This is a genomic window from Parasaccharibacter sp. TMW 2.1884, from assembly GCF_023337695.1.
In the GTDB taxonomy this organism is placed as follows: Bacteria; Pseudomonadota; Alphaproteobacteria; order Acetobacterales; family Acetobacteraceae; genus Bombella; species Bombella apis.
Genome location: NZ_QORR01000002.1, coordinates 170,562 through 284,116 on the forward strand (window position 1 = coordinate 170,562; position 113,555 = coordinate 284,116).

The window sequence follows — 113,555 nt, forward strand, 5'->3', positions numbered from 1 at the left end:
GACGTTGCCGGATATGGGAGTCGTGGCCGTGCATCGGGCCGATGGTGCCGGGACGACCTATGTGTTCACATCCTACCTTTCCCGGACATCACCGGAGTGGGAGGCCCGTATCGGCGCAGGGACCCTTGTGGAGTGGGCTGGCGGTGCTGGAGCACGAGGCAATGACGGCATTGCCGCCCTTGTCCGTCAGACGGAAGGGAGCATCGGCTATGTGGAATATGCCTACGCCGCACAGAACCATCTGGGCATCGTGCAGATGAAGAATCATGATGGGCGGTTCGTGCTGCCATCCCTGAAGGGCTTCATTGACGCTGCCTCCGCAGCGGAATGGAAAGCGGAGGACCATTTTGCCGTCAATCTGCTGGACCAGCCCGGGGCGGAGAGTTGGCCCATCGTGTCAGCCACCTATGTTCTGGTGCCGGAAGATGCCGTGGACCGGCCCGAGGGGCAGGGTGTGAAGCGCTTCTTCAGCTGGGGGTTTGCCCATGGGGCAGAGATCAATGCCCGGCTGGGCTATGTGGGGCTGCCAAGCTCGGTCAGTGATGCCGTTTTGCGTGGCTGGCCTTCGAGCGCAGCAGGGAAGTAAGCAGGGAGACCTGCCCTTCATGCCGCAGGCCATGCCAGCTGAGGAGCGTATCGGCCAGAAAGGCCAGCAGGGCTGCCACGGTGCAGCCCAGTGCAGTGCCGAAGAGGGCCAGCAGCCAGAGTGATGTCGTGGCATCTCCCAGTGAGCCGACAAAGAGGGCGATGGCCGCACCGCAGGTCATGGCCCCGCCCAGCCCGTTGAGGATAATGGCAAGGTCCAGCACGACAATGCGGCGTGTCAGGCGTTTCTGGCGGGTTTTCAGCCGTTGCGGCGTGTCGTAGCTGTACTGGTGGTCCTGCTCGGAAGGAGGGGCGGCCAGCAGACGGTTGACATTGTCCAGATGGTCCGAGACACGGGCCAGCCTTGTATTGAAGATGTTGATCAGCGTGCCGATGCCGGAGAGCATGAAGACGGGGGTCAGGGCCATCTGGATGATGTGGGCGGCGTCGTCGATATTGTTCATCTGGGTAAGAAAGGGCAGGGTGTTCAGCAGGGGCACGGTCATGACGGTTCTGGTGGTTGTACGCCGGGACAGTATGCCGGATGAAGTCCGCTCAGGCCATGGGCCTGTGCAGGACCCGTATCCGGAACACCGGGGCCATGGGGGTGGGGTGATAATGCACAAGGGGCGCTGGATGAGCAACAGAACTGTGAAGGTGGTGGCCGGGTATCCGTGCTGGCCCCGGCTGCGACCGCTGGTCCTGCTGGCCTGCCTGGCCGGGCTGGTGGCTCCGGCCATGGCAGAAGAGCCGGAGGGGGTGTCTCCGGCCTGTCCGCCTGCGGTCCGGCAGGTGGAGCTGGCCTGCCAGAGCTGGACGGAGATTGACGCCGGCCTTAAAGCCGGGACCAGAACGGTCATTATCCCGGTTGGTGGTACGGAGCAGAGCGGGCCTTACATGGCAGTGGGCAAGCATGATGTGCGGGCCCGTGTTCTGGCGGACAGGATTGCCCGCAGGGTAGGGCAAACCCTGGTGGCCCCCGTGCTGGCCTATGTGCCGGAAGGCTCGACCCGGCCCCGCACAGGCCACATGCGGTTTGCCGGGACACTCTCCATTTCACCAGCCGTTTTTGCCGGGCTGGTGGAAGGAGCGGCGGAAAGCCTGAGGGCGCAGGGCTTCATCACCATTGTGCTGCTGGGGGATCATGGCGGTTATCAGGCCCAGCTGGCTGCTCTGGCACAGAGGCTGAACAGGCGCTGGGCTGGTGAAGGGGCGGCAAGGGTGCTGTATGTCGGAGCCTATTATGATGTCGTGGCCGGACAGTACGCAGATTACCTGCGCCGACAGGGCCATGGTGTGGCTTTGGGGAAACATGCCGACATAAGCGATACATCCCTCATGTTGGCCGTGGATCCGTCCCTTGTGCGGGAGGGGCTTCTGAGGCAGGCTGGAAAACCGGATTCTGCCGATGGTGTCTATGGTGGTGACCCGCGGCAGGCAACGGCTGAACTTGGCCGGGTCGGCACAGCCATGCAGGTGCAGGCCGCCGTTGAGGCCATTTCGTCTTTCAACAGGAGACACCCATGAGGCTCAAAATTTCGTTTCTGGCAATGGGGGCATTACTGGCTGCGGGGGCAGCGCAGGCCCAGCAGACGGCCAACCATCCTGACCCGCAGGATGAACCGATTGCTGCCGATTCGCCAAAGCCTTTTCCGGATGGTGATCCATCCGCCACGGCAAAGGCGCCACCTGCACCATCTGGTGCCGTGACGGAGCAGGCGCTGGTCGTACAGACCATTCCGGGCATGCCGCCCGTGCCGGACATTCACAACATTTACAGTGAAGCCAGCGGCCCGGACAAACTGTCCCCCGTCGTGGCGCATGATCTGGAGCGGATCTATGTGCCCAACCTGCGTGGCAACAGTGTCTCCGTGATCGACCCGAAGACCTACAAGGTCGTGGATACGTTCCCGGTGGGGCGGTCCCCCCAGCACGTCGTCCCCTCATGGGACCTGCGGACCCTGTGGGTGACCAACAACAGCGAGGGCCATACGGATGGCTCCCTGACACCGATCGACCCGCTGACAGGCAAGCCCGGCAAGGCCATTGCCGTGGATGACCCCTACAATATGTATTTCACACCGGACGGGCAGAATGCCATCGTTGTGGCAGAAGCCCATCGCCGTCTGGATTTCCGTGATCCGCACAGCATGGTGCTGAAAGGGTCTGTCGAGGCTCCGCTCTGTGAGGGCATCAATCATGCTGCCTTCTCGGCAGATGGGCGTTATGCGATCTTCACCTGCGAATTCGGGCGCTATCTGGCCAAGGTGGATACGGTCAACCGTACCCTTCTGGGGATGCTGAAACTCTCCAAGGGGGGGATGCCGCAGGATGTTCTCGCCGCACCGGATGGGCATAAATTCTATGTGGCCGACATGCATGCTGATGGCGTGTTCATCATTGATGGCGACAGCTTCAGGGAGACGGGTTTCATTCCCACGGGGCTGGGAACGCATGGGCTGTATCCGAGCCGTGATGCAAAGCTGCTTTATGTTGCCAACCGTGGGTCCCACATGGTGCATGGGCCACGCCACAGCAAGGGCAGTGTGTCCGTCGTGGATATGGCAACGGACAAGGTGTTGAAGACCTGGCCCATTCCCGGTGGTGGCAGCCCGGACATGGGCAATGTCAGTGCGGATGGCAGAACACTCTGGCTCTCCGGCCGTTTTGATGATGTCGTCTATGCCATTGATACGGAAAGCGGTGCCATGAAACAGATTCCTGTCGGGGCAGAACCGCATGGTCTGACAGTCTGGCCCCAGCCGGGTCGCTACAGCATTGGCCATACGGGCATCATGCGCTGAGAAACCAGACAGGGGTTACTCCCTCTCATGGAGCTTTTTCAGGAAAAGGAGGCTTTGGCCTCCTTTTTTTGTGTCTGGCTGCGGAGGGGGAGGAGAAAATGGTTTCTGTAAAGTTAATGTATTGTTAAAATAAGAAGGGACGCATTGCGTCCAGTCATTATGGGATGCTCATCCCGACAGATGGTCTGCATGATTGTGTTTTCCTGACGGAAACGAAAGGAAGTGCCGTGCGTTTTCTCCTGCTGGTTCCCCTGCTGGTAACGCTGGCCTATTATGCGTTTCTCTCGCCAGTTCTTTACAGAACACAGACCGTCCTTGTCGTGGAGAAGCCCGATAGCAGGGGGAGTGGCGGGGGAGTTTTTACAGGCCCGGATGGCCGGAATGAGGGGAATTATCTCTTCCAGGCTTTCGTGCTGTCCTATGAGGAATTCAGGGCCCTCAGGGCGAACGTGAATCTTGCAGAGGCGTATGATTTCACAGATCCCGTCCAGAGTTTCGGGGGCGTTCTGTCGCTGTTTTCGCACGATGATCATGCTCTCTACCGCTATTATGACCGTTACATCGTGGATATTGATGTCGGGAAGAAGAATAGCCTTGTGAAATTTACCCTCCGGGCCCCTTCTGCGGCTCTCGCCGAACGTCTGACAGGGCAGATACTTGGCGATGCCCGGGCCCGGCTGGCTCGCCTGAATGTCGAGCCGGATGATCTGTTGCTGCATGAGCATGAGGCCTCCATCAACAGGATCAGGCAGGTCATGGCTCATGATGAGCAGGTGATTGCCGACAATATCCTGTCTTCCGGCATTTATGAGGGCAGCGGCTTTTACGATACGGTGTTGAAGACGCAGTTCCGGCTGATGGAGGACCAGGCAGCCCTGAAGGGCAGGCAGGCGGCCCTTCAGGAGGATGTGGACCATGCCGCACAAGCCATGCACAGGGAGGTGATGGCCTATGAGGGCGAGCAGGAGGTTCTGCGCCAACGGAGCGTGACACCACGGCATGTCATTCTGGAAAATGATCGTCTGATTCGTGAGGTCAGGTCCCTTTCCAGTATTCTGGATGCCGAAATGGCCGCCTGTGAGACTGTCAGGACAAATGCCATCATGGGGCATTACTTCCTGAAAACCGTCAGCGGGCCTGTTGTGGAGGACACGCCTCTCAGACCGGCCTTCTGGTGGAGTAGCGCCATTGCGCTGGTCGCAGGGCTGGTCCTGTATGTTGCTCTGGCTTGATGATGAGGGGCCCGTTTTTCTGTTCTCTGGCGTTCATGGCCCTGCTGGTGCCGGTTCTGGCAGGGTGTGACCTGCCCAGTGGCGGCCCAGGCGTGAAGGAGCTGACAGCCCAGCCCCAGAGGCAGGACAGCAGGCAGCTTTTTTCTGGCCTTGTGATGCAGGACATTACCCTGAGAGAGGCCACGATCATGGCCGGGCAGATGCGGGAGGCAGAAAAGCTGCGGGTCCGGCAGGCCATATGGGCCATTGATGCGGGGCACAGCACCCGGGATCCAGTCATCCATGTGGGGGATGATCTCAGCGTGTCCATTCTTTCTTTTGCTGGAGGGGGAGACACGCCAGCCATCATGAAGCTGGGGCATTTTCCCGTATTGCGGGATGGCATGGTCACCCTGCCTTATGTGGGGGCTGTCCGGGTGGTGTCCCTGACCTATGCCAGCATCCAGCAGAAGCTGTCCCGCCTTTATGCGGCACAGCGTGTGTTCAGCCATCCGTCAGTCATCGTGCAGGAGGAAGCACCGGATGGCCGGTGGGAAGCTGATTCCGTACTTGTACTGGGTGAAGTGAAGACACCCGGGGAGGTGCGGTGGCAGCCTGGCGGACTGATGTTGGCCCATGTTCTGGCGGAAGCCATGGGGGGAGGGCCGCCTGCGCCCGCCGGAGGGCCCAGTGATGGGCAGCCTGTGTCTGTTCGGCCTGAAACTGTGGTGTCTGTTGTCAGACATGGGCAGGTGGTTGGAGCTCTGCCGCTGGATGATGGGCTGGTGAATGACATTCATCTGGCCCCACATGACCGGGTGATCGTGAAGAAGGAGGCCTCCATCAGAATTCCGGTTCTGGGTGGGGGAGCATCACGGCCGGGTATCTATTCTTTCGGAACATGTCCGACACTGGCGGACATTCTGGCCATATCAGGCGGCCTGCAACGGGACGCCGCCTCCAGCCGGGCCATCTTCGTGCTGCGACGGGATCATGACACGCCTCATCTGTTGAAAATCCGTTTTGACCGGACCTACGGCCTGTTTGTCGCACAGAGTTTCCTGCTGGAGGATGGTGATGTCGTCTATGTCGCCGAGTCATCATGGGTGCCTTATTTCAAGGTTTTTTCCCTCATGCTTCAGGCGGGGGTTCTGGCCTCCATTGCCCGATGAACGGGCAGGAGGAAGAAGGGGCGATACCGTTTGATTTTTCTCCCTACAGGGACATTCTGGGAGGCGTGGATGGGGAGATCACGTCATTCGAGACCCTCAACCGGTTTCTGGAGCGGGAGGAAACTGATGGCGGTGCATCGGGCGATGGATTCAGACGGCTGCCTCTCCAGATCATGCGGTTTGATACGGACTGGAAGAAGATCATCCGCCATCTGGTCTGGCAGGCATGTCCCAAAGGGGGGCAGAGACAGCCGGGTTGGGTAAGAATCATGGCCCGACGGCGGCGGAAAATGCTGCTTGTCTCCCTGCTGGTGGCCGGTTTCATGTTCAGCCTGGCCAGTGGGACCCTGTTTCCCGATCTGGACGACCATGAAATCCTGCCATGCCTTTATGCGGCCCTGTACCTGCTGTTCACCTTTCTTGCGACATATGCCTTCGTGAAGATGGTTGTCGGTTACCGGCTGGCCCGCCGGGGGGCAGCGGGGAATCCTTGCCATCCGGCACACAGGGCCAGGGAGCCGGGGCCGGAAGAGCGCTGTGCCATTCTGTACCCCGTCCATCATGAGGAGATGCACCGGGTCGGGGCTGGCATGGCATCCCTGATCGAGACACTCAGCCAGGATGTGCCAGAGAAGCTCCACCATTATGACCTGTATCTGCTGTCGGACAGTACGGACGTACGACATGTCCTGACCGAACAGGCCACCCTCTATCATTTGAGGCAGCGTTATCCGGGTGTGACAGTCCGGTACCGGCGCAGGGCACATAACGCCAATGCCAAACTGGGCAACGTCACGGACTTTCTTCGCCGGTGGGGACGGGATTATGCCTGTTTCTACGTGATGGATGCTGATTCCATCGTGTCGGGGGCCTGTGTCCATCAGTGTCTGGAAATGATGGCAGGCAACCCGCATGTCGGCATTATCCAGACCAGCCCGCTGCCTGTCCTGCGGCAATCCTTTTTCGGGCGGCTCATGCAGTTCAGCAGCCACCTCCAGGGAGCTGTCTTTCCCCAGGCGGTGGAGGCTCTTTCCATGGGGCATGGCAGCTATATCGGGCACAATGCCATCATACGGACGGATGCCTTCATCAAGCATTGCCTGTTGCCGGATTTTCCGGGGGAAAGGCCATGGGGCGGCAGGCCGCTCTCACATGATACTGCCGAGGCCGCCATGATGGGGCGGGCAGGCCATGAAGTCTGGTTTCTTGCGGATGTCAGGGGCAGTTATGAGGAGCTCCCGGCCAATCTTTCGGGCTTTCTGGCCCGTGAGAACAGATGGATGCAGGGCAATTTCCAGAATGTCCGCTTTCTGTCGGCAGACAGGGTTCAGGGGGTGCACAGGGAAACCCTGCTGATGGGGGCACTGGCCTATTTCATGGCGCCGCTCAGTGTTCTGTTCATGGTGTCATCCGTTTATACGCTGGCCCATCTGGAGGCGGGCATGGGGGCAGAGGGAACGGGGGAGCTGGAGAGTGTGAGGCTGGCCTTTGCCGGACTGTTCGTGCTGGCCATGATCTTCCTGCTGTCGCCAAGGCTGATTGCCCTGGCCGTTGCCATGCGGCGTCCTGTGGCCAGGCAGTATGGTGGTCGTGGCAGATTATTGCTCAGTTTCCTGCTGGAGATGCTGTTTGCCTTTCTGCTCAATCCGGTTCTCATGTGCTTCATCGTGAAGTTCCTGCTGGCCTGTTTCAGGCGGTCATCCGTCCGCTGGGCAGGGCAGCAGAGAGATGATGCCCCACTGACATTCCGGAGTTGCCTGCAGGATTACGGATGGTGTTCTGCCCTTGGTCTGGCGGGGGCCTGGGGGCTGGTGCAGGTGCTGGAGAAGCAGTTTGCTTACGGCGCTACCCTGCTGGATCATCTTTCAGAGGGAGTTCTGTCAGGGGAGGCGCTACTGGTCTGGTTTCTGCCGGTGATTGCCGGTCTCGTTCTGGCGCCTTTCACAGCATACCTGACCAGCCGGACATCAGCACTGGTCAATCGTTGCAGGTGGTTCCTCATCCCGGAAGAAGAGTCGGAACCCGCTGTCATCCGCTGCCTGAAGGCAGCTCTCGTGTGGCTTGGGAGCTGCTTTCCACCAGCGGATGGTGCCATCCTTCGCCATGCCTTGGAGAGTCCCCTGTTCTATGTGTCCCATTATCGGCAGATCCGTCATCGGCGGGCTGTGGCGGAAAGGCTTCTGCCAGCCATCAGGGCCGGGCATGAGCTGGACAGGCGCAGCCTGCTGCTTGCCCTGAATGAACGGGCGTGTTTCGTGGCGCTGGTGAAAGCCCATTTCCGGGCCCAGGGCTATTATGGCCTGTAGTCTTTCAGGGAGTGGCCGGTTTCTGCAGGGATGTGGGCGTCACGGTGCTGATGTTGTTCAGAATGGACGGGAAGAGCAGGTTTCCAACCATGGTGAGCGGGATTGAGACCAGAAACCACAGGATGGTGATTGTGACCGTGCGGGCGACGCTACTTTTCAGGGAGCGGACGACCGTGCCCATTTCTTCGTCCCAGAAAGTCGTTCCGGTGCGTCTGTAGCGTATGTAATGGATGAGGCCTGCCAGCGGTGACAGGACATCCATGCCCCCCATATAGGCGGCGACATAGATGAGATAGTTGCGTTTCAGGCAGGTGGAAAGATCGAGGGGGCGGCCATTGGTACGGTAGGGTTTGATGCCGAGGAGGCGCTTGCCCAGCGTATTGCCGAACCAGGTGCAGACAAGGGCATCCAGCACCATGGAGAGGGGAAAGATGAGCAGCAGGCTGGCGATGAGGGTATCCCAGCGTGGCATCATGGGGCTGAAGGATGCACTGCCGATTTTCTGCAATGTGGGAAATATGTCTTCCAGCTGGTGGATGGAACCATAGATTGGCAGCATGAGAAGGCTTCCGTAGATGTCCAGATCAATGCTGCGGGCTATCAGGCGGTTCCACGGGCCTGCTTTGGGATGGTCGGATGGGGCGGGATGTGTGGTCATGGCCTATCATGGTCTGTGAAAGAGTGAACTGGGGACGGTAGGCAGCAATTATGTCTTTAAGACGGATATGGGCCAATGCTATGGGCCAGTGCTGCCTGCCCGGGGTACGGGGACAGGTTCCGGGGCTGTCTGGCAATCATGAAAGGGAGGGTAAGCGGATGGCGCGGCATATCGGCAGGATGATGATGGCTGTGTTTGCCATGGTGAGCGGGATGGTCTTTCTGGCCTCTCCTGTTCGGGCGGCGGAGAGCACACCGGTCGTGACCAGCCATACAACGGCTACCCTTGTCAGTGCGGTGGATGCTGTTGGGCAGGAGGAGAGTCAGGCTGAAGGGGGCACGCTGCGGGTCGGGCTGAGGCTCCAGCTGAAGCCCGGCTGGCACACATACTGGCAGAATCCCGGTGATGCCGGTGAGGCGCCGCATGTCCATGTCATGGTGAGTGGCAGCCGGTCCGGCGGGACGGACACGGTCGCATGGCCCGTGCCGGAGCGCATTCCAGAGGGCGGGTTGATGGCCTATGCCTACCAGGGGGATGTGCTGCTGCCTGTGCGGGTTCCCCTCCAGGGGCGGGGGGCAGGTGCGGTGCAGGTCACGGCCCGTGCAGACTGGCTGGTCTGTGCGGATGTCTGCGTGCCCGAAAAAGGCGTCTTTTCCCTTGCATTGCCTGCTGTTGCCTCGGATGTTGTGCCGGATGCTGCCGAGGCAGCCCTGTTCCGTCGGGCTGATGCGGCCATGCCCCAGCCTTCCCCCTTTGAGGCCCGTCTTGGCCCCGATGGTCTGCTGACCCTGCATGGAGCTGGCCTTTCGCCCGATACGGTGCGGCAGGCCTGGTTTCTGCCACAGGAGGGCGGCGTGATCGCCCAGAATGCGCCGCAGCCCCTGTCTGTCCAGACCGGGCAGCTGGCTCTGACACTGAAGCCGGATTCCTATGCCCATCCGCCTTTCTGGCAGAAACCGCTGGCTGGCGTTGTCGTGCTGGTGGATGCTGCTGGCAGCCGGTCGGCCCTTCAGGTAACGGCGGTTCCAGTGTCTGGCGCCAGTCCGGCTGTTCCCGTCGTGGCTGCCACCGGGAACAGGGAACGGCCCGTCTGGAGCAGCCTGCTCTCGGCTTTTCTGGGGGGTGTCATTCTCAATCTCATGCCTTGCGTGTTTCCCGTGCTGGCCATGAAGATCCTCTCCTTTGCCCATATGGGGGGAGCTGGCTGGCGGACACGCCGGCGGAGTGCGGCCTTTTACACTCTGGGTATCATGGGCTGCTTTGCCCTTCTTGGTGCCCTGATGATGGCCCTGCGTTATGGAGGCTCTTCCGTGGGGTGGGGGTTCCAGTTCCAGTCTTCCGCTTTTGTTGTGGGGGTTGGCTGGCTGCTGTTTGTCATGGCGCTCAATCTGCTGGGTGTGTTCCAGATAACGGGGGGGCGCCTGGCCGGGCGGGCCGGGCAGATGGCCGCAGGGCATGGTCCGGCCAGTGATCTTCTGGCGGGCCTGTTGGCGGTGATCGTGGCCACGCCCTGTACGGCACCTTTCATGGGGGTCGCCATTGCTGTAGCACTGGGTGGGCCGATCTGGTCTGGCCTGCTGATCTTTCTCTCCATGGGGCTGGGGCTGGCAGCACCTTATGGCGTGCTGGCACTTGTGCCGGGACTGGCCCAGCGTCTGCCACGTCCCGGTGGCTGGATGGAACGTCTGAAACAGCTGCTGGCTTTTCCTTTGCTGGCCAGTTGCGTGTGGCTGCTCTGGGTGGCGGTGCTTCAGCGTGGGGGAGATGCAGTACTGCTGATGGCCGGAGGGGCCGTGCTTCTGGGGCTGGGGAGCTGGCTGTACGGGCTGGCGCAGCAGCGGGCCATGCTGGGGCAGGCACCCCGTTTCGTGCTGGGCTGCCGCCTGCTGGCCTTGCTGTGCCTGCTGGTCTGTCTTGCCGGGCTGGGGCGCAGTGTGGTGATGGATGATGAGTCTGGCTCTCCCGTCGCAGCCACCGGAAAGACCGGAGCAGCGATACAGGGACAGGATGGCCCTACCATTGAACCGTTTTCGGCAGAGCGTCTGGCTGCTCTGAGGGCCGCAGGGCAGCCAGTTTTTGTGGACATGACAGCCTCCTGGTGTGTGACCTGCATGGTCAATGAGCACGTGGCGCTGGATGTTCCGTCTGTCCGGCGGGCATTCCGGCAGCATGGCGTGACCATCCTGCGGGGCGACTGGACCCGCCGGGACGAGCGGATCACGGCGTTTCTTAGGGCCCATGATCGTGATGGGGTACCGCTATACCTGTATTATCCTTCTGGGGGAGCGGAGCAGGTGTTGCCACAGATTCTTACACCCGGCCTTGTATTGGATGTGCTTTCACCTGCCGGGAAGCGTGGAAAGGAGGAATGATTCCAGAGGTATGATATTTACTTTTCATTAGTAAATTGTAAATATTCCAGTCATTCTCTACCCGGAGTGGGCAGGGTGCAGTGGTGGGCTGGGAGATTGACTGGTGGCGGGGCGAATCATTTTTCTGAACTGCTTCCCACGGGATCTCGTTTCTGGCGGCATCAAGACAGTCTACCGCCACGCTTTCCTGCTCCGTCAGGCGGGATTTCAGGCGCAGGTCCTGCAGTCCGAAGGCTTGCCGTCATGGTTGGGGCAGGAGATGCTGCCGCTGGTCTGCAGGGATGTGAAGGACCTTGCAGAAGAGGATATGGTCGTTTTTCCCGAAGTGCTGGATGGATGGTATGCGGACATGATCCGCCAGCCCATGGCCGGGAAGAAGATCATCTTCTGTCAGAATCCCTATTATTTCTTCACATACAGGCCATCAGTTGAAAAATTGAGGGACTGGGGCGTAACGCAGGTTCTGGCTCCGGGGATGGAGGCAGCGCATCTGATCCAGCGGGTGCTGGGACTGGAGGCTGTTCCTGTCACATCGCCCGTGGTGGATGGAGCTGTGTTCAGGCCACGGCAGAAAAAACTCCAGATCCTTTGTGCTGAGTGGAAATGGCCCCATCAGGGAGGGATACCAGCCTATGTTTGCCTGTTCCGTGACATGCTGTCGTTGAAGTATCCCCAGTTTTCCAACGTTCCGTGGATCCCTCTGAAAAAGAAGGGTGAGGCGGAGGTGGCGGCCCTCATGGGTGAGTCCGCTGTCTGTCTTGCTCTGGGACGGATGGAGGCTCTTGGCATCACGGCGTTGGAGGCCATGGCGGCAGGCTGCCTTGTCGTGGGGTATCATGGTGGTGGTGGGCGTGAGTACGCCACGCCGCAGAACGGGTTCTGGCATTCCCCGGAGGATATGGAAGGCATCGTGGACTCCCTGGCCATGGCGCTGGAGGGATATGTTTCCGGCAGTTCCGCTCTGCTGAAGATGGTGGAACAGGGGCGGTGTACGGCCCGGGCCTATGCGCCAGAGAGGGTCAGTGCGCAGATACGGCAGGTCTATGGATGTCTCTGCGGATGAGACTGCTGCCGGGGGCAGGAAAAAGCTGTACGGCAGGGATGTTTTCGTCACTCGTTAACGATATAAAAGACATTCATTAATCTATGGCGTCTTCTGGTTGTCAGAGAGACATGGATGGCGGCGGGTTTTCCGACAGGCCGCCTGGGAGGGTGAGACGATGCTGGACCGCTTTGTAGCTTACAATGCCCGGATGACAGGGGACGAGGTGGCGTTTGGCAGCCTGTCCCGGAAGCGGTCCTATGCCCTGCTGGAGGCAACGGTCAGTCGTCTGGCCCATGCGCTGGAGGGGCTGCGCTCTCTTAATCTTTGTCGTGTGGCCGTGCAGTGCCCCGATACATGGCGGCACTGGGCACTGACCCTGGCGCTTGGCCGGCTGGGGCTTGTATCTGCTTCCCTGTCCAATGGGGATGTTTCGGAGGAGGAGCTGGCCACCCTGCGCCCGGACCTCATCATCCTCCACGGTCCGGGCGGCCTGCTTCCCGGTGAGGGGCGTCTGGCCCTCGGTGAGGACTGGTTCAGCCGTGCCCTCGCCAATGTGGAGGATGATGATGCGTCCTGTTACTACCCGCCTGTCCCTGTGGAGCGGTCGGCCCCATGCCGTGCTGCCCTGGCCAGCGGGACAGGCCGGGAGCCACATCTGCTGGAGCTGAGCTTCGGTGAGGTGGAGGAGCAGCTGCACCGGATCATCTATCATGACATGGTGGAGTATTTTACCCGCATGGGCAGGGGCCAGAGCCGTATGGTGGGCAAGCCACAGCTGCTCTGCACGGTTGGCCCGCAATCCTTGAGCGGGTTTCTCATGATGGGGGCCGCCCTTGCAGGTGGCACCACGCTGCGGAGCAGCGATGCCCAGAATATCGGGACGGAAGTCATGCAGGCGCCTGCCCTCATGATCGTCATGACGCCGGTTCATCTCAGGCATCTTCTGCGTGCCCTGCCACCACAGGGGCGGCCCATGAGCCATATCTATCTCAGCATCGTGGGGGGCAGGCTGTCCGACAGTCTTCTGAAGGAGACCACAGAACGTTTCACGCCGCATGTTCAGGTTGTGTACGGGACGGATGAAAGCGGCCTGGTGGCGGCCATGCCTGCCGATCAGCGCAGGAGTGAGGATGATGTCGGTGCTCCCCTGCCGTGGGTGGATGTCGAGATCGTGGATGCCGGGGGCAACAGGGTACCGGCAGGAGAGGTGGGTGAGATCCGCATCCGTGGCGGTGGTGTTGTCCGGGGCTATGTGGATGACAACCCGGCAGCGGAACAGCGCTTCCGGGATGGCTGGTTTTACCCGGGAGACCGGGGCTTCATGTCAGCCAGAGGTGGGTTGCACCTGCGGGGGCGAATGGATGCGCTGGTAAATGCCGGTGGCGCCAAGTTCGACCTGGAGGTGGTGGAAGACATCCTGCGCTCCGAAACACGGATCAGGGACGTGGGTGTTTTCATGATGACGGACGGGCAGGGGCAGGAACGGTTTTATGCGGCCATCGTGTCTCATGAGTCGTTTGATGAGCAGGCCCTGTCTGCCCGCCTGCGGAAGCGTTACCCTGCACTGCCGCCGGTCGTCATGATCTGGGTGCCGGAAATTCCACGCACACAGGAGGGCCACGTGGACAGACGCAGGCTGGAAGCGACGCTGAAGGACTATATCCAGCGTGGGCTGCATAGAGGGCAGGCCTGACCTTTTCATGATGCAGGATAGCTGCTGGACCAACCGGGAACAGGAAACAGATCATTCATGAGCCAGACATACACTTCCGATGAAATCGCCATCATTGGTGTTGGCTGTATTCTGCCAGCCGGGCTGGGGGACAGGGATGCCCTCTGGCAGTTTCTGCTGGAGCGTCGGGATGGCTGCGTGCCTGTTCCTGATGACCGCTGGGGGCGCAGACGGTTCTATGACCCGGTTGACCAGACCCCGGGCAAGACGACCATGCAGTATGGTCATTTCGTAAGGCCGGAAGACCATCAGTTCGAGCCCCTGTTTTTTGGCATTTCTCCCCGTGAGGGGATGGTGATGGACATCCAGCAGCGTGTTCTGCTCGATGTGAGCTGGCGTGCCATGGAGAATGCCGGTGTGATTCCCCGTACGCTCGAGGGCAGCAGGACGGGTGTTTTCATGGGCAGCTTCACACAGGACCAGCTCGTCCAGTGTGGCAGCCCTTTCATGCAGTCGCAGATTCGTGACCAGTTTGCGGCGGTGTCTTCCTGCATGACCATGTATGCGGCCCGTCTTGCCCATGTGTTCGGGTTGCAGGGGCCAGCCATTGCCATGGATACAGCCTGTTCATCCTCGCTGGTGGCCATGCATCAGGCCTGCAACAGTCTGCGTCTTGGTGAGTGTGACGTGGCTCTGGCAGGTGGCGTGAACTTCATGGTGATCCCGCAGACGGCCATGCTCATGACCAAGGGCCATTTTCTGGCCAAGGATGGCCTGTCAAAATCTTTTGCGGCAGATGCGGATGGCTATGGGCGTGGTGAGGGCTGCGTGGTCCTCATGCTCAAGCGCCTGAAGGATGCCATGCGGGATGGGGATGACATACGGGGTGTCGTGTGCAGCTCCGGTGTGAACCAGGATGGCCGGACTCCGGTTCTGACCATGCCGGATGCCGGGGCGCAGGAGGCGTTGATCCGGGATGTGCTGCGTCGGGCGAATGTGGCAGCGCGGGATGTGGCCTATGTCGAGGCACATGGCACGGGGACGCCTGTTGGCGATCCGATCGAGGCCAAGGCCATTGCACGGGCCATCGGGCAGTACCAGCCGGAGGGAAGCAGCATTCTCGTTGGCTCGGTAAAGGCCAACCTGGGGCATATGGAAGCGGCAGCTGGTGCTGTGGCTGTTCTCAAGACCATGCTGTGTCTGGAACATGGCATGGTGCCCGGACAGGCGAACCTGAAGGAGCTGAACCCTGCCATTCCGTTCGAGGAGTATCGCGTACAGGTGGCGCAGGGAGAGGCCACGGCTCTGCCTGAGCGGGAAAAGCTGTATGCGGTTGTCAATTCCTTCGGTTATGGCGGGACGAATGCCGTGGCCCTGCTGCGCCGCCCGACCGAGGCGGAGCGGAAGGTGGCCCAGCGTCGGGCCGTGCGGGATCATCGGCTGAAAGGCGTTCGTCCGGCGGGTTTCATGCAGCGTGTGCCGCTGTTGCTCAGTACGTTTGCGGAGCCCTCGCTGGGCTATATGGCCAAAGCGTATGCCGAACGGCTGGAAGGTGGGCAGGCCGGGCATGGCCTGTGGGAGGCTCTCTGCTTCTCGGCAGCCCGGTACAGGGCACGGTTCCGGCAGCGGGCGGTGATCCTCCCGGCCCGGGGAGAGGATGAGATCCCCCAGGCCCGTGAGGCCTTGCAGGCTTTGGCCGAAGGGCGGACCCATCCGGCCCTGTTCACGGGCAAGGCTGTTGTGGATGAGGCTGTAAAACCGGTTTTCCTTTTTTCTGGCATGGGGCCGCAATGGTGGGGGATGGGCCGCCATCTCCTGCGCAAGGGGCCGCCGGAGGTTCGTGCGCTGGCCCGGCGCTGTGATGAACTGTTCATGAAGATGGCAGGGTGGTCCCTGCGGGCTGAACTGCTGAAGCCGGAACAGAAATCCCGTATTCAGGAGACGGAAGTTGCCCAGCCTGCCATTTTCCTTGTGCAGATATGTCTGGCAGCTTTTTTTGCCCGGCATGGCGTAACGCCGGGCGCCATTGTCGGCCATAGCGTGGGAGAGGTGGCAGCGGCGCATGTCAGTGGGGCACTGACGCTGGAAGACGCCGTGACAGTCATTTATCACCGCAGCCGCCTTCAGGCGACGTTGGCAGGCCGGGGCACCATGCTGGCTGTCGGCATGGGCCGCAGCCTGCTGGAAGAACGGCTGGAGGCCTTCGGTGGCAGGCTCTCTGTGGCTGCCATCAATAGCAGTGAGTCCTGCACGGTGGCTGGCCCCCGTGATGACCTTGCCGTGCTGGAGGCAGACTGCCAGAGGGAGGGCGTGTTTGCCCGGTTCCTGAAGGTGGATGTGCCCTATCACAGTCCTGACATGGCTGCGATCGAGGCAGAGATGTTGTCCTCCTTGGCCCATCTCCAGCCCAGTGCTCCAGCGATTCCGCTCTATTCCACCGTTACGGGCAGGTTGTGGGACGATGGGGCGCTGCATGATGGTGCCTACTGGTACGCCAATGCCCGGGAGCCGGTCCTGTTCCATGAGGCCATACGGGCTTTGCTGCATGATGGTCACGTCATTTTCCTTGAGCTTGCGGCCCACCCGGTGCTGGGGGCATCCGTGACAGGCTGTGCTGGGGAGGGACGTCACGAGGTGGCTGTCATTCCGACATTGCGGCGCATGCAGGATGATGCAGAAGGGCTGTTGCGGGCCCTTGTCCGCCTGACACTCAGCGGGGCAGAGCCGGACTGGCGACATGTCCTGCGGCCGGAGCGGATGGAGCTGCCCTTCTACCGGTGGGAAGAAGGGGGAAAAATGTGGCTGGAGACCGAGGCCTCCCGCCGTGACCGCCTGGACACGCAGGTCCACCCCGTTCTCGGCGCGCCCAGTCTGCTGGAAAGCCGTGCCTGGAGGGCTGATATCGGCGTGGCCTCCATGGAATGGCTGATGGACCACAAGGTCCACGGTATGGCGCTCTTCCCGGCGGCTGCTTATGTCGAGGCTGCTCTTGCGGCTCATGCCCAGCTGGAGGCCAAAGCTCCGGCCGTGATCGAGGACATCACGATCAGCACACCGCTGGTCGTGCAGGAGGGGCAGGCACCGGTTGTCATGTGGCGGTTTGACATGGCGACCCGCCGTCTCGTTTTTGACAGCGAGACCGTGGCCTGGAATGGGGACTGGCAGACACATGGGCAGGCCACCATCCTTCAGGCGGCTCCATGGTGTGCAGCATCGGAAAAGAACAGGAATTTTGATTTCGCAGCCCTGTGTGCGGGAACGGCCCATTTTGAAGGGAAAGAGGTTTACGAGGCTTTTGCCGCCATGGGGCTGGATTATGGACCAACCTTCCAGACCCTGCGGCACCTGTATCGTGGTGAAGGGTATTCCGTGGCGGAGATTGCCCTTGAGGATGGGCAGGCCGCCACGCTGGAGGAGTATCATCTGCACCCGGCACTGCTGGATGGTGCCATGCATGCTCTCATCGGGGCTTTCCCGTTTGAGGAGCAGAAGGACGTGTACGTTCCGGCGTCCATCGAGCGTATCAGCTATATGGGGCAGAAGGTCTCCCGGGCCCATGTGATGGTGACGCCAACCCTGCGGACCTGCCGCAAGATCGTGGCCGATCTGCGGCTTTTCACACCGGAGGGTGAGCTGCTCTGCGAGGTGATGGGCCTGTGCTGTCGCCGTGTGGCCCGTGGCGGGCATGAGGCGTCATCTGCGGCACGGCTGGTCTATGCGCCAAACTGGATGAGTGCGGAGCGACAGGTGTTGCTGAGCGAACCGCTGGCCATCACTCTGCTGGGTGAAGGTAATGGACTGGTGGCCGGATTGGCAGACCTGCTGGAGGATAATGGTGCCGAGCTGACCGTCAGTTCCCGTCTGGATGGGGCTGATCTGGCGGAGCAGCTGGATCAGGAACCGTTCCTCGCCAGACAGCGGGCGTTGGTGCTGTTCCCGCATGGCGGGGATGATTACCAGCAGTGCCTTGATGATATGGCCGCCTGCGTGGCGCTGTTCCAGCGTGTGCCGACACGGGCACGCAAGCGGCGCCTGCCGGTCATTATCGTGACCCGTGGCGCTTATGGCAGGGATGGGCAGGCGCAGGCGCTCCAGCGGGCCTTCCATGGTCTGTTTCGTGGTGCTGCTGCTGAGCGTGTTCTGGACCTCGCCGTACGGTGTGTTGATGTTCCTGCCGAGGGCACAGAGGCCTTTCTGGAGGATATTGCGGCCGAACTCGTTCTTGAGGACACATCGGAGGATACGGTCTGGCTGCGTCAGGCTGATGGCGGGGCTGGCCATGGGGCGGCTCCAGCCGGGGAGATGGTGGAACGCATGGTCCAGCGGCTGGTATCTCCGCCACTGGAGCCCGATCCCCAGCCTGTTCTGCTGGAGCAGATCATGGGGGGACAGGATGATGGTACCGTCGGTGTCCGCCTCGAGGCCAGCCGGTCCGGGACACTGGATGGTGTCACATGGCAGGCTTTTGCCGTGCCGGAGCCGGGTCCGGGCGAAGTCAGGCTCCGTACCCGCATGGCCAGCCTCAACTTCAAGGATGTGCTGAAAGCCATGTCTCTTCTGCCGGAGAGCGTGACGGAAGGGACCTTCAGCGGCGATGCGCTCGGGCTGGAATGTGTGGTTGAGGTCGAGGCGGTTGGAGATGGGGTTGAGGACATGAAGCCGGGCGACATGCTCGCACTTGTCTATCCCGACAGTTTTGCATCCCGCCGCATCGTGAAGGCCAGTGAACTGGCCTATTGTGCCCTGCCCCTGTCGGAAGAGGCCCTGCCGTTCTCGCTGGAGCAGATTGCCGGTCTGCCGCTGGTGTTCGTGACAGCCTATTATACGCTGGTCCACCTGGCCCAGCTCCAGGAAGGGGAGAGTGTTCTCATCCATGCCGGGGCTGGTGGCGTGGGGCAGGCCGCCATCCAGATTGCCCAGCTGAAAAAGGCGGTGATCTATAGCACGGCAGGCAGCCAGGAGAAGCGGGATTATCTGCGTCAGCAGGGCTGTGCGGGTGTCTGGGACTCCCGGACGCTGGAATTCGTGGATGGCATCCGTGAGGCCACCAATGGCCGGGGTGTCGACGTGGTGCTGAATTCCCTGCCCGGTGAGGCGATGATCCACAGCCTGCGGCTCGTGGCGCCGATGGGGCGTTTTCTGGAGATCGGCAAGCGGGACATCGTGGAGCATCGGGCGTTGGAGCTGATGCCTTTCAATGAAAATCTGGCCTATTTCTCCTTCGATATGGATCGGATGATGCCGCACAGGAAACTGTATGGCGTCATGGACGAAATCCTGCTGCTGGCCCGTCAGGGGAAATTCTCCTTCCCGCAGACACGCATCTTCCCGGCCGCAGAAGCGTCCGAGGCCTTCCGCTATCTCATGTCATCCCGGCACATAGGCAAGATCATGCTCTCCTATGAGGACATGAGCGGCCTCAAGGCCCGCCCGCTGCCGCGGGTTCAGCCGGGATTCAGCCGCAGGGGGGCGTATCTGATCACTGGTGGCATGGGCGGATTTGGCCTCAAGACAGCAGAATATCTTCTGTCCCAGGGGGCAGGGGTGCTGCATCTGGCAGGGCGGTCCCTGCCGAAAGACCCGGAGCGTAAACAGGCCATCGCAATGCTGAAGAAGCTGGCCGAAAGTGTTGGCGGTGCGGTGGTGACCCATCGTCTGGATGTGACGGATCAGGAGGCTGTGCGTCGTCTGGTCAGGAAACTGGCCCGGGATGATGTGCCGCTGCGGGGTGTCTTCCATGCCGCCGGTGTGGTGGATGACCAGCTTCTCAGCAGGATGGATGCGGCGAATGTCGCCCATGTCATGGCACCCAAGGTATTGGGGGCCCAGGCGCTGGATGATGCCACCCGTGGGCTGGAGCTGGACCATTTCGTGCTGTACTCCTCCTTTACGGCAGAGATCGGCAATCTGGGGCAGAGCAGCTACATGGCAGCCAACAGCTACCTCAATGCCCTGGCTGAAAACCGGCGCCAGCAGGGGCTGCCCGCCATGGCGGTGGGCTGGGGAGCCATTGGGGATGTGGGGATGCTGACCGAGAGTGATGCTGCCGGTCGCATGTTTGATGTCGCTGGCATCAGAACCATGATGGCGGCGGACTCTCTGGCGTATCTGCCGGTGCTCTATGGCGTGGACCGCAGTGACGTGTCTCTGGTGGACCTCAACTGGGCGCAGGTGTTCGGGGCGCTGGCCTGGCTGAAAACTTCGGCACGCTTTACGCTGTTGCAGCAGGAAAGCCTCAAGGGAGGCATGTCGGGCTCGGTCCAGCTGCTGATGAGCATGCCGGAAAATGAGCGTCTGGATTATGTCCTGTTCCGTCTGAAACAGCAGCTTGGCTCCGTGTTGCAGGTTGAGCCGGAGACGATCGAGGACAGTGCCCGCCTTTCCGAGCTGGGGATTGACTCCCTCGCCGGCGTGGAACTTCAGACAGCCATCCGGTCGGAGTTTGGGGTGGATGTGTCCCTCGTGCTGCTGGCCCGTAACGAAACCATTCTCGAAATGGCCCGCAGCCTGCTGCGTCAGGCGGTAGTGATGGCCCAGCAGGGGGGCACGGTTGCTCTGGAAGGGGCACAGGCCGTCGGAGGGGAAGCATGATCCCCTGGACATGCCATATTGTCCGCCAGTCCGGTTATGTGGTCGAGTATTACGACAATGGGTTCAGCATACTGGACAGGTACGAAAGCAGACTGGATGAGATGCTGAGCTTCCGGGCGGAGGAGCGGCCTGATGAGCTTCAGTGCGTTGCACTGGACCAGACGCTGGAGGTTGCTGCGGCCCTGACATTCCGGCAGGCGCATGAGTGGGCACGCCGGGTGGCGGGACTGGTGAGCCGTTTTGTGCCGGAGCGGGGGCTGGTCCTGCTCTGTTTTGAGAATGAGGCGGCAGTTGTGGCGGGGTTTTTTGGCTGTGTTTATGCCAATACCGTGCCTGTGCTGGGTGTGTATCCCAGCATGGTGGGCAGTGTGGACCGCCTGTTTGACATTCTGGAGGATTCCGGTGCGGTCGCCGTTCTGGGGCCACGGGAGACCCTGATGGGGTTTCGGCGGCAGGCGGCGGGCCGTGCCCGCAAGGTGAAGTGGATTCCCGTTGAAGGAGCTGAAAGTGCCGAGCCGCTCCAGCGCCGCCATGCGGCAGACCTGGATGATACGGCGCTTGTGCAATATACGTCCGGCTCCATAGGGCGGCCCCGTGGTGTGAAGGTCACGCACCGCAATCTGGGGACGAACCTGCATCTGCTGGCCATCCGCAGTGACTTCTGGCTCAGCCGGCGTGGGCTGGTCTGGCTGCCTCTGTCGCACGATATGGGATTGGTAAGTCTCATGTTCGGCGTGGCGATGGGAGGCACGACGTGGCTGATGAAACCGGAGCATTTCATCACCCGTCCGGAGCGCTGGGTGCAGGCGATTGACCGGTACCGTCTCAATTTCTCCATCGGTCCCAACTTTGCCTATGAGCTTCTGGCCCGGCATGTCCCGGATTCCGCCCTGGAAGGGCTGGACCTTTCCTGCTGGACACAGTCCGTCATCGGTGCGGAGATGATCGAACGGGGAACGGTGGAGCGGTTCTTCAGCCGGTATGGGCCGCTCGGGGTGAAGCCGTCCATTCTGCGGCCGGGTTATGGCATGGCTGAGACAACCCTCATGATCACCGGTGACAGCCGGGACGGTGAGGGCGTGTCTTTTGCCACGTTTTCCCGTGCCGGGCTGGCAGAAGGGCGGGTCGGCCCGCCCCGTGATGAGCATGACGAGCGTGTTCTCGCAGATTGTGGCCGTGTGATTGAGGAACACGCCGTTCTTGTCGTGGACCCGGAGACGGGAGACAGCCTGCCGGATGGTCGGGTGGGCGAGCTATGGCTGAGTGGCCCCTGCGTGACACCGGGGTATCTGAACCGGGAGCAGGAAAACAGGGAACGTTTCGTCACGGGGGCGGATGGTCGCACCTGGTTTCGCAGCCGGGATTCAGGCTTTCTTGTGAAGGGGCATCTGTTCGTGACAGGTCGCATGGAGAACAGCCTCCCTGTTGGTGACCACCGCTATGACCCGGATGATCTGGCACAGGCTGTCCGGCAGGCCTGTCCTGTCTTTACCAGCCGGAGTGTGGCGGTTTTCCGGCATGAGGGCGTGTTGTGCGTCATGGGGGAGCTGTCCCTGGCACAGGCAAGGCAGGTGGCGGGGTACGAGAGGCTTCTGGCCGACATGGCCCAGGCCATAGGGCGGGTCTGCCCGGTCCGGCAGCTGCGCTGTGTTCTGGTGCGGCAGGGCGGCGTGTTTCGCACGCCAAGTGGCAAGATACGTCTTGCGGCTACAGCCGGGGCTTTTGCAGCGGGGCGCCTGCCCATCGTGGCAGAGCAGCTTTTTGGTCAGGAGGCACTGGAGAGGGTCGAGATTCTGGCCTGGGGAAAGACGCCGCTGTGATTGGTTATGATGGTGACGGGTGGAGAGGCGCCCGGGGGAGAAGGAAAGGCATGTATGCGAGTGTGTGGCCATGAGTGATAATGACAGGGTCGTTCTGACACAGGTTGGCCCCGAGGGCATCCGGTATGATTTCATGGATGGCTGTCGTGTCTGGGTGCCGGAGGGGGCCCGCTGGACGGTCAGCCTGCGTGATGTGGATACGGATACTGTCCTGTTCTTTCAGGAGATCAACGGGTCCGGCATGGTGCAGAGCCTCAAGCGTTACTATGTCCGGTTCGAGATCACCGTCTGCAAGGATGGCAGCGAGGTCTTTACCCATGTCTGCGACCTGAAGGACCGTGAAGTGCTCATCGTGATGCAGCTGGGCGGGCTGGGAGACCATATTGCCTGGGTAGGACAGGCCGCCGCCTTTGTGGAGGAGCATGGCTGCCGGGCAAGCTTTCTTGTGAACGGGGCTCTGATTTCCCTTTTTGAGGATGCTTATCCCCATATCCGCTTCATTGATGAAGAGGACGTGGGCGACAGGCAATATTACGCACGGTATAGGGTTCTGGTTTTCTTCGGGGACAGGGAATTCACCTGTCAGCCCAACGATTATCGGCAGACGGGTCTTTCCCATATGGGGGCTTACATTCTGGGACTGCCACCGCAGGACAGGAAACCACGTATTGTGGTGGATCCGGGCGGGCGCCCGATGGAGGAGCCCTATGTCTGCATCGGGGCGCAGGCCTCGGGTCTGAGCAAATACTGGAATAATCCCCGTGGCTGGTATGATCTGATCCGCTTTCTCAAGGAGAAGGGATACAAGGTGGTCTGCATTGACAAAGACCGTGTGGCAGGCCCTGTCACGGCGGTGCGGACCATTCCTCATGGTGCTCAGGACGAAACAGGTCCCCGCCCGCTGACAGAACGGGCCCGCTGGCTGAAACATGCCGAGTTTTTTGTGGGGACATCCTCCGGTCTGTCATGGCTGGCCTGGGCAGCCGGAGCCCGGGTGGTCATGATCAGTGGTTATACAGAGCCATATAACGAGTTTTATACGCCATACCGTGTCATCAACAGGCATGTCTGCAATGGTTGTGCCAATGATGTGAACATCGACCTGCAAGCGGAGGATCCTTTCTTCTGTCCTCATCATAAAGGCACGGAGAGGATGTTTGAGTGTTCACGCGGGATTTCCTTTACGCAGGTCAAAAAGGCCATTGAGCGGATTCCGGGTTTTGGAGAGCTGTCAGAATGACTGAAAAGAAAACGGAACGTGTTCTTCAGGATATCGTCGCTCTCAAGGCCCCTTCCTCGGCATCACGTCTGCCCTTTACGGAGGAGACGGCAGGTTCTGGCCTGGAGGAGCAGGGGGAACAACAGTCTGTTGTCTCCTCTCTTTCCGCCGCGGAGCTGCCATCTGTCCCATCCGGGGCAGGTGATGCGGGATCGTTGAAGGAAAAGGACGATGGCATCGAGAGGCTGCCCCATCTGCCTTTTCCTGCGCCCGCCATGGAGCCGACGCAGGAAGGTGACCACGGCCTTCGGTATGATTTCAACTTCGGCGTCCGGGTGAAGGTGCCGGAGGGTGAGCAGTGGCGGCTGCGTTTCTGGGACATGGATACGGATACCTGCCTGTATGACGGCAAGGTTGGTGGGGAATATGTTTCCTCCCGCAAAAAGTATTTCATGAACGTGCTGATCGAACTGTTCGATGGTGAAACGCTTGTCTGGACGCACGAATATGATGCACGGGGCAAGAAGGTCGCTGTCCTTATGCCGACAGGCACTCTGGGGGATCCGCTGGGCTGGGTCCCTTATGCCGACCGGTTCGGGCGTGATCATGACTGTGAAATGACCATCGTGACCAGTGAGGTGATCATCGACCTCATGGGGCCGGCCTATCCGCATGTCCGCTTCCTGAAGGAAGAGGAATTTGCGGATGTGAAGGACGAATTCTACGCCACCTATTACATCGGGCTGTTCTTTCATGATGTGGAACAGGCCTGGCAGCCGCGGGACTTCCGTGCCGTTGGCCTGCATAGGACAGCGGGGTGGATTCTTGGCGTGGATCCAACAGAGATTCGCCCCAAGGTGGTCATCGAGAAGGCTGATACCCGCCCGATCGAGGAGCCTTATGTCGTGGTGGCCGTGCAGGCTTCCTGTGCCTGCAAGATGTGGCAGAATCCATTCGGGTGGCTGGATACGGTCCAGTATCTGAAGAGGATGGGGTATCGGGTCATCTGTATCGACAAGGACCCGGTGGTCGGGCACAATATTACCTGGAACCACATACCCAATGGCGTGGAGGATGAAACAGGGGAGCGCCCGCTGGCAGAACGGGCCCGCTGGCTGAAACATGCCGAGTTTTTTGTCGGTCTGTCCTCCGGCCTGTCATGGCTGGCCTGGGCTACCGGTACGCCTGTCATCATGATCAGTGGTTTTACGGACCCGATCAACGAGTTCCATACGCCGTACCGGGTGTTCAGCAACCATGGCTGCAACAGTTGCTGGCACGATATCCGGACGCCCTTCCAGCATGACGATCATCTGTTCTGCCCCCGGCACAAAGGGACGGACAAGGCGTTTGAATGTACACGCAACATCAGCACATCGTATGTACTGTCCGTCATCAAGAAGCTGTGCAGGGATCATGGCTATGTGCCACCGGCTGTGGCCGCCGGGGAACCCTGGCCTGATGATGCAGAACGGGTCGCCATGGTGAAGGGAAATCTGCATTACGAGCACAGGCATGAGGTGTACTGGGAGCTTTGAGCCTTCCAGTGGCGGCCCGGCAGCGTCTCCTGTCTGCCGGAGGGTGCCATCTGCTGGTCAGCCTGCTAGAAGGGCGGTCAGGTTCCTTCTTTGCGAGAATGGTTGACTGATGACAGATACATCCTTGCCGGTCTGCGTGGCCGCCCTCTATCATTTCACGGCGTTTGAGGATCACAAGTCCCTGCGCCAGCCCCTTCTGGAGCTGTGCCAGAAGGAGGGCGTGAAAGGCAGCCTGCTGCTGGCCCGTGAGGGCATCAATGGCACGATCGCCGGGCCTGATGCAGGCGTCGATGCCGTACTGGCCTACATCGACAGCCTGCCGGGCTGTGCCGGGTTCGATTACAAGAAGTCCCGGGCGAAGACGATGCCCTTCCTGCGGATGAAAGTGCGGCTGAAGAAAGAGATCGTCACGATGGGGCAGCCGGACATTGACCCCCATGTCTGCGTTGGCCGTTATGTCGAGCCGAAGGACTGGAATGCCCTGATCTCTGACCCTGATACGGTCGTGATGGACACACGCAACGACTATGAGGTGGCCATCGGCACTTTCCGGGGTGCCGTGGACCCGAACCTGAAGACATTCCGTGCCTTCCCGGAGTGGTTCCGCAACTGGCGGAAAGAGGTGGAGGCACAGGGCCGCACGCCGAAGATCGCCATGTTCTGCACGGGGGGCATACGGTGCGAAAAATCTACCGCCTTTGCCCGGCAGGAAGGGGTGGAGGATGTGTACCATCTGAAAGGCGGCATCCTGAAATATCTGGAAGAGATTCCGGAGGAAGAAAGCCTGTGGGATGGCGAATGTTTCGTGTTCGACCAGCGTGTGTCGGTCGGGCATGGGCTGAAACTGGGCAGGTATGACCTCTGCCATGCCTGCCGTGCGCCCATCAGTGCGGAAGACAAGGAGTCGCCCCAGTATGAGGAAGGCGTGAGCTGCCCGCATTGTTACGGGCAGAGAACGGATGCCCAGCGGCAGCGTTACCGTGAACGCCAGCGTCAGGCGCAGCTGGCGGCAGAACGGGGACAGGCCCATCTGGGGGATGAGGCGCAGGGCTGACCGGCTTTTCAGCCCCGGTCTGCCGTGGAAAAGGCGTCCCCCGAAACGGGGTGACGCCTCCATCTTGTTCAGAAATGTTCCCGCAGGGTCAGGTTGACGGACCGGCCCATGCCCAGAACAGCCCCGGGAGGGCTGCCCGCCGTGCTGACGGCCCGGCCCCCCAGCGGCAGGGCGTAACGCTGGTTCAGCAGGTTGTCGAGGCTCACATCCAGCTGAAGATAGCGGGACCAGTGATACCCGGCTCCGAGATTGAACAGCGCATAGCCGGGTGTCCGGGGCTCGTTGCGGACCCAGTCCACCGTATGTTTGGCTTTGACAAGCACGACTTCCGCCATGCCGTGCCACGGGCCGAAATGCTCATGCAGGCGGATGGTCCCGTTGAGCGGCATCTGCTGGTACAGTCCCGAATGGGTCTTGAAGTCCTGCCCCCGCACCCAGTTCAGAGTGGCGGAGAGTTCCCCCGTGCCCCAGTGTGTATTGTCCCACAGGGTCGTCCGGCCAGAGGCGTTGATGCCGTAGCTCTGGGCATTGTGGTTGGCGAACTGGAGCAGGTTGAAACCCCGTGACAGGGCACCGATGCGCACGACGTTCATGTAATTGTGCGTGTAGGTGTAGAAAGGCTGGATCATGGCCTCCCACTGGTGGTCATCCGCATCGTGGAAGCGGAATGTCACGCTGGTGGTGTTGGCGACTTCAGGTTTCAGGTTCAGGTTGCCGACATAGCCGTTGCCATCACCAAACCAGTTGATCATCCGGGCCGTCATGCTGTCCCGGCTCCAGCCATAGCGTTCATACAGGTTGGGGGAGCGTGTCTTGCGGGCATAGCCGCCCTCAATGTTCAGATAGGCACTGGCCTTGTAGCGCACCAAGGCTGTGACATCGAAATTGTCATCCGTGCGGCCCCGGCGGGCACTGTTGAAGGCACGTGCGGCCGCCTGATTGGTGCTGCCCATGTTCATGCCAGACATACCCATGCCGGACATACCCATATCCGACATGTGGCCCATGCTCATCATGTTCATGCCAGACATTCCTCCCATGCCCATGCTGCCCATTCCCATGTCATTCATGGAGGAGAGGCCCTGATAGGGAGAGACCGGGCCGGTATTCATCATGATGACGTCGCTGCGCATGCCGAGTTCGGTGGAGAGGCGGGGCGTCCATTGGGCATTCCACTGGATGAAATGGCCAAGATGGTCCCGATGGGCACCGTTCAGGCTGTGGAACGTGCCCGGCCCCATCATCATGCTGCCCATGACGGGCGGCCACCAGTCATTGAGGCCATCATGACTGAAGGCACTGCCGATCTTGAGCTGATGGCGTCGCCCAAGCGGCATGGTGGCGACCAGACTGTAGCCTGCCGTCCGGCCATCGCTGTTCATGGGCATGCCGGTCGTGGCGCTGTGGCCGCCCTTGTCGGCCAGCATGTTCATGGCATGGGTCACACGCTGCCAGTAGCCCCGGGCCTCCAGCGTCCCCCAGCCGAAGGTGCCCACATATTTGCCGTTCACGAAGGTGGAGCGGTTGTTGGTCTCGTCCATGTACTGGTTGGGGAAACCCTCGTAGGGCGTGTCCTGCTGTCCGAATGTCAGGCTGAAGAGATGGTTCTTCAGTTTCAGGCCCGCCGTCACATCATGATTGAAGCTGAGATAGCTGCTGGAGAGAACCCGTCCGCCACGCCCTCCGGCGGTGTAATCGCTGGCATGGGTGTAGGAGCCGCTGTAGCGCAGGCTGAGCATGTCATTGGCAACCGTGATGGAACCACCGGCACCGGAGCCGCCGCCATTGCTGCGCCAGTCTTCTCTTCCATCGCCTGTCACGAGGATGTTGCCTTCCCGGGCGAACTGCGGGTCTTTCCGTTCCACGGAGATGGTGCCCCCCGTGCTGTCTCCGCCGAGGCTGACAGGCGTGATCCCGGCAATGGCCACGCTGTGGGACACTTCATCAAGGCTGATCTGCGAGAGGGCAGAATTCATGTGGTTGGGGCAGTCCGCCATCAGGGGCATTCCGTCCACGAATGTGGCGACCCGGTCATCCGCCATGCCGTTGAGAACGGGCAGGCTGGCGATGCCACCTGTTCTGTAGCTGCTGTAACCCGGTACGTCCCGGAACAGGGCCGCCGTGTCGGCTGCCTGCGTGAAAGGGCGTCGGATGGCTGTGACGCTGATCTCTTCAGCCGGTCGGTTGCTGGAGGAGGCTGGGGCCTGGCCAGGCTTCAGGGAGGTGGGGACCTGCCGGATGGGCGACATCTGCGGCCTGTCCGGGGGGCTGGTCGTGGTCCCATGGCCGGGGAGGGAGGAGCCGGAGGCTGGCAGGGTCTGGGCGGTGGCCTGTCCGGCTGGCAGGATCACACCTCCCAGAAACAGGGTGGTCAGGGCCGGACGCACGATACGTCCACCCGTGCAACGGGGAAAAATAGACAAGAGTCATCCATTCTGAAGAAAACATGCGGAAAGGCCGACACGCAGCCTTCTTCAGGCCGGGCCGGTCAGGCGGATGCGTGGCTCAGGATGGTGACGGGTGGCCCACGGCTCGGTGGCCGCTGGCGGGTCGGTTCTGGCGGTGCCTGTGCGGGAGGAACCGCCTGCCATATCTGGCGGGCCAGCCGGGTGCAGCTCAGCAGGACGGCAAGGACGGTCAGTGCGAGCAGGACATGGTCCAGCAGGGGGCAGAGGGGACAGTCCAGCCCGTGATGGTGGTGCCCGCCAGAATGATGATGGTCCATCAGCAGGGGAGCTGATGGTGCTGTCGGGCTGTGGGGATGGCAGTGCGCCTGTGGCTCCGCACCCTGCTTCATGGTGGCATGATCCATGCCCGGCATGATGGCGGCAGGTTCAGCCTCTGGCTGGTGGGGGGCGATGTCGATGCCTGTCAGCCGCAGGATGGCGGCCCGGGGGCTTTCATCGGGCAGGCTGGCGGCCGTGAGAAGGGTCTGTGCCCCGAATCCCAGCAGCATGACCAGTACCATGAGGAGGCGCAGCGGCGTCCAGCGGAACAGGGCAGAGGTCATCAGGCCGTGGGTGGAGAGAGCCATCATGGGTCAGTGCCGGACTCCACCGGAGAGACAGGCCAGCAGCGTGCCCAGCATGATCAGCCCCACGCCCAGATAGGCCGTCAGGGACAGGGGCTGACGGAAGATGGTCACGCCGATGAGGACGATGCAGACGATCCCCACCCCGCACCAGACGGCATAGGCGATGCCAAGAGGGACGCATTTGAGGGCCTGTGCCAGACAGAAGAAGGCCGCTCCATAGAGCAGGAGCGAGCCGATGGTGGGCAGGGGCCTGCGGAACCCGTTGGAGATGTTGAGCAGGCTGGTTGCCAGAACCTCCAGCAGGATGGCCCCGAACAGGAAGAGCCAGGCAAGAAAAGGCGTCATGGCGACATCCTATATCAGGATTTCTTTTTTCTGCCACCTTCCCTGCCGGTATCCTGCTGCGGCGTGGCTGGTGCCGGGCCTGTTTTCCCGGCGGCCAGCATGGGGGCGAGGAACTGCCCGGTATGGCTTTTCTTGCAGGCGGCAATGTCTTCCGGCGTGCCGGTGGCGACAACCTGCCCACCGCCTGCACCGCCTTCCGGCCCGATATCGATCACCCAGTCCGCCGTCTTGATGAGATCAAGGTTGTGCTCGATGACCAGCACCGTATTGCCCTGTTCCACAAGGGCATGAAGGACATTCAGCAGCTTGTGGACGTCTTCGGTATGCAGGCCGGTGGTGGGTTCATCCAGCACGTAGAGGGTCCGGCCCGTGGCACGGCGGGCAAGTTCCTTGGCGAGCTTCACACGCTGGGCCTCACCACCGGAGAGGGTGGTGGCCTGCTGGCCGAGGGCCACATAGCCCAGCCCCACCTGCTGGAGGATGGAGAGACGGTCCGCAATGCGGGGCACGGCACTGAAGAACGGCACGGCCTCGTCCACTGTCATGGCCAGAACGTCGGCAATGGATTTGCCCTTGAACTTGATCTCCAGCGTTTCCCGGTTGTAGCGGGCCCCTTTGCAGGTATCGCAGGTGACGAACACATCCGGCAGGAAGTGCATTTCGATCTTCAGCACGCCGTCACCCTGGCAGGCCTCGCAGCGCCCTCCCTTGACGTTGAAGGAGAAACGTCCCGGCTTGTAGCCCCGTGCCTTGGCCTCCGGCAGTTCGGCGAACCAGTCCCGGATGGGGGCGAAGAGGTCCGTATAGGTGGCGGGGTTGGAGCGGGGTGTCCGCCCGATGGGGGACTGGTCGATCTCGATGATCTTGTCGAGCTGCTCGGTGCCTTCCAGCCGTCCATAAGGGAGGGGGACGGCAGCGGACTTCATGATCTGCCGGGCCAGCCCCTTGTAGAAGGTGTCGGTGATGAGTGTGGACTTGCCGCTGCCGGAAACTCCCGTCACGGCGATGAAGGTGCCGAGCGGGAACTTCACGCTGACATTCTTGAGGTTGTTTCCCTTTGCCCCGTGGATGCTCACCCAGCGTCTGCTCTTGCGGCGGGTGGCGGGGACGGGGATGCCCCGGCGGCCAGCCAGCCATGCGCCCGTCAGACTGTCGGGATTCTGGGCGACCTCTTCCGGCGTGCCGCAGGCGATGACGTGCCCGCCCTGTGTTCCGGCTCCCGGCCCCATGTCGATGAGGTAGTCCGCCTGCCGGATGGCATCCTCGTCATGTTCCACGACAAGGACGGTATTGCCGAGATTCCTCAGCCGCTCCAGCATGGTGAGCAGGCGGGCATTGTCCCGCTGGTGCAGCCCGATGGAGGGCTCATCCAGCACGTAGAGGACGCCCGTCAGGCCGGAGCCGATCTGCGAAGCCAGCCGGATGCGCTGGCTCTCCCCGCCGGAGAGCGTGCCGGAACTGCGGGAGAGGGTGAGATAGTCCAGCCCCACACGGTCGAGGAAATGCAGCCGCTCGGTGATTTCCTTGAGGATGCGCCGGGCGATCTCGGCCCGCTGGGGTGTCAGGCTGGCCTCCACGGTGCTGAACCAGGCAAGGGCCTCGCTGATGGTCAGATCCGAGGCCTCGGCAATGTTGCTGTCATTGACCTTCACGCAGAGGGCTTCCGGCCGCAGGCGGGCACCGTGACAGGCCGGGCAGGGCATGGCGGACTGGTACCGGCCCAGGGCCTCCCGGACATGGACGCTGCTGCTCTGCGCCAGACGGCGTTGCAGATGGCTGATGATGCCTTCGAAAGGCCGGTGGATGGTGTGCGTCTTCCCCTTGCCATCCTGATAGGGGATGCTGACGGCTTCCGGCCCGCCATGCAGGAGGAACTGGCGTGAACTGTCCTTCAGCCTGTTCCATGGGGTGCCCAGCGTTTCCTCGCAATGGCGGGCCAGGGCGGCGAGGGTCTGGTCAAAGAGCGGGTCCTGCTCATTCCGCCACGGGGCAATGGCGCCTTCCCGCAGGGTCAGGCTGTCATCGGGGATGATGAGGTTGGGGTCGAAATGCGTTTCCGTACCCAGCCCGTCACAGGTCGGGCAGGCTCCCATCGGGGCGTTGAAGGAGAAGAGGCGGGGTTCCACGCTTTCCAGCATGAATCCGGATTCCGGGCAGGAATAGCGTGAGGAGAAGGAGGCCTTCAGCGGCTCACGGTCTTCCCCGCTGCGGAGGACTTCCTCGACAGAGGCCAAGCCGTCCGAGAGGTCCAGGGCGGTTTCAAAACTGTCGGCCAGCCGGGTTTCCACACCGTCCTTCAGCACCACACGGTCCACCACGACATCCACGTTGTGGCGTGTCTTGCGGTTCAGCTTCGGGGCGTCGCCGATCTCGTAGAGCGTGCCATCAATGCGTACACGGGCGAAGCCACGGCGGGTCAGCTCGGCCAGTTCCTTCGCACAGTCGCCCTTGCGGTCCCGCACGACCGGGGCCAGCAGCATGAGCCGTGTGCCGGCGGGCATGGCCACCACACGGTCCACCATCTGGCTGATGCTCTGGGCCTCGATGGGCAGGCCGGTAGCCGGGGAGTAGGGAACACCCGCCCGTGCCCAGAGCAGGCGCATGTAGTCGTGAATTTCGGTGATCGTGCCGACCGTCGAGCGTGGATTGCGGGAGGTTGTTTTCTGCTCAATGGAAATGGCCGGGGAGAGGCCCTCGATGGAATCAACATCCGGCTTGCCCATCAGTTCCAGAAACTGGCGGGCATAGGCGGAGAGGCTCTCCACATAGCGACGTTGCCCTTCGGCATAGATGGTGTCGAAGGCGAGGGAGGACTTGCCGGAGCCGGAAAGGCCCGTCAGCACGGTCAGCCTGTCCCGGGGGATGGTGACGTTGACGTTCCGCAGGTTGTGCGTACGGGCACCACGGACGATGATGTGGCTTGTGCTGGCAGGGCGGGCTGTGTCTGTCACGCTATGTCCTCATTACGGCCTTTGTGGCAGGTATGGATGCACGGGCGGTCCATCTGTGCAATATAGGCAATATGGGTACACGGTGCCAGAATCGAACCGTGGCAATGAAAAGTTCTTGAGAGAAGTGGAAAAAACGCATGGCAGGTAGCGTAAACAAGGTCATTCTGGTGGGAAATCTCGGGCGTGACCCGGAGGTCCGGAACACCCAGTCCGGCAGCAAGATCGTCAATCTGGCTATCGCTACCAGCGATACGTGGAACGACCGCAATACAGGAGAGCGGCGTGACCGTACGGAATGGCACCGTGTCGTCATTTTCAACGAGCGTGTCGGTGATGTGGCGGAACGTTATCTGCGCAAGGGCCGCAAGGTTTATATCGAAGGCGAGCTGCGTACCCGCAAGTGGACGGACCAGCAGGGCGTGGAGAAATACACGACCGAGGTTGTGATCGATCGCTTCCGTGGCAATCTTGTCCTGCTGGACAGCCAGCGTGGCGGTGGTGACGGCGGCGGCTATGGTGATGATGGTTATGACGGTGGTTATGGTGATGGCGGCAGCAACTGGGCTGGTGGCGGGTCCGCTCCGGCGGGCCGTGGCGGTGCCGGTGGTCGTGGTCAGCAGGGTGGCAACTTCGGTGGCGGTGCTGGCTGGGACAGTTCTTCCGGGCAGGGTGATCAGGCACTGGATGACGAGATTCCGTTCTGACCCTGTCCTTTCATGAGGCACGGTCCGGTGGGTGCCATCGGGTCGTGCAGGACAGGCAGGCAGCAGGCAGGGAACGGGTGGGACATGGGCGGAACGGGGAGCAGGCGTGCCGTAAGGTGGCGGGTGCAGGCTGGTGCCGTGCTGGTTGCGGCGGGAGGCCTGTTGGCTGGGTGTGCGGCAACGCCCCCGCAGCATCCCAATAATATCTGCGACATTTTTCAGGAAAAACGCAGCTGGTATCACACAGCCATGCGGCAGGAGGCCAAATGGCACATTCCTGCATCCGTTCCCATGGCCATCATGAATCAGGAATCAAGTTTCCGGGCCAATGCACGGACCAGACGGACCTACATACTCTGGATCATTCCGTGGGGGCATATCAGTACGGCTTACGGCTATGCCCAGGCCAAGAACGAGATATGGCGTGATTACCAGCGGCAGACTGGCGCCGGTGGCAGCCGGACAGATTATGCCGACGCTCTCAATTTCATGAACTGGTATATCACCAACAGCCGGAAGGTGGATGGCATCCCCGTTACGGACGCCACGAGGCAGTATCTGGCTTATCATGAGGGATGGACGGGGTACCGTCGCCGGACTTACGCCAGCAAGGGATGGCTGGTGACGGTGGCCCGCAAGGTGGGCCACCGTGCCCGGCAGTATCAGCAGCAGTATGATGCCTGTCGGGACAGGCTCAAGGGCGGCTGGTGGGAAAATTTCTGGGACTGGCTGTTTTGATCAGCCGCCCTTCTGCGGGCTTGTCAGGCCGTTGGCCAGGGCCGCTGCCGCACCGGGGCTGTGAGGAGCCTTTTTTGGTGCACCATCCCGGTCATCATGCCGTGTGTGCGGGATGACGTTACCATCCATGAGCACGTAACGGAACTGGCCATCCTTGATCTCTGCCAGGAAGATGTCCTCCAGTTTTTCGATGTTCCGCTTTTTCATGTCTTCCATAAGGGCTTCTTCGGAGAGGCCAACATCTTCAAGGTCATCAGCACGGACAACCCCGTCATAATAGACGATCAGTGCAGGGAGTTTTTTCTTGTCCGTGATGGCAGTAATGGCGCCGCTCGGCTCGATCTGGGCAAAGTAAACATCATCAAAGGAATAAATACCCTGGATGTTGAGCTGGGAGGCAATGTTGAGCATGTCGATCTTGTTGTTCTTGTCACGGATGTTCTCCATGAGGAAGCGGCCATCCTTGATGATCGGAATCTGCCTGCCGATGGTCACGTTTCTGAACATGTTGATTTTTCTGCAGAAGCGTGTCAGGGTGAGTAGGATACCAACCCCGATGAGCAGGGCGATGACATATTCATGGAAGGATATGTTGGTCGTATAAAGGACGCCGCCAACGAGTCCGCCGAGGATGAAGTTGCCGACGAGGTCGATGGCGTTCATCTGGGAGACCTGGCTGCGGCCAGAGATGTTGAGATAAGCAATGATGATGGCGAAGCCGGTGACCAGCTTCAGGAACATCCAGATGTTGAGAGCCAGATTCGGAAAGAGTTGGTGAAGCATCGGGGAGAACCTTGCTATGGGGAAGAGGGGGCAGCGTGTGTCCCCCTGCTGCCGTGTAAGGGAGATGCACCTTTGTATGCAAGGCTATAAGGGGCATTAATATCTTTTCAAGATGTTGCGATCTTTTTCCTGCCTGTTACCCTTGAGGAAACAGAACAGACATCGAATTTTTCGGAGACCGAATCAGGTCAGGCAAACAAGGAGTATTCATGAGCAAGCACACGAATTTTCCGATCCCCGATCAGGCCCCTGCTGCGGTGCTGCCCACGGGGCGCCTTGATATGATCCTTTTTGACTGTGACGGCGTGCTGGTAGGGGGGGAGCATCTCTCCACAGCGCTCATGTCCGAAGATGCCCGCAGCCATGGCTGGGACATCAGTGATGAAGAAGGCAACAAGCTCTTCGGTGGTGGTGAGCTGGCCAAGATTGGTGAGATGATCGCCGAGAAGACAGGTGACAAGCTCCCGGACAACTGGGACATGATCATGCAGGACCGCATTGTGGAGATGATGCGGAAGAAGGCGAAGGAAGTGCCCGGTGCCACGAAGATGCTGCGTGATGTCGTCAACGAGATTCGCCTGCCGATCCGTGTTGGCTCCAACTCTTCCGAGGCAGAGATGGAGGCCAAATTTTCCAGCACAGGGTTGGACAAGATTCTGAAGGAAGAGCGCATCCATTCCGGCCGTGACCTGAACATGCCCAAGCCTCGCCCGGATATCTACCTGCACGGGGCGAAGCAGGAAGGGGTTGATCCGGCGCATTGCCTGGTGCTGGAAGATTCGGATGCCGGGGTCGAGGCTGCCCGCCGTGCCGGTATGGCCTGCGTGCTGCTGCGTGACCTTGACAAGCCTGCCCCGTCCTGGCCGGGCCTGCTGCGTATTGCCCATCTTGATGAGTTCGTGCCGCTGCTCAAGAAAATCATCGCTGCACAGGAAGAGCATCGCAAGGGCTGAGACATCCTTGCCTGCTGGAGGCCGGAGCCACGCTCCCGCCCGTTTTGTTCATGATCCTGCTGGAGACCTGTTATGCTGACATATGACAGCCTGAAATCCCTGCCGCAGAAGGTGGCTGGTCCTGCTTATGACGTCCGCAAGGTGACGTCAGGCATTGTGCATTTCGGGGTGGGCAATTTCTTCCGAGCCCATCTGGGATACTATGTGGACCGTGTTCTGGCCCTGCCGGACCAGCAGCATTGGGGCATCACAGGTGTCGGGCTGCGCTCCGGTGGGAACTCCGACAGGAAGGCCGAAGAGTTTCGGGCACAGGAGGGGCTGTACTCTCTGACGGAGATTGCCGCTGATGGCAAGGCGGAGATCCGTGTCATGGGATGTTTGAGGGATTATCTCCAGGCGCCTGATGAGCCGGAGACGGTTCTCGCCCTTCTGGCGGACAAGGCCACGAAGATCGTCTCCATGACCATCACGGAAGGCGGCTACAATATTGACGAGACAACAGGGGAGTTCCGTACGTCTCTGCCTGCCGTGCAGGAGGACCTTGCCAACCCGAAAAAGCCCAGCACCATCTTCGGTTTCGTGGTGGAAGGGCTGCGCCGCCGCCGTGAGGCGGGTCATGGTGGTCTGACTGTCATGTCCTGCGACAATCTGCGGCATAATGGCGATGTGTCCCGCAAGGCGTTTGTCGGGTATGCCCGGGCTGTGGATGCGGACCTTGCCGAGTGGATCGATCAGAACGTGACCTTCCCCAATGCGATGGTGGACCGCATCACGCCGTCTGTCTCTGATGAGGGTAAAGCCAAGCTGAATGAGCGCAGCGGATTGGACGATCTCCAGCCGCTTCTGTCCGAGGATTTCATCCAGTGGGTGATTGAGGATAAATTTGCGGCAGGTCGTCCCGCCTTTGATAAGGTCGGGGTGGAGTTTACCGATCAGGTCAGTGCCTATGAACATGCCAAGATCCGTATGCTCAATTCCAGCCATCTCATTCTCAGTGCTGCGGGCATGTTGCTGAATCTGGAACTTGTGGACCAGGTTCTGGGTGAACCACGTGTGCATAAGTTTGTGGATTCTGTTCTGGAAAAGGATGTGATCCCCACACTGAAGGCTCCGCCGGGTGTGGACCTGCATAAATATAAGGCGACACTTCTGACCCGCTTCTCCAACGCTGCCATGGCAGACCAGGTAGCCCGTATTGCCTCGGATGCAACATCCAAGGCGCAGGTGTTCTGGACGGAAACAGTGCGTGCCGTGCTGGAGGGTGGCCGGGAGCGGACCCGTATCGTGTACTGCATGGCCCTCCTGCTGGAGCTGCTGCGGGGCAGGAATGAAAAAGGCGAGAAAATTGCGCTTCAGGAGCCGTTCCTGACGGCAGAACAGTTGAACATTGCTGCCTCTGATGATTTTGAGGCTTCCATCGGTCTGCCTGCTTTCGACAGCTGGCGTGATCTTCTGACTCCAGAGATTAAGCAGGAGATTGTGCGTGATCGGGAGCTGATCCGTCAGAAGGGTGTTCTGGCCAGCCTGCCCGTGTGATGAGGCGATGAGCCGTTGAAAATTGATTGTGTGTAGAGAAAGGGAGGCTCCGGCCTCCCTTTTTCATGTTTGCTGTCAATCTTGTGGATAAAATTTGCTGGAGTGGTTTTTGGCTGTTCAGCGTCTCAACTTCCTTCTGTAAGGGCCGGAGAGGACTTGCCTCGGCGAGGTCATTAAAATTATATTTAATTCGGTAAGTTCTTTGACAATTAAAAAAGACTTATAATACAAATGGTTACAGGAAGTCTGTTCCCCGCCTACGCGGGGATGAACCGTAGCGGTTGTGCCCCGCACGTTCACCACGATGCTGTTCCCCGCCTACGCGGGGATGAACCGGGCGCTGGGTATCCCCCGGCGTCCACACAAAACTGTTCCCCGCCTACGCGGGGATGAACCGCCCTGCCATTTCTGCGCCGGTCAGTTTAATGGCTGTTCCCCGCCTACGCGGGGATGAACCGCCCCGTGTGAATTTTCTATAAATGGTAAGAAGCTGTTCCCCGCCTACGCGGGGATGAACCGCAAACAAGGTCTTCCACATCCGCTGCCTGCACCTGTTCCCCGCCTACGCGGGGATGAACCGTGGCGACTGATTCGGAGGCTAGAGAGCACGGTCTGTTCCCCGCCTACGCGGGGATGAACCGCGGACCATTACCCTGAACCAGCTGCGGTATGACTGTTCCCCGCCTACGCGGGGATGAACCGAGTTTTTACTCAATTCATTTATTTCTTCCTTTCTGTTCCCCGCCTACGCGGGGATGAACCGGCGATTGACTTTCCCCGGTAGGTCCCCCGGATCTGTTCCCCGCCTACGCGGGGATGAACCGGCACAGGACGAGTTAGAGCGGCTGATCGCTTCCTGTTCCCCGCCTACGCGGGGATGAACCGTGAGAACTGCGATTCATTATGAGCATGGGGTCCTGTTCCCCGCCTACGCGGGGATGAACCGTCGATCTCGTCTGCGGCGGTTGCTTCTCTAACCTGTTCCCCGCCTACGCGGGGATGAACCGGCGCTGGTGAGCTATAGCTGTCGCATTCTGGCCTGTTCCCCGCCTACGCGGGGATGAACCGTACTCACGGGGGACTGGCCGATTTTCCCTGATCTGTTCCCCGCCTACGCGGGGATGAACCGAACCGCCTCCGGAGTGTCGGGGAAGACTGGTTCTGTTCCCCGCCTACGCGGGGATGAACCGCGTGCCCGTGGTTTCGCCCTGCGTGATGCGTTCTGTTCCCCGCCTACGCGGGGATGAACCGAAAGATATTAACTCTAAAATAACTGCTTTATACTGTTCCCCGCCTACGCGGGGATGAACCGCCGCCCTCCCATCCAAAACGCCTTCAGGACGACTGTTCCCCGCCTACGCGGGGATGAACCGAAACAGAGGATAATTCAAAGAATGAAGCTAAACTGTTCCCCGCCTACGCGGGGATGAACCGCTAGTATTAAAGGACAATTTACCGGCTCTTTGCTGTTCCCCGCCTACGCGGGGATGAACCGAAAAATCATCGCCTTTTACATACCATCATTTTCTGTTCCCCGCCTACGCGGGGATGAACCGCGGCATTTCACAGGGGCTTTCCACGTGGAAGGCTGTTCCCCGCCTACGCGGGGATGAACCGCTGGAGAAATTGACGCCCTCCAGATCATTGGCCTGTTCCCCGCCTACGCGGGGATGAACCGCCACCCCCGCTGATCTGGTGGGAGTGGTCAGGCTGTTCCCCGCCTACGCGGGGATGAACCGGAACGACCGCAACACGGGTGAGAAGCGTGACCCTGTTCCCCGCCTACGCGGGGATGAACTCGGTGCCAGACCGCCATCACTGGCCTGTACCGAACTGTTCGCCGGTGGGTCATGGGGTGGTTGGTGGCATATGTGGTCGCCAGAGCCATTCCAGAGCTTCGGGAAGGGTCTGTTCGATGGTGGGGCCATCTACATGCCGGGCATTGCGGGCAAAGACAAATTGGTAATCATAGCCCTTGTCGGCCAGCACGCGGGCCATGTTTTCCCCAGCCAGCACCCAGTCATGCATGCCATCAGGCATGGACGGAACGGGGTAGAACAGGTCCTGGTCGCCCACTTCGTACCAGATGTGCAGCGGGGCCAGTGGTGCCGCCGGGATGAGCGCCGCACCGGGATGGGGTGGTACGGCTTCCGGTGTTCCGGCCCATGGGGAGTGAAGCTGCCATCCCCCGCCGGGCAGGGCGGGGTCGTGCGGCCATTGCTGGTTGACCAGCGAAGGAGAGTAGGCCAGCACCCGGTGATAGAGGTTGGGCCGGAACCAGGCCATGGCAAAGGCCGCTGCCCCACTGGAGCTGAACCCCATGGTGGCCCGTTCCTCCGGGTTGCGGGAGAGAGTGAGGCTGGCCTTCTTCTCCACAAGAGGGAGGACATGCGCCTCTACCCAGTCGGCATAAGCGCCGGACATGGTGTCATATTCCCGCCCCCGTTCACTGCCCTGGGCATCGCCACCCCCGGCTCCAACGCCAATGACAATCATGGGAGGAATACGTTTTTCTTTCAGCAGCCCGTCCACCATGGCGAAAAGATCCCGTCCCGGATAGAGGCCATTATTGCTGCCATCACCAAAGATGAGAAAGGGAAGGGGGCGGTCGGTCGGCGTGTTGGGGGGGATATAGACATCCACCGTGCGGGTCCATGGGGCCGGGTGAGCTCCGGGAACGGTCAGATTGGATGGATCGCCCGGCACGCTTGTGGAGACATGCACCATGCCTGCTTCCCCTGTGCTGGTGGTGCAGGGGACCGGGTCATCCCGTACAGTGCCGGGGCTGTAGCCACTGGTCGGGGATGAGGCCAGCGTGAAGCTGATGATCCGCCCCTCCGGGAGCTGTATGTTCTGCCACTGTGCAGGGAGTGTGTGGGAGGTGCCAAGAATGTAGTTGCCTGTTTTATCCACAGGCGGCAGGGCGTTGTCGGGCAGGTCAATGGCTTCAGGATAAAGTGGATCATGTGGATCATGTATCGGCATGGCGCCAGAGCCACTCAGGCCGGATGTGTCGATGAAGAAAGGTTTGTGTGGTGCGGTTGTATTGGCCTGTGGGGGCTGGAGGGCTTTCAGGGGAACGCAGTCAGCAGAGGCGGCCTGTGCCAGGGTGGGGGCTGAAATACCCAGTATCAGACTCATGAGTCCGGTGCAGAGTCTGTACCGGCAAAAATGGATTTTGGTGCTCCATCGGAGCGGTGAAGGGCTTGAGGCAGAAAAACGCATGGCAAACATCACGGAAGAAGAAATATGGGACACATCGTGTCAGACGCTACCATAGTTTGCCTCATCTCCAAGCCCTGCTGTCCCGGAAATGATGGGCCTTGACCCAAGGATCAGAGGCCCATCCTGCTGGATCAGCCCGGCTGGTGGGTGTCGATCAGCGTGGCAAGTTTTTTCGCATCCTGCGGGGACACGCCCTGGAGCGGACGGGGGAGCGCACTGGGTCCAGCCAGCCCCATGATCGTCGCCGCAGAGGCGATCACACGCAGGGAGCCACCATAACGGGCACTCATCTCCCAGAAGGGGGCGAAGATGGCCTCGATGCGGGTTACATCCTCTCTCTGGCCAGTCAGGGCCGCATCCGTCAGCTGGCGGGCCAGATGGGGGAACAGGCCACCCCATTCGGAGTACCAGATGCGGGCGCCCTGCATCAGGGCACCGGCGGCGGTCGGATCACCGCTGATGCCGGGGGAGGTGCTGTCAGGCAGGGCAGGCAGCAGGCGTTTCATCCGGGCGGCAGCCTCTTCTGCCGTGGGGGAGCCGCTGGGGAGCTTGATGGAACGGACCTGCGGCAGCTGGCAGATGCGCTGCATCAGGGTATCGGAGAAATGGAACTGTGTCGTGCCGGGGGTGTCATAGACGACCAGCGGCACGGACACATGGCGGCTCACCGTTTCATACAGGGTGAAGACCTCTTCGTCCCGCAGGGGGAAGTAACTCATCGGGGGCAGCAGCAGGGCTTTGACACCGGCTTTCTGGGCATCTTCGGCCAGCAGCAGCGTGTCCCGCAGGTTGATGGCCCCGATGCTGACAAGAACCGGCGTCGTGCCAGCGTGGCTGACAGCCAGTCGGGCGATCTTTTCCCGTTCGTTCCGGGTCAGGAAGGCATAGCTGCCGGTGGAACCGAGGGCACCGATGGAATCGACTTTCGCCTCGACCAGCCGGGCGATCAATGCGGCGAAGCGGGCCTCATCGGGTGCGTCCTGGTGCATGGGGGTGATGGGGAAGGCACTCAGCCCCGTGAAGGAAAATGTCATGGTCTGTCCTTTCCGTGTACGGTCCCGGCCATGATGGCGGGAAAAAGGCTGCGCCGTATAGAAGGAATGTGACAGGCCGTGGTTTCAGCGGGGCAGGGGGCCTGCCCGGTACCGGCCCGGTGTCGTGCCGAATGTCCGGCGGAAGAGGCGGCCCATGTGGCTCTGGTCGGCAAAGCCTGCCTCCATGGCGGCCTGAAGGCTGCTGACACCGGCCCGCAGCTGCGTTTTCACATGGTTGAGCTGCTGGAGCAGGCGGAATGTCTGTGGTGATAAGCCGTAATGACGCTGGAAACGGCGGGAATAGGCCTCCCGGCTCATGTTGGCCTGTTGGGCAAGACTCTGGATGGACGTCGTGAGCGACATGTCCTGCATGGGCAGGGGAAGGCGCGGTGGGGCGGCCAGATGGACATGGGACGGACGGTCACCAAGGCAGTGCTGGATGAGGGCGGCGCAGTCTGCCTGGTCCAGAGGGAGACCGGGCGTGAGATAGAGGTTCAGGCAGAGTGTCTGCCCGACACGGGCTGGATCGGCATCCTGCGAAACGTGGGGCGTACCCGCAGGAATGAGCAGGGCCTGCCCCGCCGTGAGGTGGACGGGCTGGCCAGCGATGAGAAAATGGCGACAGCCGGAGAGGATGAAGGCCAGCTGGTCTTCCTGATGGAAATGCAGTGGCAAGGCGAGCGTGGTGCCCCGGGCCATGCTCATTTCTTTCACGTCAGGATGGCCTGCCCGCCAGTAGTGCCACGGGGGGCCGGGAGGCATCAGGGAGGAGGAAAGAGGGAGCATGATGTGGTGCCGGGGCGTCGTCTGGTCCTTGATAGGGGGGTCAGGATAACCTGTCTTCCGGGGGAGCGTCCATCTGATCTGGAGGGCACCAAAAATAGAATGACCGGTCTATTCTTTGTGGACAGAACAGGTCTTTCCTGATAGGATTACAGCATGACAGTTGCAGAAAAGCATGAGCAGGCCCGTCGGCGTATTCTGGAATCTGCCCGCCCTCTCATTGGGCTGCGGGGGTTTTCTGCCGTGGGGCTGAGCCAGATTCTGGAGGCAGCTGGTATCCCCAAAGGCTCATTCTACCATTATTTCGAGTCGAAAGAGCATTTCGGGGCTGCCCTTTTGGAGCTTTACAACGAGCAGTATCTGGTCAAGCTGGAAGCTCTCATTGCGCAGACGGGCAGGACCGGGTTTGAGAAACTGTCTCTGTATTGCCAGTGCTGGGTGGATGCCCAGCAGGATGGCTGCCTCAATGAGAAATGTCTTGTCGTCAAGCTGGCGGCGGAGGTGTCCGATCTTTCGGAAAGGATGCGGCTGATCCTTGCCGAAGGCACGACCCGGATCGTGGACTGTCTGGCCCGTATCGTCGAGGAGGGGCAGAAGGATGGCTCCATCACGAAGGCGCTGCCCGCCCGGTATCTGGCGTCTGCCGTGTATCAGACGTGGCTCGGAGCCACTCTGCTGGTCAAGGTCACGCACCAGCAGGCTCCGTTCGAGGAGGCTTTCGAGGCGACCCGTCATCTTGTGACAGTCTGAATCATCCCGGTTTCCTGTCTTTTTTCGAAGCAGGAAAGTTTTTTTCGGGAAGGGTCTTTCATTTTCGAGATGACCGGTCTATTTGTTGAGTGTTCCCGATGAAGGCTCAGGGCCGATTCCCTAAAGGCTTTGGGACCAGGGAGAGAATGGTATCTCACATGGCCGTTAAAGATGACCGGTCTATTATGTGATCTGGCCTGAAAGAGCGGCAAGGAGGACAGCATGGATAATTTTGAATTCTATAACCCGACAAAAATCCTTTTTGGCAAAGGGATGATTGCCAGGCTGGATGAGCAGATCGACCAGCAGGCCCGGGTTCTTGTCCTCTATGGTGGTGCCAGCGCCGAGAAGAGCGGTACGCTGGGTGAAGTCCGCAAGGCATTGGGGCAGCGGACATTCTGCGAATTCGGCGGGATTGAAGCCAACCCGACTTACGAGACGCTCATGAAGGCTGTCGAGGTCGCCCGCAAGGAGAAGGTGAATTTCCTTCTGGCTGTTGGTGGCGGTTCCGTCATGGATGGCACGAAGTTCGTTGCTGCTGCCGTGCCGTATCAGGGCGAACCGTGGGAAATCCTGCTGAAGCAGGGTGAGACGGTCCAGCAGGCCCTGCCGCTGGGAACGGTCGTGACATTGCCCGCTACCGGGTCGGAGATGAACAGCATTGCCGTGATCTCCCGCAAGGAGACGGGCGACAAGCTGGCTTTCTCGAACCCGCACGTCTTCCCGGTCTTTTCCATTCTGGACCCGACCCGCACTTTCAGCCTGCCGCCCCGGCAGGTGGCCAATGGTGTGGCGGATTCTTTCGTCCACGTGATGGAAGCGTACATGACCCTGCCGCAGGATGCGATGGTGCAGGACCGCTACGCTGAGGGCCTGCTGCTGAGCCTGCATGAGATTGGCCAGCGCATCACCAGTGCTCCTGCTGATGACTACGACCTGCGTGCCAACCTGATGTGGGTGGCAACACAGGCCCTGAATGGTCTCATCGGGGCTGGCGTGAAGCAGGACTGGGCCACCCATGCCATCGGCCATGAGCTGACGGCGAAATACGGGATCGACCATGCCCGCACGCTGGCCATCGTCTTCCCGGCCATGCTGAAGGAGCGTCGGGAGCAGAAGCGTGCCAAGCTGCTGCAATATGCCGCCCGTGTTCTGGGGCTGACGGAAGGCACGGAGGATGAGCGTATCGATGCCGCCATTGCCCGTATCGAAGCCTTCTTTGAAGGGCTGGAGATTCCGGTCCGTCTTTCTGCCTACGACATTGACCGTGCTGGTATTGATCCCATCATTGCCCAGCTGGAAGAGCATGGCATGACAACTCTTGGTGAACATCAGGACATTACGTCAGAAATCAGCCGCAAAGTTCTGGAAAGAAGTTTGTAAGGTTCCAATATCTGGTTGGGGGGCGGCAATGGTCCGTGTTGTTGCTCCCCAGCCGACCTTTGGGCAGTGATTCAACACTGTCCATATCACACCCAGGTTCCGCTGCAGGGACCCGGGAAGAACGAGGTGTATCATGGCATTTGCCACTGTTAATCCTTATACGAATGAAGTTGTCAAAGAGTTTCCGGAAGCAACGGAACAGGACGTTCAGGCCGCCCTGGCCCGGGGACATGAGGCTTACGAAGCATGGCGGGAAACCAGCTTTGAAGAGCGCGCCAAGCTCATGAAGAACATCGGTGCCCTGCTGCGCCGTGATGCGGAGAAGCTGGCCCGTCTGGCTGCGCTGGAGATGGGCAAGGTTCTGGCCGAAGGGAAGGCCGAGGCCATCCTGTCTGCCCAGATCTGCGAATATTATGCCGAGAATCTGGCGGAGCTGCTGAAGCCGGAAGACCTGAAGCTCTCCGACCCCAAGATGGGGCGTGCCAAGCTGGTGTATGAGCCGCAGGGCATCGTGCTGGCCATCGAACCCTGGAACTTCCCGTATTATCAGGTGCTGCGCATTGTGGCGCCACAGCTTTCTGCCGGTAATGCGGTCCTTCTGAAACATGCAGGCAACCTGCCGCAGTGTGCTGCTGCCTGCCAGGAGCTGGTTGAAGAAGCGGGCGCACCGAAGGGGCTGTTCCAGAATATCTACATGCCGCACAAATTCACGGAGATGGTGCTGGATGATCCCCGTACCTGTGGTGTGGCGTTGACAGGGTCCGAGCGGGCCGGGTCCATCGTGGCTGGTGCTGCTGGCAAGGCTCTCAAGAAGGCGACCATGGAGCTGGGGGGCAGCGATGCCTTCATCGTTCTGGATGATGCCGACCTTGAGAAGACCGTTAAATGGGCCGTGTTCGGCCGCCACTGGAATGCCGGTCAGGTCTGTGTCTCTGCCAAGCGCATCATTGTGGTGGACAGCCTTTATGACCGCTTTGTGGAACTGTACAAGAAGGGCATTGCCGAGCTGAGGGCCGGGGATCCTTTGGACCCGAACACCAATTTCGCTCCTCTTGCTTCCCAGCAGGCTGCGGATGATCTGCGTGAAATGGTGGAGAAAGCCGTCAAGCAGGGAGCGAAGGCTGAGACCATTCCTGTAGCCGTGCCTAACCAGGGGGCGTTTTTCCAGCCGGTTGTTCTGACGGAACTGGATGAGAACAATGAGGCCCGTCATTGGGAGTTCTTTGGCCCGGTTTCCCAGCTTTATCGTGCCAAGGATGAGAACGATGCCGTTCGCATTGCCAATGACTCTCCTTATGGTCTGGGTGGCGCCATCTTCTCCAGGGATGAAGCCCGGGCAGTTCGTGTGGCGTCCAAGATCCGTACCGGCATGGTGTTCATCAACCACCCGACCACGACCAAAGCGGAACTGCCTTTCGGCGGTATTGCCCGCTCCGGTTATGGGCGTGAACTTATGAGCCTTGGGATCAAGGAATTCGTGAACCACAAGCTCGTCAATGTCATGGACATTGACTCTCCGTTCTGAAGAACGGGCTGGCCCGTATCTTTGGTCATGAAAAAGGCGGCTCCATCATGGAGCCGCCTTTTTTCGTGTCTGGAGGTTTTTATCGCCCCAGCATGGAGCCCATGACACCGTCCCGCCGGATGATGCCGTGCAGCAGGGCCGCTCCGATATGGGCGAGAATGAGCAGGATCAGCCCATAGGCCAGAAGACTGTGCAGGCAGCGCAGGACACCCCACAGATGGGGATGGAAGCCCATGAGCGGCGGGATGTGGCAGCCCCCCCACAGGGTGATCGGGTATCCGCCAGCCGAGAGCATGGCCCAGCCGACCAGCGGCAGGGCGATCATGAAGCCATAAAGCAGGATATGGGAGAAATGGGCGGCCAGCTTCATGGGGCCGGGCATGTCCATTGGCAGGGCAGGTGTGTGGTTGGCAAACCGGTTGACAAGCCGGATGACCACCAGCAGCAGGAGCAGGAACCCCACCGTGCGATGCAGCGTGAAGAGACCGGCATAGTGGATGGTGGAGTCATGCGCCATGACCAGCCCGACAAAGAGCATGACGATGATGAGGACCGCCATCACCCAGTGCAGCAGGATGGAGAGGCGGGGGAAGGGCGTAGCATGGCCTGTATTCTGTGGAAAAGACATGGGTTACTGGCCCTTCTCGTCTTGTGTGAGGGTCGGACTGGCAACATCGCCCGGCGTGACCATGCTGGGTGCTTTGTGCTCGGCAGACCGGGTTGCATAGGACCTCATGTAGACTGACGAGCGCAGGGCCAGCAGCGGGTCGTCCGAGGCGCTGATTCCGTCAGGCAGGATGGTGGGGTCGAACACCATGGGGCCACAGGGGCTTTCATCCTCGCTGTAGGCCTTCGTGAAGGTCACCGTGCCGACCGTTACCTTCTGGTCCGCATTGTCCCATGGCTGGCTGGAGTCGTTGACCGGGTCTCCTTCACGGGCCACCGTGGCAACGATGTCCCAGCGGAGGGGCCGTTGATCCAGCGTCTGGACCAGCCGTTTGAAGAGATAGTTGCCATCATTGGCGCCACTGCCGTCAGCCGGGCTGAAGGGTTCCTGCGCCACGGCAGCCCAGCGGACGGCTGTCTTTTTTCCAGCTTCATCTGTCAGGATGAAGCTGTCGAGGCTGTTGTATGTGTCGTTGGTCAGGTCGGATGTCTGCTTGTGGGCTTTTGCCTGTTCAAAAGCCGTTTTCAGCCAGGGGCGCTGGGCTGCATAGGCCTGAACGGCCACAGGGTCGGGCCTGTGGGTGGCAGGGTCCAGCTTTGCGGCTCCGAAGAAAGCGTAAGCATCGGCAATATCCCGCATGGACTGGAGAGGGGCATCCACCAGCGCCAGCCGCCAGTCATCACCGGATGGGGAGCGTATCTGCATGGAAAGGCTGCGGGCCACGGCGGGATTGTCCGGCAGATACGGCAGTGGCGGAGCCAGTGAGAAACGCCCCATGACAGGCAGATGCTCGCCCCTGAAGATGCCGGAGCGGGACAGGGCACGGCCCTCCGGTGTGGGGTCGAACCAGCCGGTGGCGCACATGCCCTTGGCATGGGCACGGCGGAAGCCATCACCCGGAGCCCCAGCATTATGGAATCGCTGCATGAAGTGGGAAGGAGATATGGCGGCCGGACTGAAAATGTCGGCCGTCCAGGCCAGCAGGCCACCCAGACAGAGTGGCGGCAGAATGACAGCCGCCCAGCGGGCCGGACTGCCCTTGCGGGGGGAATGCGCCATTGGATGCTCTCCTCAACAGGTGACGAAACTAATTCGTAGGCTGTATCAGATGTTACCAGTGACGGGAAGAAAAGTGGACGGGCCGCACCAGAAGACTCCACCCGCCGGACGGGGCGGGTGGAACCGTTCTTTGCCTCAGGGCATCGCCCCGATGGGAAGCGGCTTGAGGTGGGCATTGGTGCCACGGCCTACGGCATCCGGGGCATCATGGGTCAGGTCCTCATGGGCCTCGGGATGTTCGGAGGCATTGACGTCACCAACCTGCTTGGGGTGGTGCAGCCCCTCATACTGGAAGGCACCGACCGACAGCGTCTCGGCCATCGTGGGAAGGTTCTTGGAGTCCCACCCGCCGCCAAGGCTGCGGATCAGCGAAACATCAGCCTGATACAGCCTTGTGGCCACCTCCACCTGCGTGATGCGGCTGCGGAGGGTGTTTTCCTGGCTGAAAATGGCATCCAGATAGGTGCCCACACCGCCCTGATAGAGCGTCATGGTCATGTTCTGGGTTTCCAGATTGGCATTGACGGCCTTTTCCAGAGCCTGGTTTTCCAGATTCAGGCGGTTGGTGCGGGAGAGACCATCCTCCACTTCCCGGAAGGCGGAGAGAACGGTCGTGCGGTACTGGTCCCGTGTTTCCCGGTAGGCGGACCATGACCGCTGGAGTTCCGCCCGATGCACGCCGCCATCAAAGAGTGGAATGTTCATGCGGGCACCGTAGGTCCAGAGCGAGTTGGCCAGATTGGCCAGCTTGAAGCCGTTGGCCTCGAACCCGGCATCCGCATTGAGAGAGAAATGCGGGTAGAAGGCGGCACGGGCAATGCCGATGGCCCGGTTGGCCTGGGCCATCTCACGCTCCGCACTGGCAATGTCGGGCCGCCGCTGGAGCAGGCCCGAGGGCACGCCCGCCGGAATGTTGGGCTGGTGGAAGTCCAGCGCCTTGACGGGGTCGATGTGGAAGCTGGAGGGCGCACTGTTGGTCAGCACGGCGATGGCATGTTCCGTCACCTCACGGGCGGCCTGGATGTCATACAGGGCGGCCTGCGTGGTGTAGAGCTGGGCTTCTGCCCGGGCGAGGTCCAGCCGGGGGGCCGCCTTGTATTTCAGCTGGGTGCGGGTGACATCCAGTGCCCGGTTATAATAGGCGATGGACTGCTGGTAGATGGCGATCTGCGCATCATAACCACGCAGCTGGATGTAGTCGGTGGCCAGCTCGGCCTCCAGGCTCAGCCGTGCCATGGCGAAGCGGGCGGCCTCCTGCTGGGCGGCCTGCCGGTTCATGCGGACATGGTTGCGGATGGCGGACCAGATGTCCGGCTCCCACGAGGCCAGACCGGCATATTCTTCCTGCGTCTGGGTCAGCGTGGCCCCGTTGCGGAAGAGCCTGTCTGCCGACTGCTTGTTGTCCGACCCGCCTGCATCAAGGCTGAGATGCGGGAGCAGGTCCGCCCGGGCCTTGGCCACGAGGGAGCGGGCCTGAAGGAAACGCTCGGCGGCGGCCTGGAGGTCACCATTCTCGGCAATGGCCCGGTCTTCCAGCTCGTTCAGCAGCGGATCATGAAAGAGCGTCCACCAGTCGCTGGGGAGAGTGGCATCGGCGGGCTGCGCCACGGCGAAGGGGGCCTGCCCCTGCCAGCTGTCCGGCACGACAAAATGCGGCGGTTCGTAGTGTGGGGCGAGGTCGCAGGCACCGAGGCCCGTCAGGGCCAGCAGGCTGCCACCAAGGGCAGTCCGGCGGGCAAGACGGCCCAGCCTGCGGCGGGTCTTCTTCATGGAGGAAGAACGGTCAGAGATCATGGTGGTCATCAGTCATCATCTCCGGATTCTTCCCAGCCGCTCTGGTTATAGCCCCGGGCCGGTGTCACGATGTGGACGGGGTCGCCTTCCAGAAGGTCGGCGGGCGGGTTGTTGATGATGCGGTCATCCGCCGTGATGCCTGCCTGAACCTCGGTGGAGCTGTCCGCCATCTTGCCGACACGGATGTTCTTGAAGTGGACGGTGTTCTTCTGGTCCACGGTTGCCACCTGCATTCCTTTTTCCTGAAAGACGAGGGACCCCGTGGGAATCTTCAGCAGGTGGGAGGCATTATTGTTGGCTTTCAGCGAGACAGAGGCGAAGGTCCCCGGCCAGAGGGCGTGGTCGGCATTGTCCAGCGTGAATTCGGAGACGGCCGTTCTCGTGTTGGGGTCATAGCCGAGGGATGCCGTCAGGAACTTGGCCGTGAAGATGCGGTCCGGATACTGCGGCACGTGGACCTCCGCCGTCAGCCCGTCCGTCAGCATGTAGGAGAAGATTTCCGGCACGGAGATGAAGAGACGCAGGCGGTGCGTGTCCGCCACGGTGAAGAGTTCGGAGGCCCCACCAGTGGCGTTGAGCTGCCCGCCCCCGCTGTTGACATAGTCACCCACATTGATGGAGCGGGCCGTCACGACACCATCGAACGGAGCCACGATCTGCTTGAACTTCTCCAGGGCGGCGAAGTGGTCCACATTGCGCTGGGCTGCTTCCATCTTGGCGTAGGCGGCCTGTTCATCCGCCGTGGCGACGGAGACGGACTGCCCGGAAACGGCCTGGGAGTGCCCCATGGCCCGCCAGCGGTTGGCCGTCACGGAGGCCAGATTGTACTTGGCCTTCTGGGCATCAAGGTCTGCCAGGGCCTGGGCGTACTGGGCATCCAGTGCCGGGGCGTTGATTTCGGCCAGCACGTCACCCTGATGGACGACGGCACCGTAATCCTTGTACCACATCTTCACGTAACCGGAGACCTGCGCATAGATCGGCGCCTGATACCAGGCATCAATCGTGCCGGGGAGCGTGAGGCTCACCTTGCTGTCCGCCTTGTGGGGCAGGATGATGGCCACGTTGGGCACGGCACTCTGTTCCGCCACGTCATGCAGGTGGGCGTTGTGGGCCATGCGGCCGAGCAGCAGCACGATGATGTAGAGGCCCAGCGCCAGGGCGATCAGGCCGAGCAGTAATTTGTGTTTGCGGGACATGCTGGCCATCAGACGGTCTCCTTATGACGCGCAGTACGGTTGTGGATGATTGCATAGACACAGGGAACGAAGAGCAGCGTGGACAGCGTGGCGACAATCAGCCCGCCAATCACGGCCCGGCCCAGTGGGGCATTGGTGGAGTTGGAGGTGGCCATGGGGATCATCCCCACCACCATGGCAAGGGCGGTCATCAGCACGGGGCGGATGCGCTCCCGCCCGGCTTCCGTCGCTGCCCGGAGGGCATCACCATGCAGCTCGATCCGCTCCCTGGCGAAGGACACCACGAGGATGGAGTTGGCCGTGGCCGTCCCCATGCACATGATGGCCCCTGTCAGGGCCGGGACGGACAGGCGTGTCCCGGTCAGGAACAGGGCCCAGGCGATCCCGGCCAGTGCGCCGGGCAGGGCGGTGATGATGATGAACGGGTCCATCCAGGACTGGAAGTTGACGACGATCAGCAGGTAGATCAGCACGATGGAAACCATCAGCCCGATGATGAGCTGGCCATAGGCTCCGTACATGGTCACGGCGGCCCCATGAATCTCCGTTGCGGCCGTCTTGGGCAGCAGGGATTTCGTGTCGGTGATGACTTTCTTGACGTCCGTCAGCACGGCCCCGAGGTCCCGTCCTTCGGTGGAGACGTAGATGTCCACCTCCGGCATGGAGTTGAAGTGGGACACCTCACCCGGCGTGCCGGTCGGCACGACGGTGCTGATGCTGCCCAGAAGCTGGTCGCCCGTACCGGTCGGGTTGCCGTCGCCCTTGTCCACCGGAATGGTTAGCAGGTCGCTCAGATGCGTCAGCTGGTCCTGCGAGACGTAGGTGTTCAGCGGGAAGGTGACGTCGTTGCTGGGGTCGAGCCAGAACTGCGGGTCCACCGTGCTGGAACCGGAGAGCGTCATCAGCTGGTTGTTGGCGAGGTCGGCCTCGGTCAGGCCGGTGGCCTGGCTGAAGGTCCGGTTGCCACGGATCATCAGTGTCGGTGTCTTCATCGTCTGCTGGATGACGACATCGGCAGCCCCCGGGATGTGCCGCAGGCGGGTCATGATCTTGCGGGCATAGTCATAATTGTCGGCAATGTCCGGCCCGTTGATCTGGATGTCGATCGGTGCGGGAGAGCCGAAATTGAGGATCTTCGCCGTCAGGTCCGCCGGCTGGAAGGTGAAGACCGTCCCGGGGAAGCGGGCGGAGAGGTCCTTGCGCAGCAGGGCACGATAATCCCACACGGGGGAGGCCTCGTTTTTCAGGGCGATGGTCAGGTCGCAGTCCTGCGTCCCGATGGTCGGTGTCGGGATGAAGGCCTGGTTGTGCGCCCCTTCCGGCAGGCCGCAGTTGCTGACGATCTCTTCCACCTGGCCGGGCAGGTCCTGCTCGATGCGGTCGGAGACCAGAGCGGCAATGCGGCCCGCAACCTCGATACGGGTACCCAGCGGGGCCCGCATGTGCATCTGGAGGGCGTTGGACTTCGTCTCCGGGAAGAAGTCCCGCCCGGCCGTGAAGTAAAGCCCCAATGACAGGACGGAAAGGCCGAGGAAGATGCCGACAAACAGTTTGCGCTGCTCCACACAGCGGACCAGAATGGCGTAATAGCCGTCCCGGAAGCTGTTGAACTTTTCCTCAAAGCCCCGCTGGAAGCGGATGAAGAAGCCCATGACACCGCTGCGTGGTGGCAGGGGAGCGGAGTGATTGTGGCTGTCTGTCCCGTCGCCACGGTTGGCCGGGTGACCGGCTGCCACGGCAGCAGCGTTGGCATCGGCAGTATGCTGCTCCCTGTCCGGGATGTCATGGCCGTGACCATGATTGGCCAGCAGGTATTTTGCCATGGTCGGGACCAGCGTCCGGGAGAGGACGAAGGAGGCGATCATGGCGAAGATGATGGCTTCCGCCATCGGTCGGAAGAGGTAACCGGCCACGCCGTCCAGCTCGAACAGGGGCAGCCACACGATGCAGATGCAGGTGGTGGAGACGAAGGTCGCCGTCACGATCTGGTTGGCGGCATCGATGATGGCAGGTTCAAGTTCCTTGCCCATCTCGAGATGGGTGTCGATGTTCTCGATCATCACCGTGGCGTCGTCCACGAGGATGCCGACCGCCAGGGCCAGCCCGCCCAGTGTCATCACGTTGATGGATTCCCCGGCCCAGCTCAGCCCGATGACCGAGCAGAGAATGGCCAGCGGGATGGAGGTGGCGATGATGACGGTGGACCGCCACGAGCCGAGGAAGAGCAGCACCACGATGCCGGTCAGGAAGGCAGCGGTGACCATCTCCCGCACCACGTCCTTGATGGCGTCCTTCACGAAGATGGAGGCGTCGGTCAGGATGCTGACCTTCACGTCATCCGGCAGCACGGCCCGCAGGCGGGGGAGGGCCTTCTTTACGCCATCCACCACGTCCAGCGTGGAGGCTTCGCCGCTCTTCATGACGACGACCTCGACGCCCTGACGTCCCTTCACGAGCACGAGGTTTGTCTGCGGATGGCCGCCACGATAGACGTCCGCCACATCGTGAACGTAGATCACTGCATTGCCCACCCGTTTGACCGGAATGTTGCCGATGGCCTTCATGCTCTTGGGGGTGGCGTTGGTCTGCACCATCCAGTCCACGGCGTCGATCTTCTGGTCACCGGCGGGCAGGACGATGTTCTGGTCATGCATGGCGTTCTGCACGTCCATGGCCGAGAGATGGTGCGCCCGCAGCTGGTCCTGGTTCAGCGTGACCATCACGAAGCTGTCCATCCCGCCATAGGGATGCGGCACCACGGCCCCCTCGACGGTGACCAGAAGCGGACGGACACGGATCATCGCCAGCTTGTAGAGGTCGGACGGCGTCTGCTTGTCCGAGGTGATCTGCAGCGAGATGACTGGAACGGAAGACGCATCCAGCCGCATGATCATCGGGGCCGGGATGTTCACTGGCAGCTGCTTGATGACGGTCTGGGAAATGGCGGTGACTTCCGCCTCTGCCTCGCCAATCTCAGACCCGGGCTGGAAGAAGATCGTCACGATCCCCCGCCCGTAATAGGAGTTGGACTCCATGTGCTCGATGCCCTCCACGGTGGAGGTCACCATCAGCTCGTAATTGTAGATGATGCGGCCTGCAAATTCCTCAGGCAGCATCCCGCCATAGGTCCAGACGGCAGAGACCACCGGGATCTTGATATTCGGAAAGACGTCAGTCGGTGTTTTGAAGACTGACATCACCCCGAACATCACGATCAGGATGGACAGTACCACAAAGGTCAGAGGCCGCTTCAGGGCGGTGATGACAATGGCATTCATGGGTCGGACTGTTCCAGTTTTATTCCAGAGGCAGAAGGAAGCCGGGACAATCTAGGCAAAAAGGACGACAGGGCGAATTAAATACTGTTTTAGTCTGAGTTATGACATCTCCGTAAGGTACGGCACCTTCTTCTGTAGGGCAGGCAGAAAGGCCCCTGCTTCTGTTCTACAGTCCTCATCCTGTCACGAGATGACGGGAGCATAGGTTACAGGAATGTCACGGAATGCAGCGCTCCGTCTGTATGGGTACGGAAGGAAAAAACCGCCAAGGGTGTTTCTTCCTTCCGTGCCGATGGTGTCAGTTTTTGGGAAGCTGGTCCGGTGTTTCTGCCTGCGGGATGGAGTGGCGGATGTGTTTCACGGTACTTTCCTTCACGGGGCTGCTGTTATTGCCCCAGCTCTGCCGGATGAAGCTGACAACATCAGCTACTTCCCTGTCAGAGAGCGTGTCCGCAAAGCCCGGCATGGTGAAGGCGGAGGCCGCCGTAGGCAGGGCGTGCATACTGTCGCCGGCCAGAATGATATGGATGAGTGATGTGGCATCATCCGTCATCACGATGGGGTTGCCAGCCAGTGGGGGGAAGACCGTTCCATACCCGGCACCATCGGTGCGGTGGCAGGCGGCGCAGCGGTCCATGTAGGTCTGTGCCCCGGGCTGGGAGAGGTCGGCACGGCGGAGCATGTCGGTCGTCGTGGGGTCATAGACCCAGGGTGTTTCCTTGCGTGCCGGGGCCAGCTGCATGAGGTAACGGGCAATGGCGTGCAGGTCCGCCTCCTTGAAGGCATGGGCACTATGGACGATGACAGGCGTCATCCCGCCAAAGCTGGCACCAGTCCGGGACCGCCCCGTGCGGAGGAAATCCACGATGTCCTGTTCGCTCCAGCGGCCCAGTCCTGTCCGGTTTTCCTGCCGGAGGGAGGGGACGACCCATTGTTCCACCACGCCCCCGCCAGAGAGGAAGAGCGGCCCGTCCTTGGCTGTCTGGGCTTTTTCATTGAGGGTGATGCTGCGGGGGCTGTGGCAGGCCCCGCAATGGCCGGGTCCTTCCACCAGATAGGCTCCACGGGCAAGTATGGGGTCGGAGAACTGGTTGTTGGTGCGCAGCTGGGCAGACTGGATGGAGGGTGAGAACAGCCAGCGCCAGATATGCAGGGGCCAGCGCATGGAAAGTGGCCAGATCAGCCCATTGGCGGGCGGGTCAACAGGCTGCGGTGTCACCCCCCTCTGGAAATAGACATAGAGGGCATGGATGTCCGCCTTGCTCAGCCGTGCGTAGGAGGGATAGGGCATGGCCGGATAGAGGGCGCTGCCATCCTTGCGGATGCCGAGCTGGACGGCCCGGGCGAATTCGGCTTCGGTATAGTGGCCGATGCCGTGGACGGGGTCTGGCGAGATGTTGGTGGAGTAGATGGTGCCTATGGGCAGTTTGAAGGGCATCCCCCCGCTGTAGGGTGGCCGCCCCGGCTGGGTGTGGCAGGCGGCACAGTCGCCCAGAACAGCCTGATAATGGCCCTCTTCAATCAGTCCGGCAGGCAGGGGAGCATCATCAGCCTGTGCAGGACGGGTGGGCAGGGTGGCAGCCACGATGCCCAGCAGACCCAGCCCCATCGTCAGCAGGGGGCGAAGGGGGGATGTGCGTTTCGTGCCGGTGGAACGGAGGAACAGGGACATCAGGCGTGTACCATCGGGCCGGGATTGCGGAGATAGGTCTGGCGGATATGGTAAGCGGACCAGTAGGCCAGTGCTGCCACCAGGCCTGTCGGGTTGTATCCCATTCCTTGCGGGAAGGCGCTGGAGCCGATGACGAAGAGATTCGGGACGTCCCAGCTCTGGAGATACCGGTTCAGGGCGCTGGTCTTCGGGTTGCTGCCCAGAATGACACCACCGCTGAGATGTGTTGTCTGATAGATGCGGCTGTCGAAAAGCTGGCCCGGCTGGAGGCTGTTCAGGCTGGTCCGTGTGGCCCCCATGGCCTGGGCAATGTCGCCGATCTGCCTGACGACATACTGGTTCATGCGGATGTCGTTGTCCTTCCATGTGAAGGTCATCCGCAGCATGGGCTGGCCATAGGCATTGCGCCATGTGGGGTCCAGGTCGAGATAGACATCCCGGTAGGCCATGTTGCTGCCATGGGCATCAATGCTGAAGGAATGCCTGTACTGGTCGATCATGGCGGCCTTGTAGGCACCTCCCCAGCGGGGTGATCCTTTTCCGCCACTGCCCTGTGCGGCAGCAATGGGCTTGAGGCCCGCCTGATTGACCCAGACAGGAGACCCGCCAATGAAACCGGCCCGCCCCCGGTCGAAACCGGGCTGGTTGAAGTCATCAATGGCCACGCCAGCGCCGCCGGCGCCGACAAACTGGTTTGTGCAGCGGTTTTCCGGCAGCCAGACACGGGAGGAGGTGATGGTCTGGTAGGTGAAATTGCGGCCGATGGTCCCGCTCTGGCTGACCGGGTCATAGGGTTTGCCAATGCCGGATGTCAGCATGAGGTGGACATTGTGCAGCTGGAAGGCGCTGAGGATGACCAGATCCGCCTCAATGACCTGTTCGGAGTCGGTTTTGAGGTCGATGTACCGCACACCGGTGGCCCTCTTGCGGGTGTCATCCAGCAGGATTTCCAGCACCTGTGCCTGTGTGATGAGCCGGAAGCGTTTGTCCTGCCGCAGAGCGGGCAGGATGTTCACGTTCGGGGAGGCTTTGGAATAGAGATAGCAGGCATAGCCACTGCAATAACCGCAGAAGTTGCAGGGGCCCATCTGGCAGCCATAAGGGTTGGTATAGGGCTGGGAGGCATTGGCGGCAGGCATGCTGTAAGGGTGGAAGCCTGCCTCCCGGGCTGCCTGGCGGAAGACGCTGGCAGAGAAGGTGTCTGCCATGGGCGGCAGGGGAAAATGGCTGGAGCGGTCCAGGGCAAAGACGTTGCCACGGCCTGTTTTCTGCCCCTGCACGGAGGATGCCTCCCCCGAAGTTCCAAAGACCTTCTCTGCCTTGTCGAAAAACGGTTCCAGTTCTCCGTAGCTGATTCCGTAATCCTGGAGGTGCATGTCTTTGGGGATGAATTTCTGCCCGTAGCGCTCAATGGTGGCGCTGCGCAGGCGGAGGTCATCCTCCGTGACACGGAAGTGGCAGCCTGACCAGTGCAGTCCGGCACCACCAACGCCTTCGCCGGGGAGGAAGGCGGCCAGCTGGCGGTAGGGCAGGGCAGTCTGGTCCGGGCGGTTGCGGATGGTCAGGGAGGTGCGGGCCAGTTTCTGGAAGAGGCGCTTGCGCACGGCGCCCCGCAGTTCGTCAATGGAGCCGGGATAGGTCCCTTCCACGGCTGTGCTGTGGTCGTGCCCACGTTCCAGCATGGTGACGTTCAGTCCGGCCTCTGTCAGTTCCTTGGCCATGATGCTGCCGGCCCAGCCAGCGCCGATGACAACGACATCCGGCTTCGCGGGAGGGAATGTCTGGTCTGTCATGGTTCATCCCTCCTCATTCTGGAAAGAGGCGCTGTATGGGTCCGGTTTTGGAGGCATGCCGACCGGGCCCAGGGGGTAGCGGGCCCCGTCCTGGTTGATCCAGTCCATGAAGTCCGCCCTGGCACCGGGAAAATCCATCATTTTCCAGCCAGCCATGTTGTGGTTGCCGCCATAGGCAGGGTCGGAGAAGGCTCCTTCCAGTGTATTGGTCCGCAGCTGCTCGAAGAAGACGGCACCGGGAATGTCATTGAGGTGGAGCCTGTTATCTTCCAGCGCATGCAGCACCTCATCCTGCCATTGTGGCGAGAGGGCTGCAAAAACGGCATCATGCAGCATGAGGCAATGGGTGTTGATGGGCGTGATGGCCCCACGATAGAGGTCCTGTGGGCTGTAGGGCAGCTGGTAGCCCAGCTCTGGCGGCCCATTCACGAAGGGAGCCTTCATGTACCAGAGGTCACCCCGGCCGTAAGGGGTGGTCATCTGCCTGTCGATGAAGCGGGGTACGCCGAGGGCCTGGGCTCCCGGCCCGTTTTCATCCTGCGGAAAGATGCGCTCGCACGCATGGCAGAGAAAGAGATATTCCTCCGCACTGAAAAAGACGGGCCTGTAATAGGCGGGGTCATCATCCGGGGGGGCGGGCTGTTGTTTCCCATCCTTTTCGTCTGCCCGGGCGGCATGGCTGAGCAGGGGAAGGCTGGAGAGGGAGGCTGCCCCTCCCATGAAGCCACGCCGGGACAGCGGGGCAGGAGCATCGTGGGAGGGAGGGGAGGAAGATGATGTCATCGCACAGGGCGGCCCGGTTTGAGAAAGTCCAGAAGAGGGGGGCAGAATGGGAAAAAAGGCAGCAGAAGACAAGTTAACCAGCTGTCATGCCTGCTTTCTTCCGCCTTTTTTCCCGCATTGGGCGCCCAGGTCCGTTATTGGGGCAGGGTGAGCATGTGGGGCTGGGGAGAATGGATGCGGCCTGCGGAAGGTGCCTGGCCTGTTTCCGTATCAGCCGGTTTCTGCCAGCTGCCGGCAGTGCTGGCAGCATTGCCAACGGCCCGGTCTGCCGTTGCGGTGGCACCGGTCACGACCGTGCTGGCCGGGGGCTGCGGTGCAGCCGGGGGTGTGCCGGACAGATCCGTGCTGCTCAGCTCCTGGCTCTGGATGGTGGCGGCATTCAGCGGTGTGCCTGTTGCGTCCGTCAGCCATGAGGCCAGATGGCTGCGAACCTGGTATTCCAGCTCGACATTCATGTCATCCATGAGCTGCGTGTTGAGCGTATGGAGGTTGTGCTCCAGCCCGAGCTTGCCCGGGGCATCAATCGTGCGCTGGACATGCGCCGTGATGAAGCCGTGGTGATGGCTGGCGGCGTCATTCAGGTTCAGCTGGACTGTATAACTCCCGCTGAGGGCATGGTGCGGGGCCTTGCTCATCTCCGCTTTCGTGATGGTGAAGCTGGCCGTACCGGATGCTCCCATGGCGTGCAGGCGCTGGCGCCCCATAAGGGCCAGAGCGTCGGCGGGGTTGGTCGGGCTGTGGGAGGACAGGGCGTCACTGTCGGGCTGGACCTGGTTGCTGACATCAACCTGGCTGACATTCAGGTTGAGGGGGGGCAGGTAGCTGTAATCCGGTGACGGGAATGTTTCCTCTCCGGAACCGCCGGAGGCACAGCCTGCCAGCAGAGCCAGCGCACAGCCCATTCCCAGGCTGAAGAGAGAGGAACGCAGCTTCATGCGGCTGACCAGATGAGGCGTTCTGGCACTATGGTTCGTCATGGTTTTCATGTCCGGCGCCTGTTGTTTTTTCGTGGTCCTGCGGGGTGAGCCGGTCCCGGTCGGGCAGGCCTGCTGTCCGACCGGCCTCAAAAAAGAAAGACTGCCCCCAGTGTCTGGAAGAAAATGGAAAAGATGTCCGGTTTTGTCCAGTCTCTTCCTGTGTGGTGGCCTGTGTATCGGTCTGGGAGGACGAAGGTGCCAGGGCGATGTCCTTCCACAGGGCCGAGGCCTTGCCCACGCCATAATCTTCCAGCCGGAAGGGGTGGGCATGTTTCAGTTCCTCAATGCAGTTGGGGTTGCTGATGAACCATGAGAGGAGAAAGATGGGGACCAGTGGCGTAAGCGGCCCATCTCCCAGCAGGAGTTCACCCTGCGGGTGGTAGAAAAGGGGCTGCTGTGCTGTTTGCGGGTCTATCTGCCCTGCCGGGCCGGGCCAGAAGAGGTAGAAGGTTTCTCCGTTTCTTTCGTCACTGAAGCGGCAGGCCACACCTCTGTCTGTCGGCATGGTCAGTTCGGCCCGGATGATGCGGCCACTGAAAGGGGAGCAGGCCAGCGTGTGGGGGCCGGCGGGCCGTGTCTCCAGCATGGCCCGGATGAACCGGGGCGCAAAGGGCTGGCCAGTTGCATCCGCTGCCTCCAGCTCCAGTGAGGTCTCTTCACCATCCAGCAGTGTGGCGGGAGACAGGACAAGAAGCGACCTGCTGACAGAGCGGAACCAGAGGCCGAGCAGCTGGAGGCGGGCCGTGTGCGGCAGGTTGGTGAGTGGGGCCATGGCCTCATGCGGGAAGCAGGCCTCGGCTGGCAGGGGCGTTACCCGGCCCAGCAGCGTCGTGCTGAGTTGCTGTAGGGCGGGGGCAACGGCCTCCCTGATCTTCTGGCTCCAGCGTTTGTCCAGCGCCAGGGCGTGGCAGGCGAGGATATCCCCTTCAGGTGTGAGCCACCAGCAGGCTTCCTGCCCTGTGTGCCTGTGCTGGAGACTCAGGACCTCCATCCCGGCAGGGGCCGGATGACGCCCGTTGCACTGCCAACCCGGATAGAGCCGTTCGACGGGCTGCCCGTCCCGCTGGAGAGGTACTGGAAGCCCTGCTGTCATGGCGCTCCAGCATCACCGTTTTTCTGGCCATCGGGCAGGCTTTCACGGGTGAAGGTGAAAGCCGTGTTGCAGAAATGGCATTCCATGGAGATCACGCCATCCTGTGCCATGTGGTCGAGGTCCTCCCCGCTGAAACGTTCCAGCACACCCTGGAGGCGGGCCCGGCTGCACCGGCAGCCGAAGGAGAGAGGCCTGGCCGGGGCCAGCTCCACATCCAGCGTGCCGAAGAGACGGTTGATGAGCGCCCCGGGGGAGAGCTGTGGGTTGAAGAGCTCCTCTGCCGTCAGGGTCTGGCCAAAGGTGCAGGCCGTTTCCCACAGGTCCTGGATGGTGGCATCGGCTGGTCTGTGGTCATCATTGCCCGCAATCGGGGTGCTGTCTGGCAGGCGTTCCAGTACCAGGGCTCCGGCCTGCCAGCCCGCTTCCGTATGGCGGGAGAAGAGGTGGATGGCGCAGTCATGCTGCTCACTGGTCTGGAAATAATGTTCGGCCATGTCAGCCAGAGTGGGGCCTTCGAGCCCGACAATGCCTTGATAACGGTCGGTATCCGGCCCCTGATCCACGGTAAAGGCCATATAGCCCTTGCCCAGCAGTCCGGAAGCATCTTCCGGCAGGGGGAGGGTGTAATCTTCAGCCATGCGGGCGGTAAAGCGCAGTTCGCCTGTATCGGTGCAGTCTGCAAGGAACAGGGAAACAGGTCCGTCTCCTTTGACCTGAAGGGAGAAGGACCCTTTGAATTTGAGGGCCGTCGCCATGGCTGCCACGAGGGCGAGCGCCTGTCCGCCAAGGAGGCGGACCGGTTCTGGCAGTTCATCATGGCGGGAGAGGATGGCCCCGGCCAGCGGGCCAAGTGTGATCAGCCGCCCCCGTACTGGCACATGGCCAAGATGGAACGGTGTGATGGCATGGGCGACCGTGAGGTCGGGGACATCATGCGGGCGGGGCGTTGCTGCGGGCGTGGTGGTTTCTGTCACCGGGGTCACAATCCTCTCTGTCGGGCCTGCCTGGCCTGATGCCCTACCCCCTCCGGGGCAGGCATCAGGCGGAAGGGTCTAGCCCTGATAGGCCGAAAGATCATCCTTCTCCATGCACCAGAGCAGAAGCCCTTTCTGGGCATGCAGGCGGTTTTCGGCTTCATCAAACACGATGGAGGCCGGGCTTTCGAACACGGCCTTGCTGACTTCTTCCCCTATATGGGCAGGCAGACAGTGCATGAACAGGGCCTGGGGTGAGGCCAGCGCCATGAGGGTTTCATCCACATGGTAAGGGCGGAACAGCCTGAGGCGTTTTTCCGCATCTTCATCCCCCATGCTGACCCATGTGTCCGTGATGACGGCATCCGCTCCTGCTGCGGCCTCCTTGGGGTCATGCGTCAGGCGGATGTCACCGCCATTGTCCCGGGCCCATTGCACTGCGGTTTCGGACGGGGTGAACTCCCCTTCCGGTGTGGCCAGATGCAGGGTGAAGCCCAGTCGGGCTGCGGCCTCGATCATGGAGGTGGCAACATTGTTGCCATCGCCGATCCAGGCCAGTTTTTTGCCGGTGATCGGCCCCCTGTGTTCCTCAAAGGTAAGGATGTCGGCCAGAATTTGTACAGGGTGGGAGATCGGTGTCAGCCCGTTGATGACCGGCACGCTGCTCCAGCGGGCCAGCTCACGCAGGTTGGCATCCTTGCCCGTGCGCAGCACGATGACATCCAGAAAACGGGAGAGGACACGGGCCGTATCGGCAATGCTTTCTCCACGCCCCAGTTGCATGTCGGATGGAGCCAGCACGTTGACGGTCCCGCCAAGCTGTTTCATCCCGACTTCAAAGGAGACACGGGTGCGGGTGGAGGGGCGGGACATCATCAGCCCCAGCGCGCGGCCGGCCAGTGGCTGGCCGGGGCAGAGCGGATGTCTGCGCCCCTGCTGGAGAGCCTTGACCCGTGCGGCGAGCGTGAGGATGTGCCGCAGTGTCTCGGTGGAGTGGTCCTTGATGTCCAGGAAGTGACGGGGCGATGAGGCCTTGGTGGTACTCACGCAGGTGTCTCCTTACTTGTTGGCAAGGGCGTGAGCAGCACGCCCGATGCGGGTGCAGGCTTCCTGACAGTCAGCCTCGGTTGCAATGAGGGGCGGAACCAGACGCAGCACGTTGTCCCCTGCGCCTATGGCCAGAAGGCCCTCGGCCATGACAGCGGCCAGAACATCCCCGACAGGGATGCGGCAGCGCAGGCCCCGCATCAGTCCGACACCACGGACTTCCTCGAAAATGGTGGGATATTCCCTCACGCAGGCTTCAAGCATTGTGCCAAAGGCGGCACCGGTCTTGCGGACATGCTCCAGAAAGCCGGGTGACAGAATCTCTTTCAGCACGGCCAGCCCGGCCGAGCAGGCCAGTGGGTTGCCGCCATAAGTGGTGCCATGCGTGCCGGGTGTGAGGTGCTGGGCCAAGTCTTCACGGGCCAGTACAGCCCCGAGCGGTACGCCCCCGCCAATGCCTTTGGCGGAGGACACGACATCCGGTGTGATGCCTGCCTGCTCGAAGGCGAAGAGCGTACCGGTACGGCCCATGCCGCTCTGTACCTCATCAATGCCCAGATAGAGGCCTTTCTCATCGCACAGGGCACGGAGGCCCTGCAGGAATTCATGGTCTGCTGCCCGGATGCCACTTTCCCCCTGCACGGGTTCCAGTAGGATGCCGGCTGTCTGGTCTGTCACGGCGGCCCGGACGGCGTTGAGGTCGTTGAAGGGCACATGGTCGAACCCTTCCACCGGTGTGCCGAACCCTTCCAGATAGGCCGGGTTGCCGGTTGCGGAAATGGTGGCCAGTGTCCGTCCATGAAAGGCATTGTTGAAACAGATGATGCGTGTGCGTTCAGGGTGACCATTTTTGTACTGGGCCCGCCGGATCAGTTTGATGAGGCCCTCATTGGCCTCCGCACCGGAATTGCAGAAGAGGACTGAATCCGCAAAGCTGTTCGCCACCAGCATGTCCGCCAGGGCCCTGGCCTGTGGAACCTGATAGAGGTTTGAGACGTGGATGACTTTGCTGGCCTGTTCGGTGATGGCCTTCACGAGGGCCGGGTGGCTGTGGCCAAGGGAGGACACGGCAATGCCAGCCCCGAAGTCCAGATAGCGTCGTCCATCCGTGCCGGTGAGCCAGAGGCCTTCGCCATGCTCAAAGGCAAGGTCAAAGCGTTTGTAGTTCGGCATGATGGAGGCGATCATGGTGGACGCGTTCCCGGTCTGAAAAATCAACGACATACAGCCCGTATCCGGTGGCGCATCAGTTCCATGCCTCCAACGGAAAATACCCCTGTCCGGTTTTCAGATCAGGGGGAGCTGCCCGACCATACTGCTTGCAGAACGGGGAATCGTCAAACCCTGTTTTGCAGGCAGGCCATGGAGGGCTTTGCAGCCGGACGCATGGCCTTCAGTCCGGCAGCCGCCGATAGATGAGATTCCGTGCCAGCCAGCAGCTGACACGCAGCTGGTGGAGGCGCCCGTTCCGCCGTTCGAAGTGGAGGGTCCAGTCGCCGGGCGGGGTGTGATCCAGAGCCCGGGGGCAGGGGAAGGCCCACAGGTCCGGTCCCAGTCCGGTCAGCCGTTCCATCCGCCCTGTTCCCAGAAAACCGGAGAACCCGCCATGCAGCAGCCCGCTCTGGCTGGTGATGGTGAAACGGGAGCCGTCCAGCTCCTCACATTCATAGTCTCCGGCAAGTTCTTTCGGGTCGGGCTGGGGGCTGGCAGGGTAGGGGCGGAGCAGGGCATGCCGGTTCTCCCCTGGCCGTTCCATGATGATGTGGGGCGTGGGGATTTCCTGTGTGCTGGCCTGCATGTGTTCGCCCTGTATATGCCGCACACGGAGGTTCCCGGCCTCGGCAAGCTGGGGGGAGATGATGTCCAGCGTTTCCGGCAGCATGAGGTAGCGGAGCTGAAGCTTGCCCGGTGCTGCTGCGGTGATGCGGGCGGAGAGGCCGGTTTCCTCATCCAGCCAGAGGCCCTCCAGTGCATGGGGAGCCTGTCTGCCAGAGGGGGCCTGTCGGGCAGCCGGTTTTCCCTCTTCTCCCAGAAAGGCCCGGAACAGGTTGGCGGCGGCCTGCTGGGCCGGGGACATGTGGTTGAAGAGGACCACGACAGAGAGGCGCAAGGCGGCACAGTGCAGCCGGTGGGACCGCCAGCCCCGCAGGGCGCCGCCATGGGCTGTGACCTCATGGCCTGCGATGGTGCCATGCTGCAGCCCGAAGCCGTAAGGCGCCTTGTGCCCGTTATCGAACAGGACGGGGCGGCTCATGCGGTTATAGAGGCCTTCGGGGTCATCACGCTGCTGGTCGATGAAACGTTCCCAGGCGATCATGTCATCGAGCGAGGCTGCCATCCCGGCATCCCCTGTCCAGTAGATGTGATTGCGGGCGGGCCAGTAGCCGCCCTCCTGTGTCCCCTCATAGCCGGTTGTGCCATCGGGCAGGGCGCTGGTTTCCGCCGCCAGGATGGCCCGCCTCATGCCGACCCTGTCGAAAACATGCTGCTGGAGCAGCTCGGCAAAGCTCAGCCCGCTTTCTTCTTCCATCGCCTCGGAAATCAGACGGAAATTCTGGTTGACGTAGGAATAGGATGTGCCGGGAAGAAACTGGAGGGACCGTGTCCCGGTGATGACCCTGTCGGAATCCGCCGGGCTGAATGTGCCTTCAATGGCGGCACCATGCAGCATGGCCACGGCCCAGTAATCCCGCAGGCCGGACTGGTTGTGAGCCAGCTGTGTGACAGTGGGCGGGTCGGAGCGGAGCCGGGGCAGCCGCCTGTGGATGTATGGGGCCAGGGTTTCCGGGTTTTCGTAACGGTCCAGCAGGGTGGCGCAGGTGAACTGCTTGGTGATGGAACAGATGCGGAACAGGCTTGCGGGCGTGAAAGGCAGGCGGCGTTCCAGCGAGGCATAGCCCCAGCAGTGCCGGGCGATCACTTCCCCCTCATGCAGGACGGCAACAGCTCCACCGGGGCCGGGATAACGGGTGGCCGTGGCGTGCATTTCTTCCTTCAGGCGCCCGGTCCGGGGCAGGATGGAGTGTTGTGCGTGCATGAGAACTCACTGGCGGGTACTATGGAGAGGCCTGTTACCAGTGATGAAGATTTTGGACGGGCAGGGCAAGAGCAAGTTATGGACTGATCGCATGGATGTTATCCCACCTTCACCAGATTATCAGAGCCTGAAAGACGCAGCTCTGGCCCATCTGGCCCGCTTTGCCACGACCCGGCAAAGCTTGCGGCAGATGTTGCAGCGGCGTGTTCGCCGCTGGGGGGTACGGGCTGCCCGGGCTGGCATGTTTGCCGAGGAGGTCGCTGCACATGAGGCCGTCTGCCTGCCGGTTATCGACCAGATCGTGGAGGAGATGGGGCGCCTCGGAGCTGTGGATGATGCGGCCTTTTCCCGTTCCAGGTCCCGCAATCTGGTCCGTGCCGGGCGGTCCCGCCGAGCTGTGCAGGCCCATCTTCAGGCAAGGGGCGTTGATGGTGAGACGGTCCGGCAGGCGGTGGATGAGAGCCTGGGAGAGGCAGGGGAGGAGCAGGCCCATCAGGCCGAACTGGCCGCCGCACTCATCCTGGCTCGCAAAAGGGCGGTCGGGCCATTCCACAGGCCCGACAGGCCGGAGAAGGAACACATGAAGGTACTGGCCATTTTTGCCCGCAACGGTTTTGCGCAGGATGTTGCGGAGAAGGCGCTTGGAATGGACAGGGAGGATGCGGAAGATCTGATTATCGGATTCCGGTCCCTGTGATGTTCCGTTGGGCAGGAACCAGATTCAGCCTCAATGTCCGGTTAGGCTGATGTCTGGCGAGAATGGGCAGAGCGTGAGGTGGACCATGCAGAAAAGCGGGGCTGTCATGCAGGGATGGCAGATGTGGGACCGCCGGAAGGAGGTGCTGGCCCTGTGTGTCTGCCTCACTCTCGGAGCATGCAGCTCGGTCGGATCCTACCATGGGCCGGTGCAGTGTGCGCCTTATGCGCGGCAGGTGAGTGGGGTCAACCTGCGGGGGCGGGCTGCCAGCTGGTGGTGGGAAGCCCGGGGCCATTACCAGCGTAGCCACAGGCCACAGCCGGGGAGTGTGCTGGTGTTCCGGGCAAGCTCCCGTATTCCGGATGGGCATGTGTCGGTCGTGCGGCGCCTGCGGACGAGGCGGCGGATTGAAGTGGATCATGCCAACTGGGTTGGCGGGCGTATTGAGCACAGTGTGCCGGTGGAGGACATCTCCCCAAGGGGGGACTGGTCGCTGGTCCGGGTCTGGTGGGCCCCAGCAGGAAGTATGGGCAGGCGTGCATATCCCACCTATGGTTTTATCCTGCCAATGCGCTAGGATGCCTTCACGACATGGGTGGGCCCATGGGCCGGGGGTTGCACAATCAGTACGCCCCTGCCACATGGGGGACGCCTCAACCTTATCAGGGAGTATGGTCCTATGGGCAGCATGAGTCCGATTCACTGGATAATCCTTGCCGTTATTGTACTGGTGCTGTTCGGTGGTGGCGGCAAGATCAGCAGCCTGATGGGCGATTTCGCCAAGGGGATCAAATCCTTCAAGAAGGGCATGGCCGAGGATGACCGGGAGGGAACCGCCGCCCCGCAGCAGGCTGACGAACGTCTGTCCCCGCCCCAGCCCCAGCAGGGTACGGCAGCGCCCCATCAGCAGCCGGATGCCCGTATGGCTGATGATGAAAGCCACCGTTCCCGCTGATCCCGCTCTGCGGAACAGTTCCGGCACCTGAAGACCCGATGATACCCATATGACTTTCTGCACAGACTGGCGGGCCGTGCCCCGCTCCTGCTGGGGTGCGGCCGTGGCTCTGGGCAATTTTGATGGCGTGCATCGAGGTCATGTCCATTTGCTTCAGAGCCTGAAGATGGCTCGCCCCGGCTGTCGGTTGGGGGTGCTGACCTTCGAGCCACATCCACGGTCTTTTTTCCGTCCGCAGGACCCACCCTTCCGTCTCATGCGGCCGGAGGTGCGTGCCGCCGCCCTGAAGGAACAGGGCGTAAGCTGCATCGTGCAGGCAGAGTTTGATGAGGCTTTTTCCCATCTGGGTGCCGAGGCCTTCGTGCGGGATGTGCTGATCGAGGGGCTGCATGTGGCTCATGTGGCCTGTGGGGCGGACTTCGCCTTCGGGTACCGGCGGGAGGGTGATGTCACGTTTCTGGAGCAGCTTCTGGTGGAGCATGGTGTGGGCGTCAGTATCGTCCCGCAGCTGGCGGATGTGGCAGGGCCGGTGTCTTCCAGCCGGATACGCCGTCTCCTTCAGGAGGGTTATCCCGAGAAGGCAGCGGAGCTTCTGGGGCGCAACTGGGCCATCACGGGAGAGGTGGTCCAGGGGGATCAGCGGGGGCGCCTTCTGGGGTTCCCGACAGCCAACATTGCGCTGAAGGAGCATCTGGAGCCTGCCAGGGGTGTCTATGCCGTGAGGGTGCAGATGCCGGACGGCCGGCTCGTGCCCGGCGTGGCCAATCTTGGCCGCCGCCCGACCATCAATGACGGGCGGGAGAGCCGGCTGGAGGCTCATCTTTTCGATGTGGATGAGGACCTGTACGGCCAGATTCTGGGGGTGGAGCTGGTTGCCCTGCTCCGGGACGAGAAACGCTTTTCCTCCCTTGATGAGCTGAAGGCCCATATTGCGGCAGATGCCGCACAGGCGAAGCAGGTGCTCGGCAAGACAGGGGGTTGACCGGGACGGCAGGCTCTCTCCATAAGTACAGTTATTTTTATCCCGTACTGAGAGCTGGCGCACCTATTCCATGTCTGAGCCTGTAGAAAAGACCGATACCGTTTTCCGTGAGCAGCAGGAGCGTTACCGGGGAACGGTCTTCCTGCCCAAGACGTCTTTCCCCATGCGGGGCAACCTGCCAAAGCGGGAGCCGGACATGCTGGCCCATTGGGCGGAGGCGGGGCTGGATGGCCAGATAGCGGAGGCCGGGCGTCGGGCGGACAGCATCTTCACGCTGCATGATGGCCCGCCCTATGCCAACGGGCATATCCATATCGGCCATGCCCTCAACAAAGTGATGAAGGACGTCATCAACCGTGCTCAGCGCATGAATGGGGCGCAGGTGCGCTACATGCCGGGATGGGACTGCCACGGCCTGCCGATCGAGTGGAAGGTCGAGGAGGAATATCGCCGGAAGGGCAAGGACAAGGATGCCGTGCCGGTTCTCCAGTTCCGTGCGGAATGTCGGGAATATGCCGCAAAGTGGGTGGAGGCCCAGCGGGAGGACTTCAAGCGTCTGGGCATCCAGGCGGAGTGGGACAACCGCTACGTGACGATGGACTTCGCCTCCGAGGCGCAGATTGCCGAGGAAATCGGCAAGTTCCTTCTCAATGGCCGTCTCTATCGTGGGTTGCGCCCCGTGATGTGGAGTCCGGTCGAGAAGACGGCCCTGGCCGAGGCGGAAGTCGAATATCACGACATCACCTCCACGACCCTGTTCGTGGCTTTCCCCAATGTGAAGGACCCGACGGAAGGGCAGCTGCTCTCCGGTGCCTCGGCCGTGATCTGGACCACGACCCCGTGGACGATCCCCGTCAACCGGGCACTCGCTGCCGGGCCGGATATCACCTACACGGTCATCCATGTCACCGGCGTGGCCGAGGACAGTCTCGTGCCGGTCGGGGCGAAGCTGATCGTGGCCGTGGACCGTTTGGAAGACTTCCTCTCCGGCGCAGGCGTTACCGGGCATGAGGTCCTTCACACTCTTCCCGGCCGTGCGCTGGAAGGAGCCGTGTTCGCCCATCCGCTGCGGGGGCGTGGGTTTGATTATGACGTGCCGCTGCTGCTTGGTGATTTCGTCACGACGGATGCCGGTACCGGTCTGGTGCACATGGCCCCTGCGCATGGTCATGACGACTTCATGCTCTGCCGTGCCCACGGCGTGGAAGTGACGGAAGAGGTCTGCGACAACGGAACCTATGTGGACTGGATGCCGGAGCTTGGGGGTGTTCATGTCTTCAAGGCCACGCAGCCCGTATGTGATCTGCTGACACAGGTGCGGGATCAGGCCCGGCAGGACGGTGCCCCGGCCCGTGGCCTTATGGCCCGGGCGGAGATCGTCCATTCCTATCCCCATTCGTGGCGGTCCAAGAAGCCGGTGATTTTCCGGGCCACGCCGCAGTGGTTCATCGCCATGGAGCCCCGTGAAGGGGATGAGGGTGGCCCAGGCCTGCGTGAGCGTGCCCTGAAGGCCCTTGATGACATCAGCTTCGTACCGGCCAGCTCCCGCCGCCGCCTGACGAGCATGATCGAGCAGCGGCCGGACTGGTGCATCTCCCGCCAGCGGTCCTGGGGCGTGCCGATCGCCGTGTTCGTGGAGAAACGCACCGGTGAGGTGCTGCGGGATGCCGATGTGATGTCCCGCATCGTGCAGAGCTTCCGGGAGCGTGGGGCGGATGCCTGGTATGACACGGACCCTGCCGTCTATCTCGGTGAAGGCCGCAATCCGGAAGACTATGATCAGGTTTTCGACATTGTTGACGTCTGGTTCGAGAGCGGATGCAGCCATCGTTTCGTCCTGCATCAGGAGGGCGTGAATTACCCGGCCGACCTGTATCTGGAAGGCTCCGACCAGCATCGCGGCTGGTTCCAGTCCTCCCTGCTGGAAAGTGTGGGGGCCGAAGGCGTGGCGTCCTACAGGACGGTCGTGACGAACGGGTTCGTGCTGGACGGGCAGGGGCGCAAGATGTCCAAGTCCCTCGGCAACACCATCGTGCCTGATGACGTGACGAAGACGCTGGGTGCGGACGTGCTGCGCCTGTGGGTCCTGAACTCTGATACCAATGAGGACCTCCGCATCAGTCAGGAGATTCTCAAGCAGCAGGGCGAGCTGTACCGCCGTGTGCGGAACACGCTGCGCTGGCTGTTGGGGGCACTGGATGGCTTCACGCAGGCCGAGGCCCTGCCGCTGGGCTGGGATGACGTGTCCGCCCCGGTGGACGTGATGCTGGACAGGCTGGTCCCGGACGAGGCGGCCCGTGCCCTCCGCCACAAGGCAACGGTGAAGGCCCGCAAGGCCCTGCCGCTGCTGGAGCAGTATATCCTGCACCGTCTGTACGAGCTGTACCAGCGTGTGCAGGAGGCGGTGAAGACCCATCAGTGGAACGGCGTCTATCCGCTGCTGCACAATTTCTGCAACAATGAGCTGTCGGCCTTCTATTTCGACATCCGCAAGGACGTCCTCTATTGCGATCCAACGGACTCCCATGCACGCCGGGCGGCCCGCACCGTGCTGGACGTGCTGCACCGTGCCCTGACGACGTGGCTGGCCCCGGCTCTGGTCTTCACGGCGGAAGAGTCGTGGCAGGCCCGTTTCGGGCAGGAAGGCAGCGTGCATCTGGAGCGCTTCTTCGTGCCGGAAGAAGGCTGGCATGATCCTGAACTGGCCGGACGGTGGGAGACCCTGCGTCAGGTCCGCCGCCGTGTCACCACGGCTCTGGAAGTCGCCCGTCGGGAAGGGTTGATCGGCTCCTCGCTGGAGGCCCAGGTCCATCTGCCCCTGACGGCCGATGAGCAGGTCGTGTCCGAAGGGATCGACTGGGCGGAGCTTTGCCTGGCGTCCGAGGTCCATGTGCAGCCGGGTCAGGCCGAGGATGAGGTGAGGGTCAGCCGTGCGGACGGGCAGAAATGTGCCCGCTGCTGGCGTGTCCTGCCTGATGTCGGGCAGAATGAGGACCACAGCCATCTCTGCCTGCGCTGTTTTGGTGCGGTGAGTGCATGAGGTCGGCCCGGGCTGAAGGTACAGGGAGCGGCGCATCCCCGGCCCCTGTACCGGGGTCGCCACGGTGGCGGCTGGTCGGGTTGGTAACGGCTCTTGCTGTCCTGTTCGTGGACCAGGCGAGCAAGGCATGGATTCTCTACGGGCTGAACCTGCCGGCACGGGGGACCATGGATGTCATGCCCTGCCTCAGCTTCACGATGGTATGGAATCACGCCGTGACGTTCGGCATGTTCGGCGGGCACGGACGCTGGCTGTTCATTGCCATCTCCCTGCTGGCAGTGTTGGGGCTTCTGGTCGTTCTTCTGCGGTCACGCCGTCGGCTGGTCAGTCTTGCCTGCGGCGGAATCATCGGGGGCGCCATTGGCAATGTGATAGACCGTCTTCATTACGGGGCTGTAGTGGATTTCCTGCATTTTCATGTCGGGGGATGGTCCTGGTATGTTTTCAACATTGCGGATTCCGGCATTGTCTGTGGTGTTGGCCTGTGGCTGCTGGACTCCTTTCTGGCGGAGCGGCGGAGCCGGAATGGCTGAAGTGACAACCGGCTTGCCCATTGCAGGCAGGCCCTATAGGATTGGGCATCTTTTTGTGAGTGCAGTGCGGGAACCTGTCATGCGGCTTTTTGCTCCTTCAGTTATACGTCACGGAGTCCGGTTGGGTGCTCTGGCCACGTTCGGGCTGGCGTTGGCTGGGTGCTCCGGCAGTGATGTGGCGCGTGGCTTCGGCCTTCAGCGCAGCCTGCCGGATGAATACGCCGTGACGACCCGTGCGCCACTCTCCATGCCACCCTCGGAGAAACTGGCCCTTCCGGGGGCAGCCAGTGCCAACCGCCCGGATGAAAGTCCCCGTATGCAGGCGCTGGAGACGCTCGCCCCGGATGTCGCTCTTCACCCCAATGAGGGGACGGAGAGCGTCGGGCAGGAGGCCCTTGTCCAGCGGGCCACATCGGCGGCCCGTGGTCCGAACAATGCCGAACTTGGCGATGCTGATGCTGGATTTGTGGACAGTCTTCTTTTCTGGCGGGGTGGCCGGGCTGGCAATGTTGTGGATGGCGAAGCGGAAAATCGCCGCATCCAGAAGAATGCGGCCCTGGGGCAGAGCTTTGCTGAAGGCGCCACGCCGACCCTGCGGAAGGGTGGCAAATAAGAGCTTTCAGGCTCTCCTTTTGCGGTTGGTGTTCCGTCCTGTTCTGCCTCCTGTCTGAGGAGAAGTCATGATGAGGCCTGTCATCCGCCGTCTTTCCAGCCATGTTGTGGATCTTATTGCCGCTGGTGAGGTGGTGGAGCGCCCGGCGGCGGCGCTCAAGGAACTGGTGGAAAATGCGCTGGATGCCGGGGCGACCCGTCTTGAGGTCACCCTGCGGGGGGGCGGCTGTGAGCTGATTGATGTCCGGGATAATGGCCGGGGGATGGAAGCCGAGGAGCTGCCCCTGGCGGTGGAGCGGCACTGTACCTCCAAATTGCCGGATGATGACCTGACGGCCATAAAAACACTGGGGTTTCGGGGGGAGGCGCTGCCATCCATCGGGGCCAGTGCCCGCCTTTTCCTGACATCACGGACAGAAACGGCTGAAACGGCCTGGGAGCTTTCCGTGCAGGGGGGTGTTGTCAGCGGGCCGGTGCCTTCTGCTGGTTCTGTGGGGACCCGTGTTGTGGTGCGGGACCTGTTCTTTGCGACACCGGCCCGCCGCAAATTTCTCAAGACAGCCAGAGTGGAGGGCAATCACGCTGAAGCCGTCATGCGGCGTGTGGCGTTGAGTGCGCCGGATTGTGCCATCAGTTTCATCATGGATGGGCGGGAGATATTCAATCTGCCGCCGCAGGATGTCCGTGCCCGTGTGGCCAGCATTCTTGATGTGCCCGAAGATGGCCTTCTGACGGTTGATGAGCAGCGTGGCCCCATGCGGCTGGGCGGGTATATCTGTGGTCCGGGTGAAACCAGGCGGACAGGCAGCGGCCAGTTCATGCTGGTCAATAATCGCCCTGTGATGGACCCCATCCTGCGGACTGCCATACGGGTGGCCTATCGGCCCGTGATCGAGAAAGGGCGTTTCCCTGTTCTCCTGCTGCATCTGCGCCTTCCGCTTGATCGTGTGGATGTGAATGTCCATCCTGCCAAGACAGAGCTGCGGTTTGCGGATGAGGCCGAGGTGAGAGCTTTTGTCATTGGGGCTGTGGGGCGTGCGTTGGCCCGTAGCGCCGGGGACGGTGGAGGCATACAGGCCGATCTTGGCATCATTGGCCGCCGGGCAGCTTCCATTGGGCAGAATGTGCCGGGTACGTCCTATTCATATGATCATACGGGCGCCCGGGCTGTTCCTCCGGCCGATCTTGGTCTGGGGACGTCCGTTCGCCGTTTTGCTTCGTCTGCCGTGATGGAGCGGCAGTCTGCTCCCGGCCTTGCAGAGCCGCAGCAGGGTTATGTGACGTCGGGCCGGGTTGCGCAGGTGGAAGATGGCGGAGGGGAGGAGGTGCCTCATCCGTCTGTTGGCGGCAGACAGCCGGAGCAGCCACTTGGTGTGCCGATCGGGCAGATTCATGCCACCTATATTCTCTCGATTGCCCCGGATGGTGACCTGATCCTGACAGACCAGCATGCTGCCCATGAGCGTCTGACCCATGAGCGCCTGCGTGCCCGTTTTGCTGAAGGGGCCGTGCAGGCGCAGGCCCTTCTGATGCCGGAGGTGGTTGATCTGCCGCATGGGGCGGCCGAGGCGCTGTCACGATGTGCGGAGGAGCTGGCCCGTTTTGGTCTGGAGATAGAATCTTTTGGCAGTGGGAGCGTTCTGGTCCGCAGTCTGCCCGCCCCATTGAGCGGTAGTGACGTGGCGGGCCTTCTGCGGGATGTGGCGGATGAACTCGTGCAGATGCCTGACCTGCCAGCCCGGCAGACAGACAGTCTGGATGGGCGGTTTGAAGCCATCATGGCCCGGATGGCCTGTCATGGCAGCATCCGTGCCGGCCGTATTCTCAAGCAGGAGGAAATGGATGCTCTGTTGCGGGGCATGGAGCAGCATCCCCGGGCCAATACCTGCCCTCATGGCCGTCCGACATGGTTGAAGCTGGACAAGGACGGGCTGGAGAAACTTTTCGGGCGGACCAGGTAATACTGGTGCCGAAAGGCATTTCACATTTCTTTGACAGGAAAACAGGGCGGCCCAAAGGGCCTTTCTATGGTTTTCATCGCATTGAAAGAGGTAATGTCACATCTTGTTTCATGGATGTGCCCTTTCCTTCCCGGAGTTGATCTTGAAGGAAGGGGGCGGAAAGAGGATGGAATGGTCGATCTTGTTGGCGAGTTGAAATCTGTTGTTGGCACCAGATATGTCCTGACCTCGGAAAGTGCGACCTACGGGTACCGCAAGGGGTTCCGGTTTGGTGATGGCCGGGTGGAAGCCGTCGTTATTCCCGGCTCTCTGGTTGAGCTGTGGCGTGTCTCGAAGCTGGCGGTGGAATCAGGGCGCATCATTCTCATGCAGGCGGCCAATACAGGGCTGACGGGCGGCTCCACACCGGATGGCAACGATTATGACAGGCCGATCATTCTCATCAGCACACGCAGGCTGAAAGGTATCCAGCTTCTGGGAGAAGGCCGACAGGTTGTCTGCCTGCCGGGGGCGGATCTTTACGAGCTGGAAGAAAAACTGGCTCCGCTGGGGCGGGAACCCCATTCGGTCATCGGGTCTTCCTGCATCGGGGCTTCTGTCCTCGGGGGGGTGAGCAACAACTCGGGCGGGGCCCTGGTGCAGCGTGGTCCGGCTTATACGGAAATGGCCCTCTATGGACAGGTGGATGCCGAGGGCAGGCTGAATCTGGTCAATCATCTGGGCATCCGCTTCCCGGATGAAGCTGTGGCAGAATCCGTGCTGGATGCGCTGGAACATGGTCGTTACAGCCCGGATGATGTGGACTGGTCGGGCACGAGAAAGGCCCATGATGATGATTACGTCAACCGTATCCGCCAGGTCGATGAGGCATCCCCGGGGCGTTACAATGCGGACCCGGGCCGTCTGTTCGAGGCATCCGGTAATGCGGGAAAGCTGATCGTCTTTGCCGTGCGGCTGGATACCTTCCCGGCAGCGAAGGATACGGCCGTCTTCTATCTTGGCACCAACCGGACCGATACGTTGGAAAAGGTCCGGCGGCATCTTCTGACGGCGTTTGAGGAGCTGCCCGTTGCGGGTGAATACATGCATCGGGATGCTTTTGCCATTGCGGATGAATACGGGCGGGATACCGTGGCGCTGATCCGCTTTCTGGGAACGAAACATCTGCCGCTCATGTTCCGTCTGAAGGCTCGTGTGGATGCCTTTGCCCGGCGTTTCTCATGGGTACCGGACGGGCTGAGCGACCTGCTCATGCAGTCTGGCAGCCGGTTCCTGCCCTCGCAGGTGCCAGCCCGCATGAGGGCCTATCACGAGAGATATGACCATCACCTCATGCTGCGTGTATCTGGCACGCTGGCCCGGCAGGTCCGCCCATGGCTGGAGAGCTTCTTTACCGAAGGGCAGGAGGTGGAGGGTGCCTTCTTTGAGTGTACGGCGCAGGAGGGGACGCTGGCTTTTCTGCACCGGTTTGCGGCGGCGGGGGCAGCAAACCGGTATGTGGCTGTTCATGGCAGGAAGACGGGTGGCATGATGGCACTGGATGTCGCTCTGCGCCGCAATGACTGGGAGTGGCAGGAGCGTCTTCCGCCGGAGGTGGACGACCAGCTGCTGCTGAAGCTCTATTACGGGCACTTCCTCTGCCATGTCATGCATCAGGATTATGTTGTCAGGCCTGGTGTGGACCCCATGGAAGTTGAGACGACCATGATGTGGCCAATACTGGACAAACGGGGAGCCCGTTATCCGGCCGAGCATAATGTGGGGCACCTCTATCATGCTCCGCAGAGCATGGCCGCCCATTATCGCTCGCTCGATCCTTGCAACTGTTTGAATCCCGGCATTGGCCGTCAGACAAAGAAGAAAAATTGGGTCGCAGAAAGCGTCTGAAGCCAGATGGGCGCGCCTCCCCTTGCGGGAAAGCCCTGTCTGCGTGGTGGGAGGTGGATCAGAAATCGTCTGCCGTCAGGGGGACGGGTGTAAGGTCCGCCGGGAGATAGAGCGGGTGTTCGGGGCGATGGCCTTTGCGGCTCAGCCGCAGGGCCGTGACCTTGTGACCAGCCCGGAGCAGCAGCCGTGCCACCTCAGGTCCCCGGTAGCGCAGCTCCTTGGCCTGCGGGGTGCCGTAGGCCAGCACGATGAGTTCAGCCTGTCCGGCCATGTCCAGCAGGTAGTGGTCGGTCTCCGGGCCGACGGGGTCGGCGACCTCGAGAAGGCGTTTCTGGTCCGTGCAGCGATAGGCGAAGCTGTTGCCCACGAACATGCCGCCATAACCCCATTGCCGACTGTAACGCTGGCATTTGGCCACGGAACGGTCATCTCCATATTCCGTGGCGACAGAGGGATTCATCATGATCCACATGATGAGGGGCCCTGTCTCATTCCAGATACGCCTGAGCGTATAGCGGTAACAGTCACCCGGCCCGGCATAGAGGGCCGTGCTGGTGACATCATCAGCGAGCCGGAGTGGCCTGGCCGTGCCGACATGGTGCGGTGTGTGCGGCATGTCCCGTGTGTTCCTCCGATGATGGTCAGGGAGCGTTGGGGGGAATTGTCAGGCAGTCTATGGTCCCTCGCAGATGCTTGCACGCTCCGGTAGCCTGGCTGTGCGTCAGGTTGATGAGCCGGGCCCGGTAGAGTGTACCTCTGGCCGTACGAACGGGCATGACATGGACGGAGGCCCCGCCGGCAATGGGGGTAATGCGGGGGCGTAGCTGTGTGGCAACCATGAGGGCCTGTTTTTCACCAGCATAGCTCCCCAGCTGGATGGCCCAGTCATGGGTTGATTCGGCCAGCATGTCTGTCGCTCCCCTCCGTCTGGCTGGGGCATCAGCCAGGGGAATGGACTGGATGCGCAGCGTATTTCTCTGTGGTTCTGGCGGAAAGGAGCGTGGTGGAGGCGAATGGGGCCGGGCGATGGGAGCTGCTGGCTGCGGCTGAGGGGAGGAAAAACCGCGGGCGGCCCATGCGGCCCGGATGTCCTGTGTTTCGGCTGTTTGGACAGCCTGTCCGGCCGTGGTGGTTTCGTCATAGCTCCCACCACCATCCAGAGGTGTGGCCGTATCCATGCGGGCGGGTCCCTGCGCCGTCCTGTCATGGCGGGCCACGATGAGGTCATTGCGGGAGCGCTGATGCGGCCAGATGCCCATGATCTTGGGGGCAATGGCCGCCACATAATTGCGTGTCTCCCGTGGGAGGGCCCTGTTCTGGCGGAGGTAGTGGTCCAGACTGCCCGGGCCATAATTATAGGCAGCCAGAAAGCCGGGAGAGCCGTATATTTCATACATCTGGCGGATATAGGCTGTTCCGGCGAGAATGTTGTCGTGCGGGTCGTAGGGGTCAGGTCCCAGATTGTACTGGGTCCGCAGGTCGTCATAGGCGGGTGGCATGATCTGCATCAGCCCCATGGCGCCGGGCGTGGAGGTGATGAAGTTGCCATAACGGTCATACAGATGCCCCCCTGATTCCTGATGCATGACGGCCCTGATCCATTCAGCAGGCACATCGAAACGGTTTGATGCTTCATTGATGTAAGGCCCCCAGGGGTCTTCAGGCGGGCCGGGCGGTGTGTAGTGCGAGCGGGCATGGGCCTGATAGTCTGCCTGTTCCTCCAGCACGGGCATGGTCGGGCTGTTGCCGCTGGGACGTGTGGCGCAGGCTGCCAGAAGGGCAGGGAGGAGCAGGGCAAGGCAGAGGCGGACCATACGCAGGGTAGAGGACGGGGCAGTGCGTATCATGGGGGCTTCCTGAACAGGGACATGCGTGAGCTTCCTCTCCCTATCATGGAAATGATGGAGGGCAGAGAGGAGCCTGGTTTTTATAAGTAAAGATCACGTTATAAAAGAGGTTTAATGGAAGGTAGGGGATTGAAAAAAGGAAGGAAACGGGACTACTGTAGAGGGGATTATATTGGCTGGCAGCTGGAGCTGCTCCGTTCTGTACCTGCCCGAGGCGGGGGAATGGTTTTATTGGTAGGAATTGAAGGACGAGATCATGTCTTACGCTGCGCTGGATGCAGGCCGTGTTGCCCGTGCTGCCGAGCTGGCCCTGCAGACGCTGGCCGGGGAGAGGGAGACCTCTGAGGCGCATCAGCGCAAAACGATCCTGATCGAGCGTATACATGCTCTTGCCAGAGCCGCCGCAGATACGGCAGGACAGGGGACGGTGACGCTGACGTCCGAAGAGTTCTGGCTGATTTCCCGGAACTGGTGACGTGTCAGTGGGGCATGGCGAATGAATGATCATATGATTCTGAGAGACTGGGTGTCAGGGAGCGTTGAGGGATGAAGTGGTTTTTTGCGATTACAGAGAAGACACTGTCCAACGACCCTGATCATGGTTTTATCGATTGTATCCGGGCTGCCGTACAGTCGGCCCGTGAGAATACGACGCTGATCCCGCACATGGTGTTTGATGGAAACGAATGTGACTTCACGCGGGAGATGCGGGCTGCCGGGGTGAATGTCATTTTTCACCGTCTGCATTTCTATGACCGCCTGCTGGAGGCCCAGCGTCGCCTCAAACCGGAATGGCCCAATTACATTTTTACGGCGGCTGGTGCCTTCATGCGGCTGGAGCTGCCCCTGCTGGAGCAGGATGACCAGTACGTCCTGTACACCGACTGTGACGTGATGTTCCTGAAGGACCCGCAGGTCGAGTTCTGCACGCCGGAAATCTTTGCGGCTTGCGGGCAGTTCGGCAAGCAGGATTACTACGTGGACATGAACTCGGGGGTCATGGTGATGAACCTCGAGCGTATGCGCCGCGACCTGCCAGCAATGGTGGATTTCCTGTGCGATAATCTGGACCATGTGGCTGGGTATGATCAGGAGCTGCTGCGCATTTTCTACAATGCACAGTGGAGCCCACTTTCCGCCCGCTTCAACTGGAAGCCTTACTGGGGGGTGGATGACAACGCTACCATCGTCCATTTTCATGCGGCCAAGCCACCTGCTGCGCGGCATCTGCTGAATGATCCGGCCTATCGTGAGCATGATCATGTCTTCCATGCCTGGCGTCACTGGTTTTTCCAGAATCCGGCTGGATACGGCTATTATGTTCCGAAGTGGGAAGAGTATCTCGAAAAGGCCCGCCGGTCTTATCAGGCGGATGCAGTCAGTGAGTTTGATGCTCTGAGATAGAATGGGGGTTCAACCCATTCAGGCAGTGCTGGAATATGGAAAAGCCCTCCTTCGTGGAGGGTTTTTCTTTGCCGTCATGCCAGCAGGCGGCGTGGCCGTGCACTCTTCCGGGGTTACTTGCTTGTGGAAGGGGAGCGGGGCAGCTGCTCCATCTGCTCAGGCATGGCGGCCGTGCGGCTGGTATGGCGTTCCAGCCATCGCCCAAGGGGACGGGCAATGGCTGGCCCGAGCGTGATGATGGCCAGCATCCGGGCTGTCTGCATGGCAATGATGAAGGGCAGGGCAATCGGGACGTTGGCGCTGATGACGATGATGGTGTCCAGCCCGCCCGGGCTTGTGGCCAGGTAGGCACTGAGGAGGTCAATCCGGGCGAAATGGGCTACCGGCAGGGCCAGCAGGGCGCAGCTGGCAATGAGTGTCATGGAGGAGAGGGCGACCGCTGGGATGGAGCGGAGTGCGTAACGCAGGACGGGTGCGGTGAAACGCAGCCCGATGGACCAGCCGATGGTCAGATAGGCCGGGATGCGGATCCAGAAAGGGGCGCTGATCTGGAACAGGCCACTCAGCTGGGCTGTGGCACCTGTCAGAATGGTCAGCAGAAGTGTTGCCGCTGGTGAACGCAGCCTGAGGCCGATGACTGTACTGATGGCGACAAGCAGCAGTGTAGGTAGCAGGTTGCCTCGCATTGGTGCGGGCGTGGGAGTGGCGTGGCCCGTGCGTATGACGATCCATGAAATCAGGGACGTGGCAACGGCAACCATGATGACCCTGAAATAGAGCATGAAGGCTGTCAGTCTTGTATCAGCTCCGAAAGACCCGCAGAGCATGACCATGGTGGAGGCTGCGCCCGGTGATGTGCCCCAGAGGGCCGTCGTCCCCGGCATGACCCCGAACCAGGCCAGACAGGCCCCCGTGGAAAAACTGACAAGGATGACGGAGAGGACACTGAAAAGAACCAGTACCCAGTGGGACATGATGTGGTGGAGGACAGAGCCTGTCAGGCTGTTGACGACCACACAGGCCAGTATGGCCTGTGCCATGGTAAAGAAAACGGGTTTGATGGTGACGCCACGGTTCCTGATCGACAGGATGATGCCGGCCGCCATGGGGCCCAGCATCATGCCCGCTGTCAGATGCAGCAGCATGAAGAGGCCGGAAATCACGGCAGAAAAAAATACCAGCTCTGCCCATCGTGACCCATGGGAGCGCCAGGAGAGGGAGGACAGGGTCACACGCCCGGTCCCTGCTCAGCGGTCCCTGTCATCAGGGGTTCCAGAGGGATCATTGCCTGAGGGTTTCTTGCGGAAGGCTGCCAGACTGACAACCTTCGCCCCCTCATTTTCCTGGTCATGGGAGTCACCGTCATGGCCTGCACTGGTTCCGGCATGTGCCTTCGGTTCGTCTGCCGAGGGGTGGAAGGTGTGGACCTCGGCCAGACCGCCCTTGTCCCCTCCGTGGAGGTCAGGGTCTGTCGGAGTGTCGGCATCTGCCATGTGCTGCTGGGGCGTGAAATGCATGACGAGATGGATGTGAGGGTCCGCAAAGGCCGTGACCGCTCCCAGAGGGATGTGCAGGGTGCTGGGGATGCCACCAAAGGACAGCCCGACAGAGAAGGTCCGGGTGTCATGGTCCACCGTCAGGTTCTGGAACTGGTGTTGCAGGACGATGGTCATTTCTTCCGGGTAGCGATCCTTGAGGCGGGAGGGGATGTCCACTCCCGGCATGTCGGTACGGAATGTCATGTAGAAATGATGGTCACCAGGGAGGCCATGTTCGCTGACATGGTCCAGCGCCTTGATCATGACGATACGCTGGGCATCCTCCATCCAGCGGTCATAAGGGAGGAGGCTGGCTGGCATGGAGGGGCCGAGCCCGTCGGAGCCGTTGGTATCATCACTCATGGAACAGCACCATCACCTGTTGCATCTGGGAAGTTACCTCAGGTGTGCGACAGGCGGCATGAAATCGCAAGGGGCCGGGTTGCATATTTTCCGGCCCGACCTTTTATCGTGGGATGGTGTTTCAGAAAAGAAACAGGTGGGGGGGCTTCTGTTGCCCGGTGCACCCCCCGGACCGCGCTTATCGCTTATGCAGCAACAGCGAGCACCTCAGAGTTATCGTTGGCACTTGTAAAGTCAGCCCGATGACGGCGGAACAATACCGGGCAAAAAGTAGATCTTTACCATGCGTGTCGAGCCTGTTTCGTCCCCATAGCGCCAGCCTGGAAGGCTGATGGTGGAGACGCCGGGCACTGCCCCCGGGTCCACAACACTTATTCCATCTACCGTTTATCGCCATAGCCAAGGCCGAAGCCTCCGGCAGGGACAAATATAGGCAGTTATGTCCGGTATGGCAAGGTGAAACGGGCCTTCCCTTCTGCCATCTGGGCGGTTACATCTGTCACCGTTATGGTTACATTCAGTAGCTGGGGGAGGTGGATGGCCGTGCTGATCCACTTCCGTGGATAATAGCCCGGCACAGCCAGATGAGCGGGAGAGAAGTCATGGCCCTGACAGACGAGCAGCGTTCCGAAATAGAGGCCGTGCGTGCCGCCCCCAACCAGACGGTGCGGCCGACCGTTCCGGCCATGGAGGCACTTCTTTTTGAGCCTTTCCCGCTGCTGGATCATGGTTTCATCCGTGTCGTGGACTATATGGGGGATGATTCGGCTGTCGTGCAGGCGGCCCGTGTGTCCTACGGCAAAGGAACACGGAAGACGTCGGAAGATGCCGGGCTCATCCGCTATCTGATGCGGCATCGTCACTCCACACCGTTTGAAATGTGCGAGATCAAGTTTCACGTGAAACTGCCACTTTTTGTCGCCCGGCAGTGGATTCGTCACCGCATGGCCAGCGTGAATGAATATTCTGCCCGGTATTCCGTACTGGACAGGGAGTTCTATCTGCCCGATGCCACGCAGATTGCTGCGCAGAGCAAGGTCAACAATCAGGGGCGGGGCGAGACCCTCAGCGCAGAGACAGCGGCAGAGGTGCTGTCCATTCTCCAGCGGGATGCCCTGCAATGTTATGGCGACTATGAGCAGCTGCTCGACCCGGAGGGGCTGGGTGTGGCCCGGGAACTGGCCCGCATCAATCTGACACTCAACACCTACACGCAGTGGTACTGGAAGATTGACCTCCATAATCTGATGCATTTTCTGGCGCTGCGGTCCGACCCACATGCCCAGTATGAAATCCGTGTCTATGCCCAGAAGATGATCGAGATTCTCAAGGCATGGGTACCGCATACAGCACAGGCTTTTGAGGATTATCGCCTCGGAGCTTACAGCTTCTCTGCCGGGATGCTGAAGGTGCTGCGCCGCCGCCTTGCCGGGGAGAGTGTCACGCAGGAAACATCCGGCCTGACGAAGCGGGAATGGACAGAGATGCAGGCTGTTCTGGAGGGCTGAGACGTGTCCGGCTCTGACCTTTTCCCTGAAGAGGAAGACCGGCCTGCTGGTCCTGTCCCGGATTCAGCGGCTTTGCTGGAGGAAGGGCGCCGGTTCCAGCGGGAGACGGGTATCCCGCCTCTTCTGGGTCACAGGCCACGTTTTCTGCCATGGGTGCTGCTGGCAGCCCTGCTCATGCTTGTCTCTCTGGGTATTGAGATTTTCTGGCCCCTGCCGGGGCGGCATGGCCCCCTGCCTGTTTGTGGGCAAGGGGCGGTGGAGACAGTTTCCTGTCAGAAACCGGCTGCGGTTCCATCTGCCCGCTGATGGAGCGGACGGTCAGGGCTGGCGGGCAGTGCTGCGCCCCTGAGCCCCGAGTACACGGAAACTGTCTGTCAGCCGTTGGATGAAACTGTCCTCTCCGGCCTTCATCCAGGTACGGATGTCGTACTGTTTTTTCAGTGGCCGCCCCGTTACGGGTGAGACCTGATGGGCGAAGGCTTCTTCATGTTCCTGCATGTAACGGGCCACACCTTGTGCGTAGGCGAACTGGGTGTCTGTATCGATGTTGAATTTGAAGACCCCGAAGCTGACAGCCTGTTTTATGGCGTCTTCATCCGATCCAGACCCGCCATGGAAGACCAGAGGAACAGGATTGGGGCCCGTCTGGAGCCGCTCGGCCACGAGAGCCTGGGACCTGCGGAGTATGTCCGGGCGGAGGCGGACATTGCCGGGGGCGTAGACTCCGTGAACATTCCCGAATGAGGCAGCGATGGAAAGCATCCCCAGAGGGGATAGGGTCTTCCATGCGGTCAGAACCTCTTCCGGACTTGTATAGAGGGAGGGATGGTCAGCCGGTCCGGTGCCATGCAGCTCGTTGCCAATGCCGTCTTCTTCTCCCCCCGTGATTCCCAGTTCGATCTCAAGGCCGATTCCCAGAGGGGACAGTTTTTTCATCAGGGTCGCTGCCGTGGCGATGTTGTCGGCGACCGGTTCTGTCGAGAGGTCGAGCATGTGGGAGGAGAACAGGGGTTGGCCTGTCTGTTCGTGGTGGTGGCGGCTTTCTTCCACGAGCCCGTCAATCCAGCCCAGCAGGGGACGGTTGGCGTGGTCCGTATGGAGGATGACGGCTACCCCGTAATGGCGGGCCAGAAGATGGACATGCCGTGCCAGAGCCACAGCCCCCAGAATCCGGGCCTGCTGCTCATCCGGCAGGGACTGGCCAGCGTAGAAGCGGGCCCCTCCGGCGGAAATCTGGATGATGATGTCAGCCCTGTTGGCCCGTGCTGCGGCAAGAGCTGCATTGGCAGTGGATGAACTGCTGACATTGACAGCCGGAAGGGCATAGCCCCCTATCTGGCAGGCCCGGAGCAGGGTACGGTATGCACCGCCAGTGGCCACACCCGGCGGAATGGCCGACATGCTGTTGGCAGGGAGTGCGGTGGAGGGGGGTGTCATGAATCCTCTTGGGTGGAGCTGGAGAAGGGGGAACGTGGCAGAGGTAGCCTGTTCTGCCAGTCTGATATACATACTGTCTGTAAATAGGACTATAAAGGTCCAAAAGTGGTAGAGTTGCGTTAGAGGGTGCTCATTCCATCGGGTATCTGATAAGAGAGGCGTTCATGACACAGAATGATCTTATGATGATTGAAACTGAAGATACTCCCAACCCGGCGACACTGAAATTTTTGCCGGGTCGTGACGTGACGGGCGACCGGTCCCCTGTCGATTTTGCAGAGGCCGGGGTCGTGGCGGGGCGTTCTGCTCTGGCAGATGTTCTTTTTGGCATGGCCGAGGTGAAGCGTGTCTTCCTGGGAAGTGATTTTGTTTCTGTCACGAAGGATGATGGAGCCGACTGGGATGCACTGCGTCCGCAGGTGCTGGTGGCCCTGACAGATTTCTTCAAAAGCGGGAAGCCAGCCCTTGCAGAAGACATCGCTGCCCCGGAGGCTGACATCTTTCCCGAGGACAGCGAGATCGTGGCCCGGGTGAAGGAGCTTCTGGATACACGGGTCCGTCCGGCCGTGGCCAGCGATGGGGGGGACATAGTCTTCCGTGGTTATCGGGAAGGTGTCGTCTATCTGAGCATGCAGGGCGCCTGCTCTGGCTGTCCGTCTTCCAAGGCTACATTGCGGCACGGCGTGGAGAACATGCTCCGTCACTACATCCCGGAGGTGACGGCGGTTGAACCTGTAGAGGAGTAAAAGCTGATGACATCATCACCAGCCCCGGAGGGGCAGTCGGCAGAAGGAGAGGTCTCCAGCCCTGTTCTGGCCGAGGAGCTTTTTACACGCTGCCGCACGGCAGACTGTTTTTCTGACCGGCCAGTGGGTGATGATGTCCTGCATCGTCTTTACGATCTGCTCAGGATGGGGCCAACATCGGGCAACTGCTCACCGGCCCGCTTCGCTTTCCTGAAGACGGAAGAGGCCCGGCAGAAAATCCGGCCTGCCCTGTCTCTGGGCAATGCGGAGATGGCCATGACGGCGCCGGTGCTGGTTGTTGTCGGGTATGATCCCCTGTTTTTCGAGAAATTCGAGACTCTCAACCCCATGCCCGGCCTGCGGGACTGGTATGCGGCTGATGTCGGGCTGAGTGACGAGACGGCGTTTCGCAACGGTACCCTTCAGGGGGCCTATCTTATCATGGCAGCCCGTGCGTTGGGGCTGGCTGTGCGGCCCATGTCCGGCTTTGATGCCGTGATGGTGGAGGAGGAATGTTTCCGCAAGCAGGGCTGGCGGGCCAATTTCCTCGTGGCACTGGGTTATCCCGGGGGGGAAGTATCTTCTCCCCGGGCGCCCCGCCTGCCTTATGAGGAAGTCTGCCTGTGGCTGTGATGCCGGGGCGGTGTCTCGTCATGAACGGGGCGGGAGCCGGACGGGGGCAGAGCAATCTGATCGCCCTGCTGGAACATGGCCAGGTGGTGGATGAACAGGTGCTGTCCGGGCGTGGTGCTTCGGAACGTTTTGCTCCGGCCGTGCAGGCCATGTTGGCCCGGGCCGGTTGGAAAGAACCACCGGAGATGGTGGTGGCTGTGGTTGGCCCGGGCTCTTTTACGGGGTTGAGAGCGTCTCTTTCCCTTGCTGCCGGGTTGGTCCGGGGATGGTCCTGTCGGGGCGTAGGTGTTCGGCTGGGTGATGCACTGCGGGCGACCATGAAGCATGATGAGGCCACTATCCTGTGCCTTGCCCGTCGGGGGCGGGTTTTTGTGGATGCGCCGGGGCGGGAGGCCTGTGCCCTGCCGGTAGGCGAGATTCAGCCGGGGAGCTGGCCGGTCGTGGCAGGTGATGCCGTCCATGGGGATGATGCCTTGCCGGAGCTGAGTGGCCAGACAGGCTGTGGTGTTCTGGGGAGTAACGTGGTCCGCCTGCCTCATGCCGCTCCGACGGCGGAAGGCATTTTCAGGGCCGCCTGCCAGAGTCTGGATGATGGGACGGTCGAGGCCTACCCGCTTGAACCCCTTTATGTGGACCCCCCGGAGGCAAAACCCCCGGCAGGTGGTCTGAGACCGGCACCGCAGTGATGTCTGGCACGGGCTGTCCGGACAGGGCGGATCATGATGGCCAGAGGGAGGTCCGGTCGGACGTGCAGGGGCCTGAGCTGGTGGCTGTGGGGCCAGAGGCAGCCCGTGTCGTGTCGGCCCTGCATCATGCGGCCTTTTCGGGACGTGACCCTTGGGATGAGGCTGCCTGCGGGCAGATTTTGGCCCTGCCGGGTGTGGAGGCCTGGCTGGTTTGCGTGAGTGATGTTCCTGTGGGTTTCATCATCAGTCGTCATGTGCTGGATGAAGGTGAGGTCCTGTCTCTGGGGGTGCATCCACAATGGCAGCGGCAGGGGCTGGCGCATCGGTTGCTCTCCCATCTCATCAATCGGGCCCGACAGGAGGCAGCCACCCTGTTTCTGGAAGTGCGGCTCAGTAATGAAGCCGCTTTTGCCTTGTATGGGCGGTGCGGCTTTCAGCAGATAGCGGTGCGGCGTCGTTATTACGACGATGGTGAGGATGCCCGTCTTTTGAGGTGGTCGCCCTGACAGGTCATACCCTGTCTTCTTTTGCATGGCACGACGTATGGGCCGTGTAATGCTGGAATAGCTGTTGAACAAGGGGCGGTCAGGCTGTGTGGTATGCCTGTAATGGCAGGTCATCATGTATATGATCTTGCAGCTGTTATGTTCTTGTAACGTCTTTCCTTGTCTGCTCCAGGTAACAGCCTTCTATAAGACTTGTCATGTCATTCATGATGAATATTCCTTATAAAACAGCATGATCTTTGTAGGGCGCCTGTATTTCCCTGTGATAAATGGTGTTATTTGAGCGCAGGCGGAAGGGAGAAGTTCTCTTATGTAATGTCGTGATTTTGTAAGAATTTCTGTCTATGTTGTGGATTTTCTTATCTTATCAACAAGTGTTTACTATTACAGAAACGGTTTTTCTTGTTGTCTTTTTCTACAATCCGTTATAGGTCGAACTAAATTTCTTGGGAGATAGGTTTTTTATGTCGTCGTCTGAGACAGAAACACAGGCCCTGCGTCAGCTGACAGCACAGATCGTCACGGCGTATGTGAGCAGTCATGATGTTGCTGCCGAAACTCTGCCGGACCTTGTCCGTTCGGTGCACGGTGCCCTTGCAGGGGCCGGTGTTGCCGTGGAGGCAGAGCCCGAAAAACCGGTACCGGCCGTACCGCCCCGCAAGTCGGTCTTCCCCGATTATATCATTTGCCTGGAAGACGGTAAAAAGCTGAAGCTGCTGCGCCGTCACCTCAAGACAGCCTACAACATGACACCGCAGGAATATCGTGAGCGTTGGGGGCTGCCGCCGGAATATCCGATGGTTGCTCCCAACTATGCCAATCATCGTTCTTCCCTTGCACGGCGCATCGGCCTTGGCCGTCGCCGTGAAGGGAGCGAGGGGTAATCAGGATGGTCTGTCCTGTTTCTCAGGACAGACCCGGTTGAGTCTGCATGATGGAGGAGGTGCGTTTCGTATTATGATGTGGATTGGACAAACCGTATCATAATCGGATAGATCATCAGTATGGTGATGAGCACAAAAAAAATGGGGCGCGAGGGTGCTGCGTCCGGGGATACTGTGGGTGATTCGCCCATTGCACGTCTCTGCGTCAAGCATGGTCTGAAGATGACCGGACAGCGGCGGGTGATTGCCCGTGTCCTTTCGGAGGCGGAGGATCATCCGGATGTGGAGGAGCTGTACCGCCGTGCTTCGGAACTGGACAGCCGCATTTCCGTTGCTACCGTTTATCGGACAGTCCGCCTGCTGGAAGAAAAAGGAATTCTGGAACGCCGGGATTTTGGCGGGGGCCGTGCCCGCTACGAAGCCAGTGAAAATGGGCATCATTATCATTTGATTGATATTGATAGTGGTAACGTCATCGAATTCGAGAATGATGAACTGGTCGGCCTGCTGGCGAAAATTGCTGCGGAACTGGGGTTTGATCTCATGTCTCACCGGGCGGAGCTTTTCGGACGGCGTACGGCACCCGAAAAGAAGAAAGATGCCGCTCCCGAGGATGGGAACAGGTCCAGTCCAACAGGCCGGGCATAAGGAGTGACTGATTTCGTATGACCGGGAAGAGGCCGTCAGATACCATTGGGGATGCATGCATCCCTTCCTGTAATGCAGAGCAGCCGGAGGCGGGGGGATTCATCAGCAGCGAGAAAACGCAGCGGCAGATGGATACCCTGGCGACTCTTGCCCTGAACCGTGAAGGCGGTTTTCAGGAACTGCGTGGCGGCAGCTTGGGTGTCAGGCTTGCCACGACGGAAGAAGAGATCCGTGCGGCACAGGCCCTGCGTTATCGTGTGTTCTTTGACGAGATGGGGGCTCATCCCAGTGAGGAGGCCCTGCGGACCCGTCTGGATTCTGACCGCTTCGACGAGATTGCAGATCACCTTCTTGTGGTGGACCATGCCCGTGGTGGTGGTGCAGACAGCGTGGTGGGGACGTATCGTCTGCTGCGTTCCGATTCGTTGGGGGAAGGTGGCCGTTTCTATACGGCAGATGAGTATGACATCTCCTGTCTGACAGATTTCCCCGGTCGCCTTCTGGAGGTCGGGCGGTCCTGTGTGGCACGGGATTACCGTGGTCGTGCGGCCATGCAGCTGCTCTGGCGGGGCATAGCCTCCTATATCTTCCTGCACAGGATTGACGTGCTGTTTGGCTGTGCCAGCCTGCATGGGACATCACCGGATACGATGAGTGATGAGCTGACATGGCTGTATCACAACCATCTGGCGCCGCCCGCCCTGCGGGTTCGGGCCCTGCCAGAGCGCTATGTCAGCATGTGCCGGACAGACCCTGCCACGCTGGACCGCCGCACCTGCCTCAGCAAGCTGCCGCCCCTCATCAAGGGGTATCTGCGTCTTGGTGGGTATGTTGGTGATGGTGCCGTGGTGGATGAACAGTTCAACACCACGGATGTGGCTGTGCTCGTCAAGAGTGAGCTGCTGGCTGACAAATATTACCGTCATTATGAGCGTCGTCTGAAGGACGCACTGGATTAACAAGGGATTTCCATGGTGGTGAAGGCATTGTGCTCCCTTCCACAGCAGGGAGGGTGGCGCGGCGCCGTCTTCATGTTGGTTCTGGGGGCGGTGGCAGCGTTGGCTCTGCCACCGCTCTGTTTTTTTCCGATTCTGCCTTTGGCATTGGGGCTGTTCTACAAGGCTGTCTGTGCCGCACCGGGGCACCGTCAGGCTGCCCTGTGGGGATTCCTTTTCGGGATGGGGTATCATACGGCGGGTCTTTACTGGCTGACCAATGCAATCCTGACCCGGGTGCATGAGTTCTGGTGGGTGGTGCCTTTTGCAGCGCCTGGTGTTGCGCTGCTCATTGCACCTCTCGTGATGGTTCCGGCCCTGCTCTGTCGCTCCGTACCGCCGGGCTGGCCACGTGTGGCGATGTTCGCCGGGAGCTGGACGTTGGCCGACATGGCCCGGGTTTTCTATTTTTCCGGTTTCCCCTGGAATCCTCTGGGCAGTGCGCTGGAAGTCCCAGGATGGCTGGGGGATTGGCTCATTCAGCCAGCGTCCCTGATCGGTGTGGATGGGCTGACGCTTCTGCTGGTGCTGGCTTCACTGGCCGTATGGCAGGGACGGCGGGGGCTGCTGGCCGTGGTCGCCTGTGCAGGTCTCTGGTGTGGCTGGGGTGCATGGCGTGCTGGGCATGAGGCCGTTCTGCCGGGGCATGTCAATCCGGCTGTCGTGGTTGTGCAGGGCAACGTGACAGAAGATGAGGTGCTGGGGCGGGATGATGCGGTTTCACAGTTCCGGTCTTATCTGGAGCTGACAGCGCAGGGCGTGAGAGATGCGCAGCGCCTGGTGCCGGGACGCCCGGCTGTTGTCGTCTGGCCGGAATCTGCTTTCCCCGGTCTTCTGGAGGAGGAAGGCTGGGCAAGGCAGGCCATTGCCGCCGCTGCCTCCGGGGCACCGGTATTGCTTGGGTCGGACAGGCGTGCCGCCGGTGTGGATCGCTGGTACAATAGCCTGATGGCTCTGGCCCCGGATGGACACATAGAGGCCATTTATGACAAAAGCCGTCTGGTTCCGTTTGGAGAGTATGACCCTTGGATACTGCCCTTCCACCTGCTGCCGGCCGAGGTGGTGCCGGGCCCGGGGTTGATAACCTGGAACCTGCCACAGGTTGGTCGTGTCGGTCCCATGGTCTGTTATGAGATCGTGTTTTCTGGTGGTGTTGTGGCACCGGGGCAGCGGCCAGACTGGCTGCTGACGATCTCCAACGATGCCTGGTATGGCAACAGTGCCGGGCCGAGGCAGCATCTGGCGACAGGGCGGCTGCGTGCCGTGGAAGAAGGGTTGCCGGTTGTTTTTGTCAATAACCGTGGTGTGTCTGCCATTTATGATGCCCGTGGCAGGGAAGTTGGGCGAACGGAATGGGGCAGGGAACAGGTGCTTGTACGCCCTCTTCCGGGACCGGAAGCAAAAACATTTTTTGCTTTGCTGGGGCGCTGGATACCGGTGCTGATGTCTCTGCTGTTTGTGGGGGCCGCTCTCGTCGGGCGGTGGTTTTATGAAGAGGGCAGATCGGTGTAGCCTGAAAAAATTGAAAATATAATTTATTGTTAACCACTATCGATGAAGAGTAGAAACCTTTTGACCTGATTTTTATTGAGGTTCGTGATTGATGACAGAACTAGCGTCGTTTGTCGATGCACATGTTGGCAAACGTATCCGGCTTCTTCGGGGGCTGCGGAAATTTTCACAGGAAAAACTGGCCAAGGCACTTGGTATCACTTTTCAGCAGGTTCAGAAATATGAGCGTGGGGCAAACCGCGTCGGGGCGGGTCGTCTGTACGAGCTGGCCCAGGTTCTTGAAGTGCCGGTAGGTTTCTTTTTTGACGAGCTGGATGGTTTCGCCAGTCCCGCAGCAGGACCGGGGAATCTTCAGGAAGAACAGGCTCCCTTCCAGAAGGATGATGGGGGCGGGGAGAAAATGGCTGAGGCCCCTCAGGAGAAAAATGGGAGCGGTATAGAGCTGCTCATGTTGCCGGAAACAATGGAACTGGCACAGGCCTATTACAGTATCCGGGAGGAGAAGATCCGTCAGCAGCTCATGAATTTCATCCGGGATGTGGCCAGACGGTCCAGATGAGGGGGGGGAAGCGGAGAGGGCTACTCTCGCCGCAGGATGGCATCGTTGAGAAAGGCGCTGAAGCGCCCGGCCCTGTAGGCGTTCCGTAGCGCTTCTTCGTCATATTCCTGTTTCACCCAGTCGATGAAAGGCAGACGACCTTCTGCCGTTTTCTGGTAGAGCTGGAAAAAGGCATCCAGAATTCCCGTGCGGGACCGACGGAAATGCAGGAAGCGCCAGTGCAGATGCTTCAGGGCATTTTCGGCCGTTCCACCTTCAAAGAGGATCACCAGTCCGCTGGCAAGCCCGGCCCTGTCCGCTCCGGACTTGCAATGTAGCAGCAGGGGGAACCGGGCTTTTTCATAGAGCTCATGGAAGCGGAGAATACGGTCCTTGTGGGGGGCATTGCGGCTCTCGAAGGCCATGTCGAGATAGGGGAGGTCCAGTCTCTGGCAGGCCTCCCGCCCCAGGGCATCGGCACCACATTGCCGGTGTCCCCGCAGGTTGATGACCATGACAAGCCCCAATGTCCTGCGCCAGCGGTGCAGTCGGCCCGGTGTGGGATGGTTGCTGCGCCAGACACGTCCCGGCACGACAGGGGCCAGATTTGTCCAGACCAGCCGGAAGATGGCATGGTCCACAAACAGGGCGTCATGCCAGGCGCGCAGCCGCCGTGCAGGGGTGGAAAGGGTACCTTTGAACATGCCTGTTCTTTTCACGCCTGTGGGTCTTCGTCAATTGGGCAGAAGTGCTATAGGGTGAAGGTCATGAGGCTGCCTTTTCCCCCTGTCCTGTCTGTCCGTCCGGTATGCCGGGTCCTGTGGCCCTGTCTGCTGGGCTGTACCCTGATGACAGGCTGTGCGACGGAAGAAGAAGATGCCCCTGTCCGGCACCTGCCCAAAGCGGACATGACGGAGGCCTATCCCAGAAAACCGTTCCGGGAGCTTCATCATCCCATGCCGCCTTATTCAGGCGGGATGGTGCCCATGGTGCAGGCCATACAGCCCACGCCAGATGAAATTTCCGGTCGGACTGTTCATACGGCTGAAGGTGGCAGCGCTGGTGGTGATGATCTGCCGCATTTCCCTGCACAGACCCATACCGAGGCGTCTTACGGGGCTCCTGCACCTAGGCAGAAATAGATTGGCGATCCGTCAGGGACGGGTAGGAATCAGTCCTCCAGTTTCGTGGCCTGTTCCGGCAGCATGACGGGGATGCCATCCCGTACGGGAAAGGCCAGTCCGGCCCGGGGACTGATGATGCTGTTGCTGGCCGGTTCGTAATGCACGGGGCCTTTCGTGACGGGGCAGACGAGGCGGGCCAGCAGTTCTGGGGATGGAGAGGTGTGGGTCATGATGATTTTTCAGTCCATGCGGTTGGGGGCGAAGGGTACCTGAAAGCACCCTGAGACAGGGAACCAGCCTTACATGATGGCATGCTCATCGCCTAGCGGGACAGTTCGTCCAGAAGGTGGCTGGCCCGTTCCGTCGTGTCCGGGCATTCCAGCAGTTTCTGTTTCACCCCGGCGGAGAAGGGGAGCAGCATGGGCAGCATCGTCAGCAGGGTGTTGTCGTCCAGTTTCTTCAGATTTTCCCAGTTGATGGCCATGGCATGGCGCTCGCCATAGTTTTTCAGGACGATGGAAAGATCTTCACGGTCGAGATTCAGGGAAGGGTTCTCCAGCAGGTCGTGGGAGAAAGGCATGGCATTGATGCGCCCTTCCCGCCAGCCCCTGTCAGTCAGCCTGTCCTGTAGCAGGCGGAAGCGGCAGACCCCTGTAAGGGTGATGAAGAACTGTCCGCTTTCCTGCTCCATGAAGGAGGTTACCCGCCCTATGGTGCCGACATGCTCCAGTGGAGGGGCCATGTCGCCGTAACGGGCCGTCTCGGAGGGCTGGATGATGCCGATGAGCCGATGCTGGGCGAGGCAGTCTTCCAGAAGGGTCAGGTAGCGGGGTTCAAAGATGGTCAGGGGAAGCTGCCCCTGCGGCAGAAGAATCGTGCTGCCCAGGGGCAGCAGGCCGATTCGGGGGGGCAGGTCCGCTAGTGTCATGTCTGTCAGGACGGGGATCCGGCGTCTGGAGCCGCAGGGTGTGTCATGGGCAGGGTGGTGGGCATCAGGCATGGGGCGTCTCCTCCAGCGGGGCAGGCAGGGACTGCATCATGGATGGACCATTTCCCTGCATATGGTCGTGTCTGTGCCGGATCATCCGGTCATGAGAATAACAGGGAGGACAGTTTGCGCCGTGCCGCCAGGGTGGCGGGGTCTGCCATGCCCCAGGCTTCAAAAAATTTCAGAAGTTCGGCCCTGGCAGCCTGTCCGGCTCCTTCCCTGTCCCGGGCGATGATGTCCAGCAGGCGCTGGGCCGCTTCCTCCCGCTGGCCCGTGCCATTCAGTGCTTTGGCCAGCTCTGTCTGAAGGGCGGCATCGTCAGGGGACTGCTCCAGTTTCTGGCGGATTTCATCGATCCTTCCGGCACTGTCCCGGCCTTCCTGATAGAGTTTCAGGCTGCTCAGGGCGCTGGTGATCAGGGGCTCCCCGCCAATGGATTCGGGAATCTGGGAGGCTGCTTCTTCTGCGCCTTCCGGGTCATCCATGGCGATCATGCAGCGGATCAGCCCAGCCCACCCTGCCGGATGCTCCGGTTCACTTTCCAGCACGGCGGCGTAGAGGTTGGTGGCCTCAGCCAGCTCACCTTCTTTGAGAGCGGAGTCAGCCATTTTCAGCTGTTCGGCAACGGGCATGGCCTGCCCGCTGTCCTTCAGGAGCTGTTCAATGAAGGCCCGGATACCGCTTTCCGGCTGTACACCTTGCAGGAGGTCCCGTACCTGCCCCTGCCAGAAGGCAACCACTACCGGGATGGACTGTATGGGCAGGCCCATCTGCACCAGCTGGCTGACCAGCGGCCGGTTGGCGGTTACATCCAGCCGTACCAGCTTCACCCGGCCTTCCGTGGTCTGGACGAGTTTTTCCAGCACGGGGGAGAGCTTTTTGCAGGAAGCGGATGAGGCCGCCCAGAACTCCACAAGAACCGGCGTGTTCCTGCTGGCCTCGACAACCTGTTCCATGAAGTTTGACTGGTCCACCTCCATGGTTCGGGAGGGGCTGCTGGAGGGGAAAAGGGCTTCTGTCATGGTCGGCAACCTCTGTCAGCTGGCGGGGGAGTCTGTCACAATCGCTCCAGTTAAAATTGTTTCCACAGGGCATGGAGGCAAGGGGGGCAGAACCTTCAAAAAAGGAAAATAAAAATGTGTTGGGGGGGATTGCGTCGGGAGCTTCTTTGAGGCATAAGCCTCCCACCGACAGCATGCGGGCGTAGCTCAGGGGTAGAGCACAACCTTGCCAAGGTTGGGGTCGAGGGTTCGAATCCCTTCGCCCGCTCCAGATTTCAGGGTCTGGAGAGCTGCTGGTGACAATGTGATGCGGGCGTAGCTCAGGGGTAGAGCACAACCTTGCCAAGGTTGGGGTCGAGGGTTCGAATCCCTTCGCCCGCTCCAGAAAGACGGAAGAACCACTTTGCCGGATCGGGTGAGGTGGTTTTTTTGTGTCTGCCGTTTTTCCCGGTCCTGCTGAATGGACAAAAAAAACGGACAGTCCCCGAAGGGACTGCCCGACTTTCCAGCAGCAGTAAAGATTACTTCTTTGCCGCAGCAATGGCGGCTTCGATGACCTTGCCAGCCTCGGCCTTGTCGCCCCAGCCGGAAACCTTCACCCATTTGTTGGGCTCGAGGTCCTTGTAACGCTCGAAGAAGTGGGCGATGGCCTTCAGCGTGATTTCCGGCAGCTGGTCGAGAGAGTCGATCTTGCTGAACTGCGGATGAATCTTGTCATGCGGTACGCAGATCAGCTTTTCGTCCTGTCCGCTTTCATCTTCCATCTTCAGCACGCCGATCGGGCGGGAGCGGATGACACTGCCGGGGAGGACATCAGCCGGGGTCAGGACCAGCGCATCCACCGGGTCACCATCAGCGGCCAGCGTGTTGGGGATGAAGCCATAGGCTGCCGGATAGGCCATCGGCGTGAAGAGGAAACGGTCCACGAAGATGGCGCCGCTGTCCTTGTCCACTTCGTACTTGACCTGGGACCCCTGTGGAATCTCGATCACGACGTTGATGTCATGCGGCACATCCTTGCCGGGGGAAATCTTGGTAACGTCCATCGTCTGCTCCATCCGTGTCTGTGGGTGATGTGATGGGCGCATTATTAATGAATATGCCCGGTGTTGTATATGTGTATTGCCTGCGGCCTCTCTGCTGCGGTGAAGTCGGGAAAAAGAAAGCGCATTATTTGCCCTGTCAGGCGTGTTTTTGCCCCGCAGGGGCTTGAAAAAAAACTGCGTATGAGCGATGTGGCGAAATGTCTGTGCGCCTGTAGCTCAATTGGTTAGAGCTGGCCGCTCATAACGGCTAGGTTGCGGGTTCGAGTCCTGCCGGGCGCAGGTGACGCCTCCATGCATGTGGAGCCGCCTGTATTTGTTGGGAAACGCCCCGGGCGAGAGGGGGCACAGTCCTGCTTCCTGCCTTTTCGTTCGTGTGTTCTAGAGGAGACCGTTCCATGGCCGCCTATCAGTATGTCTATGTCATGAAGGACGTCACAAAGTCCTATCCGGGCGGCCGTGAGGTGTTCAAGGGGATCACGCTCTCCTTCCTGCCGGGGGTGAAGATCGGTATCCTCGGGGTGAACGGCGCAGGTAAGTCCACCCTGCTGAAGATCATGGCTGGAATCGAGAAAGAATTCGGCGGTGAGGCCTGGGCTGCCGAAGGTGTCCGCATCGGCTATCTGGAGCAGGAGCCGCAGCTGGACCCGAACCTGACCGTGGGCGAGAACGCTGCACAGGGCTTCGGTGCGCTGAAGAAGGCCGTGGAGCGTTTCAATGAAATCTCCATGAAGTTTGCCGAGCCCATGTCCGATGAGGAGATGAACGACCTTCTCGCCGAGCAGGCCGAGCTTCAGGAAAAGATTGATGCCGAGGATGGCTGGGAGCTGGACCGTCATCTGGAGATCGCTCTGGATGCGCTGCGCTGCCCCCCGGCGGACAGCCCGGTGGACAAGCTCTCCGGTGGTGAGAAGCGCCGTGTGGCCCTGTGCCGCCTGCTGCTGGAGAAGCCCGACATCCTGCTGCTCGATGAGCCGACCAACCATCTGGACGCCGAGAGCGTGGCATGGCTCGAAAAGACCCTGCGTGAGTACAAGGGCACCGTGATGGTCATTACCCATGACCGTTACTTCCTCGACAACGTCACCAACTGGATTCTTGAGATCGAGCGTGGCCGTGGCTATCCGTTCGAGGGCAATTACTCGTCCTGGCTGGAGCAGAAGCGCAAGCGGCTGGCTCAGGAAGAGAAAGAGGAAAGCTCCCGCCAGCGTGCCCTCGCAGCGGAACAGCAGTGGATCGCCAGCTCGCCCAAGGCCCGCCAGGCCAAGAGCAAGGCCCGTATCACCCGTTATGAGGAAATGCTGGCTGCCGGGCAGGAAGCTGCTGGAGGCACGGCGGACATCGTCATCACGCCCGGTCCCCGTCTGGGGCAGACGGTCATCGAGGCCGAGAATCTCTGCAAGGGCTTTGGTGATCGTCAGCTGATCGACAATCTCAATTTCAAGCTGCCGCCGGGTGGCATCGTGGGGGTCATCGGGCCGAATGGTGCTGGCAAGTCCACACTCTTCAAGATGATCACCGGGCAGGAACAGCCTGATTCAGGCTCCCTGAAGATCGGCGATACGGTCAAGCTGGGCTATGTTGACCAGTCCCGTAATGATCTGGACGACAGCAAGACCGTCTGGGAAGAAATCTCCGGCGGAACGGACGTCATCCATCTGGGCAAGCGTGCCGTGCCGTCCCGTGCCTATGTCGGGGCTTTCAACTTCAAGGGGCCGGACCAGCAGAAGCGTCTGGGCGTCCTCTCCGGTGGTGAGCGCAACCGTGTCCATCTGGCCAAGATGCTCAAGGAGGACAACAACGTCCTGCTGCTCGACGAACCGACCAACGATCTGGATGTCGATACGCTCCGTGCGCTGGAGGATGCTCTGGAATCCTTCGCAGGCTGCGCCGTGGTCATCAGCCATGACCGCTGGTTCCTCGACCGTCTGGCCACGCATATCCTCGCTTTTGAGGGGGACAGCCACGTGGAGTGGTTCGAAGGCAACTTCCAGCAGTACGAGGAAGACAAACGCCGCCGTCTGGGGCCTGATTCCACGGAGCCGAGCCGCATCCGTTACCGCCCCATCGCCCGCTGATCGCCGTCCGGGCGGCATGTTGTGCTAGGCAATGAGCTGCGGACAGCCCGCCTGATCCTCCGCCCGGTCAACTGGCCGGACATGGAGGACATGGCACGGCTGAAAGCGGATGTCGGGGCGTTCGGGGCCATGCTGGGTGGTGTGCGGACCCGTGTCCGGGCGGAAGCCGAGATGGCCGAGGATGTGGCTTTCTGGGCCGAGCGGGGCATCGGCATCTTTTCCATTTTTGAGGAGGGGCGTTTTGTCGGCATGACGGGCGTGCATGAACGCCCCGATGGCCGGGGAATCGGCCTGCGTTTTGCCCTGTTCCCATGGGCTGCCGGGCGTGGCATCGCCCGTGAGGCCGCTGGTACGGCCCTCACCTTTGTTCTGGATGCGGGGGTGGAGCGTGTCGTTGCCGTCGCCCGTGAGGATAACCGGCCTTCCCGCATCGTGCTGGGTAGCATCGGCATGAGTCTGCTTGACCAGTTCGAGCGGGACGGGCACATCATGCTTCTGTATGAAAAGAGGCGGATGCTGTTCCAGTGGTGAATGGCACCGCCCCGGTCAGGGGCAGGCAACAGGGAAGCCGGGACGATGACGACGCACATATTCATTGATGGTGAGGCAGGCACGACAGGCCTGGGGATTCGCCGCCGTGTCGAGGCCGTGGCTGATCGTCATGACCTGAAGCTGCTGAGCATCGATCCTGCCCAGCGGAAGGATCCGCAGGCCCGTCGTGCCCTCATGGCGCAGGCTGATATCACCGTGTTGTGTCTGCCGGACGATGCCGCCCGTGAGGCCGTGGCCCTTGGCCAGGATACCGGGACACGGTTTCTGGATGCCAGCACGGCCCATCGTGTGCATCCAGACTGGGTCTATGGCCTGCCGGAGCTGGATGCCACCCAGCCGGAACGGATCAGGAAGGCCCGGTTCGTCAGCAATCCCGGCTGTTATGCGACGGGTGCCATCGCCCTGCTGAGGCCGCTGGTTCAGGCAGGACTGCTGCCGGTGGACGCCCATGTGTCCATCAATGCGGTGTCCGGTTATAGCGGCGGTGGCCGCACGATGATCGAGCAGCAGGAAGAGGCGGGTGGCCCGGCCTTTTTCCTTTATGGCCTGAATCTTCAGCACAAGCATCTGCCGGAAATGACGCAGTATAGCGGTCTGACACGCAATCCGCTGTTCGTGCCGTCTGTCGGGCATTTCCCGCAGGGGATGATCGTGTCCATTCCGCTGCATCTGGTATCTCTCCCCGGGGTACCGATGATCGAGGACGTCACGGCTGTTCTCAGAGAGTTCTACAGGGATGCGAAAACCATCCGTGTTGTGGAGTCCGAGCCGAAGCTGGTGGCTGAAGCCATGGCGGGCCGGGATGACATGGAGCTGCGTGTGAGTGGCCATAGCGGGCAGGCCCTTCTGACAGCGTCTCTGGACAATCTTGGCAAGGGGGCTTCCGGTGCGGCCATGCGTAACATCCTGTTGATGAGTGGGCAGGACATCACCTGAAGGGTCGGGCAGCCTATCCGATTTTTTTTCGGGCCGCTCTCTGGCCCTTTGTGCCGGGATATCTTATAAGCAGGACGTTTTCTGCGCCCCATGGGGCGCAGGCAGATCATGGGCGAGAGTGGCGGAACTGGTAGACGCAGTCGGCTCAAAATCGACCGCCGCAAGGCATAGGGGTTCGAGTCCCCTCTTTCGCACCATTTTTACAGGTCATGACAGTAGGGTGATGTGGCGGCCTGGCCTGGATGAGCTGGCTTGACCCCTTCTGGTGCCTGTGACACCTAGGAAAAAAGTAACCGTTTGCCGTGAGGGGCCGCTGTCGCCTGCCTGTGGTGGGGACGTATGGTTTCTTGCGCCTTCTGAATCATGGATGACCTGCCAATCATGACCGCAGCCAAGCCTTCGCACCGTCCTCAGCGGCCCTATTTTTCATCCGGCCCATGTGTCAAACGTCCGGGCTGGACACCAGAGGCCCTGAAGGGGGCCTTCCTCGGGCGGTCCCATCGTGCGGCAGAGGGACGGGCACGGCTCCATGAGGTCATCACCCGGTCGGTGGCCCTGCTGGGCATACCGGAGGACTGGCAGGTCGGCATCGTGCCGGCCTCCGATACGGGGGCCGTGGAGATGATTCTCTGGGCACTGGCAGGCCAGCGAGGCATGGATGTCCTGTCCTTTGAGAGCTTTTCTGGCACGTGGGCGCAGGACCTGAAGGACATCCTGAAGCTGGAAGACCTGCGTGTTCTGGAGGCTCCCTATGGCGAGCTTCCTGACATGGCGCAGATCGACTGGTCCCGTGATGTGGTGCTGACATGGAATGGCACGACATCAGGTGTCTGCATCCCCTCCGTGGAGAGCGTTCCGGCGCAGCATGATGGCCTCGTGATCTGTGATGCCACCTCGGCGGCCTTTGCGATGGACCTGCCGTGGGACCGGCTGGATGTCGTCACATGGTCCTGGCAGAAGGCCCTGGGCGGTGAGGCAGCTCATGGCATGGTGGCCCTCAGCCCGAAGGCGGTCCGGCGGCTGGAAGAAGGCAGCCAGAGGCCGCTGCCCAAGATTTTCCGCCTGACCAATAAAAAAGGGCTGAATGAGGCCATCTTCCGGGGGGACACCATCAACACGCCGTCCATGCTTTGCGTGGAGGATGCGCTGGATGGTCTGCGCTGGGCTGAGTCCGTTGGTGGACTGGAGGCCCTGAAGGCCCGTTCCCGCAAGAATCTGTCCGTCGTGGAACGCTGGGTAGCGGCCCGTGACTGGGTAGCTTTCCTCAGTGAGAAGAAAGAGACACGGTCCTGCACCTCCATCTGCCTGAAGATCATCGCTCCGTGGTTCGAGGCACTGGATGATGCGGCACGGTCCAAGGTCATCAAGACCATGACGGGCCTGCTGGAGGAGGAAAAGGCCGGATACGATCTGGCCGGTTATCGTGATGCGCCCGCCGGTCTGCGCATCTGGGGCGGAGCCACGGTGGAAGCCGAGGATATTGAGGCCCTTCTGCCCTGGCTGGACTGGGCTTTTGCCCGTATTGAAGAGAAGTTTGCTGCGTCATGATCAACGGTCCCGAGACATCCAGTCCCGCCCTGCTGCCGATGGGGTTCGTGGACCTTCTCCCTGCCGAGGCAGAGGCAGAGGCCCGTGGCCTTGCTGAAGTGATGGACGTGTTTTCGTGCCATGGGTATGAGCGTGTCCGTCCGCCTCTGCTGGAGTTTGAAGGCTCCCTGCTGAGCGGGGCCGGTGAAGCCCTGGCGGAGCAGAGTTTCCGTCTGCTGGACCCGTCCTCTCATCGGATGATGGCCCTGCGGCCGGACATGACGACCCAGATTGCCCGCATTGCTGCGGTGCGGATGCAGGATAGTCCCCGCCCGCTGCGTCTCTCCTATGCGGGGGATTGTGTGGTGATCGGCACGCTCGGTCGTGAGGGACAGCGGCAGATATCGCAGGCCGGGATTGAGCTGATTGGCCCGGACAGGGCCGAGGCGGATGCCGAGGTGATCGCCCTCGGAGCAGAGGCTCTGGCCCGTCTGGGTATTGCCAATGTGTCCTTCGACCTTTCCATGCCTGTCATGATCTGGAGCCTGATTGAGGACAGTTTCTCTGGCGTCGAGCGGGACAGCATCATTCATGCTCTGGACAGGCGGGATGCAGCCGCCGTGCGGGACTGTGGCGGCCCGTGGGCGGAGCTTCTTCTGGGCATGATGGCGGCTGTTGGCCCTGCCGCCATCGCTCTGGAAAAGCTGGCGATGCTGGACTTCCCCGACATGCTGAAACCTCATGTCGAACGGCTGAAGGCTGATGTGGCGGCGATTCTGGCCCGTCTGCCGGATGCCCGCCTGACAGTGGACCCGGTGGATTTCCGGGGCTGGCGGTACCATACGGGGGTCTGCGTGACGGTTTTTGCCATGCATTCCCGTGAGGAGCTGGGACGTGGCGGCCGCTATCTGGCCGGGGAGGAGCCCGCCTGCGGGCTGACCCTCAACCCCCATGCCTTTTTGCGGGTTGCGGAAAAGCCGAAGCGGCGGCAGCGCTGCCTCGTTCCGCCCGTAATGGCGCAGAAAGACTTGTCCAGCCTGCATGAGGCAGGCTATGCCACGATCGCATCGCTTGGGGAATCAGGCGAGATGGAGCAGGAGGCGCATCATCTGCGGTGCAGCCATATCTGGAAAGATGGAAAACCCGTCGTACTGGCACGCTGAGGTGCAGGCAGGGGCCGCCATCGTGAGACGTTGAGGGAAGACATTCTTATGGCCAATGTTACCGTAATCGGAACCCAGTGGGGCGATGAGGGTAAAGGCAAGATCGTTGACTGGCTGGCCAGCCGGGCCGATATCGTTGTCCGCTTTCAGGGCGGGCACAATGCCGGCCATACGCTGGTCGTGAACGATCAGGTCTACAAGCTTTCCCTGCTTCCTTCCGGTCTGGTTGGCGGGAAGATTGGCGTCATCGGCAATGGCGTGGTGGTGGACCCCAAGGCCCTGATGAGCGAGATCGACCGTGTGACGGAACAGGGACTGACCGTCACGCCGGAAACGCTCTGGATCGCCGAGACGGCCCCTCTCATCCTGCCCCTGCATGGTGCGCTGGACCGTGCCCGTGAGGTTGCCCGTGGCAACCACAAGATCGGCACGACAGGCCGTGGCATTGGTCCGGCCTATGAGGACAAGGTGGCCCGCCGGGCCATCCGCATCTGCGATCTGTCCGAGCCTGAAACGCTGGACTGGAAGATCGACGAGCTGCTGCTCCACCACAACACGCTTCTGGCCGGTCTGGGAGCGGAAACCTTCACCAAGCAGCAGATTCTGGACTTCCTGAAGGAGATCACGCCCCGTCTCCTGCCCTATGCCTGCTGTGCGTGGGACCGTCTGGCCGAGGCGGACCGGGCTGGCAAGCGCATCCTCTTCGAGGGGGCACAGGCTGTCATGCTGGATGTGGACCACGGGACCTATCCTTTCGTGACAAGCTCCAACACGGTGGCGGCCATTGCGGCTTCCGGCAGCGGCATGAGCCCGAAATCCGTCGGGTTCGTGCTGGGCATTGCCAAGGCTTACACAACCCGTGTTGGTGAAGGGCCTTTCCCTTCCGAGCTGTTTGATGAGGTCGGAAAGGGCATGGCCGAACGTGGGCGTGAGTTCGGGACCGTAACGGGTCGTCCCCGCCGCTGTGGCTGGTTCGATGCGGCCATGGTCCGCCGGGCCGTGCGTGTTGGTGGCGTGAGTGGCGTGGCCCTGACGAAGCTGGACATTCTGGATGGCATGAAGGAAGTGTCCATCTGCGTCGGTTATGAGCTGGACGGCCAGAAGATTGACAGTTTCCCCTCCGCACCGGGGGCCCAGGCCCGTGTGAAGCCCATTCTGGAGACCATGCCGGGCTGGAATGAGACAACCGGTGGTGCCCGTTCCTGGGCAGAACTGCCGGCGCAGGCCATCAAGTATGTCCGCCGCATTGAGGAGCTGATCGGCACGCCGGTCACTCTGCTGTCCACCAGCCCGGAACGTGAGGACACCATCCTTGTGACGGACCCTTTCGAGGGCTGATCAGTCGTCAGGTCATGTTGGATGAAGGCCAGCCCTGTAGAGGCTGGCCTTTTTATTTTGATCGAATGACAGCTTTCTTCAGGCGGGAAGAGATAAAAAAAAGGAGTGTCCAGTTTCTGGGCACTCCCTTTTCTGTCTGATGTCCTGTTGAGGAGAGCCTGACTGCCGTTCAGGCCTTGTTGTCGGGAAACAGCCTGTCCAGCAGTTTCTTCAAAACCTTTCCGACAACGACAGTCATGACTGTTTCGACCGCAAATCTCAAAAGTGCTCTGAACATGAGAAAATGCCTCCTTCTGGGCAGATGGTCATATCGTGACGGGGACAGGTTACGCCGTTTTGGCATCGCCGACCAGCCCACGGGCATAATCTTCGGCAGAGAATGGCCGTAAATCCTCGGCCTGTTCGCCAACGCCGACAAGGTGGACAGGCAGTTTGAACTGTTCGGCCAGAGCCACCACGATTCCACCACGGGCGGAACCATCCAGCTTGGTCACGACCAGTCCACTGACATTCACAAGCTCCCGGAAGACCCGCACCTGCTCAATGGCATTCTGCCCGGTTGTGGCATCCAGCACCAGCAGGACGCTATGGGGCGCAGAGGGGTCAAATTTCTGCATCACACGGATGATCTTGGCCAGTTCATCCATCAGGGCCTGTCGGTTATGCAGGCGGCCCGCCGTGTCCACGAGGAGCAGATCGGCCTTTTCCTCCGTGGCCCGTTTCAGTCCGTCATAGGCCAGTCCGGCGGCATCGCCGCCCGGTTTGCCGGCGATGACCGGGGAGCCTGTGCGCTCCCCCCATATCTGGAGCTGTTCGACTGCTGCCGCCCGGAAGGTATCGCCCGCCACCATCATGACGGACCTGCCCTGCTGGTGATACTGATGGGCGATCTTGCCGATGGTCGTGGTCTTGCCCACACCATTGACGCCCACCACCAGAACGACATGCGGTTTCTTGCTGTCGTCCAGTTTGAAAGGCTGGGCTACGGGTTCCAGAACCCGGGAAATCTCGGCGGCCAGTGTCTGGCGGATTTCCTCCGGGGTGATGTGCTCCCCGAAGCTCTTCTCACGGAACTGTTCGATGATCCGTCCGGCCACGGCAGGACCGAGATCGGCAGCGATCAGCTCGTCTTCAAGCTCTTCCAGCGTTTCATCATCAAGTTGCCGTTTGACAAACACCGCATTGAGGCGTGCGCTTGAACGGGACAGACCCTGTTTGAGTCGAGAAAAAAATCCAGCCATGACTGTCGAATTGGTGTGAGAAGGGGGGAGCCGTCAAGCCCTGTTCAGGGGATTTCTGCCATGAGCATACCATCCTGCACAGCTGTGATGCGGATGCGCTCCAGCCGTCCCCGGTGGGATGGTTGCGCTTGCGGAAGTGTGAAGGCGGCAAATTCGGGTGTATGGCCGGTTGTCGGGCTTTCCATGAGGACGGTTTTTTCCTGCCCGACAAAGCGGTTCAGGAAACGGTCCCGTATGGTCTGGCCCAGTGCCCGCAGTCTGGCGGCCCGTTCCTGCCTTGTGGCTTTCGGCATGGCGGGCATACGGGCTGCCGGTGTTCCGGGGCGTTCGCTGTAAGGGAAGACATGGAGGAAGGGAATGGCCTGCTCTGCCAGAAAATCGTACGTTTCCTGAAAGAGGGCATCCGTCTCGGTGGGGAAGCCGGCAATCACATCAGCTCCGAAGCCGGTATCAGGCCGCAGATGGCGGACCTGTGCGATCAGTCCGGCTACGTCAGCTGTATTATGGCGGCGTTTCATGCGTTTCAGGATCAGGTCGGAGCCCGCCTGAAGGGAAAGATGCAGATGCGGCATGAAGCGGGGCTCATCAGCGATCAGGTCCCAGAGGGCCTTGTCCCCTGTATCTGGCGTGAGAATCATGGGGTCGATGGAGGAGAGACGCAGGCGGGCAATTTCCGGCACTTCATCCAGCAGATGGCGGCAGAGCTGGCCCAGCCCCATATCCTTCTGCTGCCATGAGGCAATGTCCACGCCTGTCAGGACAATTTCACAATGTCCCGCTTCTGCAAGAGCCCGGGCCTTGGGGATGATCTCCCCGGGAGGCATGGAGGTGGACTGCCCCCGGCCCGCCGGAATGACGCAGAATGTGCAGTCATTGTCGCAGCCCTGCTGAACCTGGAGAAGGGCCCGGATGTAGCGGGATGGTGGGGGAGCCTGCCCTGCCTCATCAGGCAGGCCCCATGTGGCAGGGAGCGTCTTTTCCGTATTGGGAATCACCCGGCTGACACCGGGCAGGGCAGCCCATGCATCTGCGGCCCGCTCGGAGGCGCAGCCTGTCACGATGATGCGGGCTGCCGGATTTTCCCGGTGTGCACGGCGGATGGTCTGGCGGGCCTGCCGCTCGGCCTCTGCCGTCACCGTGCAGGTATTGACTATGATGGTCTCTTCGTCCCGCATCTGCCCCAGGCGGGCCAGATGCTCCATGGCATCGCTTTCATGGGCGTTCAGGCGGCAGCCGAAGGTGAGAAGGGTGACGCTCATGGTGTGGTGGTCTGTCCTTTTTCCAGCCAGCTCTCATCCAGCGTGCCGGTGAAAACGGTCTGGGCCGGGCCGGTCATCAGGACGGAGCCATCATCCTGCCATGTGATGGTCAGGGCGCCACATTCCATGGTGACACGGCATGTCCGTTCCACAAGGCCACGCCGTGCTGCATTGACGACCGCTGCGCAGGCGCCTGATCCGCAGGCAAGGGTCAACCCGGCACCCCGCTCCCAGACCCGCAGGCGGATGTGGGTGGGGGAGAGAATTTCCGCAAAGCCGATATTGGCCCGTTCCGGGAAAAGGGGATCGGTTTCCAGAACTGGTCCCAGAGCGGCGGCATCTTCAATGGAGCGGAACAGTGTGAGATGGGGATTGCCCATGGAGCAGGCTGCTCCGTCGTGAAGGGGGAGACGGGCCGTGTCGCATTCCCGGGCGAGAGGGATGGTCTGCCAGTCCAGGTGGGGCGTGCCCATGAGGACGGAAATCAGCCCGTTTTTCTGCGATGTGGGGAGCAGGCCATTCTGTGTCTGAAGGGTTGGGCTGCCGCCCAGCAGGGCCGCAACGCAGCGGGAGGCATTGCCGCAGGCACCGGCCTCTGAGCCGTCCGGGTTGAAGAAGCGGACCCGCACGTCCGCACCATCCCGTGTTGGGGCGGAAAGTGTCACAAGCTGGTCGCAGCCGATGCCCGTGCGGCGGTCGCAGAGGCGGCTGATGAGTGTGGTGGAGGGGGATAGTGGTGTCTTTCTGCCATCCAGAATGACAAAATCATTCCCCAACCCATGCATTTTCGTGAAGGAAACGTCCATGATGCCCCTCTGAGACGTGATGAAACCGCCTCTTTCTATAATGTTGCATGGCCGGGGTAAAATGAAGCCTTCCTGCTGCCGGTCTGTTTTTCCTGCCGGGGCAGGCATTGTTCAGGAATCCAGCTGCCCTATATTAAGAGACGACAGCAAGGAACAAGCCGAAAAGGGGAAGGCGTGCAGGGCCTACACGAAAAAGCATTCACACAGGCATCTTCAGAGCCGGATGAGGCTTTCTGGGCCCGGCAGGAGCTGGATTCCCTGATGGATATGGGAGCCCGCACGGCCATTACTGCCCTTTACCGTACCGCCCTGCCCGTGGGGGGGCGGACGCTGGACCTGATGTGCGGGGCCATGAGCCATCTGCCGGAGGATGCCACCTTTCAGGAATTCATCGGGCTGGATGTCAGCAAGGCGGCTCTCAAGGCCAATCAGGCCCTGAGCAGCGCTGTGGAACAGGACCTCAACAGCACGCCTGTCCTGCCGTTTGATGAGGCGAGTTTTGATGGAGCTCTCCTTTGTGATGGGCTGGCCTATCTGACAAAGCCGCAGCAGGTCATCGAAGAGCTGTTCCGTGTTCTGCGGCCCGGTGCGCCGCTGATCATCAGTTTTTCCGACAGATTCGTACCGGCCAAGGCCGTGGCCATCTGGCAGGCGCTGGAGCCGGAAGACCGGGTCCGTTTCACCAGTGCCCTCATGCAGCGGGCCGGTTTTGCGGAGCTGGATACCGGTGAGGTTGTCCCGCCGGAAGACCTTACAGCATGGCAGGATACGGTTCGGGCTGTCATTGGCCGCCGTCCTGTGGCAGGTTGAGCTGTAATCCAGCTTTTCAATATGGTGGTGGATCGTCTCTGGCCTTGCAGGGCAGAAAGGGGTATTCACCGTTTTTCTGGCTGCCACAAACTGGTTCGTGGCAGCATGTGTATGACCGAGTGTTCGTTGACGATGCCTTTTCCCGATACCCATCCCGCCCTGACCCGTGCTTTGGCTGCACGTGGCTATGAACAGCCAACGCCTGTACAGGAGGCCGTGCTGGAGCCGGGGCTGGAAGGGCGTGATCTGCTCGTCTCTGCGCAGACGGGCTCTGGCAAGACAGTGGCCTTTGGCCTCGCCTTTGCGACCGATCTGCTGACGGAAGGGGACAGGATGGCCCCGACCCGCTCCCCGCTGGCGCTGGTGATTGCCCCGACCCGTGAGCTTGCCATGCAGGTTCAGACAGAACTTTCATGGCTTTATGCCGAGACCGGGGCCCGTATCGCCAGCTGCATCGGTGGGACCGATGCCCGCCGTGAGGCCCGCTCTCTGGAGCGTGGTGCTCATATCGTGGTTGGTACGCCGGGCCGTCTGTGTGACCATCTCTCCCGTGGCAAGCTGGACCTGACGGGCCTGCGTGCCGTTGTGCTGGATGAAGCTGACGAGATGCTGGACATGGGCTTCCGTGAGGAGCTGGAACAGCTGCTGGATGCATCCCCGAAGGAACGCCGCACCCTGCTGTTTTCCGCTACCATCGCTCGGGAAATCGCCTCTCTGGCACGGCGCTATCAGCAGGACGCCAAGCGGATTGATACGGTCTCCGGCCAGAAGCAGCATGCCGACATCACCCATCGCTGCGTGGTGACGGCCCCGCAGGAAGTGGAGCGGTCGCTTGTCAACGTGCTGCGGTATTATGAAAGCCAGACAGCCATGGTGTTCTGCAACACCCGCCTGCTGGTGAATCAGGTTCAGGCAGCCCTGCTGGAGCGGGGCTTTGCCTCCGTCGCCATTTCCGGTGAGATGGGGCAGAATGAGCGGTCTCGTGCCATCGAGAGCCTGCGCTCCGGTGCGGCCCGTGTCTGCGTGGCCACCGATGTGGCGGCCCGTGGCATTGATGTCCCGGCCCTCGGCCTGGTTGTCCATGCCAGTGTGCCGTCTTCTTCCGACACGTTCCTGCATCGTTCCGGCCGGACAGGTCGTGCAGGGCGCAAGGGCGTGAGCGTGCTGATGGTACCATTCAACCAGCGGCGCAAGGCGGAGCGTGTTCTGGCGCAGGCCCGTGTGAAGGCTGAGTGGGAGCCGGTACCAACGGCAGAGGCCATTGCCGAGCAGGATGCACAGCGTCTGCTGGAAGATCCGATCCTGACCGGGGAAGCCTCCGTTGCCGTGCCGGAAGAGATCGTGGCCAAGCTGACAGAACGTTTCGATGCCACGCAGCTGGCCCGGGCTCTGGTAGGGTTCCACAAGGCGCATCTGCCCCGTGTGGAAGATATCCGCCCTGTGTCTGTCGAGCCACCAGCCCGTGGTGCTGCCCGTGAAGGGGGACGTGGGTATGAGATGGCTGGTTCGTGGTTCCGCCTTGGCGTAGGGCGTAGTGAAAAGGCCGATCCCAAATGGCTGATTCCGCTCATCTGCCGTCTTGGTGGCGTGCAGAAGCGGGATATTGGCAATATCTGCATCCAGCAGGATGACACGCTCTTCCAGATTTCTGATGAAAAGCTGGCCCGTTTCAATGCCTGTCGGGCAGGAGCAGAGCAGGACGAGGTGACCATTGAGCCAGCCGAGGCTCCTGCCGGTGGGGCCGGTCCCCGCCGGGGTCGTGGTGGCCCGCCGGGTGGGCGTCGCTTTGGTGCACCGAAAGGGCGTTTTGGTGGCCCCGCTGGCGGGGGGCGTCGTGAGGGGCGTGAAGGTCGGGAAGGGGGCCGTGGCCCGTCATCCTTCAAACGTCGTTCCGGCCCGGCCCGCAGCGGCGAGAAATCCACCCGCCGCCGGAGCTGATTCCATCGCCGTTGAAGTGGAGAGGGAGGGGGGTTACCCCTCCTTTTTCATGACGGCCAGCCCGCCAGATGCCTGACAGACGGGCATGATCTCCAGATGGTTCACGTTCATGTGGGCCGGCAGGCCAATCAGCCATGAGACGGTTTCTGCAATATCGGCAGGCATCAGTGGTGTGGTGTTTTCATAGACGGCCCGTGCCTTTGCATCATCACGCAGCCGTACGTTGCTGAACTCACTGCCACCCACAAGGCCGGGTTCGATGGTCGTGACACGCAGTGGCGTGCCCAGCAGGTCTGTCCGCAGATTCTTCATGAACTGGGAGACGAAGGCTTTCGTCGCCCCATAGACATTCCCGCCCCGATAGGCGTAATGACCCGCCGTACTGCCGATGGAGAGGATGTAACCGCGCTCCCGTTCTATCATGCCGGGGAGCAGGGCGTGGGTGATCTCCACGAGGCCGGAGATGTTTGTGTCGATCATGGTTTCCCAGTCATCCACGCTGGAGTCCTGTGCGGGTGTGACGCCCAGTGCCAGCCCGGCATTGTTGATGAGAACATCCACATGGCGCCAGCCCTCTGGCAGGGTTTCGGGCAGGGCGCGCAGGGCGTCCCGGTCGCTCATGTCCAGTGTGAGGGGGAGGAGGCTGGTGCCGAGTGTCTCATGCAGGTTGCTCAGCCGTTCACTCCGGCGCCCCGTGGCGATGACACGGTGCCCCTCCCGGACCAGCCGTGTGGCGATGCTTCTGCCGAACCCGGATGTGGCGCCCGTCACGAGGATGGTCTGTGGCTGGGTCATTGTGGGAACTCCGTGTATGAAGAATGAAAAACAGAACTGTCTTCTGTTATGCTGGACGCATCCCCTGTTTGTAAGAGGTGTTCATGCCGATTCTTGAGCCGATCGAGACATTGACGGGCCGTTTGCTGGTTGCCACCCCTGTTCTGGCAGGGACCGAATTTGCCCAGACGGTCATCTATCTCTGCGCCCATTCCGCCGAGGATGGAGCCATGGGGATGATTGTCAATCGTCGGCTGACCCACCCGGACATCAGTGCGTTGCTGCGCCATCTGGATGTATCGCCCAACCCGCCGCAGCGTCTTTTTGGTGTGGGTGTTGGCGGGCCGGTGGAGCCGGGGCGGGGTTTTGTTCTCCATTCGCCGGAAGGTGGAGGCCTTGGGCGTGGCAGGACAGGCAGCCGCATGACCGTCCTGCCGGATGAGCCGCCCGTGGCAGAAGTCAGTGCCAGCATCGAGATGATCCGGGAGCTGGCGGCAGGCCGGGGGCCACGGCAGGCCATGCTGCTGCTTGGCCATGCCGCATGGGCCGCCGGGCAGCTTGAAGAAGAGATTCTCCATGGCAATGCCTGGTATGTTGTTCCGGCTGATGAAGATATTGTCTTTGGAGCGGATCCCTCCACAAAATGGCAGCGTGCGCTGGAGAGTGTAGGGCTGGAACCGTCCTCACTTACGGCTTCAGTGGGGGAGGCATAAGGTTTCTGCGGGGCTGCCTTTCTATTGCTTGCCTTCTGTTTTGGTCTCAGACTTTACCAGTCTGAAAGGTCCCGGAATCTCCTTGCAGACAGGCGTTTTTGTGGGTGAATCCAGAAACGCCCTCTTGAAACCGATGTGATCGTGCCTAAATTTTAGGCACGGTCTGTCGCCATATCGGGGCAGGCTGAACAGTCATCGCTGCCAAGGATGGGGCGAGAAGGAGAGGCAAATATCATGGATATTCAGAAATTTACGGAGCGGAGCCAGGGGTTCATTCAGGCTGCCCAGACCATTGCCCTGCGAGACTATCACCAGCAGCTGACGCCGGAGCATCTGCTCAAGGCCCTGCTGGATGACGAGCAGGGAGCGGCGACAGGGCTGATCCGTGCCGCAGGCGGGGACCCGAAGGTCGTCCGGCAGGCCAATGATGCGGCCCTGGCCAAACTGCCGGCTGTGCAGGGCAGCGGAGCATCCCAGCCCCAGCCGACGCCTGATTTCGTGCGGGTGCTGGATGGTGCGGAGGCGGCTGCCAAGGCGGCTGGTGACAGTTTCGTGGCGCAGGACCGTCTGCTGGCAGGCATTGCGGCCAGCAGGACACCGGCCGGTGAGGCCCTGCGGCAGGGCGGGGCGTCTGCTCAGGCTCTGGAAAAGGCGATTGCGACCGTCCGCAAAGGGCGGACCGTGGATTCGGCCTCGGCAGAAAACAATTTTGATGCGCTGAAGAAATATGCCCGTGACGTGACGGCTCAGGCGCAGGAAGGCAAGCTGGACCCGGTCATCGGGCGTGACGAGGAAATCCGCCGGGCCATTCAGGTTCTGGCACGCCGCAGCAAGAACAATCCCGTGCTGATTGGTGAACCCGGTGTTGGCAAGACCGCCATCGTGGAGGGGCTGGCCCTGCGTATCGTCAATGGCGATGTGCCGGAGGCTCTGCGCAACAAGAAGCTGCTTTCTCTCGACATGGGGGCACTGATTGCCGGTGCGAAATATCAGGGTGAGTTTGAGGAACGCCTGAAGGCTGTCCTCAAGGAGATTGAGAGTGCCGAGGGGCAGATCATCCTCTTCATCGATGAGATGCATACGCTCGTTGGCGCAGGGCGTTCCAGCGGGGCGATGGATGCGTCCAATCTCATCAAGCCGGAACTGGCCCGGGGTGTGCTGCACTGCCTTGGCGCCACGACTCTGGATGAGTACCGCAAATATATCGAGAAGGACGCTGCGCTGGCCCGCCGCTTCCAGCCGGTCTTTGTGGGTGAGCCGTCCGTTGCGGACACGATCTCCATCCTGCGTGGGATCAAGGAGAAGTACGAGCTGCATCATGGGGTGCGGATCACCGACAATGCACTGGTTTCCGCAGCGACCCTGTCCAACCGGTATATCACGGACCGCTTCCTGCCGGACAAGGCCATCGATCTGATTGACGAAGCCGCCAGCCGCCTGCGGATGCAGATCGACAGCAAGCCTGAGGCTCTGGATGAGCTGGACCGCCGCATCATCCAGCTGAAGATCGAGCGTGAGGCCATCCGCAAGGAGGATGACACGGCCTCCCGTGAGCGTCTGGAAGCTCTGGAAGCTGAACTGGCTGACCTTCAGGAGAAGTCTGATGCGATGAGTGCGGCCTGGCATGCGGAGAAAGACCGCATGAATGCCGTGCAGAAATACAAGGAAGAGCTTGACCACGCCCGGTCCGAGGTTGAGGTGGCGCAGCGCCAGGGAAATCTCCAGCGGGCATCCGAGCTGATGTACAGCCGTATTCCGGAGCTGGAACGTCAGATCGAACAGGCCCAGCAGGCAGAAGCCCAGTCTGATGGCAATACGCTGTTCGCTGATACCGTGACGGATCAGGGAATCGCCGCTGTCGTGTCCCGCTGGACCGGCGTGCCGGTGGACCGGATGCTGGAAGGTGAGCGTTCCAAGCTCATGCGGATGGAGTCCGTGCTGCGTGAGCGTGTCGTGGGGCAGGAATCGGCTCTGGTGGCCGTGTCCAATGCTGTGCGCCGTGCCCGTGCCGGGTTGCAGGACCCCAATCGCCCGATCGGTTCCTTCCTGTTCCTTGGTCCGACCGGTGTGGGCAAGACCGAGCTTGCCAAGACGCTGGCGCAGTTCCTCTTTGATGATGAACGCGCTTTGCTGCGGATCGACATGAGCGAGTTCATGGAGAAGCACTCCGTCTCCCGTCTGATCGGTGCCCCTCCGGGGTATGTCGGTTACGATGAGGGTGGCGTGCTGACCGAGGCCGTGCGGCGGCGTCCCTATCAGGTCATCCTCTTTGATGAGGTGGAGAAGGCGCATGAGGATGTCTTCAACATCCTGCTTCAGGTGCTGGATGATGGCCGCCTGACGGACGGGCAGGGTCGTGTGGTGGATTTCCGCAATACGATCATCGTGCTGACCAGCAATCTTGGTTCCGAGGTTCTGGCGCATCAGAAGGATGGTGAATCAACCGAATCCGTGCGGAATGAGGTGATGGAGGTTGTCCGGGCGCATTTCCGGCCGGAATTCCTGAACCGTCTGGACGAGATCATTCTCTTCTCCCGTCTCCAGCGGGCGGACATGGGCCAGATCGTGGAGATTCAGCTGGGCCGCCTGCGGCATCTTCTGGCTGATCGCAAGATCACCCTGTCTCTGGATGAGAAGGCACGGGAGTGGATGGCCGAGGCTGGGTATGATCCGGTCTATGGTGCCCGTCCGCTGAAGAGGGTGATCCAGCGTGAGTTGCAGAACCCTCTGGCCGGTCTCCTGCTGGAAGGGACCATCCATGACGGAGATGAGGTGACCATCTCGGCCAATGATCAGGGACTGCTCATAAATGGACATTCGGCAGCCCAGAGCTGAATGGCGTGATGGAAGGCCGCCCCGCAGGGGGCGGTCTTTTTTCTGTTGTCGATTCTTTTTGGTGGGGTGATTCGCCGGGGGTTGTGTTTTTTGGGTTAGGTGGCGGTTTTCTGGGGTTTTTGGGGTTTATGTGAAGAAACTTTGAGAAAGTTTCGGGAATCGTGTTGACCGTGTGGGGGTGGGTGCGTATAAGCCCATTCACCGGCGGCGCTGGGGCGGGAGTTCTGGGGCGGCTGGGGTGGTCATTGACAAGAGAATATGGGTTATAAAGTAGAGACTGGAAGGGATATGTTGGCGGCGTTTTCGTTGGCGAAGGCTGATGGAAGACGGAAGCTGATGTATCTGACTTTAAG

At 61.0% G+C, this 113,555-nt stretch carries 92 protein-coding genes, 4 tRNA genes, 1 other RNA gene and 1 CRISPR repeat array (1 of these 98 only partly in view); of the genes, 58 read left to right on the top strand and 39 right to left on the bottom strand.

Features of this window, described 5'->3' with window-relative positions:
- Positions 1–586: the 3' portion of a phosphate ABC transporter substrate-binding protein PstS gene (gene pstS, locus DTI93_RS05045; protein ID WP_408902101.1), read on the top strand. The gene continues 473 nt to the left of window position 1, outside the view; the window shows 586 of its 1,059 coding nt (coding positions 474–1,059); its start codon lies beyond the left edge, outside the window; its stop codon occupies positions 584–586.
- On the opposite strand, the gene DTI93_RS05050 is transcribed toward pstS, so the two are convergent.
- Positions 537–1,091, bottom strand: a complete 555-nt coding sequence (locus DTI93_RS05050) for a DUF2721 domain-containing protein (protein ID WP_227431483.1) — start codon at positions 1,089–1,091, stop codon at positions 537–539. The genes pstS and DTI93_RS05050 overlap by 50 nt on opposite strands.
- Positions 1,092–1,323: 232 nt before the next feature.
- On the opposite strand from DTI93_RS05050, the gene DTI93_RS05055 reads away from it, so the two are divergent.
- From DTI93_RS05055 to mdoH, 5 genes are all read left to right on the top strand, one after another.
- Complete coding sequence (locus DTI93_RS05055) at positions 1,324–2,112, top strand: creatininase family protein (protein ID WP_249079901.1); 789 nt, start codon at positions 1,324–1,326, stop codon at positions 2,110–2,112.
- On the top strand, positions 2,109–3,389 hold the full coding sequence (locus tag DTI93_RS05060) for a YncE family protein (protein WP_227449731.1): 1,281 nt from the start codon (positions 2,109–2,111) through the stop codon (positions 3,387–3,389). The genes DTI93_RS05055 and DTI93_RS05060 overlap by 4 nt, the downstream gene beginning before the upstream one ends.
- A gap of 227 nt (positions 3,390–3,616) precedes the next feature.
- Positions 3,617–4,621 carry a hypothetical protein gene (locus DTI93_RS05065; protein ID WP_249079846.1) on the top strand — a complete coding sequence of 335 codons (1,005 nt, stop codon included), beginning with the start codon at positions 3,617–3,619 and terminating at the stop codon, positions 4,619–4,621.
- A gap of 35 nt (positions 4,622–4,656) precedes the next feature.
- Positions 4,657–5,772, top strand: a complete 1,116-nt coding sequence (locus DTI93_RS05070) for a polysaccharide biosynthesis/export family protein (RefSeq protein ID WP_249079847.1) — start codon at positions 4,657–4,659, stop codon at positions 5,770–5,772.
- Positions 5,769–8,078, top strand: a complete 2,310-nt coding sequence (gene mdoH, locus DTI93_RS05075; RefSeq protein WP_181005217.1) for a glucans biosynthesis glucosyltransferase MdoH — start codon at positions 5,769–5,771, stop codon at positions 8,076–8,078. Before DTI93_RS05070 ends, mdoH begins: the two co-directional genes overlap by 4 nt.
- Positions 8,079–8,082: 4 nt before the next feature.
- Here the strand turns inward: mdoH and DTI93_RS05080 are convergent, their stop codons facing one another.
- Complete coding sequence (locus DTI93_RS05080) at positions 8,083–8,736, bottom strand: RDD family protein (RefSeq protein WP_081562385.1); 654 nt, start codon at positions 8,734–8,736, stop codon at positions 8,083–8,085.
- Between the two features lie 158 nt (positions 8,737–8,894).
- On the opposite strand from DTI93_RS05080, the gene DTI93_RS05085 reads away from it, so the two are divergent.
- The 8 genes from DTI93_RS05085 (at position 8,895) to DTI93_RS05120 (ending at position 26,047) form a co-directional block, all read left to right on the top strand.
- On the top strand, positions 8,895–11,108 hold the full coding sequence (locus DTI93_RS05085; RefSeq protein WP_249079849.1) for a protein-disulfide reductase DsbD: 2,214 nt from the start codon (positions 8,895–8,897) through the stop codon (positions 11,106–11,108).
- A 103-nt stretch (positions 11,109–11,211) separates the two neighbouring features.
- The gene (locus DTI93_RS09545) at positions 11,212–12,171 is read left to right on the top strand and encodes a glycosyltransferase (RefSeq protein WP_248630752.1); all 960 of its coding nucleotides are present in this window, start codon (positions 11,212–11,214) and stop codon (positions 12,169–12,171) included.
- Between the two features lie 97 nt (positions 12,172–12,268).
- On the top strand, positions 12,269–13,846 hold the full coding sequence (locus tag DTI93_RS05095; RefSeq protein ID WP_249079851.1) for a class I adenylate-forming enzyme family protein: 1,578 nt from the start codon (positions 12,269–12,271) through the stop codon (positions 13,844–13,846).
- Positions 13,847–13,903: 57 nt separating this feature from the next.
- The gene (locus DTI93_RS05100; RefSeq protein WP_249079853.1) at positions 13,904–20,416 is read left to right on the top strand and encodes a type I polyketide synthase; all 6,513 of its coding nucleotides are present in this window, start codon (positions 13,904–13,906) and stop codon (positions 20,414–20,416) included.
- A complete protein-coding gene (locus DTI93_RS05105; protein WP_249079856.1) occupies positions 20,413–22,236 on the top strand; it encodes an AMP-binding protein in 1,824 nt (607 codons plus the stop codon). The genes DTI93_RS05100 and DTI93_RS05105 overlap by 4 nt, the downstream gene beginning before the upstream one ends.
- Before the next feature lie 70 nt (positions 22,237–22,306).
- Positions 22,307–23,476 (top strand): autotransporter strand-loop-strand O-heptosyltransferase, encoded by a 1,170-nt coding sequence (locus tag DTI93_RS05110; RefSeq protein WP_043558991.1) that lies wholly within the window; start codon positions 22,307–22,309, stop codon positions 23,474–23,476.
- The gene (locus DTI93_RS05115) at positions 23,473–24,993 is read left to right on the top strand and encodes an autotransporter strand-loop-strand O-heptosyltransferase (protein WP_081562380.1); all 1,521 of its coding nucleotides are present in this window, start codon (positions 23,473–23,475) and stop codon (positions 24,991–24,993) included. The genes DTI93_RS05110 and DTI93_RS05115 overlap by 4 nt, the downstream gene beginning before the upstream one ends.
- Before the next feature lie 109 nt (positions 24,994–25,102).
- Positions 25,103–26,047 (top strand): rhodanese-related sulfurtransferase, encoded by a 945-nt coding sequence (locus DTI93_RS05120; RefSeq protein WP_103765638.1) that lies wholly within the window; start codon positions 25,103–25,105, stop codon positions 26,045–26,047.
- 68 nt (positions 26,048–26,115) lie between these two features.
- Here the strand turns inward: DTI93_RS05120 and DTI93_RS05125 are convergent, their stop codons facing one another.
- From DTI93_RS05125 to uvrA, 4 genes are all read right to left on the bottom strand, one after another.
- Positions 26,116–28,296 carry a TonB-dependent receptor gene (locus tag DTI93_RS05125; protein ID WP_408902104.1) on the bottom strand — a complete coding sequence of 727 codons (2,181 nt, stop codon included), beginning with the start codon at positions 28,294–28,296 and terminating at the stop codon, positions 26,116–26,118.
- Positions 28,297–28,535: 239 nt separating this feature from the next.
- On the bottom strand, positions 28,536–29,084 hold the full coding sequence (locus DTI93_RS05130) for a DUF2946 family protein (protein ID WP_249079860.1): 549 nt from the start codon (positions 29,082–29,084) through the stop codon (positions 28,536–28,538).
- 3 nt (positions 29,085–29,087) lie between these two features.
- The gene (locus DTI93_RS05135) at positions 29,088–29,426 is read right to left on the bottom strand and encodes a multidrug efflux SMR transporter (RefSeq protein ID WP_043558985.1); all 339 of its coding nucleotides are present in this window, start codon (positions 29,424–29,426) and stop codon (positions 29,088–29,090) included.
- Positions 29,427–29,440: 14 nt separating this feature from the next.
- The gene (uvrA, locus tag DTI93_RS05140; RefSeq protein ID WP_249079862.1) at positions 29,441–32,377 is read right to left on the bottom strand and encodes an excinuclease ABC subunit UvrA; all 2,937 of its coding nucleotides are present in this window, start codon (positions 32,375–32,377) and stop codon (positions 29,441–29,443) included.
- A gap of 137 nt (positions 32,378–32,514) precedes the next feature.
- On the opposite strand from uvrA, the gene ssb reads away from it, so the two are divergent.
- Together ssb and DTI93_RS05150 are read left to right on the top strand one after the other, a co-directional pair.
- Positions 32,515–33,081 (top strand): single-stranded DNA-binding protein, encoded by a 567-nt coding sequence (ssb, locus tag DTI93_RS05145; RefSeq protein WP_043558983.1) that lies wholly within the window; start codon positions 32,515–32,517, stop codon positions 33,079–33,081.
- Between the two features lie 84 nt (positions 33,082–33,165).
- The gene (locus DTI93_RS05150) at positions 33,166–33,819 is read left to right on the top strand and encodes a hypothetical protein (protein ID WP_219811875.1); all 654 of its coding nucleotides are present in this window, start codon (positions 33,166–33,168) and stop codon (positions 33,817–33,819) included.
- On the opposite strand, the gene DTI93_RS05155 is transcribed toward DTI93_RS05150, so the two are convergent.
- Entirely contained in the window at positions 33,820–34,602 is a 783-nt protein-coding gene (locus DTI93_RS05155) for a DUF421 domain-containing protein (RefSeq protein ID WP_081562378.1), read from the bottom strand.
- 281 nt (positions 34,603–34,883) lie between these two features.
- Between DTI93_RS05155 and DTI93_RS05160 the strand changes: the two genes are divergently transcribed.
- Positions 34,884–35,555, top strand: coding sequence for an HAD family phosphatase (locus tag DTI93_RS05160; protein ID WP_052348991.1), 672 nt, complete (start codon positions 34,884–34,886; stop codon positions 35,553–35,555).
- A gap of 72 nt (positions 35,556–35,627) precedes the next feature.
- Positions 35,628–37,091 (top strand): mannitol dehydrogenase family protein, encoded by a 1,464-nt coding sequence (locus DTI93_RS05165; protein WP_081562377.1) that lies wholly within the window; start codon positions 35,628–35,630, stop codon positions 37,089–37,091.
- A gap of 246 nt (positions 37,092–37,337) precedes the next feature.
- A CRISPR array of direct repeats spans positions 37,338–38,891; the repeat unit is 29 nt; unit sequence CTGTTCCCCGCCTACGCGGGGATGAACCG.
- 48 nt (positions 38,892–38,939) lie between these two features.
- Here DTI93_RS05165 and DTI93_RS05170 read toward each other — a convergent pair.
- From DTI93_RS05170 to DTI93_RS05180, 3 genes are all read right to left on the bottom strand, one after another.
- Entirely contained in the window at positions 38,940–40,232 is a 1,293-nt protein-coding gene (locus DTI93_RS05170) for an esterase family protein (RefSeq protein WP_249079864.1), read from the bottom strand.
- Between the two features lie 215 nt (positions 40,233–40,447).
- Positions 40,448–41,350 (bottom strand): dihydrodipicolinate synthase family protein, encoded by a 903-nt coding sequence (locus tag DTI93_RS05175; protein WP_249079866.1) that lies wholly within the window; start codon positions 41,348–41,350, stop codon positions 40,448–40,450.
- 84 nt (positions 41,351–41,434) lie between these two features.
- On the bottom strand, positions 41,435–42,136 hold the full coding sequence (locus DTI93_RS05180) for an AraC family transcriptional regulator (protein WP_081562923.1): 702 nt from the start codon (positions 42,134–42,136) through the stop codon (positions 41,435–41,437).
- Positions 42,137–42,289: 153 nt separating this feature from the next.
- On the opposite strand from DTI93_RS05180, the gene DTI93_RS05185 reads away from it, so the two are divergent.
- The 3 genes from DTI93_RS05185 to DTI93_RS05195 all read left to right on the top strand — a co-directional run bounded on the left by DTI93_RS05185 (position 42,290) and on the right by DTI93_RS05195 (position 45,791).
- Entirely contained in the window at positions 42,290–42,883 is a 594-nt protein-coding gene (locus DTI93_RS05185) for a TetR/AcrR family transcriptional regulator (RefSeq protein WP_086431560.1), read from the top strand.
- 222 nt (positions 42,884–43,105) lie between these two features.
- On the top strand, positions 43,106–44,266 hold the full coding sequence (locus DTI93_RS05190) for an iron-containing alcohol dehydrogenase (protein ID WP_081562922.1): 1,161 nt from the start codon (positions 43,106–43,108) through the stop codon (positions 44,264–44,266).
- A 133-nt stretch (positions 44,267–44,399) separates the two neighbouring features.
- Positions 44,400–45,791: an NAD-dependent succinate-semialdehyde dehydrogenase gene (locus DTI93_RS05195; RefSeq protein WP_081562921.1), complete on the top strand. Its 1,392-nt coding sequence runs from the start codon at positions 44,400–44,402 to the stop codon at positions 45,789–45,791.
- 79 nt (positions 45,792–45,870) lie between these two features.
- Here DTI93_RS05195 and DTI93_RS05200 read toward each other — a convergent pair whose 3' ends face one another.
- The 14 genes from DTI93_RS05200 to DTI93_RS05265 form a co-directional block, all read right to left on the bottom strand.
- Positions 45,871–46,419, bottom strand: coding sequence for a cytochrome b (locus DTI93_RS05200; RefSeq protein WP_192848720.1), 549 nt, complete (start codon positions 46,417–46,419; stop codon positions 45,871–45,873).
- A gap of 3 nt (positions 46,420–46,422) precedes the next feature.
- Positions 46,423–47,517 (bottom strand): catalase, encoded by a 1,095-nt coding sequence (locus DTI93_RS05205; protein WP_249079868.1) that lies wholly within the window; start codon positions 47,515–47,517, stop codon positions 46,423–46,425.
- Positions 47,518–47,652: 135 nt separating this feature from the next.
- On the bottom strand, positions 47,653–49,311 hold the full coding sequence (locus DTI93_RS05210; RefSeq protein ID WP_408902105.1) for an efflux transporter outer membrane subunit: 1,659 nt from the start codon (positions 49,309–49,311) through the stop codon (positions 47,653–47,655).
- A gap of 8 nt (positions 49,312–49,319) precedes the next feature.
- Positions 49,320–50,519 carry an efflux RND transporter periplasmic adaptor subunit gene (locus DTI93_RS05215; RefSeq protein WP_081562918.1) on the bottom strand — a complete coding sequence of 400 codons (1,200 nt, stop codon included), beginning with the start codon at positions 50,517–50,519 and terminating at the stop codon, positions 49,320–49,322.
- A complete protein-coding gene (locus tag DTI93_RS05220; protein WP_249079870.1) occupies positions 50,519–53,788 on the bottom strand; it encodes an efflux RND transporter permease subunit in 3,270 nt (1,089 codons plus the stop codon). Before DTI93_RS05220 ends, DTI93_RS05215 begins: the two co-directional genes overlap by 1 nt.
- A gap of 298 nt (positions 53,789–54,086) precedes the next feature.
- A complete protein-coding gene (locus DTI93_RS05225) occupies positions 54,087–55,397 on the bottom strand; it encodes a cytochrome c (protein WP_103765682.1) in 1,311 nt (436 codons plus the stop codon).
- Between the two features lie 62 nt (positions 55,398–55,459).
- Positions 55,460–57,253, bottom strand: coding sequence for a GMC family oxidoreductase (locus DTI93_RS05230; RefSeq protein WP_146046919.1), 1,794 nt, complete (start codon positions 57,251–57,253; stop codon positions 55,460–55,462).
- Positions 57,254–57,256: 3 nt separating this feature from the next.
- On the bottom strand, positions 57,257–58,036 hold the full coding sequence (locus tag DTI93_RS05235; protein ID WP_249079874.1) for a gluconate 2-dehydrogenase subunit 3 family protein: 780 nt from the start codon (positions 58,034–58,036) through the stop codon (positions 57,257–57,259).
- A gap of 134 nt (positions 58,037–58,170) precedes the next feature.
- Positions 58,171–59,013: a hypothetical protein gene (locus DTI93_RS05240; protein ID WP_249079877.1), complete on the bottom strand. Its 843-nt coding sequence runs from the start codon at positions 59,011–59,013 to the stop codon at positions 58,171–58,173.
- Positions 59,000–60,106, bottom strand: a complete 1,107-nt coding sequence (locus DTI93_RS05245; RefSeq protein ID WP_249079880.1) for a hypothetical protein — start codon at positions 60,104–60,106, stop codon at positions 59,000–59,002. The genes DTI93_RS05240 and DTI93_RS05245 overlap by 14 nt, the downstream gene beginning before the upstream one ends.
- Positions 60,103–61,080, bottom strand: coding sequence for an Hsp33 family molecular chaperone HslO (locus tag DTI93_RS05250; RefSeq protein ID WP_043559345.1), 978 nt, complete (start codon positions 61,078–61,080; stop codon positions 60,103–60,105). Before DTI93_RS05250 ends, DTI93_RS05245 begins: the two co-directional genes overlap by 4 nt.
- 78 nt (positions 61,081–61,158) lie before the next feature.
- The gene (argF, locus tag DTI93_RS05255) at positions 61,159–62,127 is read right to left on the bottom strand and encodes an ornithine carbamoyltransferase (RefSeq protein WP_081562912.1); all 969 of its coding nucleotides are present in this window, start codon (positions 62,125–62,127) and stop codon (positions 61,159–61,161) included.
- A gap of 12 nt (positions 62,128–62,139) precedes the next feature.
- Entirely contained in the window at positions 62,140–63,315 is a 1,176-nt protein-coding gene (locus DTI93_RS05260) for an aspartate aminotransferase family protein (RefSeq protein ID WP_043559342.1), read from the bottom strand.
- 205 nt (positions 63,316–63,520) lie between these two features.
- On the bottom strand, positions 63,521–65,164 hold the full coding sequence (locus DTI93_RS05265; RefSeq protein WP_249079881.1) for a D-aminopeptidase: 1,644 nt from the start codon (positions 65,162–65,164) through the stop codon (positions 63,521–63,523).
- A gap of 91 nt (positions 65,165–65,255) precedes the next feature.
- Between DTI93_RS05265 and DTI93_RS05270 the strand changes: the two genes are divergently transcribed.
- From DTI93_RS05270 to dld, 9 genes are all read left to right on the top strand, one after another.
- Positions 65,256–65,861: a regulatory protein RecX gene (locus tag DTI93_RS05270; protein WP_249079883.1), complete on the top strand. Its 606-nt coding sequence runs from the start codon at positions 65,256–65,258 to the stop codon at positions 65,859–65,861.
- Between the two features lie 121 nt (positions 65,862–65,982).
- Positions 65,983–66,438 (top strand): CHAP domain-containing protein, encoded by a 456-nt coding sequence (locus DTI93_RS05275; RefSeq protein WP_043559339.1) that lies wholly within the window; start codon positions 65,983–65,985, stop codon positions 66,436–66,438.
- A gap of 102 nt (positions 66,439–66,540) precedes the next feature.
- On the top strand, positions 66,541–66,816 hold the full coding sequence (locus DTI93_RS05280) for a twin-arginine translocase TatA/TatE family subunit (protein ID WP_043558941.1): 276 nt from the start codon (positions 66,541–66,543) through the stop codon (positions 66,814–66,816).
- Between the two features lie 49 nt (positions 66,817–66,865).
- Positions 66,866–67,798 (top strand): bifunctional riboflavin kinase/FAD synthetase, encoded by a 933-nt coding sequence (locus DTI93_RS05285; protein ID WP_249079885.1) that lies wholly within the window; start codon positions 66,866–66,868, stop codon positions 67,796–67,798.
- A 70-nt stretch (positions 67,799–67,868) separates the two neighbouring features.
- Complete coding sequence (gene ileS, locus DTI93_RS05290) at positions 67,869–70,838, top strand: isoleucine--tRNA ligase (protein ID WP_086431552.1); 2,970 nt, start codon at positions 67,869–67,871, stop codon at positions 70,836–70,838.
- Positions 70,835–71,371, top strand: coding sequence for a signal peptidase II (gene lspA / locus DTI93_RS05295; RefSeq protein ID WP_081562907.1), 537 nt, complete (start codon positions 70,835–70,837; stop codon positions 71,369–71,371). The genes ileS and lspA overlap by 4 nt, the downstream gene beginning before the upstream one ends.
- A 55-nt stretch (positions 71,372–71,426) precedes the next feature.
- Entirely contained in the window at positions 71,427–71,984 is a 558-nt protein-coding gene (locus tag DTI93_RS05300; RefSeq protein WP_373364572.1) for a DUF3035 domain-containing protein, read from the top strand.
- Between the two features lie 67 nt (positions 71,985–72,051).
- Positions 72,052–73,944 (top strand): DNA mismatch repair endonuclease MutL, encoded by a 1,893-nt coding sequence (gene mutL, locus DTI93_RS05305; RefSeq protein ID WP_249079886.1) that lies wholly within the window; start codon positions 72,052–72,054, stop codon positions 73,942–73,944.
- A gap of 171 nt (positions 73,945–74,115) precedes the next feature.
- Complete coding sequence (gene dld / locus DTI93_RS05310) at positions 74,116–75,831, top strand: D-lactate dehydrogenase (protein WP_154981031.1); 1,716 nt, start codon at positions 74,116–74,118, stop codon at positions 75,829–75,831.
- Between the two features lie 58 nt (positions 75,832–75,889).
- On the opposite strand, the gene DTI93_RS05315 is transcribed toward dld, so the two are convergent.
- Complete coding sequence (locus DTI93_RS05315) at positions 75,890–76,447, bottom strand: DUF1643 domain-containing protein (protein WP_043558930.1); 558 nt, start codon at positions 76,445–76,447, stop codon at positions 75,890–75,892.
- A gap of 25 nt (positions 76,448–76,472) precedes the next feature.
- Positions 76,473–77,678, bottom strand: coding sequence for a transglycosylase SLT domain-containing protein (locus DTI93_RS05320; RefSeq protein WP_249079887.1), 1,206 nt, complete (start codon positions 77,676–77,678; stop codon positions 76,473–76,475).
- Positions 77,679–77,934: 256 nt separating this feature from the next.
- On the opposite strand from DTI93_RS05320, the gene DTI93_RS05325 reads away from it, so the two are divergent.
- Both DTI93_RS05325 and DTI93_RS05330 read left to right on the top strand, forming a co-directional pair.
- Positions 77,935–78,153 carry a hypothetical protein gene (locus DTI93_RS05325; RefSeq protein WP_043558926.1) on the top strand — a complete coding sequence of 73 codons (219 nt, stop codon included), beginning with the start codon at positions 77,935–77,937 and terminating at the stop codon, positions 78,151–78,153.
- Between the two features lie 71 nt (positions 78,154–78,224).
- Positions 78,225–79,082, top strand: coding sequence for a hypothetical protein (locus DTI93_RS05330; RefSeq protein ID WP_043558923.1), 858 nt, complete (start codon positions 78,225–78,227; stop codon positions 79,080–79,082).
- A gap of 113 nt (positions 79,083–79,195) precedes the next feature.
- Here the strand turns inward: DTI93_RS05330 and DTI93_RS05335 are convergent, their stop codons facing one another.
- From DTI93_RS05335 to ssrA, 3 genes are all read right to left on the bottom strand, one after another.
- Positions 79,196–80,314, bottom strand: coding sequence for an AbrB family transcriptional regulator (locus DTI93_RS05335; protein ID WP_249079888.1), 1,119 nt, complete (start codon positions 80,312–80,314; stop codon positions 79,196–79,198).
- A gap of 15 nt (positions 80,315–80,329) precedes the next feature.
- Entirely contained in the window at positions 80,330–80,983 is a 654-nt protein-coding gene (locus DTI93_RS05340) for an SspB family protein (protein WP_052348957.1), read from the bottom strand.
- Positions 80,984–81,118: 135 nt separating this feature from the next.
- Positions 81,119–81,442, bottom strand: a transfer-messenger RNA (tmRNA) gene (gene ssrA, locus DTI93_RS05345).
- Positions 81,443–81,585: 143 nt separating this feature from the next.
- Here ssrA and thyX point away from each other — a divergent pair.
- Positions 81,586–82,491 (top strand): FAD-dependent thymidylate synthase, encoded by a 906-nt coding sequence (thyX, locus tag DTI93_RS05350; RefSeq protein WP_043558921.1) that lies wholly within the window; start codon positions 81,586–81,588, stop codon positions 82,489–82,491.
- A gap of 3 nt (positions 82,492–82,494) precedes the next feature.
- Entirely contained in the window at positions 82,495–82,797 is a 303-nt protein-coding gene (locus DTI93_RS05355) for a hypothetical protein (protein WP_043558918.1), read from the top strand.
- A gap of 12 nt (positions 82,798–82,809) precedes the next feature.
- Here the strand turns inward: DTI93_RS05355 and fbaA are convergent, their stop codons facing one another.
- Positions 82,810–83,928, bottom strand: coding sequence for a class II fructose-bisphosphate aldolase (fbaA, locus tag DTI93_RS05360; RefSeq protein WP_249079889.1), 1,119 nt, complete (start codon positions 83,926–83,928; stop codon positions 82,810–82,812).
- Between the two features lie 182 nt (positions 83,929–84,110).
- On the opposite strand from fbaA, the gene DTI93_RS05365 reads away from it, so the two are divergent.
- The 9 genes from DTI93_RS05365 to DTI93_RS05405 all read left to right on the top strand — a co-directional run bounded on the left by DTI93_RS05365 (position 84,111) and on the right by DTI93_RS05405 (position 91,097).
- On the top strand, positions 84,111–84,674 hold the full coding sequence (locus tag DTI93_RS05365; protein ID WP_043559316.1) for a NifU family protein: 564 nt from the start codon (positions 84,111–84,113) through the stop codon (positions 84,672–84,674).
- 6 nt (positions 84,675–84,680) lie between these two features.
- Entirely contained in the window at positions 84,681–85,307 is a 627-nt protein-coding gene (locus DTI93_RS05370) for a malonic semialdehyde reductase (RefSeq protein ID WP_249079890.1), read from the top strand.
- Positions 85,307–85,993, top strand: coding sequence for a tRNA (adenosine(37)-N6)-threonylcarbamoyltransferase complex dimerization subunit type 1 TsaB (gene tsaB, locus DTI93_RS05375; protein ID WP_249079905.1), 687 nt, complete (start codon positions 85,307–85,309; stop codon positions 85,991–85,993). Before DTI93_RS05370 ends, tsaB begins: the two co-directional genes overlap by 1 nt.
- On the top strand, positions 85,993–86,499 hold the full coding sequence (gene rimI / locus DTI93_RS05380; RefSeq protein WP_249079891.1) for a ribosomal protein S18-alanine N-acetyltransferase: 507 nt from the start codon (positions 85,993–85,995) through the stop codon (positions 86,497–86,499). The genes tsaB and rimI overlap by 1 nt, the downstream gene beginning before the upstream one ends.
- A gap of 464 nt (positions 86,500–86,963) precedes the next feature.
- Positions 86,964–87,383 carry a MucR family transcriptional regulator gene (locus tag DTI93_RS05385; RefSeq protein WP_043558914.1) on the top strand — a complete coding sequence of 140 codons (420 nt, stop codon included), beginning with the start codon at positions 86,964–86,966 and terminating at the stop codon, positions 87,381–87,383.
- Positions 87,384–87,503: 120 nt separating this feature from the next.
- Positions 87,504–88,031, top strand: a complete 528-nt coding sequence (locus DTI93_RS05390; RefSeq protein ID WP_043558908.1) for a Fur family transcriptional regulator — start codon at positions 87,504–87,506, stop codon at positions 88,029–88,031.
- A gap of 128 nt (positions 88,032–88,159) precedes the next feature.
- Positions 88,160–88,990 (top strand): GNAT family N-acetyltransferase, encoded by an 831-nt coding sequence (locus tag DTI93_RS05395; RefSeq protein ID WP_154981090.1) that lies wholly within the window; start codon positions 88,160–88,162, stop codon positions 88,988–88,990.
- Positions 88,991–89,002: 12 nt separating this feature from the next.
- The gene (gene lnt, locus DTI93_RS05400; RefSeq protein ID WP_249079892.1) at positions 89,003–90,538 is read left to right on the top strand and encodes an apolipoprotein N-acyltransferase; all 1,536 of its coding nucleotides are present in this window, start codon (positions 89,003–89,005) and stop codon (positions 90,536–90,538) included.
- A 91-nt stretch (positions 90,539–90,629) separates the two neighbouring features.
- On the top strand, positions 90,630–91,097 hold the full coding sequence (locus DTI93_RS05405; protein WP_043558903.1) for a helix-turn-helix domain-containing protein: 468 nt from the start codon (positions 90,630–90,632) through the stop codon (positions 91,095–91,097).
- A 20-nt stretch (positions 91,098–91,117) separates the two neighbouring features.
- On the opposite strand, the gene DTI93_RS05410 is transcribed toward DTI93_RS05405, so the two are convergent.
- Positions 91,118–91,780, bottom strand: a complete 663-nt coding sequence (locus DTI93_RS05410) for a tyrosine-protein phosphatase (RefSeq protein WP_043558901.1) — start codon at positions 91,778–91,780, stop codon at positions 91,118–91,120.
- A gap of 63 nt (positions 91,781–91,843) precedes the next feature.
- Between DTI93_RS05410 and DTI93_RS05415 the strand changes: the two genes are divergently transcribed.
- Positions 91,844–92,218, top strand: coding sequence for a hypothetical protein (locus DTI93_RS05415; protein WP_249079893.1), 375 nt, complete (start codon positions 91,844–91,846; stop codon positions 92,216–92,218).
- Positions 92,219–92,247: 29 nt separating this feature from the next.
- Here the strand turns inward: DTI93_RS05415 and DTI93_RS05420 are convergent, their stop codons facing one another.
- From DTI93_RS05420 to DTI93_RS05430, 3 genes are all read right to left on the bottom strand, one after another.
- On the bottom strand, positions 92,248–92,430 hold the full coding sequence (locus DTI93_RS05420) for a Trm112 family protein (protein ID WP_249079894.1): 183 nt from the start codon (positions 92,428–92,430) through the stop codon (positions 92,248–92,250).
- Positions 92,431–92,522: 92 nt separating this feature from the next.
- Positions 92,523–93,200, bottom strand: coding sequence for an LON peptidase substrate-binding domain-containing protein (locus DTI93_RS05425; RefSeq protein WP_043558892.1), 678 nt, complete (start codon positions 93,198–93,200; stop codon positions 92,523–92,525).
- 89 nt (positions 93,201–93,289) lie between these two features.
- Entirely contained in the window at positions 93,290–94,210 is a 921-nt protein-coding gene (locus DTI93_RS05430) for a tetratricopeptide repeat protein (protein WP_081562898.1), read from the bottom strand.
- Between the two features lie 175 nt (positions 94,211–94,385).
- Between DTI93_RS05430 and DTI93_RS05435 the strand changes: the two genes are divergently transcribed.
- Positions 94,386–94,460: transfer RNA gene (locus DTI93_RS05435), tRNA-Gly, on the top strand.
- 38 nt (positions 94,461–94,498) lie between these two features.
- Positions 94,499–94,573: transfer RNA gene (locus tag DTI93_RS05440), tRNA-Gly, on the top strand.
- 137 nt (positions 94,574–94,710) lie between these two features.
- Here the strand turns inward: DTI93_RS05440 and ppa are convergent.
- Positions 94,711–95,235, bottom strand: a complete 525-nt coding sequence (gene ppa / locus DTI93_RS05445) for an inorganic diphosphatase (protein ID WP_043559301.1) — start codon at positions 95,233–95,235, stop codon at positions 94,711–94,713.
- A gap of 205 nt (positions 95,236–95,440) precedes the next feature.
- Between ppa and DTI93_RS05450 the strand changes: the two genes are divergently transcribed.
- The 8 genes from DTI93_RS05450 (at position 95,441) to DTI93_RS05485 (ending at position 102,826) form a co-directional block, all read left to right on the top strand.
- Positions 95,441–95,514 (top strand) — tRNA-Ile (locus tag DTI93_RS05450).
- Between the two features lie 116 nt (positions 95,515–95,630).
- Positions 95,631–97,310, top strand: a complete 1,680-nt coding sequence (gene ettA / locus DTI93_RS05455; protein WP_043558883.1) for an energy-dependent translational throttle protein EttA — start codon at positions 95,631–95,633, stop codon at positions 97,308–97,310.
- Between the two features lie 21 nt (positions 97,311–97,331).
- Positions 97,332–97,841: a GNAT family N-acetyltransferase gene (locus DTI93_RS05460; RefSeq protein ID WP_043558880.1), complete on the top strand. Its 510-nt coding sequence runs from the start codon at positions 97,332–97,334 to the stop codon at positions 97,839–97,841.
- 45 nt (positions 97,842–97,886) lie between these two features.
- Positions 97,887–98,798, top strand: a complete 912-nt coding sequence (gene argC / locus DTI93_RS05465) for an N-acetyl-gamma-glutamyl-phosphate reductase (RefSeq protein ID WP_086441984.1) — start codon at positions 97,887–97,889, stop codon at positions 98,796–98,798.
- A 112-nt stretch (positions 98,799–98,910) separates the two neighbouring features.
- Positions 98,911–98,995: transfer RNA gene (locus DTI93_RS05470), tRNA-Leu, on the top strand.
- 184 nt (positions 98,996–99,179) lie between these two features.
- Positions 99,180–100,346 (top strand): phosphoserine transaminase, encoded by a 1,167-nt coding sequence (locus tag DTI93_RS05475; protein ID WP_249079895.1) that lies wholly within the window; start codon positions 99,180–99,182, stop codon positions 100,344–100,346.
- Positions 100,343–101,488 (top strand): ATP phosphoribosyltransferase regulatory subunit, encoded by a 1,146-nt coding sequence (locus DTI93_RS05480; RefSeq protein ID WP_043558877.1) that lies wholly within the window; start codon positions 100,343–100,345, stop codon positions 101,486–101,488. The genes DTI93_RS05475 and DTI93_RS05480 overlap by 4 nt, the downstream gene beginning before the upstream one ends.
- A gap of 48 nt (positions 101,489–101,536) precedes the next feature.
- The gene (locus DTI93_RS05485) at positions 101,537–102,826 is read left to right on the top strand and encodes an adenylosuccinate synthase (protein WP_043558873.1); all 1,290 of its coding nucleotides are present in this window, start codon (positions 101,537–101,539) and stop codon (positions 102,824–102,826) included.
- Positions 102,827–103,152: 326 nt separating this feature from the next.
- Here DTI93_RS05485 and ftsY read toward each other — a convergent pair whose 3' ends face one another.
- From ftsY to dapF, 3 genes are read right to left on the bottom strand one after another with little or no spacing between them, the layout of a single operon-like run.
- Positions 103,153–104,067: a signal recognition particle-docking protein FtsY gene (gene ftsY / locus DTI93_RS05490; RefSeq protein WP_043558868.1), complete on the bottom strand. Its 915-nt coding sequence runs from the start codon at positions 104,065–104,067 to the stop codon at positions 103,153–103,155.
- A 44-nt stretch (positions 104,068–104,111) separates the two neighbouring features.
- Entirely contained in the window at positions 104,112–105,326 is a 1,215-nt protein-coding gene (locus DTI93_RS05495) for a MiaB/RimO family radical SAM methylthiotransferase (protein ID WP_043558866.1), read from the bottom strand.
- The gene (gene dapF, locus DTI93_RS05500; RefSeq protein WP_249079896.1) at positions 105,323–106,132 is read right to left on the bottom strand and encodes a diaminopimelate epimerase; all 810 of its coding nucleotides are present in this window, start codon (positions 106,130–106,132) and stop codon (positions 105,323–105,325) included. The genes DTI93_RS05495 and dapF overlap by 4 nt, the downstream gene beginning before the upstream one ends.
- A gap of 174 nt (positions 106,133–106,306) precedes the next feature.
- Between dapF and DTI93_RS05505 the strand changes: the two genes are divergently transcribed.
- Together DTI93_RS05505 and DTI93_RS05510 are read left to right on the top strand one after the other, a co-directional pair.
- Positions 106,307–106,942 (top strand): class I SAM-dependent methyltransferase, encoded by a 636-nt coding sequence (locus DTI93_RS05505; RefSeq protein WP_227449724.1) that lies wholly within the window; start codon positions 106,307–106,309, stop codon positions 106,940–106,942.
- Between the two features lie 132 nt (positions 106,943–107,074).
- The gene (locus DTI93_RS05510) at positions 107,075–108,880 is read left to right on the top strand and encodes a DEAD/DEAH box helicase (protein WP_081562894.1); all 1,806 of its coding nucleotides are present in this window, start codon (positions 107,075–107,077) and stop codon (positions 108,878–108,880) included.
- Between the two features lie 33 nt (positions 108,881–108,913).
- Here the strand turns inward: DTI93_RS05510 and DTI93_RS05515 are convergent, their stop codons facing one another.
- The gene (locus DTI93_RS05515; RefSeq protein ID WP_103765617.1) at positions 108,914–109,675 is read right to left on the bottom strand and encodes an SDR family NAD(P)-dependent oxidoreductase; all 762 of its coding nucleotides are present in this window, start codon (positions 109,673–109,675) and stop codon (positions 108,914–108,916) included.
- A gap of 83 nt (positions 109,676–109,758) precedes the next feature.
- Between DTI93_RS05515 and DTI93_RS05520 the strand changes: the two genes are divergently transcribed.
- Complete coding sequence (locus DTI93_RS05520; protein ID WP_043558854.1) at positions 109,759–110,367, top strand: YqgE/AlgH family protein; 609 nt, start codon at positions 109,759–109,761, stop codon at positions 110,365–110,367.
- A 234-nt stretch (positions 110,368–110,601) separates the two neighbouring features.
- Positions 110,602–113,202, top strand: coding sequence for an ATP-dependent chaperone ClpB (clpB, locus tag DTI93_RS05525; RefSeq protein WP_043558851.1), 2,601 nt, complete (start codon positions 110,602–110,604; stop codon positions 113,200–113,202).
- The last annotated feature ends 353 nt before the right edge of the window (positions 113,203–113,555 follow it).

What these genes read in the sequence shown, in the direction of transcription:
- lspA (WP_081562907.1), top strand. Translation starts at nt 70,835, where the DNA reads ATGAGGTCGGCCCGGGCTGAAGGTACAGGGAGCGGCGCATCCCCGGCC.
- mutL (WP_249079886.1), top strand. Translation starts at nt 72,052, where the DNA reads ATGATGAGGCCTGTCATCCGCCGTCTTTCCAGCCATGTTGTGGATCTT.
- DTI93_RS05170 (WP_249079864.1), bottom strand. Translation starts at nt 40,232, where the DNA reads ATGAGTCTGATACTGGGTATTTCAGCCCCCACCCTGGCACAGGCCGCC.
- DTI93_RS05225 (WP_103765682.1), bottom strand. Translation starts at nt 55,397, where the DNA reads ATGGGGCTGGGTCTGCTGGGCATCGTGGCTGCCACCCTGCCCACCCGT.
- DTI93_RS05245 (WP_249079880.1), bottom strand. Translation starts at nt 60,106, where the DNA reads ATGACAGCAGGGCTTCCAGTACCTCTCCAGCGGGACGGGCAGCCCGTC.
- DTI93_RS05260 (WP_043559342.1), bottom strand. Translation starts at nt 63,315, where the DNA reads ATGATCGCCTCCATCATGCCGAACTACAAACGCTTTGACCTTGCCTTT.
- thyX (WP_043558921.1), top strand. Translation starts at nt 81,586, where the DNA reads ATGGCCCTGACAGACGAGCAGCGTTCCGAAATAGAGGCCGTGCGTGCC.
- argC (WP_086441984.1), top strand. Translation starts at nt 97,887, where the DNA reads ATGACGACGCACATATTCATTGATGGTGAGGCAGGCACGACAGGCCTG.
- DTI93_RS05475 (WP_249079895.1), top strand. Translation starts at nt 99,180, where the DNA reads ATGACCGCAGCCAAGCCTTCGCACCGTCCTCAGCGGCCCTATTTTTCA.
- DTI93_RS05385 (WP_043558914.1), top strand. Translation starts at nt 86,964, where the DNA reads ATGTCGTCGTCTGAGACAGAAACACAGGCCCTGCGTCAGCTGACAGCA.
- ppa (WP_043559301.1), bottom strand. Translation starts at nt 95,235, where the DNA reads ATGGACGTTACCAAGATTTCCCCCGGCAAGGATGTGCCGCATGACATC.
- DTI93_RS05235 (WP_249079874.1), bottom strand. Translation starts at nt 58,036, where the DNA reads ATGACATCATCTTCCTCCCCTCCCTCCCACGATGCTCCTGCCCCGCTG.
- DTI93_RS05370 (WP_249079890.1), top strand. Translation starts at nt 84,681, where the DNA reads ATGACATCATCACCAGCCCCGGAGGGGCAGTCGGCAGAAGGAGAGGTC.
- DTI93_RS05265 (WP_249079881.1), bottom strand. Translation starts at nt 65,164, where the DNA reads ATGCACGCACAACACTCCATCCTGCCCCGGACCGGGCGCCTGAAGGAA.
- DTI93_RS05105 (WP_249079856.1), top strand. Translation starts at nt 20,413, where the DNA reads ATGATCCCCTGGACATGCCATATTGTCCGCCAGTCCGGTTATGTGGTC.
- DTI93_RS05160 (WP_052348991.1), top strand. Translation starts at nt 34,884, where the DNA reads ATGATCCTTTTTGACTGTGACGGCGTGCTGGTAGGGGGGGAGCATCTC.
- ileS (WP_086431552.1), top strand. Translation starts at nt 67,869, where the DNA reads ATGTCTGAGCCTGTAGAAAAGACCGATACCGTTTTCCGTGAGCAGCAG.
- DTI93_RS05100 (WP_249079853.1), top strand. Translation starts at nt 13,904, where the DNA reads ATGAGCCAGACATACACTTCCGATGAAATCGCCATCATTGGTGTTGGC.
- DTI93_RS05285 (WP_249079885.1), top strand. Translation starts at nt 66,866, where the DNA reads ATGACTTTCTGCACAGACTGGCGGGCCGTGCCCCGCTCCTGCTGGGGT.
- DTI93_RS05325 (WP_043558926.1), top strand. Translation starts at nt 77,935, where the DNA reads ATGTCTTACGCTGCGCTGGATGCAGGCCGTGTTGCCCGTGCTGCCGAG.
- DTI93_RS05495 (WP_043558866.1), bottom strand. Translation starts at nt 105,326, where the DNA reads ATGAGCGTCACCCTTCTCACCTTCGGCTGCCGCCTGAACGCCCATGAA.
- dld (WP_154981031.1), top strand. Translation starts at nt 74,116, where the DNA reads ATGGTCGATCTTGTTGGCGAGTTGAAATCTGTTGTTGGCACCAGATAT.
- DTI93_RS05270 (WP_249079883.1), top strand. Translation starts at nt 65,256, where the DNA reads ATGGATGTTATCCCACCTTCACCAGATTATCAGAGCCTGAAAGACGCA.
- DTI93_RS05480 (WP_043558877.1), top strand. Translation starts at nt 100,343, where the DNA reads ATGATCAACGGTCCCGAGACATCCAGTCCCGCCCTGCTGCCGATGGGG.
- DTI93_RS05050 (WP_227431483.1), bottom strand. Translation starts at nt 1,091, where the DNA reads ATGACCGTGCCCCTGCTGAACACCCTGCCCTTTCTTACCCAGATGAAC.
- DTI93_RS05150 (WP_219811875.1), top strand. Translation starts at nt 33,166, where the DNA reads ATGGGCGGAACGGGGAGCAGGCGTGCCGTAAGGTGGCGGGTGCAGGCT.
- DTI93_RS05125 (WP_408902104.1), bottom strand. Translation starts at nt 28,296, where the DNA reads ATGTCGCCCATCCGGCAGGTCCCCACCTCCCTGAAGCCTGGCCAGGCC.
- DTI93_RS05110 (WP_043558991.1), top strand. Translation starts at nt 22,307, where the DNA reads ATGAGTGATAATGACAGGGTCGTTCTGACACAGGTTGGCCCCGAGGGC.
- DTI93_RS05200 (WP_192848720.1), bottom strand. Translation starts at nt 46,419, where the DNA reads ATGTCTTTTCCACAGAATACAGGCCATGCTACGCCCTTCCCCCGCCTC.
- DTI93_RS05425 (WP_043558892.1), bottom strand. Translation starts at nt 93,200, where the DNA reads ATGCCTGATGCCCACCACCCTGCCCATGACACACCCTGCGGCTCCAGA.
- DTI93_RS05485 (WP_043558873.1), top strand. Translation starts at nt 101,537, where the DNA reads ATGGCCAATGTTACCGTAATCGGAACCCAGTGGGGCGATGAGGGTAAA.
- lnt (WP_249079892.1), top strand. Translation starts at nt 89,003, where the DNA reads ATGGTGGTGAAGGCATTGTGCTCCCTTCCACAGCAGGGAGGGTGGCGC.
- DTI93_RS05220 (WP_249079870.1), bottom strand. Translation starts at nt 53,788, where the DNA reads ATGAATGCCATTGTCATCACCGCCCTGAAGCGGCCTCTGACCTTTGTG.
- DTI93_RS05085 (WP_249079849.1), top strand. Translation starts at nt 8,895, where the DNA reads ATGGCGCGGCATATCGGCAGGATGATGATGGCTGTGTTTGCCATGGTG.
- DTI93_RS05115 (WP_081562380.1), top strand. Translation starts at nt 23,473, where the DNA reads ATGACTGAAAAGAAAACGGAACGTGTTCTTCAGGATATCGTCGCTCTC.
- fbaA (WP_249079889.1), bottom strand. Translation starts at nt 83,928, where the DNA reads ATGACACCCCCCTCCACCGCACTCCCTGCCAACAGCATGTCGGCCATT.
- DTI93_RS05155 (WP_081562378.1), bottom strand. Translation starts at nt 34,602, where the DNA reads ATGCTTCACCAACTCTTTCCGAATCTGGCTCTCAACATCTGGATGTTC.
- DTI93_RS05210 (WP_408902105.1), bottom strand. Translation starts at nt 49,311, where the DNA reads ATGATCTCTGACCGTTCTTCCTCCATGAAGAAGACCCGCCGCAGGCTG.
- DTI93_RS05180 (WP_081562923.1), bottom strand. Translation starts at nt 42,136, where the DNA reads ATGCTCCCTCTTTCCTCCTCCCTGATGCCTCCCGGCCCCCCGTGGCAC.
- tsaB (WP_249079905.1), top strand. Translation starts at nt 85,307, where the DNA reads ATGCCGGGGCGGTGTCTCGTCATGAACGGGGCGGGAGCCGGACGGGGG.
- DTI93_RS05315 (WP_043558930.1), bottom strand. Translation starts at nt 76,447, where the DNA reads ATGCCGCACACACCGCACCATGTCGGCACGGCCAGGCCACTCCGGCTC.
- DTI93_RS05410 (WP_043558901.1), bottom strand. Translation starts at nt 91,780, where the DNA reads ATGTTCAAAGGTACCCTTTCCACCCCTGCACGGCGGCTGCGCGCCTGG.
- rimI (WP_249079891.1), top strand. Translation starts at nt 85,993, where the DNA reads ATGTCTGGCACGGGCTGTCCGGACAGGGCGGATCATGATGGCCAGAGG.
- ettA (WP_043558883.1), top strand. Translation starts at nt 95,631, where the DNA reads ATGGCCGCCTATCAGTATGTCTATGTCATGAAGGACGTCACAAAGTCC.
- DTI93_RS05330 (WP_043558923.1), top strand. Translation starts at nt 78,225, where the DNA reads ATGAAGTGGTTTTTTGCGATTACAGAGAAGACACTGTCCAACGACCCT.
- dapF (WP_249079896.1), bottom strand. Translation starts at nt 106,132, where the DNA reads ATGGACGTTTCCTTCACGAAAATGCATGGGTTGGGGAATGATTTTGTC.
- DTI93_RS05195 (WP_081562921.1), top strand. Translation starts at nt 44,400, where the DNA reads ATGGCATTTGCCACTGTTAATCCTTATACGAATGAAGTTGTCAAAGAG.
- DTI93_RS05060 (WP_227449731.1), top strand. Translation starts at nt 2,109, where the DNA reads ATGAGGCTCAAAATTTCGTTTCTGGCAATGGGGGCATTACTGGCTGCG.
- DTI93_RS05340 (WP_052348957.1), bottom strand. Translation starts at nt 80,983, where the DNA reads ATGAGTGATGATACCAACGGCTCCGACGGGCTCGGCCCCTCCATGCCA.
- DTI93_RS05175 (WP_249079866.1), bottom strand. Translation starts at nt 41,350, where the DNA reads ATGACATTTTCCTTCACGGGGCTGAGTGCCTTCCCCATCACCCCCATG.
- DTI93_RS05240 (WP_249079877.1), bottom strand. Translation starts at nt 59,013, where the DNA reads ATGACGAACCATAGTGCCAGAACGCCTCATCTGGTCAGCCGCATGAAG.
- DTI93_RS05185 (WP_086431560.1), top strand. Translation starts at nt 42,290, where the DNA reads ATGACAGTTGCAGAAAAGCATGAGCAGGCCCGTCGGCGTATTCTGGAA.
- DTI93_RS05420 (WP_249079894.1), bottom strand. Translation starts at nt 92,430, where the DNA reads ATGACCCACACCTCTCCATCCCCAGAACTGCTGGCCCGCCTCGTCTGC.
- DTI93_RS05280 (WP_043558941.1), top strand. Translation starts at nt 66,541, where the DNA reads ATGGGCAGCATGAGTCCGATTCACTGGATAATCCTTGCCGTTATTGTA.
- DTI93_RS05165 (WP_081562377.1), top strand. Translation starts at nt 35,628, where the DNA reads ATGCTGACATATGACAGCCTGAAATCCCTGCCGCAGAAGGTGGCTGGT.
- DTI93_RS05130 (WP_249079860.1), bottom strand. Translation starts at nt 29,084, where the DNA reads ATGATGGCTCTCTCCACCCACGGCCTGATGACCTCTGCCCTGTTCCGC.
- DTI93_RS05510 (WP_081562894.1), top strand. Translation starts at nt 107,075, where the DNA reads ATGCCTTTTCCCGATACCCATCCCGCCCTGACCCGTGCTTTGGCTGCA.
- DTI93_RS05430 (WP_081562898.1), bottom strand. Translation starts at nt 94,210, where the DNA reads ATGACAGAAGCCCTTTTCCCCTCCAGCAGCCCCTCCCGAACCATGGAG.
- ftsY (WP_043558868.1), bottom strand. Translation starts at nt 104,067, where the DNA reads ATGGCTGGATTTTTTTCTCGACTCAAACAGGGTCTGTCCCGTTCAAGC.
- mdoH (WP_181005217.1), top strand. Translation starts at nt 5,769, where the DNA reads ATGAACGGGCAGGAGGAAGAAGGGGCGATACCGTTTGATTTTTCTCCC.
- DTI93_RS05415 (WP_249079893.1), top strand. Translation starts at nt 91,844, where the DNA reads ATGAGGCTGCCTTTTCCCCCTGTCCTGTCTGTCCGTCCGGTATGCCGG.
- DTI93_RS05135 (WP_043558985.1), bottom strand. Translation starts at nt 29,426, where the DNA reads ATGACGCCTTTTCTTGCCTGGCTCTTCCTGTTCGGGGCCATCCTGCTG.
- DTI93_RS05230 (WP_146046919.1), bottom strand. Translation starts at nt 57,253, where the DNA reads ATGACAGACCAGACATTCCCTCCCGCGAAGCCGGATGTCGTTGTCATC.
- DTI93_RS05395 (WP_154981090.1), top strand. Translation starts at nt 88,160, where the DNA reads ATGGATACCCTGGCGACTCTTGCCCTGAACCGTGAAGGCGGTTTTCAG.
- clpB (WP_043558851.1), top strand. Translation starts at nt 110,602, where the DNA reads ATGGATATTCAGAAATTTACGGAGCGGAGCCAGGGGTTCATTCAGGCT.
- DTI93_RS05070 (WP_249079847.1), top strand. Translation starts at nt 4,657, where the DNA reads ATGGCCCTGCTGGTGCCGGTTCTGGCAGGGTGTGACCTGCCCAGTGGC.
- DTI93_RS05390 (WP_043558908.1), top strand. Translation starts at nt 87,504, where the DNA reads ATGGTGATGAGCACAAAAAAAATGGGGCGCGAGGGTGCTGCGTCCGGG.
- DTI93_RS05275 (WP_043559339.1), top strand. Translation starts at nt 65,983, where the DNA reads ATGTGGGACCGCCGGAAGGAGGTGCTGGCCCTGTGTGTCTGCCTCACT.
- DTI93_RS05320 (WP_249079887.1), bottom strand. Translation starts at nt 77,678, where the DNA reads ATGATACGCACTGCCCCGTCCTCTACCCTGCGTATGGTCCGCCTCTGC.
- DTI93_RS05055 (WP_249079901.1), top strand. Translation starts at nt 1,324, where the DNA reads ATGGCAGAAGAGCCGGAGGGGGTGTCTCCGGCCTGTCCGCCTGCGGTC.
- DTI93_RS05405 (WP_043558903.1), top strand. Translation starts at nt 90,630, where the DNA reads ATGACAGAACTAGCGTCGTTTGTCGATGCACATGTTGGCAAACGTATC.
- DTI93_RS05205 (WP_249079868.1), bottom strand. Translation starts at nt 47,517, where the DNA reads ATGGCGCATTCCCCCCGCAAGGGCAGTCCGGCCCGCTGGGCGGCTGTC.
- DTI93_RS05190 (WP_081562922.1), top strand. Translation starts at nt 43,106, where the DNA reads ATGGATAATTTTGAATTCTATAACCCGACAAAAATCCTTTTTGGCAAA.
- DTI93_RS05080 (WP_081562385.1), bottom strand. Translation starts at nt 8,736, where the DNA reads ATGACCACACATCCCGCCCCATCCGACCATCCCAAAGCAGGCCCGTGG.
- DTI93_RS05515 (WP_103765617.1), bottom strand. Translation starts at nt 109,675, where the DNA reads ATGACCCAGCCACAGACCATCCTCGTGACGGGCGCCACATCCGGGTTC.
- DTI93_RS05365 (WP_043559316.1), top strand. Translation starts at nt 84,111, where the DNA reads ATGATGATTGAAACTGAAGATACTCCCAACCCGGCGACACTGAAATTT.
- ssb (WP_043558983.1), top strand. Translation starts at nt 32,515, where the DNA reads ATGGCAGGTAGCGTAAACAAGGTCATTCTGGTGGGAAATCTCGGGCGT.
- DTI93_RS05520 (WP_043558854.1), top strand. Translation starts at nt 109,759, where the DNA reads ATGCCGATTCTTGAGCCGATCGAGACATTGACGGGCCGTTTGCTGGTT.
- DTI93_RS05215 (WP_081562918.1), bottom strand. Translation starts at nt 50,519, where the DNA reads ATGGCCAGCATGTCCCGCAAACACAAATTACTGCTCGGCCTGATCGCC.
- DTI93_RS05120 (WP_103765638.1), top strand. Translation starts at nt 25,103, where the DNA reads ATGACAGATACATCCTTGCCGGTCTGCGTGGCCGCCCTCTATCATTTC.